Source organism: Prosthecobacter dejongeii (genome assembly GCF_014203045.1).
Lineage (GTDB): Bacteria > Verrucomicrobiota > Verrucomicrobiia > Verrucomicrobiales > Verrucomicrobiaceae > Prosthecobacter > Prosthecobacter dejongeii.
The window spans coordinates 1-114,697 of sequence record NZ_JACHIF010000010.1 but is presented as its reverse complement, the minus strand read 5'-3'; the positions used below and the strand labels follow the sequence as shown (position 1 = coordinate 114,697).

The window sequence follows — 114,697 nt, the reverse complement described above, 5'->3', positions numbered from 1 at the left end:
GCCCTCATAAAGACTTGCCTCATGGAAGGCTTTCGCCACGCAGCCAGAATCCGCAATCGTTCCAAGATCACATCCTTTCAGAGGGTTTGATGCCATCTTGAGGCTATTGGTTAGCAGCAGGCAGGGCATGATCACAGGTTGGACTTCATCTGCATGTTTTTGAATCTCTTGAACAGCATGTGCCCACCACAGGTTTTTTTCGGCTTCACCTTGGATCAGGCAGATGGAGGAAAGGCGATTATAGAGAGATTTAAAGCGATGCCCGTTCTGGTGCCAGACAGGTGTCGGATATTTACAGGCGAGCAACCATTGGACTCCATCTAGCCATCTTCCGAGTTGCTCGCTTCTGAGCTGCCAGGCCCCTGAGTTGGCAGCAAGTGGCTCCATGGGCTTGCCCCAAAAGAGGTCAGCCAGAACAGATGGTGATTCACTGGATACGGGTGTCCCGCCAATGAAGACAAGACGTGTCACCGCGAGACGACCATGGGACTCTCGACTCATGACGGGCTGCCAGACGTTGCTGTCGCTCAGCAGACATTCCAGCTCAGTGACCCATACAGAACCGCGCATTTCTTCCCGGTCAAATGACACACGAACTTGTGCCAGGTTGTCGGGTTTTCGTCGGACTGAGCATGAGAAGCTTTTGCCCAGCGAGACTTCCACATTGGATTCGACTTCGATTGGGATTGGCAAAGAGACGACGCCTTCTGCTTCCTCGCCGGCAACCAGGCTGGCAAAGTCATATAGCTTCATCCGCAGACCAGCTAAACCGCTGACGGAGACCTTGCGTATAAGCCACACAACCTGCGTTCTGTCACTTGGCTCTAAACGGCATTCCCTGGCAGTCTGAGGTGTCCTCCAGTTGAGAACTGTCCATGTTCTATCGCCGGGAATATCAATCATCGCCTCGGCTTTCAAAACACCTGTCCGACCATGCTCAGCAGCGATGGTGCTCAGGAATCTCGATACCAGAGGTTTATCTGAGGAGATTTCACCGAGGGAGACACCGTTGCAGGTGAGGCGAACAGGCAGCAGACCTCCTGTGCGAAACTGAACCACACGATTGTCTTTAGATAGCACTTCCACCTCAGAGCCCTCTTCAAGCTCAGTCGGCGCACCATCCGCACTCACTACCGTGATTCGCACTCGATTGGCGGGCACTTCCCATCTCTCTGAATCCAGTCGTCCAAGCCCGGTGAAAGCGAGTTCGGCTTTTCCGCCTCTCGTTCTAGGGCGGATCAGTGCTTGCTCATGTATCCTGAATCCTTTGATGGGACCGAGATTGGAAGGCAGGTTCTCACAGTAAAAGTCACCGTAGATGGAGATTCTTTGCAGTCCCTTCCAGTGGAAAAACTCCTGGGTCATTCTGCTGCCATCGCACTCTAGGCAAACGGTGATGGCATGGACTGCTGGTGGCAGCTTGGCTAGCCACTGTGTTAGCAACTCTCCTGCACTCGCAAGTCGAAAGCCCTCGCGCAATGAGCCGGAGGGACACACGACTGACTCATTGAATCCAGCATCCAATCGTGTTGAGAAGTGCAAGGTCGCCGGAGTCTCACACTTTGCGGGGATGGCGCAGGTCAGTTCAGGACCTCTACCATAGTTGACCCTCACATCCGTCCCCTCCACGGATCGAACTGCCCTGAAGACGTGATCATCTACTTGGCTCAGATATAGACCTGGGCGCACTTTGGCTTTGAAAGTCCAGATGTGGCCTTCGTGCTCGACGATCACGGGTTCGCTACCTGGTGTCGTTTCAATACGAATAAAACGCGAATCACCAGCCTGTTCCTCGGCGTGATCACTTTTCACCTCGGATGCCTCATCGAGCACGATCAGATAGATCTGACCAGGCGTCAGCTCAATGGAGTGATTGATCGCCCCTCCCAACTTTCGCTCTTTCCCCGTAAGGGCATCAAAAATTCGGAAGCCACGATCTGCAGGGATACCAGCTTGAAGATGATAAGTGATGTTCTCCCGCTCGTCCTTCAGGTGCGCAAGTATCACATCAAACTCAGTCCCTTCGATCCCAAGATCCTCCAAGGGAATCGGGGGACGCTCAGATGAAGCTCGATACTGCTGTCCGGCCACAAGCCAGCGAGTATTGGAGTCTGCCACGCTCGAAGTCTGTCCGGGTAGGACGAGCTGCAATTGTCCTTCAGTCTCATCAAACTGAATGTAGGGACTTCGCAGAAAGACACCCCGTCCCTTTTGTTCTTGAAGCAGTGGCTTGATATGAGCCGGGAACAAAGAGTCATCTCTCGTCAAAAGCCAGCGGACCAAACGCCTCACCAAGAAGGAGCCGACTGGTGATTGCAGCGTCTTTCGCAGCCTTTGCTGGGCGGGATGGACTTTCTCCGCGAGATACATGGCGAACGTCCTCGCCCTGTCTGCGTCATCAGGGTCGGGCAATGGCTTCGTCTTCTGTGCGCTTTCTAAAGCCCCACGTAATGGCTCGATGTAGTGAGGAAGAATTGCTCCATGAAACAAGTAGCAGCCGCCCTTCCAATGTAGATCATGATCAGGTGAAATGGTGCCCGTTTGAAGTCCAAGTCTTTCAAGACTGGACAGGAACTCATGCGCCAAGGTCTCCCGATCCTGGGGTGGCGGAAAAAATCCAAAGGCAGACTGCCACGCACCGTAAAGAGCGCTCGAACCAACCTCGTCGTCCTGCAATCCAATTGGGGCAGCAACAGCGAGCCCGTAACAGGTGAGGGCCGGGTATCGGTTCAGGTAGTGGCTGACACTCAGAAAACTCGGGCGATTCCGCAAGAACTGCAAAACATCCTGCTGAGCACTCTCATCCACGTCGAGAAAGCCCAGCAAGGCATCTTCGGGCGAAGTCTGGATGGACTTCGCGATCTTGATGGCAAGCGCCTGTTCGAGTTGGTCGGGAGAGGCAGACATGACTCATCAGGTGGTTGCGGCTTTACGGATGAGGGTGTGGAGGAGATAGCGATGGCAGCGCTTCTCATTGGCGCAGTAGCAGCCGATGGCGATAGGTGTTTGGGCAGCCAGTTTGGCGAGGAGGAGAAGGGTCTGGCGGCTCTCGGTATTGCCGAGCATCTCACGTTCGTATCGGGCCTTGAAAATGGGCCAGAGGGTTTCCCAGTCAGCACCCTTCTTCTCCTGTTGTTTCATGTCGTCCAGCAGCGTTCGGCTGGGTGCCAGGGTGGGAAGCCAGACATCGAAGTAGTTCTCCTTGGCGTAGTTCTTCTTCAACACACCGCGAGGCAGGAACCGGACGGTGCCAATTCGCAGACCTTCACCGCACTTGCGATCAGTACCTGCTTGGTAGGTTTTGAGACGGAGGGGCATGATCAGTGGAAAAAATGCGTCACTATTCTGCCTTCGTGGGCTTGGGTTGTGCCCTCAGAAGAGTGCTTATCTTATCGAGTGGCGAAGCGTCAGCAGACTGCCCCTGAAGCAGCCGCAACGGATCGTTGCCGAGAATGGATATGGTAACCAAGGCTAGCTTGTTGAGAGCATTGCCAGCATCGGAATCATCCACCTCTCGGAGGTGCTCCATGTGATCGCGATAGCCAGCAAACGCCATGGAGGTGGCCTCTTTGAACGCATAATCCTCTTTCAGGCGGAGAACATTTCCATACTGAATAGCACTGAACCATCCCAACCAGATCAACGGTGAAGCGAGAGGAATCCTGAAAAGCAGATAGCTCCAGATTTCAGAGGGCGTGGATGTTGGTAGGCCCAATTTGATGCTCCAGGCGAATACGATCAGAGTGATAACACTCCCCAGGAACACGGCGGCCCATCCCGTCTGCGACCATCCAAAGCGGGTCCGCTGTTGATTAAATGCGGATGCCAAGCCTGCGCTTGTTCCACGAGGTAACAGTTCGTCCAGCAGCTTCTGCTGCTGATCAGCCTTGTTGGCAATGTCCTGAGCGTGCTTGGCCTGCTCTTGAAGCTGAGATTGAAGCGTCTCGTTCTGTTTGATCAATCCATCCAGACGGTTCTTTAGGGCTTCGATCTCCGTATGGCCCTCCTCAATCTCTTCCAGATGCGTCGATGCGCTGGCTGATTGCTCAGCGAGTTTGGCAACGGCCGTTTCAATCTCTGTCGCAGCGGTTTCAACCGCAGAGGCACGTTCATCAACCAATGCGGCTGTGGCCTCCGACTTTTCCAGCAATGCCATCTTCTTCCCCAACTCTCCCTGCGCTGTATGCATCAATGAAATGTGCTGGCTCAGTTCACCTCCCAGCTCACCAATGCTTTTGTGTGACTCCGCTTTATCGGAAAATGTGCAGGCTGCAGTAATGGGCGCAATGCACTGTAAAAGTTGCGTGAAAAAAGCTGGGAAATGGGCAGCGGGGTTTCCTTTCAGATTTTGAGCGTGCTGAGAAAGGCCTGTGAGAGAGGATGCCAGTTGAAGTCTGACAATCGGGTAGATGGGGCGGAAGCCGTGAGGTGCACGGTTGCTTGAGGCCCATTTAAGGATGGTCTGAACAGCCTCATCACACTGTTCAACACTGCACCCTGGCGCAACGCTTTCGACGATGCTCGAATTGGCCTGAAGGATGGGCAGGCTTGCGGCCCACGCTTCCGTGATTGTTTCAATTGCTGGATTCAGCTCAGGCATATGAGGAGTAAGTTTTAGGGGTGTGGAAAATCAGCGTTACATCAAAGGAGCCCGCTGAAGGCGCGTTGTTGAAGGGACGAAAAGAGTGCTGAGCTTTGGAGTTCTGCCTTCCTCGCGATGGCATGCGCATCTTTTGCCTTCCTGAAAATGGCAGTGAACTGTTTGCGAAGATTCTCGGGGGGGAGCATCACAGGCGTTTCCTTGATCTGTTTGATGTTCAATGTTGGCTGAGCCACCACCCGAATCTCATTCTGAAAATAGTTCTGAAGATGTGGCATCCGCAAAAGCCCAAGGATGTATTCGGCTTGAATATCTGCGCGAAGATTAATGCGGGCGACTGCTCTAGCGATGTTTGCGCCTGCCAGTTTCGGCCCGGCGATCATGGTGCTACCCACGGCTCCAACACAACCGATGAGGACTTCACCACCATGGAGACGCGAGCGATCGTATTGCTTGTCGATCTCCTGGCTGATCTGTTTGAGACGCTGGGGTTCCTGCACTTCAGCATCAACATCACCCGCTCTTATGAGGGGTATGCCTCCTGGAACGTGTTCGCCCGGTTGAACGACTCCATAGTTGATCACATCATCATCAGGGATTAGGTCGGCAAGTCTCTTAACCTTCCACGAATGTGGATTGCTTCCGGGATCACCAAACATGTCGAGGAAGACGGAGCGCAGGAAGTCGTCGGTGAGCCGGAGAGCTTGCTGGCGCTTTCGGCGGATCGCGTCGGCTTTGTCCAGAATGGCGGCGATGCGCTTTTGTTCGTCAAGATTGGGCTTCCCATTTTGGAAAGGCATTGGAACGGACAAGGTTTTTAGATTTCCACGCGAAATCCTTTGTCTGGTCGTGCCGGTTACATGCTGATGGATTTGAGTCGAAAACACCGGCGCATTCAAGGCATGCATCAAGTAACGCGGTGCTATTTTGTGAGGGTTGGGTCGCATTATGCAGACGTCGACCACTGTAACCGCAGGCGTTAGGCCGCCGGGATATTCACAACATCTTCCGATAGGATCTGGCATTCGTGCAAGCAGCACATCGCCTTTCTTGAGGAAAGTGCACTTCAACTCGACCGCCGTTTCCTTTGTCATGAATCGCGAAGACTTGTCGACCCAGTAACCCACACCAATGTCAGCCAGTTGTGTGAGGCGCACAGCTCCGCTCGGATCTTGGTCCTTTGTTTCAACCCAATCCCCGTCGTTGAAGACTTCCGCATCTTCGAGAAGCTTTTCCAATTTTATCATCTCTGTCATTTCAACAGCCCCTCCAGTTCATTGATGTCTGCAAGAATACTCAGCTCCAGCTCCCGCAGATCGCTGAGGATGGCCTTGGGGTGATCATACACAGCTTCTACGTGACTAGTCTCTTTGTAGCGGTTGAGTGAGAGGTCGTAGTTATTGCCTTGGATCTCACAGACTGGGACGAAGAAGTGACGTGCGGTGCGATCAGAGGGCTTCTTCGGATCACGGGATTTCCATTGCGCTACGAGATCGGGAAGGTCGTTCTTGTCAGGCTGCGGGGTGCGTTTGTCATCAAGGCTAAAACCATCCGCCTGCACGTCATAAAACCACACATTGTCCGTGCGGCCTCCCTTGGTGAAGAAGAGAATGGCGGTGGAGACGCCAGCGTAAGGCTTGAACACCCCAGAGGGGAGTGAGACAACCGCCTCCAACTGATTCTCATCCACGATCATCTGGCGAACCCCGAGATGAGCCCCACTGGAGCCAAAAAGCACTCCATCCGGCACAATCACAGCGGAGCGACCTCCTTGGTTCAACATCCGCAGGATGAGCACCAAAAACAGCAATTCGCTTTTCTTGGTCTTGACCCGGCTGCGGAGATTGGGGTCCATGTTGTCGGCATCAATGGTGCCTTTGAAGGGTGGATTGGCGGGCATGACATCGAAGCCATTCGACGCCTGTTTTGGGAAGCGCTCGGCAAAGCTGGTGTTGAGGGTGTCCTGATACTGGATGCTGGGGGACTCGATGCCGTGAAGCAGCAGGTTCATGGCGGCGATACGCAGCATGGTCTGGTCGAAGTCGAATCCATAAAGCATGTCGTTTTGTATGTGGTCCCGGTAGGGCTCCAAGAGATCGCCGGGATAATGCTTCTCAATGTGCCCATCATCGTCACGCTCCTCCTCCACCAATTCGGGGCTGGAATACTTCTGCTTCAGGTAGTCCATGATACCGACCAGGAAGCCAGCGGTGCCACAAGTGGGATCACAGCAGCGTTCGGTGGGTTTGGGATCGAGCATCTCGATCATGGCACGAATGATGTGACGCGGTGTGCGGAACTGACCCGCAATGCCTGCCGTGCTCAGCTTTGAGAGCAGGTATTCATAGAGGTCACCTTTGGTATCGCCCTGAGTGAGAGGCAGATCCTCAATGGCATTCACAGCGCGAACCAGGAGGTTGCCATTGGGGATCAAGCAGTTGGCATCCTTCAAGAATCGGCCGAGAGCTGACCGGTTCACGATCTCTGTCCGCATGAAGAGGAAGAACTCATCACGCACGATCTTGAGCATTTCATCGCCACCCCGGTTGCGGAAGTGGGACCAGCGTAGGTGCTGTTTATCAGCCGGAAAGGTACCTTCAAAGGGACGGTTAAGCTTTGCCGCACGGCTCTCATTGCGAGACTCCGTGAGATCAAGCAGCCTGGCAAACATGAGGTAGCTGATCTGTTCGATAACTGTGATCGGATTGGTGACGCCACCGGAGTGAAACTCCAGCCAGAGGGCGTCGATTTTGGATTTGAGGCGGTTGGTGACCATGAGGGAATTCGTTATTCTTGAGTTATGATTCTTGATCCGTGGGTGTGGAAATCGGGATGGTACCGTAATAGTCCCAAGCAATGTGCAAAGGCAGGGCCTCACGAGGTGTGGTGTCCTGCAACGGCAAGATTCCCGGGTAGTCTTTGGTGATCTCTGTTGCCAAATGAGCCTCACCAAACCGCTTTCCATCTTCCGCAAGGGAGAGCAGAGCCTCGGCATCGTCGATCCGCTGCAACTGTAGCATTCCAGTCGCATTTCGCAGCTTTTCTGATCGCAGTGCTGCTAGGTCATCCTCGGAAATGGAAGCAACACGAACGATCACTTTGTCGCCAATGCCATACTTCTTCTGCCACTCTTTGGCGCGGGTGGCGACCTTCTCATTAAGCACCAGCAAGTAGCCGACAGCTTCATCTCCCACATCCTCAAAATCTCGGATAGCCATCACGAGCCGAAGAAAGTCGAGTTCGAGTTTGGGTGCATTCGCACCTCGCAGATCAAGACACGACTTAGCCATCCCCAGCACATGCAAGGAGCGAGCGGGCGCATCAGGCAGGCTAGCACCTGCCGATACTGCGATTGAACGCATCATGTCGGTCGCATTTCTATGCAGGTAATCCGACCAGCGATCTGTGCTGAAGTATTTCCCACAGTGCTTGATAAAGTGGATAGGGATCCGAGTGCCATCCATCACGAGACTAGCCGTGCGTGCGTATGCTGAGCCGACCTTTTCGATCCATTCGACCGCCACGTGCTCGCGCTGCTCAGCAGCCATAACACCGTTAAAGTGATTGGCCGCCTCGACTCCGATGAACAGGACATGGTCAGGCCTCAGGACCTGCACGACTACAAGAAACGCCCGCCAGCCTTTCCAGTAATCTTCCCACGTTGGACGCTCCGGGGCACCATCACGGAACCACATGGGACGCTGCACGATGTTGAAAAAAGCAACGTGACTCCAGAACGCCTCACGGTCCTTTGGGCTAAAGAGGAGCTGATGCATTGTGCTCAGTGTGCGGGTGCTCCACTCGTTGTGAACCAAGCTTTCAGATACAACCGCACGCGTGTAGCTTTTGTCCTGCATGAGTTCCTCGATCTTACGCGGAACCTCGTCTGCTTTCTGCTCATTGGAGTAGTGCGATTCAGCGACGATAAGCACCTTGCGACCAGCAGGGAGTTTGCTATATGCGCTCCCCACCCAGGGAACCCACGTCAAAGCGGCATTGGCTGCCAGGTCATCGTCAAAGCAGCTTGATGTATATGGATCGGTGTAATTCATCGGAAATTTAGGCGGTAACTTGGTTGATGTCATTGAGCAGCGACAGGAGGTCATCGACCTGTTGGGAATTGGTAAACACACCATCGACGCCGCTGCCGTGAATGGTGGTGAAGGGGGCTTCCCAGAGCTTCTCCAGTTCAATCGCGCCGTAGCGGGAGATGTAGGACTTCAGGAGTTCCAGGAAGCGAATTTGATTGGCGTTCAGTGCTGGATATTTCTGGACGAAGACGCGGAACTTCTCGTCCACCTTATCAGCTTCCAAGCCAATGATCTGCCGTATGGCGAGGTCAATGCGCTGGGCTTTGTTGGGATAATGGATGAGAAGCTCGTCCAGGTGAAGGTCCGGGTCCTGAAGCAGGACATCGGTGGTGAGTTCTTCGAGATCACCAGCAGCCACAGGCAGCCCCGCACGAATCTTCTTCAAAGCGGTGCTATCCTCCATGAGGGCACGAAGCACCCCTTCCACACGACTGCGATAATGAGCAAGGTCGAGACCTTCCAGCTTGGGCTTGTGCTGATTGACCTGAAACTCGGTGGCATCTTCACGCAGATTCAGAATCAGAGGTCCAATGGGAGTTACCGTGCCCTTCTTTTTGAAGCGCATGATACCGCGAAGTTCAGTGCGCAGAACTTCCAGGTCGGAAACAGTGGCGGTCTCGTAGTATGCCGTGGACTTGGCTTTTTGAATGGTCGGTAGCTTCTCCGCCACCTGAGTCAAATTGATGGGGAGATCGGAAACCTGATTGATGATGGTGTCTCGAATGTCTGCGGCGGCGGCTGACTTGGTGAGCTTGGAGTCCTGGAGATGAGTGACCAACAGATCAAACTGATGAGCCGCCTCACTGCCACGCACATCCCGCCATTGCATCAGAGGTGCGATGTCCTTTTTGAGCACTGCTACGGTGGCCGTCTGGAATCCTGGCAGGACGCCATCTTTCTGGACACCCTTCACTTCTTTCCACTTCTCCCGGACGGACAGGCAGTCTGCAGGAAGGGACGCTACATCCGCAGCCAGTAGCTTGGTGGCAAGTTTAAGAGCATCTAAATCCTGGGTGCTGATGGCTGTCTCGCCAAGTTTGATACGGGCCTCGAACAGAATCTCCGGCAGGCTTTTGCCTTTGGCTGGCTCCTCCTCCTTCACCAGTTCGTCAAAGTATTCAAAGTTGCCCCAGTGGTCGAAGACCTGGAAGAACTGCTTGTCCTTGCCGGGGCCAAAGAGATCGAAGCAAAGGCGTGTGCCACGACCGATCATCTGCCAGAATTTGGAATACGACTTCACCGGCTTGGCAAAGACGAGGTTCACAATTTCGGGGATGTCGATGCCAGTGTCGAGCATATCCACGGACACGGCGATGGTGATGTTCTTGGTGCCATCGTTGCTTTTGAGATCATCAATGAGCTGCTCAGCACGTGGCTCGTAGTTGTCGATCCTGACACAGAAGTCTCCACCGAACTGTGGATACATCTCATCAAACAGGGAGACGAGCAGCTTGGCGTGGGTGTGGTTGCGGGCGAAGATGATGGTTTTGCCAAGACGAGTCCCATCTGCGTTCCTGATGCCGTTTTCCATCAAGTTACGAATGATCTGCTTGTCGGTGTCCTTGTTGAACACCGCACGGCTGACCTGTTCACGGCTGAAATCAATAGATTCAGGATCATCCACCTGATCATCCAGCTCTTCCTGCTGTTCTTTGGTCAGGTCTTTGTATTTGATGCCATCGCGCAGGAACTTGGTGGTGTGCTTGATGACCTTGAACGGGCACAGGTACGGCGGATCATGTGTCACCGCCTCCTCGTAGGTGTAGTTGAACGTGGGGTCGCTCGTCTCGCAATCAAACAGGCGGTAGGTGTTGCGGAACACGAACTTCACTGGCGTGGCGGTGAGGCCAACCTGGTAGGCATCGAAGTAGCGGAACAGGTCCCTGTAGCGATTGTAAATGCTTCGGTGGGACTCGTCCGCGATGATCAAATCGAAGAAGCCCACATCAAAATTCTGGAAGGACTTCATCATCGCCGGATAGGTGGCTAGGTAGATGCGCTTGTTTCGATCCTGCGCCGTGCGGCTATTGACGATAACCGTAGGCTCAGAGGGCAGATGGTCGCTAAAAGCATTCAGAGCCTGTTTGCGCAGCTCTCTGCGGTCACAGAGGAAGAGGATGCGCTTGGCCCAGCGCGCACGAATCATCAGCTCGCACAGACCGATAGCCACACGAGTTTTGCCTGTGCCTGTCGCTTGAATGATAAGGCCTTTGCGCCGCCGCCGATCAAAGGTCTCAGCCACACGCTTGTTACCTTCGATTTGGTAGAGGCGGTCAATGATGGCTTCTTTTGGATTCAGCGAAGCCAACTGCGATACACGTTCCTTCGTCTGAAAGAGGCAGTATTGAAGGCTGTCAGGGGAATAGAAGCCGAACAGAGGGCGTGGAGGTTCGCCTTTGGCATCGTCCCAGATGAATATCTCGTAACCGTTCGAGTAAAAGATGACTGGGCGCTGCCCATACATTTTCTCCAGACCATCCGCATAGTATTTGGCCTGCATCTTCCCTCTTTCAGCATCCACAGCGGTCTTCTTGGTTTCGAGGACGCTCAGGGGTTTGCCATTTTCATCCCAGAACACATAATCGGCGTATCCGATGCCAGAAGCCGTTGGCTGATGCAGCACTTCAACTTCCTGTCCTACCTGACTCGTGCTCTTGCCTCGTGGACCCACATTCCAACCAGCAGCCGTGAGCTGTTCATCAATGAGTTTGAACCGTGTTGCCTCTTCACTGAATTCGAGAACGCTGGCAGCCTGCTGTGCTTGCTTGAGGATGAGCTTAATTTCATCCTCGGACTTCTGTGCTGCTTCTGCCTGACTGCGCGCTGTCTCCAAGTCTGCCAGTAGCTTTGCCATCAGGGCTTCCTGCTCTGCTAACTTCTGTAGAGCTGCCCGGTTCTCTTTTTTCAGTGAGACTGCTGCATCAACCGTATCCGGAGTGATGGTTTTCCAGGGGGAAACCAGATCGAGACGGCCGCTATCCAGTGAGAGGTGAAGCCATTTCCCTAGATCATGAGCCTCGCGAACCAGCTCGATGATCTTTCCTGGAGGCAACGGGTGCAGGGTTCCATGGGCGGCATGGTTGCCCTTGATCCTCAGGAGGTGAAGTTTGTCCTGAACAACCGCTGGTGTGATGGCCTTGAAGGAAGAGTCATTGAGCAGGTCATTCAGATTGCTCTGATAACCCATCTGCAACTGATGATGAGCAAACACTGCTTTCACCAGTGACTCAGCAAAAGTGCGGAGCTTCACCAGAGCACTGGTGAGATCTGTGAAGGCGTATTGCTCTGCAAACCCGCCCAGATCGGCGAGTTCACGACGCTTAGCCCGGAGGAACTCGAAATTAATGGAGGTCATGACACAAGGCAGCGATCCCGCTTTTGCAGGGGATGGTTGAATTGGTGCGGTAGTTACCGCTGCTGGAGACGAGGTGTCCATGACTTGGTATATACATTCGCTCGTTGCGTGCCAAGTGGTGTGAGACCACCTGAAGGCCTTGTAAATCAATGGATTGAGGTTGTTTAACGCTTTTCATGGGCGGTGAGAAAATCAATTTCCGTTGATGTTTGCATCTACTTTTGTTTACCTTCTCGGGCCTTTAGGTGCTGGTTCACTGCCTGAGGAGTAAGGCCGAGGAGTCTCGCTGCTCTGGCTTGAACATGATCCGATTTCTCCAGAGCACGCTCAATCAGGCGGTTCTTGGCATCATCAAGAAATGACGTGAGACTGAAACCTTCTTCGGGTTCAGGTAGATTCAAAGCCTGCGATCCGACCAAATATTCGTCGAAGCGTAGATCATCAGCCCCGACGACCTTTCCTGCGCAGAGCATGGCAGACTGGGTAATGACTTTGCGAAGCTCACGCACATTTCCTGGCCACGAATACTGGGAGAGTCTGGCGAGAGCATCCGTCGTGAGGCGTCGTTGCTTTTGATGTCGAGCATTCCAACTATCCAGGATGTGCAGAGCTAGTTGCGGGATGTCGATACGGCGCTGACGTAGAGCAGGGATATTGACACTGGTGCCAAAGCGCTGGTAGAGGTCCTCCCGGAAACTGCCATCGCAGACCATGGCTTTGAGATCCCGATTTGTGGCGGCGATCACCTTCACATCAATCTTCACGGGCCTGTTTGTCCCCACGGGCTCAATCTCGCCTTCCTCAAGCACCCTAAGCAGCTTTGCTTGCGCACTCAAAGGCAACTCTCCCAATTCGTCGAGGAAGATGATCCCGCCATCTGCTGCTTTGAATTTTCCCTGCTGATCAGATGATGCGCCGGTGAATGCACCTCGTTTGTGCCCGAAGAGTTGGCTCTCTACCAAGTTCTCTGGAATACTGCTGCAATTGATGGTGATGAGTGGCCTGGTGCCGCGTGAGCTGAGGTTGTGGATGAACCGTGCGAAGTATTCTTTCCCGGATCCCGTCTCGCCAAGCAGCAAGACATGAACATCGTCATACTGGGAATACACATGGGCCTCACGGAGGGCTTTTATGAAGGCCGGATCTTGTCCAACAATTCCAAGCTCTCGACACGCTTGGGCGATGACCTCGGTCTCATCATCTTCACTTTTGGCCTCACGGATCGGGCGTGTGATCTGTGGGAATTCTGGCTGCGTCAGATCAATCTCCTTAACGCGAGGTTTACCCTCAAGGACAAATTCGGGAGGCGTTGACTGAAGTATGGTCGCAGGTATCTCACCACTTGCAGACAGAAGTATCCAACTGGCATGCATGTGGGGGGTGCCAGACGAAACAGAAATCGAGTAGTTGGCATCAGGATGGGCAGCCCTGATCTTTTTATAGTGCCCACGAAGTTGGCGTAATATGCCAAGGTAATTCGTGGGGTCCTTCAGTGGCACATCAAGCACCGTGACTTTTGTCTTGGATTTGCGCTCAACAATGGCCTTACGGGTCTCCTCCGATTTCTCTGCAAGCCTGGGAGTGCTGAACAAGTAAACATGGTCAAATTGCCTCTCTGCCACCACCGTTAGAACCGGCCCGGTCCCCATTTCTCCCTCCACGGCAGTGGGAACAAACGGATCGTGGAATCCCGTGAAGCTCAGGAGGATGTTCATTGTGACATTTTACTAGCATCAACCGGCCTTTGAGGGAAGATCAATTCACGTTGATGCTGAATCTGATGGAAATCTACGACCGGTCGTAAATCTGAAAGGCAGGGAGGACATCCTTCTTGCACCGAGAACAGGGTTTTGGAGTTGCGCCCTATTGGCTCTAGATGGCTAAATTTAATGCCACAAGTCTTCTCTTGAGCTGGTGTTTTTGCAATCTTAATACTGAAATCTCATGATGGTTGCGATGTGCTGCCAAGACGCAGTGAATGCGCTAAAGATCTAGAAAAAAGCACAAGAAAGCCAAAGCTTGAGCAGGTTTATTGATACTATCCATCCATGTGCGGTCGTCTCAATCAGTTTGCGAAGCTCCCTGCGTTGTCTCTAGCGGGGCGGGCTTTGCGTGTGGAGCGACGGAAAGACTCAGGGAAGGAGGATGTGCGTTCTCAGGCTCCTAGCATTCACAATTTGTGCCCCACAGATTATGCTGATGTTTTGACGATGGAGGAAAGTGAACTCGTGGCGACACGGATGCGGTTTGGCCTCATTCCTAGCTGGGCAAAAGGTGGCAAGGCGGAGGTGAACAAGAAATTCAGGCTCACGTTCAATGCCCGGTCCGAGACGATTTTTGAATTGGCCTCCTATCGTCAGGCAGTGATGCAAAGACGCTGCCTTGTTCCTGTGACCGGCTGGCATGAGTGGCCCGACCGTGGCACACCCTATTTCATTCACAATGCGGACGGGTCTCCTCTGCTGCTGGCTGCTATCTGGGATGTTTGGCAAAGCCCTTTGGCTGAGGATCAGGCTTCAGGCCCTATGCATACCTCAATGAGTGTGGTGACGACGCCTCCGGGCCGATACATGGCCAAGTTCCATGACCGTAGTCCGCTAGTTTTGGACGGTGAAAGGGCTTTGGCCTGGTTGTCACCTGGACAAGCAAAAGAGGAGCTGCAGTCTTTTTTCCAGCCTTACGAAAGTGAGCTGTTGGAGGCTTACCGGGTGTCGAATGCTGCTTTGCTGCCTCAGAATAAATCCGCAGAATCTTTGGTTCCCATTAGCTCGCCCGTTCCTCAAATGGATGATGTGTCGGTCGCGGACGAAAATGAGACGCCTGAATTGGGATTGGAATTGTGATGCACCTCGGTCCTTCACATCATCCAATGGTTGATGTTCCTTGTTCCTTTTTGGTTGTAAAACGGTCGTGTTCTCCCTGGGGACATGGCGAATCGAATGACGGGGATTTTATGGACGATAATCTTCAAATTCCCATCTTCCGAATTGCGATAGTTTTGAGGCTATTTGTTCCCAAGTCTCTCCCGTGGTCCTAGAGCAAAGGCTTCTCACTCGTGCTTCGATGACTTTTAGGTCATAATCGAAGGCGAGTATCATGTGATGACCGAACATGAAACATTGTGAAGCGCGGTGCTGTAACAGCCACTTGGGCGTGGATACCTCAAAGTCGAACGACTCCTCTGTGTCAGTGCCTTCTGGCCCAATCATGGCCTGCATGAGGAAATGAAAGCACTCTGGATCGTCCGGCCAAAAGGACTCGATGTCCATATCTGGATAGTGAAGCCGTTTGAGTTCTGCTCGCATCATGGTGTTACGTTAATGTGTCCGATGCTTTGCCGCTGTTTCGAAGTTCATGCTGGAGGAGAACCGGGTGTTTGGTGCCTTGTTTCAGTGGTGAACAGTTCCATGAGTTCACGTGCAGCATCACGCAGTGCGTCCATTTTGGCGTGACCTAGCGTCTGCTCAGGCGTTCCCGTGTCATCGATCATATTTACCAGCGCACGAAGCTGCCGAGCCCGACGGCACAGTGATTTTGAATAATCCTTATCCAAATTTCCAGAGTCCAACGCTTTTTCCAATCCAGCATCGTTGAACAATACGCAAACTGCTTCAGTGAAGGAAGATTGCTCCCCGTCCGACTTGCCCGTCCAAAGAGCACTCTGAAGCACTTCATCTGAAAGCTCCCTCAACGATTCATGGATAAGCTCTAAATTCATTACAGACGAAATTGGAATTGATCTAGTGGCATGTGGGCGTCGCCATCGTGTAGCCCGCCTTTTGGCAAAAGCGACGGCGTTCCATCTTGTCTTAGGTATGTTCCACCTGCATTTTGCTGCTTCACATAATCAACCATTGGTTGATGTCCTTTTTGGGGCAACGGTCGTGTTCTCTCTGGGGAGCGGGTGAAAAAACACAGGAGGCTCTTGAAAATGTTCTAATGAACAGTATTCAGTGGGGCCATGCTCACCTCACGCCAAGTTTTATCGCTACAGATGCTCTGGCAAACTCTCGCCAACCGCTTCTCTCTCCGCCGTGTACCGTTGCTTGGCAGCATTGTGGCGGGAAGGCCGGAGATTCAGGAAGGGAGGCAGGATTACTGCCTGGATGTGGATTTCGACACGCTGAGGTTGCCGAAGAATGCCAGGACCTTTGCCCTTAAAGTGCGCGGAGATTCGATGAAGGGGGCGGGCATCTTGGAGGGAGATGTGGTGATCATGGAGTTTCGGGAGCCCCGGCATGGAGACATTGTTGCAGCTCTCATTGATGGTGAAACCACCCTGAAGCGGTTCATTTTGCAGGCAGGCGTGCCTTACCTGCGGGCAGCCAATGTGAAATACCCAGACCTCATCCCGGCTAGAGAGCTGGTCATCCAAGGCGTGCAGATTGCTCTTCTGAGGCTCCCAGAGAGGTGATCAGCTATGATCCTGCACTTTGATGCGGATGCGTTCTTTGCGAGCGTTGAGCAGGCTGCTGATAGCAAACTGCGAGGCAGGCCTGTAGCCGTGGGGGGAGAAAAAAGAGGGGTGATTGCCTCGGCCAGTTATGAGGCGCGAAAGCTGGGCGTCTATACCCCCATGCCAACGGCTAAGGCCAAGAAGCTGTGCCCCAGCCTGATTGTGTTGCCAGGGGACTTTGAAAAATACGAGCGCTTTTCCAAGCTGATGTTCAGCTACGCCTATGACTTCACTCCGGTGGTGGAAGTGGCCTCCATTGATGAATGCTACCTTGATTTAACAGGCTCATTGCAAAGCAAGGCTGGCAGCACCGCAGCGACCATTCAGACGGCGATTGCACAGAGTCTAAAACTGTCGGTGTCCGTGGGAGTGGGTGCGAATAAGCTGGTGTCACAAATCGCGAGCAAGCTGCACAAACCCCACTGCTTCATTGAAGTGGCACCGGGGCATGAGCAGGGGTTTTTATGGCCGCTGGAAAACAAGTGGTTGCCCATGGTAGGCCCTCAACTGGCAGCAAGATTAAACACAGCCGGGCTTTGCCGTGTAGGACACATCGCCTCAGCGCCTTTGGACGAGCTGTCTTTGCTGTTAGGAAAGAGTGCTGTGGAGCTGAGAGATTATGCCCTGGGTCTGGATGCGCGGCCGGTGATCTGTGAAGCCCCTGCGGCTAAGAGCTATGGAGAACAGGAAACCTTTCCCCAGGATACCACGGATACGGCCTTCATTGTCGCGAGGCTTCGAGCGATGGTGGATACGCTGATGCAGAGGGTGAGGCAGGACGGAAAAAGCATTCGCACGGTGACTCTGCGTCTTCGCTACAATGACATGGACGAAGTGACACGCTCTATGAGCTTGGATGAGCCAACCGATCTGGAGCATGATGTTTATCCGCTGATGCAGGCGATGCTGAAGAAGGCCTGGGAAAGGCGTGTGAGCATTCGTCTGGTAGGGGTGCGCTTCACCAAAATTTACCACGCCAGTTTTTCAGCGCTACTTCCTCTGGAGGCATCTGATGCCAAAAGAGAAAGGCTGCATTCATTGGCGATGGTGGTGGATGATTTAAAGCGTGGTCATCAAAGCATTATGCGTGGACATGACTTGTGGTTGTCGCAACATCGGCATGCGCCAAGACAGGTGCTCCCCAAACCTCGACTGGTCACAGATGCGAGTGCTTCGACAACGAACAGAGTCTTGCAGGAACGTGTCACCCTGAAACCCGAGATCCTGGTTCGTAAATTTGTGAAATCTTCTGTGCCTGCACTGAATGTGAAGAGCTGTTACAGCTTTTTAGATTCGGCACTCACCATCCCCGCCATCATTGAGAAAGCGGTAGCTCATGAAGTGCCCATGGTGGCGATCACAGATCCCAACCTGCACGCTGCGATTCCGTTTTTCCAGGCCGCATCAGCCGCCGGCATTAAGCCTGTGGTGGGTGCGGAACTCAACCACGGGAAAAAGCGTCTCTTAGCTTACGTGCAAAGCACCCGAGGATATCAGAATCTCTGCCGTCTCTTGTCCTTCGGTGAAGACGCTGGTGTGACGTCTGAGCAACTCGACGATCACCACGAAGGCCTGATCATCATGCCCGCTAATAGCAGTGAAATAGCTTTGCCCGAGATTCGGTATGGATCTCCGCAGGATAAAGTGTTCTTCGACATTTTGCAGAGCATGAAGACCCTCACGCTCCTGCATGAGAGTCATCCCAAAAAACGCAGAGGTGACTTCGCGTTTCATGATTCCACTCACTGGGCAGGTTGCTATTCATCTGAGGCGTTGCAAGCCGCGCATGAGCTGGGGGAGCAGTGCAATTTTTCGTTCGACTTTAAGACCCTGCGATTTCCGCAGTATGAGCCTCAAGATGGCAGTGCTCCAGCGATAATGTTACGTCGTTTGGCCCATGAGGGTTTGCGCTCAAGGTATGGAGTGAAAGCGGGGCAATATGAGGCCCAGTTGAATGAGGAACTCGAGATCATTTCTGAAGTCGGTTACGAGGAATATTTTTTGATGGTGTGGGATCTATTGCAGCGCTGTCAGGCTGTGGGTATTGACTGGATCACACGAGGAAGCGCAGCCGATTCCCTGGTTTGTTATTGCCTGAAAATCAGCAATGTCTGCCCCATCCGCTTTGAGCTCTATTTTCGGAGATTCCTTAATCGCGACCGCATGGCGCTGCAAAAGCTGCCGGACATCGACATTGATTTTGCGCATGACCGTAAAGACGACGTGGTGGAACTCCTGTTGTCTCACTACGGGCCAGAGCACGCTGCCATCGTGGGTGGTTTTAATACCTTTCAAGCGCGGTCGGCTTTCGGCGATATTGCCAAGGTTTTAGGAGTCGCAGAAAACGAGATTCGCCGACTCACCCAGCACATGCCCTGGACGGATGCCAAGCATGCGGCTGATGCGTTAGCAGTCTCGCGTGAGTGTGATCTTGAGGAGTGGAAAGAAGAGCCGCTCAGAACGGCTTTGCTGATGTCTGGCATGCTGGACGGATTTCCACGTTACGCCAAAATGCATCCCTGCGGCGTGGTCTTGTCTCGTGATCCCATCCGCACTCTGACTCCGGTTTTTACCAGTGCAAAAGGCTGGCCAACGACTCATTTTGACATGGATGCAGTCGAGGCGGTCGGGCTCATTAAACTCGATATTCTCGCCCAAGGCGGACTCGCTGTTCTACGTGATGCTCAGACAGCTTTAGGCCGACAAGGAGTCTCGGTTGATTTAAAATCTTTGGAAATTGGCGGCTTGGGAGGCTCTGAATCCCCGCCACGTCCTGGGAGTGTGGAAGCTTGGTCTGATGAAGCGGTGTGGGAGATGATCGCCTCAGGTAATGCTAGAGGCGTGCACCACATCGAAAGCCCTGCCATGACAAGCTTAGCGTGCATGGCTGCGGTAAGGGACATTGATCGGCTTATTGCCATTGTCTCAGTGATCAGACCTGGCGCGGCCAATGGATTGAAAAAGAGCCAGTTTGCACGGCGTGCTCAAGGATTGGAGCCTGTGGATTACACCCATGAAAGCTTGAGCGGAGTGCTTCGCTCAACCTTTGGCGTTGTGGCCTACGAAGAGCATATTCTACAAATCTGTGAAGCCTTTGCGGGTCTGGCACCTGGACGAGCTGACATGTTGCGCCGAGCCTTGGTCAAACTGGACATGAGGAAAGTGGCAGAGCTGAAGGTGGAGTTTGTTGCGGCAGCCAAAGCAAAGAGGCACCACGATGAAATCATTGAAAAGGTCTGGCAGTTGGTGAGTGGGTTCCAAGGATATGCCTTTTGCCGGGCACACAGCACGGCCTACGGGGTTGAGGCGTACCTAGGTGCCTATCTCAAGTGTTACCACCCTGCGGAGTTCATGGCTGCGGTGCTCTCCAATGGGAAAGGGTTTTATTCACCTCTGGTTTACACCTTGGAGTGTCGGCGGTTGGGGATCGGTTTTTTATCGCCTGACGTGAACGTCTCTACGGACTCGTTTGACGTTGAATTAATGACCGTGGAAAGCGGAACGCCAGCGCGGAACCTAGGCCGAGCTATTCGAGTGCCAATGCGTTCCATCAAGGGTCTTAGTGAATCACTGCTGGAGCGTTGGAGAGCTGAAAAACTGAGATCTGCATTCTTGGGGGTTCGCGATTTTTGTGAGCGTGTTCGTCCCGAGCCTGCTGAAACACTGAGCCTTATTCGAGTGGGGGCTTTGGACGGATTTGGTATGCCAAGGACAGAACAGTTTTGGCACTGCCTGCATACCAGTCGCGATGGCAGTGTCGGTGATGGATGGCTGTTGCAGAATTGCACGGATGAGGAATTGCGCACGACGTTCCGTGAAGAGCCGTCGCGCCTGCAACGCTTGTGTGATGAATTCGAGCTCCTGGGATACACAATCACAGGGCATCCCTTGGAACGATTTCCAGAAGTCGGCTGGGGGACTTATTGCCGCATCGCAGACCTACATCGGTATCATAGGCAGAGAGTGACTGTTTGCGGGCTGATCATCGTGACTCGATCCCATATTCAGGCCAACGGAGAGCCTATGAAATTCATCTCCATCTGTGATCAAAGTGGGATCGTGGAATGCGAGATCTTTGCCGAGACCTATCGCTACCATGGGCTAGCCACCGTGAGATACCCAGTCGTCGAAGTGACAGGGGAGGTACAGCCTTTTGACAACGGCGCTGGTTACACACTTGAGGTGCTACGGGTCCAGAAGCCGAGGGTGAGAAAGAGCTGAGGTTTCCGAGACCTAAACCTTGATTCTGACATCCGTGAACATTGGAGAACGTCCAAGAACAGAATTCAAAAACTGCCATCAAACTGCCATCAGATTTCCCAAGGGGCGGGGAGAACGGAGAACCCCTTTTGGGGTAACCTCTTGATTTTCAAGGGGTGGTGCCGGTGGTCGGACTCGAACCGACACTCTGTTAAGAACAAGATTTTGAGTCTAGCGCGTCTACCATTTCACCACACCGGCATGTAAGTTCTTGCGAACGGACTGTTAGAATGGCGCGTCTTCCGCGGATTGCAAGGCTTTTGGTGGCCCAAGTATTTCTCGGAGTAAAACCGCCTGGCGAAGGGTGGCGGGGGTTTGTAGGAGTTGGCGTAGGCCCTGGAGTTCTGGGCGGGAGCGATGGAGCGTCTGATCTGGGGTGGGAAAGAGTTTAGCGGGAGCTGGGGGCTGGGCAAAAAAGATGGGTGGGGTGCTGGCAGAACTGGCGGAAGCTGGGGCTGTGGGGAAGGGGGCGGCAGGAGTGGGTGGTGGGACGGGAGTGGGGTGCAACTCTGCCCGCACGGTGTAGGAGCGCGGCCTGGCGGCGGGTGGCGGGGGGGAACTCGGACGGTGAGGTAGCGGTGGTGGCGCGGCTGGGCTTTGGTCTTTGCGCGCTTCTTCTTTGATCTGTTCAAAGACATCCCGCACGGTATCCCAGGGATTCAGCGGTGGTGTTTTGGGGGCGGGGCGTGAGGGCTGACCCTTTTGTTCGACTTGACGCCTCCAGGCCTGTTCACGAGCTGCGCGTTCTTCGGGGCTGGGAAGGTCGGCCTTGCGGCGCTCGGCCTCTTCTTGACCTTGTTTGAAAAGACCCCATAGCCACTGCACGAAGCCAGCCCCCATTGCGATGACGATGATGACGACCTGGATGGGATCAATCTCGGCGAGCAACATAAAAAGAGTGTGGCATCATTCCAGCGGGCGCGCCACCACGATTCCGGCGTGGCTTTTGAAGTCGGCCAAATAGGCATGCAGTGCTTTATCCACCAGCACTCGCTTATGCGTCTGGGAAGCGTGCATGAAATGAGATACACCGTCTTCCGTGCGGACGATGAGTCCGACGTGACTGCAATAAACGTGAGGTTTATGGGTGACGATGCCGACGATGTCACCACTCTGAAGTTGGGGCTCGATGCGGTTGACTTGGTCCTTGGGCAGGTAGCGGAAGGGACGGGTCTGGAGTTCAGTCTCGATCTGGGCCATGCCAGAACGGAGGTGAGGATTGTTTTTCAGGTAGCGATAGCTTTTCCACAGAACGGTCATTTCATCAATGCGACGGCCTTCGAGGGGGACGGTTTTGCCGAGGCTGGCGGTGATGTTGCGCACGTGTCCACGTTTTTGATTATCCTGAAACCATTCATCCAGGTAATGGATTCGGTCTAGGTAGCCGCCTTGGCATGTGCCGTGTCGGTAGCGGGTGATCTCGATCTGGCGCAGGAGATCTGCGGGTGAGTAGTGATCTTGGCGAATGGCTAGCATGCGGGCAAGGCCCAGGGCGATCTCGAAGAAGGTCCAGCAGTCCTGGCCGTCGAAATTCGCTGAAGGAGATTCGATATGGTCGTGGATCTCCAGGGTGAAGCCGACATACGGAGTGCCTGCCATGGCAAGTGCGGCGTGGGTGATCCGAGCTCCGATGGGTAAGGCACGCCAGTTTTCCTGAAGGGCTTGGGCCACAATGCGATCAAATTTGTCTTCCCCAATGAAGGTGAGGCTCTGCGGCAAGTGTTCAGCCGCCCGAAGGAAAGAGGGCAGCGTAGCAGCGGCGAGGAGGTGGAAAAGAGCCCGGCGATTCATCACCAAAGGATACGTGACGGCCTGAGACGATGCAAAGAAGGATGCGGCTAACTCTTTGTAATAATTAGCATAAATGAAATACAAAAATGGTAAAATTTCCATTTTTGATATTGATGGTTGAGATACGGCGGCTATGATTTTCACAATGATCTATCAAATGTGATAAAGGGATCATGTTTGAGTGTCAGTTGTGTAATTACCCCTTGCCAATCATGAAAAATTTATTCGCCACCTTGAGTGCTATGGCTTTGCTCGCGACAACCGCGCAGGGGGCTGTCCTAGGGCGATTTGACTTCAATCATTTGGCCAGTGTGACGTCAGCGAATGAAGCAAGCTGCATTTCACCTTGCATTGATGTGACCGATCTGGACGCCTGTTGCCTGACGGAAGGTCTGCGCACGGCGGGTGGGCCTGACGGCAGTGCTTTCAGAACGTATTCGGGCTGGGATCGAAATCCTTCGGATGCTTCAGAATATCTCAATCGCAGTGGGCTATGGCAGTGGCCAAAGACCTTGGCTTTCGAAGTTCAGGCAGGTGCGACGAGTCTGGGAACGCTGAGCGGACTTTCGGTAGATGTGAAGCGGCCCTATTTGTCGTCTCCAGATACGATCATGGCCTCCATCTTCTGGGCTGATTCCGCTGGCGTTATCCAGCAGCGGAATTCGGGCCCGGTTAGCCTCGCTGCGGCCACGGGGTGGACGGCGCTGGACTTTGATTTTGCCCAGGGGAGCGCCCCCTTGCCCTTCGGGACGGAATACAGTGGGGAGACTTTCAACGTCGAGCTGTATGCCTGGGGTGGCTCTGGTGGGGCTCTTTATTTGGATAATGTGACGTTGACGGGAGATTGTGCGCCGATTCCTGAACCGGGTGGTGCCATGCTGATCGGTATGTCGGGCCTGGTTTTACTGCTGCGCCGCCGCTTGCGATAGTTTGACGCTCAGAGAGTTAGCGGAAGGAGTGGGGCGTGAATCGAGTCTTGCGCCCGACCGTGGGAGAGGCCACACTGGTAGGCTGTAACCCACCTACCTTCATGTTTCGCTGCGCCCTGTTCGCTGCTGTTTCTGCTCTTATGACGTCGCCCCTGCCTCTTACTGCCGAAGTTGTTTCCACCCCCTGGGGACAAACGGTGGCTGGGGAGGAGGTGCAACTTTTCACCCTCCGCGATGCCGCAGGGCTTGAGGTGCAGGTCACGAACTACGGTGGCATCCTGGTCTCTGTGAAGGTCCCCGACAAGAAAGGCACCATTGCGGATGTGGTTTTGGGTTTTGAAAGTTTGGAACCCTACCTGGGGAAGCACCCGCACTTTGGCTGCATCACGGGCCGTTATGCCAACCGCATCGGTGGGGCCTCCTTTCAGATTGATGGGGTGCAATATGAGGTGACGGCGAACTCTGGGAAAAATCACATTCATGGCGGTAAAGATGCCTTTGATAAAAAGGTCTGGAAAGCCCGGGTGCTGGAAGGGCAAACCGCAGTGGAACTGGCCTACACCAGCGCCGATGGTGAAGAGGGTTTCCCTGGTAAATTGGACTGTACGGTGACCTACAGCCTCACTGGAGACCGGGCGCTAAAGATTGATTACCGTGCCACGACAGATAAACCCACGGTGGTGAACCTGACGAACCACAGTTACTTTAACCTCGCGGGGGAAGGCAGTGGCGATGTTTTGGGGCACGAACTCAGCATTCCGGCCGAGACTTACACGGCGACGGATGATGCCCTGATTCCGACCGGGGAGATTGTGAGCCTGCTGGACACACCGCTGGATTTCACCTCTCCTCATCTCATCGGGGAGCGCATTTCGGCCCATTTTAAACCCCTGGTACAGGGTAAGGGATACGATCACAACTACGTGCTCCCCGGCCCCGGGCTGAAGCTGGCCGCGCGTGCCAAAGACCCCCAAAGTGGCCGTGTGATGGAGGTGCATACCACTGACCCTGCGGTGCAGCTTTACACCGGGAATCATCTCAAAGGTGTGAAGGGAAAAGTTGGGCATGTGTATGAGGCCCGCCATGGCTTCTGCCTGGAGACTCAGAAGTACCCCGATAGCCCCAATAAGCCGCAGTTCCCCAGCGCGACCGTGCGCCCGGGAGAGCCTTACCTGCACACCACGATCTTCAAGTTTTACGCCGAGTGACCGCACCTGTTCCACTGCCTGTTTTCACGCCACCGACTGCCCCAGCCTTTGTGCAGGAGCAGGACTTTGCCGCTCGTCAATACAAGGGGCGTCGCGATAATCAGGAGGATTATTATGCCTTCGCCGATGCGGCTGAAATGACCGAGGAGCCTCTGCAAAAGCTGCTGCTGGTGGTGGGGGATGGCCTGGGTGCCCATGCGGGCGGCAGTGTGGCCAGTTATCTCGCGGTGAATGCGTTTGTCCGCGCCTTTCATGAGCAGCCGGGTGACGCTAGCTGGCGCCTACGCACGGCTCTGGATACGGCCAATGAAACGCTGGGATACATCACCGATCGTATGCCATCGGTGGCCCCTCCCATGGGTACCACCATGCTCTCTGTATTGGTCAGTCATCGGGAGGTACAATGGATCAGTGTGGGGGATTCGCCGTTGTTTCTTTACCGTCGCGGGTTGCTCACACGACTGAATGCCGACCATTCGCTGACGCCTCTCCTCGAGGAACGCGTGCGCGCTGGGACGATGACGGTGGAGGAAGCTGCCCACCACCCAGATCGCCACACCTTGCAGAGCGCGGTCATGGGGGTACAGATGGCGCTGATTGATTTCGCGGCGGATCCGATCAAGCTGCTTCCGGATGACATCGTCATCGCGGCTAGCGACGGCATTTTCACGCTTACTTCAAAGGCTCTGGAGGAGTTGCTTCACTTTGGTCAAAACACCACGGCGGATAAGATCGCCGATGCCATCATCTTCGCCATTCGTCGGATCAATTATGATCGTCAGGATAACACGACCGTTGGTGTGGTGAAGATCCCTTCCTGAAAAGAAAGGGCCGAGCCCAAAGCGCAAAGGCAGATCCTGGTGGCGAGACGACCTGAAAAAAGAGCCCTAGCCTGCCCAACTAAGCTGATCAGAGCTGTGTCGAGCAAAGGAATGACGGAAAGGCGAGACTTTTGACGGTCCTCTCCTTGACCTCTGCCCTCTGCCTCCTATGCTCGACCGTCCCAGCGCCGGGACGTGCAGACCTTCCCCCATTTCCGCTCCATGAACATCCACGAATACCAGGCCAAAGAACTGTTTGAGAAATTCGGTGTCGCCACACCTCCTGGCAAAGTTGCCTCCACGGCTGAAGAAGCTGGCAAGATTGCCGAAGAACTGGGTGGCGCTGGCCTCGTGGTGAAGGCTCAAGTCCATGCGGGTGGCCGCGGCAAAGGCACCTTTAAAAACGGTTTCAAAGGCGGCGTGCATGTGATCAACACAGCGGCTGAAGCGCAGGACATCGCTGGCAAAATGCTGGGCCAGACCCTCGTCACCCACCAGACAGGGCCGGAAGGCAAGCTGGTGAGCAAGGTGCTCATCGCCAAGTCTGTGGATATCGCCAAGGAGCATTACTTCGCTATTCTGTTTGATCGCCAGAGCAGCAGTCACGCCCTCATCGCCAGCACGGAAGGCGGCATGAACATCGAAGAAGTGGCGGAGAAGACCCCGGAGAAGATTCTCAAAGAATTCGTCCACCCGACTCTCGGTCTGCAGAGCTACCAAGCCCGTAAGATCGCTGCCTCTTTGGGCCTCAAAGGTCCTCAGGCCAACCAGACGGTGAAGCTCATCACAGCACTTTGGAATCTTTACCTGAAAAGCGACTGCTCCCTGGTGGAAGTGAACCCGCTGGCCATCACCACCGATGGTCAGGTCGTGGCTCTGGATGCGAAGTTCAACTTCGACGACAATGCTCTCTATCGTCAGAAGGACGTCGTCGCCATGCGTGACACGACTGAAGAAGACCCACGTGAAGTCGCTGCCAGTGAGTTCGGCCTGAGCTACATCGGTCTGGATGGTAACATCGCCTGTCTCGTCAATGGTGCTGGTCTGGCCATGAGCACGATGGACATCATCAAGCTGCACGGGGGTGAGCCTGCCAACTTCCTCGACGTGGGCGGTGGTGCCACGAAAGAGCAGGTGACCGCAGCCTTCAAAATCATCCTGGGCGACCCAAATGTGAAGGGCATCCTGGTGAACATCTTTGGTGGCATCATGGACTGCGACATCATCGCCAACGGCATCATCGCCGCAGCCCAGGAAGTTAGCCTGAATATCCCTCTCGTCGTCCGTCTGGAAGGCAACAACGTCGAAGCTGGCAAGGCCACTCTGGCCAGCAGTGGCCTGGCCATCACCAGTGCCGACGGTCTCACCGATGCGGCTCAGAAGATCGTGGCGGCGGTGGGCAAGGCGGCGTAAGCGTCGGTCAGTCCAAGTTTAACATTCAAAGCTCCGAGGGCGACCTCGGAGCTTTTTGCGTACAGTATTCATCACTCTCCGAGTGATGGGATTGATGGACAAGGTCAACCAAGTTAGTCTTGAACATGGCCTGCTGATTGAAGGACCATTCATCATGCCAAAAACCTACTTCTGCTGGCGCTGCAAAATCCCTGTTCCGATGCTCACTGAAGAGGCGTGGACGGAAGTAGAAGGTCAGGAGCCGACCTGGGTAGAGTATGAGATCGGGCCGCACACGCTGGCCATCACCATTGGTGGGGAGATGTGGAAGCCGAGCAAGGATGGCGGTGGGGTGGCTCTGGAGGTGGAGGACTTTGAGGAGTCCCTGAAGTGGCTGAAGCAGAAGGGCGTGGAGCCCTACTTTGGTCCTTATGAATCCCCCGTCTGCCACATGGCGCTGATCTCAGATCCCGATGGTAACTCCATCTGCATTCATAAGCGCAAGCCGGGGCATCACTGAGCCACTACAACGTTACTCCACGCGCACTTTGATGCCGATGTCCTTATAGCCAGCGATGATCTCGCTGGCGATTTTGGCGTAGGGACGTTCATCGAGCAGAATGGGCAGGTGCTTGAAGGCGGCGGCCCCGCTCATGTCAGGAGGGGTAAGCTCGCGCGGGTAGCTGAAACGACCGCCTTCCATGCGTTTGACACGTGGGTCGGCAAAGAAGGCGCGCATGGCGGTGACTTCGCCATGCACGGCCTCCATGAAGCGGATGAAGCGGGTGCCTTTTTTGTCGCCATCCAGGTGGCAGAAATAATAGACCAACAGTTGCGAGCGATGGTACATGTCGCGCATTTTGGTGGGGCTGCTGCAGGCGGCGGTCCACTCCTCCCGGGTCATGGTCATGTGCTCTTCCAGTTTGCCAATGTCAGGTTGGAAGCCTTCCTGCTTTTCCCACACGCTGGCATCTTCTTTCATGCCGCTCTTGTGGGCATCGGCACGAAAGGTGCCGGATTTATAGGGCAGCATTTCGGTGTATTCTGCCGTGCCCTCGATGATCCAGGTGGGTAGGAAACCCAGGTATTCATCCATGAGCTGGTGGGTGATTTCATGCACCAGCGTGCCATTGCTGTAGTTGTCGTTTTTGAAGTAGGTCTGGCCGCGCTTTTCCATACCCAGGCTGGGGAACGGGATTTTGAAAATCTTGTCTCCTGTGCTGTAAACACCGCCAGAGTTTTCCGGTCCACCAGCTTCGATGTAGTCCTGGCGGGATTCATAGAGGGCGGCTTTAAAACGCGGCATGCCCTCTGGAGGGCGGCAGACGATGCCCCAAGGTAGCGCCTCCACGACGGAGCGGGTGGCCTCAAAGGTGCGTGCGACTTCCTTCATCACGCTGCCGGCGAGTTTGGCCTGAGAGGTGAATTCGAAGGCTTCGGATTGATACACATACTTTCGTTCGGCCACGCTTTCAGAAACCACGCTGATTTCCACCGAGCGTGCAGGGACTTCGACGTTTTGAGGCCAGGTGCGTTGCTCGATGGGGAGGCGTTTCGGATCCGCCGCTGTCGGCGGGGCAACGGGGGCGGCAGATTGAGCTTTGATGAAAGCCTGATCCTCTGCGCTAAGACGAGCTAGGGGAAAGGGGATCGTCTTTTCGGGGCTGACGCGCAGCAGGACACTGTCTCCCTGCATCCCGGCAAATTCTGCCTGCACTTTTCGTCCGGTATCATCCGTCCAGTCACGCGGCGCCGCCTGGGCCTGGGATGACAGGCAGCAAAGGGTGAGGAGGCAGAGGCAGGGCGTGATTTTATGCATGACAGATTCCGGTTTATCATGGGCCGCTGCCTTCGTGCAAGAGGTGTGTGCAAACTATCACTGGCACAGACGCTGCACCTCTCTAAAAAAGCTGCGCGTATGGCCCCAACCCCTCCCCATGTCTTTGAACAGCCTGCTCCAGCCTTCGATGTCTCCAGTGTCGAGACGCCTGCCTATGTCGTGGACTTGGGCCTGCTAAAACGAAACCTGGAAAAGCTGGCGGATGTGCAGCAGCGCTCCGGTGCCCGTATCCTGCTGGCGCTAAAGGGATTTTCCATGTTCTCCACTTTCGATCTGGTGCGCCAGTATCTGTATGGCTGCTGTGCTAGTGGCATCCATGAGGCGTTGTTAGGCCACGAGGAGTTCCGCAAAGAACTGCATGTATATGCGCCTGCTTTTAAAGATGCAGAGATGCGGGAGATCATCCCCATCGCCCATCACATCAGTTTTAACTCGCCTGGTCAGTGGCGTCGCTTTCGTCCGATGTTGGATGCTGCGCGTGCGGCGGGGCTGCATGCGCCTAGCCCGGGCATTCGGGTGAACCCAGAGCACAGCGAGGTGGAAGTGAGTCTGTATGATCCATGCTCGCCAAGCTGCCGCCTGGGCACCCGGGATGAAAGCATTGAAAATGAAGATCTCAGTGGTCTAGAAGGGCTGCATTTCCATGCTTTGTGCGAGCAGGATTCGGATGTGCTGGAGCGCACGCTCGCGGCTGTTGAGCGGCGTTTTCCCAAGCTGCTGGCTCAGGTGAAATGGGTGAACATGGGAGGTGGCCACCACATCACCCGCAACGGCTATGACGTGGAGCGCCTGGTGCGGGTGATCCGCAGCTTCCGCGAACGCTGGGGCAAAGAAGTGTATCTGGAACCTGGCGAAGCCGTGGCGCTGAATACAGGCTACCTCATTGCCAGTGTGCAGGACATCGTGCCGACGGATATTCCCACGGCCATCCTCGATACCTCCGCCACAGCGCACATGCCAGACACGCTGGAGATGCCCTACCGCCCGCACATTCTGGGGGCTGAGCTTCCCGGTGTGCTGCCTCATACATATCGTTTGGGTGGCCTAACCTGTCTGGCTGGCGACGTGATTAATGAATATAGTTTTGCCGAACCTTTGCAGTTAGGCCAAAAGCTAGTTTTCACCGATATGGCGCATTATACCATGGTGAAGACCAGCACCTTTAATGGCGTGCCTCACCCAGACATTGATCTCTATGATCCTGCCGTGGGAGAAGTGCGCGTGATCCGCCGGTTTGGTTACGAGGACTTTAAGCGCAAGCTGTCTTAAAACGGATGGCAGGTCTAGGTGGGTTTCCAGTCCAGTCCCAATCGGTCGAGCACTTTGGCGAGGTCTTCCGCCAAAGGGGCTTCCACGCTCAATTTTTGGCCACTGGCGGGATGTTTGAGTGTCAACCGATGGGCATGCAGGAAGAGTCTTTTGAGTCCCAGATCTTTCTTGAGTTTTCGGTTCAGATCAAAGTGCCCGTAAACGTCGTCGCCTAACACATGATGCTGACGCGAGGATGCCTGTACGCGGATTTGGTGTGTCTTGCCCGTGATGAGGTCAATGTTGAGCAGCGACACTTTTTCTCCGGCATGATGCGCTAGGGTTTGAAAATCAAGTTTGGCATTGGGAAGTCGTCCTTTGATCACACCAGTGCGCACGCGTCCTTTTTCACGCGTGGTTGCTAGGTGGTCCAGCCAGGTTCCTTCCTTGCCGGGGTTTCCGCGCACTAGGGTCAGATATTGTTTTTGGATGGCATCTTCATCGAACAAGGCGCGGCATTTCGCGGCGGTTTTTTCATCGAGTGCTGCTAGCAGGACACCCGAAGTATCCTGATCTAGGCGATGAATGAGCCAGACTTTTCCAGCGGGTGAATCGAAGCATTTTTCTTCCAAGTCGTAGCGCCCCTCAAAAGCTGCGTGTTCCGTGCTGCGTGCCGTGTTGGGGTGTGAGAGCACGCCGGCGGGTTTGTTTACGATCACGATAAACCGATCCCGATGCAGAATGGAGCAAGTGGTGATGGCGGGGGACTCAGCCGAGGACATAAGACTGGATGACACCAAGTAAGCGGCATGTCACGCAGCGGCTGTCTTTTCTCCCAGTAAAAGATATCGCAAAACACGGCTGCGGCGCAGTCCGCAAATGATTCCGATGCAGACCAAGCAGACCGCAGGGGCGATCACCAGTTTTTCTCCCAGGCTGTAAGGCACTAGACTGACCCCGGTTTTATGGGCCACGACTTCCAAACTTTCAATGAGCGCATGATGGATGAGGTAGATGCCATAGGTGGTGCTCAAGATGAAGAGCAGTCTGGTGGAGTGAAGATGGATCGCTGGAAGGCCCAAGATCGCGCTTGTGGCTGCATAGCCTGCAATAGGGCTAACTAAGGGCATGAAGGACGCAGGAATAACAGCGAGTGCTGAAACCACGGCAGCGATAGTTGCAACGATGCAGCCTACATAAAAATTCAGAGTGCGAAGACGAGCGGAACGCTGGACGGCGATGAGTAAGAACGCCGCAGCAACGTAGAACAAGCTGTATTGAGAAGCGTCACCGAATTCAAAATATTCGCGGGTGCTGCCTAGATAATCATAGACAAAAGCAGCGCCCACTGTGGTCAAAGCCAAAAGCCAGTGGCGCCGGTTGCTGATTAAAATGATCGCTAGAACCCAAGCCTGACAGAGCAATAAGAAGGGCAGGAAGTAAAGCTGTACTCCAGAACCTCCGTAAGCCAGAAGGCGAAACCAATCGGGCGTGAAACTGATGCCTGACAGATGATGTTTGGCCACACGCATCCCGAGGTAAATAACAGTCCAAGTCAGATAAGGTACCCACAGCCGATCCAGATGCAGGCCTGAAAATAGAGGGGCGGACTGGTCCAATGCCGACAGCACCTTGCGAATGAAAAAGTACAGCGCGGTGATGACGAAGAAAGGCACACTCAGGGCATTGAATGCCCTTCCTAACCACTCGGCATTTGGCTCGTTAGGCCCAAGGTGTACAAACACGACACCCAAGGCGAAGATGAGCCGAAAAATATCAAGCGTGGAGTTGCGTTTGGGGGGCATGCGCAAGGGGGATGCCTGCACATGCGTGTAGGACATCAACTCAGTGGTGATATGCCTTGGGCTGCATCATTATTCAAGTCATTCAGGCACGGAGCCAAACAGGGTGTGTTTAACTGAGTCGGATTTCTTTGGCTCCCATCAGTGCGTAATCACCTGGGGTGCAGGTAAGTAAAATGATCTGGAGGCCGCGAGTGGCTGCTAAGTCCAGCATTCGCTGGAGATTCTGAACTCGGTCCGGGTCGGAATGGGCAAAGGCATCGTCAAACACCACCGGTAGCGTGCCGTCATGGGCTTCTGCCAGGATTTCTGCGAGGGCTAAACGGAACGCGGCCGCGACTTGTTCCCGGGCTCCTTGACTGAGGCTATCAAAGGAGAAAGCGGATTGGTTATTGCGGCTGAGCGTGAGTCCCTGAAACTGGTTTTCTTCTAAAGTAACCGTCGCTTGAACATCGGTGCCGAATAGACGCTGTAAGTAGCCGGTCACCCTTTCTGCTAGAGGACGAGTGAATTGGTCTGCCAGTATCTGCTGCTCTTCCAAGATCAATTCATGCACATGACGCAGGGCCTGAGCGTGGCGCTCCGTGGACTCTCGATGTGCCTGTGCTGACTGACGACGGGCCTGCGCGAGCGCTAAGCTGGCTGCGGGATCGCTGCTGCCGTCGTTCTGGAGCAGAGCTGCGGCTGCAATGCGTTTTTCATTCGCTTGAGCACGCTTGTCGTTTTGCGCTTTCCAGGCACGATCAAAGCGCGCTTGATCGGCCTCCAGATGCTCAGGCTGGTGCTGACTCAGAGATTGCCGTGTGGTGGTCACTTGAGCCTCTGCGGCTTCATGTTGAAGCTGTGCCTGCTGGAGCGCTTGGGTACGCAGAAGATCCTCCCCTTCATGCTCAACCAAGACGATGAGTCGTGTCTCCAGTTGCGTGATTTCGGTCTCCAGCGCACGTGTGGAGTCCCCGTGCTGGGCCAGGGCGGCTTCGGCTTTTTTGAAGGCGGATTGATGTACCTCTCGTTGTTTGCGACAGGCTTCTTGGTTAATTTCAGCCTCGCGCAAATGGCGCTGCGAGAGCGCTAAATCTGGTGTGTCTAGCGCCTCTTTGGTTTGTCGCCTTTCCACCTCGGCTTGAGCAGCGATGAGCTCACGTTCGGCGGTGGTCCATTCTGCCGCGAATTTCTCGGAATCGAGCCCTCTGAGTTCGGCATTAACGGTTTTCCATTCCGACTGCAAATGCTCACGGCTCGCTTGGGCCGTGCTGGCTTCTGTGAGGGTCTTCACTCCGAGTTTGAGAAGGGCTTCCTGGAGTTGACGTTGAGTCTCTTGTTCTTGCTGGCGCGCTTCCGCCAGCGAGGTACCCCCACCGGGGCGGATGCGTAGGCGAGTGTCTCCTAAAGTTAGTTCGGTTTCGTCCGTGAGGGTCAGGCGCTGCCCGGTTGTGAGAGTTTTCTCTCCCACCTGGAGGGACTGGGTGGAGGTGAGGACTTCGATCTCAGTGGCCACGCCTGCCAGGCTGGCCTGGGCTTTATCATGGGCACGTTCCAGGGACTGGAGTTGGCGCAGCGCGGTTGCATCCACTTTGGGGAGGCGGTCAGCCTGTTGTTCAATCTGGGTGCGCTGAGTCTGGAGAGCCTCAATCTGCTTTGAGCGCGCTTTTAACCGATCCAGGATTTGGGTTTTCTCCAGCCTGCTGGAAAGTGCCTGTGCTAGATCATGACGAGCACGGGTTTCTAACAAGAGTTGATCGGACTGCCTCAGCGCCTCCTCTGCTGCTTCCAAGAGTTGTTGGGTGGAGGTAACTGTGTGCCTCAAGCTGGCTAACTTTTCAGCCTGCGGAGTTAGACTGGCTCTTTTACCTGCTATAACACGACGCAGTTCCGATATTTTTTGTTCGGCACCTAACCTTGTTTCATAAGTCCGCAGCATCTCCTGAGCTGTGCGAATGTGCTCTTGTTCAAGCTGGCGCAAGCGGGTGATTTCAAGGCTGCGTCGGAGCAGGGAGGACTGCTCCGTTTCCAGGTGTTTCAGGGCTGCTTCCGCCTCGGTGATGTGTGCAGTGGATTGTTCGTGCTGTGTGATGGCATGCTGGAGATTTTGCAGTGTATTTTGGGCCTGCTTCTCGGTCTCTAGGGCCTCTTCTTCAGCCTGTATAGCTAGGCCTAATGCGGAGTTTTTTCGGGGTTCGCCTTTGTCCTGAAAGAGCGCTTTGATCTGAGTCGCAAAATGGTCTGCCACCTGGGTGTCGAGGGCGGACTGGATGACGGCTGCTCCCCCGTGAGATTGAAGTCGCTGGACGAGACTTTCCCGCTCGGCATTCGCTTGGTCGAGGGGATCGTCAGATGAACTGCCCTGCCACACCCATAGATGGTTCCATTGCTCCGCTACTTTGCGTCCACTGGCTTGAAGAAGGTAGGCCAGTTTTTCTTCGGCTTCATCGCCTTGCCAAGTAGGGCCACTGGCCTGCACCAAGCGGGTGATGCCACTGGCACCTTTGAAGCTTTTCGTGAGACTGTATTGTTTCCCCGCAGCTTCAAATTCCACTTCGACTTCAGGCTTTCCACCGTGGGTGAGGGAGAGCATTTCTCGGTGCTCTTTGCTGTTGCCTTTGGCCTTCAAAAACAAGGCTCGGTGAGCTGCCTCGACAAGGGTGCTTTTGCCAGATTCGTTCGCTCCGCCAATGAGCGTGCGCTCTGGGTCCAGATCCACCCGCAGCTCTTTGTGGCGGCGGTAATGGCGGACGGTGATGGAATGAAGGCGCATGGCAGGCAAGCAATCTGTAACACGGCCTCACGTTGGCAAGGGGGGCGGGGCTTAAAATACCCTGTTCTTTTGGAGGCTACATTTTGCCGATCTGGCCGACGGTGAGGCCACCATCAATGGTGATGATTTCTCCTGTCAGGTAACGTCCCGCTGGAGAGCATAGGAACACCACGGCCCCGGCGCAATCCTCTGGCTTTCCCACCTCTCCAAGCAGTATTTTTTTCTCGTAATGGCGCAGCAGGTCCTGCGAGCGGGGCTCCATCCAGACGGAGGTCAGCGGTGTGCGAATGAGGCCTGGCGCGATGCCATTCACACGGATCTGCATGGGTGCCAGGGAGACTGCCAGTGTGCGTGTGAGCATGACCAAAGCCCCTTTACTCGCATCGTAGGCACAGGAATCCGCTTCGGCTTGGAAACCATTGGTGGAGGAAGTGATGACAATGCTACCGGGGACTCCGCGTGCTACGCATTGCCGGGCAAAGGCCTGAGCAAGGAAGAAGGTGGCAGTGACATTGAGCTGAAAGGTGCGGTCCCAGAGTTCGCGCGTCATCTCTAGGACGGGCAGATCAAAGAAGCTGCCCGCATTGCAGATGAGCAGGTCCACATCTCCTGCCGCATCCATCAGCAGCTGCGCTCCTTCAGGATCCAGCAGATCCGCCTTCACGTAACTGGCTGCATCGTGCAGATCCTCTGGGCGTGCCTGAAGGCCGTGATGTACCACCTCTGCGCCCGCATCATGCAGTGCCTGGCCGATGGCTAAACCAATGCCTTGGGAGGAGCCAGTGACGAGGGCGCGATGGCCTTCAAGCGAGAATGCTTTCATCTTTCAGCTTCAGGTAAGCGCAGGTGTTTGTTTCAGCAATCCGTTGCACCACGGCAGGGGGATTCTTTTTCAAGGCCGTCAGCTCCTTTTCATAAGTGCAGATGAGGCGGACGATCTCGTGATTGATCTCTGCCGCATAGCTGTAAAAAGGCGAGTCACTGCCCCACATGAACTTCGTGGGGTAAGCAGCGGCGAGGTCTGCAATGACCCGTGCTGGGTCGCTGTAGTCGCTGTCAAACCGTCGCTCCCGAGGAGCGATGAAGGGCATGTCTTTCACGGCCCCTTCGCAGTGGATGCAGTGAGCAGAATTGTCGAACCATGTGTTAGGCAGTGCATTCACTCTGTCCAGACACTCTTTGTCAAAACGGCAGGAGTGGGCGAGACAGAATCGCACCTGCGGGTTTTCTTCCGCAATGTCGAGAATGTCGCTGGCTTGAGCCCAGAGATCACTTTTGGCAACGCTGGAGTGGATGAGCAAAGGCAGATCCCACTCCTCGGCAAGTTCCAGGAAGACCTTGCCACGATCCCGCAGATGCTTGATGTCAGATTGTAGAATCGTGGTCTGCATCTTGATGCCGTAGAAGGAGTAATCCTGGCGCAGGCGGCGCAGTTCCTCGGCCTGGGCGGCGGGATTGCGCATGGGATCCACCATGATGAAGGGGAGTAAGCGTGGCGCGTATTCTGGGAAGAGATCATAAATTTCCTTCAACAGACGACGGTTTTCCAGAGCGTAAGGCACTTGAGTGAGCTGCATGCCGCCTTCGCGAATCTCGTTGGTCAAGAAGCCGCTGGCATCCAGGGCCATGTGACTGACAAAGGGGAAGACGATCCAGCGATCCACCCCTAGTGCCCCTCCTTCCTCCACCATGGCGACGAGGTGCTGAGCATAAGGGAAGTCACCGTGCAGATAAAATAGCACGTCCACACCGACATGATTGTGACAGTCAATGATCATCAGGCAGACAAACGGCCTTTGAGGAGAAAACCCTTCACTCAAACACAAAGGGCAGCCCCTGCGCTTTCATGAGATCCCTTTCTTTGGCCAAGTATTGATCGGCCAATTTGGCGAAGACGCCCTCTTTTTTCATGCGGGCGATGGTTTCATTCACCTTCGTCTTTAAATCTTCGCGCCCTTGTTTTACCCCGACTGCCCAGGATTCCTCCCTCAGTGGGGCCAGCAGCGCGCGGGTGCGACTGGGATGCTGAGCGTGATAATTCATGACGGAGACTTGGTCATATACCCAGGCATCAACCGTGCCATTCACTACCTCCAGCACGCAGGCGGCATCTGTATCCAGCGAGATTTTTTGGGCATTGGGTAATTCCGTACGGCACCACTGTTCACCCGTGGTGGCGAGTCGCACAGCCAGCTTGCGGCCAGGGGCGCGTAGGTCCTCACTAGATTTTACAGAAGAGTCTTTCGCCACCAGAATGGAGAGGCCGGTTTTTACATAAGGGTCAGAAAAATCAATGGACTTCCGCCGCTCAGGGCTGGCTGTGAGAGAGGAGATGATGAGGTCAATCTGGCCGCTTTGCAGGGCAGGGATGAGGCCGTCAAAGCCCATGTTTCTATACTCCACTGTTTTGCCCAGTGTCTTGCCGATCTCATCACCGATGGCCACGCTGATACCGCTGACTTTCCCCTGAGGGTCTTTGAATTCGAAAGGTGGGTATGTGGCATCCATGCCAATCACTAATACATCCCGGCGTGCACAGCCGGTAAACGTGGTGAGGCAAAGGACACAGGCAAATAGGGCGATGCAAAAGGCGGTGGCTCTCATGGCACAGCCATTACGCACCAGAAAGCACCTGAGTGCCAGAAGAGAAAGTAAAGGAATAGGAGCCTCTTTTTATCCTCAATCTAAAGTGGCCAGCATCTTATCCAGTCTCTTGCGAGCCGCCGCCGCTTTTTTGTCTTCACCCTGGTTTTCCAGCAGGGCGATGTAGTCCAGACTCACGGCCTCGTAGCTCACGGCTTCATCGGCTAAGTGCAGTTCCAGAATCCGAAGGCTCTGCTCAAAGTCACGGATGGAAGCGGCATTATCCCCGAGTTCGTGGTTCGCAGTGGCGAGGTTACAGTGAGACTGCGCGACATCGGGGTGGTCTGAGCCTAGGAGTTTGGTCCGGATTTGCAGAGCTTCCGTGAACATCTCCTTGGCCTGGTCTGGAAAGCCTGCGGTGTAATAGAGGCTGCCGAGGTTGTTGTAAACAGCGGCAACTTCTTCCGTCTCGCGACCTCGCTTTGCTTCCAGAGTTTCCAGCGAGCGAAGGTAGTGCTGTTCAGCCAAAGCAAATTTACCCAGGCCCTTGTAGATCATGGCCAAGTTGTTGCGCAGTTGTGCAGCCGTCTCCTCATCTGGCGGAGTTAGGGCCTCATAATCACTGATAGCCTGCTCATAGAGGGGAATGGCCTCCGCCTCGCGTTGGCTGAAATCCAGCAGCGTGGCGAGCTGAGTGCGGATGCGCGCGACTTCATCCGCCGGGATGGCGGTGCGCCCAGCAATTTCCAGGGCTTCGCCATAGCTGGCTTCAGAGCCAGAGACATCTCCCATCTCACGCTGGATTTCGGCCAGGACTTGGATGCCCGTAAAGAGGCGAGGCATTTCTGCGGCATCGTCCTCCACGGCTTCACGCAGGCCAGAAAGGGCACTAGTGGCGGCGCTCAGGGCTTCCTCCAGCCGTCCCTGGCTCAAAAGATTGGCAGCATGATTGTCCAGCAGATTGGAGAAGCTCGAAAGACTCGCAGACACGGTGTTGGGGCGGGGGTTTGGTAAAAGCCTGATAACATCAGGGTGGCAGCCTTCTCACATCAAGCAAAAAAGACGTCGTTCTTAGATGTAGGCTTGTTTACTGGCACTGCCTCAGAGGCACGGGCGGGCCTGAAGATGGCCGCATCAGTAGGCATTGTCACGCTTGAAGAAGGTCAGGAACATGATTTGGATATCGAGCAGCAAGCTCCAGTTTTCCAGATACCAAAGGTCACATTTGATTCGCTCGGCTAGGTCGGTATCTCCGCGCAAGCCCTTTACCTGCGCCCAGCCCGTCATCCCCGGTTTGGCATGATGGCGGGCATTGTAGTGAGGGATCTCGTGCTTAAAATCGGCGATTAACTCGGGCCGTTCAGGCCGTGGGCCAACGAGGCTCATCTGCCCTTTGAGCACATTCCAAAATTGAGGCACTTCATCAATATTCCATTTCCGCATGAAGGCCCCTACTTTGAGGCGACGTGGATCATCCTGCACACACCACTGAGCCCCGGTATTGGCTTCAGCATTGAGCTTCATGGAACGGATTTTAATGATGTCAAAAGCCACGCCATTCATGCCCCAGCGGCGCTGGCGGTAAAAGATGGGCCCACCTGATTCCCACCAGACCATGAATCCGAAAAATGCGATGATGGGCGCACTGAGCAGCAGTCCCACGCTGGCTCCTACGATGTCTAGGGCGCGCTTGGCCAGCACATTGAGAGTGCTATCCAGCGGCAATCGGTTCACGCCCAAGACTGGCGTGCCTGCGATGGTTTCCAAAGAGAGTCCCGAAACGAAAATCCGGAATACGGAAGGAGCGAGCTTGAACTGAATCATCTCCCTCTCGCACAAATTCGCCAGTTCCACGAGGTGCTGCCGGGCTAAATCGGCCACGATGATCATGTCCACTTCATGCCTGGCGATGACCCGATGGATGTCTTCCAAGTACCCGACAAAGGGGATGTCTGAAGAGGGGGCGGATGCATCACGCCACCCCGAGGCATCCACCCAGCCGATGAGTTCAAACGCATGCGCCTTGTCCTGGCTGAGGGTCTGCCACAGCCTTTGGGCATCCTCATTCCAGCCGACGAACAAAGTGCGCTGCTGGAGGCTACGAATGCGTTTCGGGGAATGCAGGAAGCGATTGAAAGCCATGCGCCAGCCCAACAGCAAAAGCAGCGCACATGCACCATTGAGAGCCACATACACACGTGAAATGGACGGCTGCATTTTTAAAGCCAGCGTGATCGCCAGGAACCCCAGGGTCCAGATCAACACGGCTTTTCCTAGACGAGAAGCAATCCACCTGTTCCGCAGCAGCACGTTCCGGTGGTAGATGCCTTGCCAGCCGATGGCTAACAGTAAGGTGGCAGTGCCCAAGGTCATGTGGCCCGTGTATTGGCGCAGGGTCATGTCATCCCAGTTGCCAAAGTCGCGCAAGGCGGAATGAAAGCGCAGCCAATAAGCGGCGTGGCCTGCGGCGACGGCCATGATCAAATCCCCCAAAATGGAGACGAGCACCCACAAGTGAGGAGAAGCGGTTTCCTGAAGACGCCAGGCGCGGCGTTCTTCCAGCTTTTCCAAAAGATTTCCCGTCACGGCACCGGGCGTGCCGATGAGCATGCGGTCGTTATTGGAAGGGGTTGGACTGACCTTAGGCATGGTTGCGATATGGTATTTGTAAATATATCGCTAAATACAAGAAGAAATCAACCCAAGAGAAGTGTATTTATAAATATGAGACTATTAGATGCATATAAAATCATTTTTGAGAGTGATGGTTTGAGGCTAACTAAATTCGGTTCGCTCTAATGGATTGGCTTACCTTCAAAAACTGAGCCTGTGGATTTCCTAACGAGTTCGGTTTTCATCTTTTCCCAAAACGGAAAGAAACCAGCCTTCGCCTTAGGAAACACCGCAAGATCCGATGGACGGCGGATGAGGTGAAGCTGGCAAGAAATCTCCGCCAAACGTGTCTGGATGTGGGGTATCGCATCCGCAATGGGGCCGATAAAAGGTGCAAAAGCGACGATGTCCTGAAGCTGTTCTCTCTGCGCCCAAGTTACCAGACCGTCTGCTGTGGTGGGCGCCTCATCCAGTGTGACTGGGCAACCATAATGCTCCGCTGAACGTGTGGTGGCATCTTTCAAAGCGGCATGCAGATGCTGGATTCGATTTTGGCCTAACCGGTAATGGGTGTAAATGGGTGAACTGGTAAACGCAGCGACGGCTGTGGGGCGGATGTGGGCGAGTGGCCCCACTTCGGGGCACAAATCGTCCGGATGCAGCCAGAGGCCAAAACGGCTGGATAGCGAAGGCGCTAGAGTAGGCAATTGCGGCAGTGCGTGAGGAAGCTCCTCCTCAGGGAGTGACAAGGGCCTGGGGCTAACGAGAGAGTCTTCTAAAAGCTCCAGGCCCGTGCTGTCTTGAAGGATAGTGGGGGTGAGGTATTTTTCTAAATTGCTCCGCCGCACCAAATAGGTTTTACCTCGGGTTTGCAGTCCTGCCACCCAGCGCCATGACAAAGTGTTGCTGGCAGGGTCAGCATCCAGCAGGTGGCGAAAGAAAAAATCTGCTCCGAGCTCCCAAGGGAGGCGCTCCACATGAACCCAGTAGCTAGCAAACCACATGCGGGCATGGTTATGCAGATAGCCTGTGTGGATGAGTTCACGAGCCAAGTGATCCATGATGGCAATGCCTCCCTGGCCTTGTTCAATGGCATTTTGCCGTGCTTTTTGTTCGGTGGACAGATGCCTTTGTGCGTCATGGACGCCCTGCCGGTATCGTCGCCACACGTGTGGCCGCATTTCCAGCCAGCCTTTCCAGTAGCGGCGCCAGCAGACTTCTTGCAGCCACTTTTCGACTTGAGGCAGGTGATATTGGGCCAAGGTATCTGCGATGATTTCATCCTCAAGCATCACGCGAGTGCGTAGAGCGGGGGAGAGTCGTGAAACATTCGCATGACCGGGCTCCACATGATTTCGCCATGCTTGATAAGCTGGCGTGGCGGGAAGGAACTCATGCCAGCGGGCTAAAGCGGCGTGGCGGGTCATGGGAAATGTGGCTGACATCTCCAGGATACGACACCAGAAGAAAAATTGGCCTGAGATCCTTGCTAGGCAGCAGTGGAGTTTACACTCGTTTCATTTCTCGGGTGATGGCAGCCCCAGCATCTGCATTCTGGAAATGGGCGATGCCGACCGCCAGCGCATCCGCAGCATCCGGAGGGGGTGTTTCCCTCAGACGCAGCATGGAGCGGATCATGAAAGCTACTTGGTCTTTTTGTGCAGCACCGCGTCCCACCGCCGCTTGTTTCACTTCTTTCGGCGCATACTCGTAGATGGCCATGCCATGTTCCGCCGCCGCGATGAGGCATGCGGCGCGGGCCGTGCCTAAAACGATGGCCGTCTTAAAACTCTGCACGTAGATGGTGGCCTCAATGGCACAAACCGTGGGTGAGTGCTGGCGAATGACCTCGTGCAATTGCTCACGGATGGCGACGAGGCAGCCGGAGTGCAGGAGTTTGGGTTTGTTGGTGATCACCCCGTAAGCGATGGCTTTGAGATCCCTTCCTGTTTTTTCTAAAATGGCCCAGCCCGTATTTCTCAGGGCTGGGTCAATGGCCAGCACGCGCTCAGTGATGGGCGGCTGGGGAGATGGGCGGGGAAGGGGCATGCAGATCAGATGAAACCTGGCCTAACAAAAAGCGTGGTAGATGGATCTTACCACTTTTTCTTTTTGGGCTGTCCCCAGCTCTCTCCTAAACGAAAGAGCTTATCAATCGAGACGGCTCCTGATCCATAGAGTAGAAGGGTGAAAGCGACCAGGAGATACAGCCAGCCGATCTCCATGTACATCGGCCCAGCCTTTACAATCACACCGATGGCCACTGGCATGAAGACCACAGCGAAGAGGCGCGTGAGGAAGCCGATGCACCAACTCACTGCAACTGCGGCTACGAGGATGGCGATGGTGGGGGCTAGTAGCGCTGCGTAGGGCAGCCCTGCGTCGTTAAAGGCCTTCACCCAATCCCATCCCTGTTCCTCCCAGAGAAAGTGATACGCGCCCTCGGCTGCCTTCCAGCCATGCTGAGTGAGCAAAAGCACGCCAGCGCCGATCCGCAAAACGGCGATGGTTTTAAAGAGGCTGCTCCAAGGATTTTGGTTTGCGGCTGGATTGCCGCCGATGTGCTCAATCATGAATGGTCAAAGGTCGGGGGAAAGATAGATGATGTCGCCAGGCTCGGGTTCGTGCTCATCCGCAGCTTCCAGGCTGGGGTAATAACGGCGGTAACCTTCGCGGATGAGGTAAACACCTCGGTTAGGGGAGCCTAACTTACGCCCTCCCGCGACAGTCACGGCTTGTTTGATGGTCATGTCTTCCCAGGCAGGAATGAATTCGTCTTTCAGCACATCCCCCGTGATGGAGACCACTGGCACATCCTCCACCGACAAGATGTGGACTGTGACTGGGCGGGTGAGCCGCAGACCGACACGGAAGGTGGCGGTAAGAGCCGTCACGGCTTCCGGCAGCGTCGCCCCACCGATTTTCGCACTGCCGATCTCGTTGCCAAAGTTGATGACTCCTTGGGAATCAATCATCGCCACACCATTGTAGATGCGTTTGGTGTTACGGCTACCTTCATACACATGCAGTCTCAGGGTCTGGCCATACCCCAGCGTGCCTCGCGCATTGAAGGGGACCTGTGGATCATCTTCAGTCGCTTTATCACTGCTGGGCATCCCAGGCAGAATACGGGTCACCTTTTTTAAGGTGGTGAAACTGGGCATCGGCGGCACGGGGATCTTAGTGAGATCAGGCGTCAGGCGTTTGACCGTCGCACAGGCACTGAGACCGATGAGTAAGCCCATGGCTGGCAAGAAGGTTTTAGAAAAAGAAGGCATGGAAAGGAAAAGGGGTAATGGACTCAGCGCATTCGCGCCCGATTGAGACACTGGATGCCACGTCTGGAAATGACAAGGCCAACGTCAGCGACGCTGGCCTCATGTCCTGGTCAGGATAATCCTGTGCGATGAAAGCAGAGCTTAGGCCGCGAGCTTGCGCTTGCCTCCCTGCACGAGCATCTGAGCCAGTTCTGGCATGTAGCGGACGATTTCGTTCGCCAGCACTTCCAGCCGGGTGTCGGACTTCCATCCGCCACGGGAGCTGCGGTCCTTGTCGGTCATTTCCAGGCTCATGATGGTGGTAAACACCTGGGTATCGCTGAGAAGATCGGTTTGCATGGTCATCGGAGTGGAATGAGGTTAGGCGGGCAGTGGCAGGGCCACGACGTCGCCATCTTGAATCATGAACTTTCTCCGAGTCAGCAGCCCATCCTTGATCTTCGCCTCGATCGCTTGGCTGATCAGCAGCCGTGCGGCCTCAGCTGGACTGCTCCCGTATGTACCATCGAGGGTCAAATCCTCCAGATACATCTTGATCTGGGGAGTGACTGCGATGGTCATCGAGACCGAATCGAAGCTGTTTGTAGGGCGAGCCATGGGATAAAAACCCGGAATTAATGGCATTAAAACCGATCCAACTTGTTTGTTCAAGTTGGAACTGGATTATTTTGGGGTTTTAATGGGGTTAAAACCCGCTCTTTTATTTAAGATGTATTAATAATATGCGCTTTTTTGAGGCTTGGCGATGGATTTTCCTGCAAACGGCGTTCTTTTCGGCCCATGAAAAACCAACTCCTCATTTCTCTCGTGGCCGCCCTCTCTCTCAGCGCACAAGCTGACGAAGGCTGGCAGACCTGGTTCAAAGACGGTCTCGGCGATGCTAAAATCGTCAGCGGCCAAGCCACCTACACCGTCGAAAACGGCATTCTCACTGGCACCACGGTGGAGGGCAGTGGCAATACTTTCTTGGCTAAAGGCCCCTTCAAAGACTTTGAACTCCAGTTTGAGGTCAAAGTGGATAATGAACTGAATTCAGGCGTGCAGGTACGCAGCAAGCTCGCCAAAGACGGTGACCCAGCACCTGAAGGCGCTAAGGGCGACAAACCCTTGCCCGCAGGCCGCCTCTATGGGCCTCAGTGTGAGATCGCGATCAACGGCACTGCAGGTGATTTTTATGACGAAGCTCGCCGTGGCACCTGGTGGAGCATCCTCACCAAGACGGAAGCTGTCCGCAGTGACGAAGCCAAGGCCGCCTTTAAAAAGGGCGAGTGGAATCACTACCGCATCGTGGTGAAGGGCGACCACTACCAGAGTTTCGTGAATGGCGTGAAAACCGCCGATTTCACCCAGCCAGGCGATCCTGAAGGCCACATCGGCTTCCAGGTGCATGGCATCAAAAAAGGCACCGGCCCATATAAAGTACAGTGGAAGGAAGTGAAATTCAAAGCGCTGTAATCCAGGCGGCAAAGGTTCTTTTATCAGTTCTCATTTTCAGCGGAGGCAGGTCTCAGTACCTGCCTCTGTTTTTTATGCCATCTTATCTTCATGTCTGACCTCCTCGTCCACGCCCGCATGGCGGCAGAAAAAGCCTACGCACCGTATTCAAAATTCCAAGTCGGCTGTGCTCTGGAGACGGATGTTGGCGGGCTTTACCAAGGCTGCAATGTGGAGAACGCCAGCTATGGCCTGACGATCTGCGGGGAACGGAATGCGATTTTTCAAGCCATTGCCCAAGAAGGTCCCGAGATGAAAATCCGGCACCTCGCCGTTGTCTGCCTGGGCCATGAATTTCCACCCTGCGGTGCCTGCCGACAGGTGATGGCAGAGTTTTCCCTGCCGGGCGGGCTCACTAAAGTTACTTTTTTACAAGCCGGCGAGCCCGTCACACGAACGATGGCGCAACTCCTGCCAGAAGCTTTTGGCCTGTGAAGATTTAATCGGCCTGCCTGAAGTTGCACAGAGCGGCAGGCTCGTTAGACTACCTCTCTTGCCTTTTAAAAAGGCAGGTTAATCCTCCATTCCATCCATCATGTCCGACATCGCACTCGCCAAAGGTGAAAAATTTCTTGAAGATAACGCCAAAAAAGAAGGCGTCGTCGTGACCTCCAGTGGTCTTCAGTACAAAGTACTGACCGAAGGCACCGGCAAGAGCCCTTCCGCCACAGACACGGTGCTGGTACACTATGAAGGCACCCTGATTGATGGGAAAATTTTTGACAGCTCTTATAAGCGCGGTGAGCCCATCGAATTCCCTCTAAACCGTGTCATTGCGGGCTGGACTGAGGGGGTGCAGCTCATGAAGGAAGGGGCCAAACATCGCCTGTATTTGCCTTCGAAGCTTGCCTACGGCCCTCGTGGAGCTGGCCGTGACATCGGCCCGAATGAAGCCCTGATTTTTGACGTGGAACTGCTGAAAGTGCGGTAACCCCAGAGGTCTGGCCGCAAAGACTGGTTCAGCACTCATTTGACAAAGGGGGGACTCTGCGTAATCTCGCGCCCCCTGTTGCTGGGGCTAGGCTGTTTTTGACGATGCGCCGGGCCCGTTGCGAAAGGAAAATACGTTTTAGCACCCCACACGATTATGCCCAAGAGGACCTACCAAGCATCCAAGCGCACCCGGAAACGCCAGTTCGGCTTCCGCAAACGCATGAAGACTGAAAATGGCCGCGACATCCTTCGTCGCCGCCGTGCCCGTGGGCGCAAGCGCCTCATGCCAGTGGGCGTGGAAGTACATTACAAGCGCCACGTGCAGCAGCACGCCTAGTGCAGGCAGGCCCGCCCCATGCGTCTTCCCTCACGCCTTCATCTGAAGGAGTCCCGCGATTTCGCGAGGATCAAAGAGAAGGGACGCAGCCAGGCGGGCCGCTTTTTTGTCCTGGCATTGCTGCGTGATGACTCTGTCGCTGATTTTCAGTTCGGTCTGGTCACCAGCAAACGACTGGGGAAGGCGGTGGTGCGCAATCGCGTCCGGCGCCAACTGCGCGAAATCATTCGCGCTCACCGGGCAGAGATCGCTCCGGGGTGGCAGCTTGTCACCATCGCTCGTTGGCGGGCGGCTGATGCCCCTTTTTCCGAGCTGGAACAGGACTGGGTCCGTCTGGCAAAACGTCAGGGGCTACTTTTGAAACCCGCGCCTCCCACGCCATGAAATGGCTCGTCCGCATCCTCATCCGTGGTTACCAGCGCGTCATCTCACCTGTTCTTCATTTTATCGGCGGCCCGAACACTGGCTGTCGTTTTACCCCGACCTGTTCGGAGTACTTTCTGCAAGCTGTGGAAAAACACGGCATTTTTAAAGGAAGCTGGCTGGGGACCCTACGCATCATTCGTTGCAATCCCTGGGGCGGTCATGGGCATGATCCCGTGCCTCCAGTCGTTACAAAAGGAAACCGTTCCTGTCAGGGACAGACGGATATTTCGTGCTCTTGTCAGCACGGTCCAGTGGACACTGCGCCAAGCGCTGCCGATGAGACCCGGCCTTAAGTTGTCTCTTTTCTAGTCTCTTTTCACTCATCTCTTTTCTCTACAAGCATGGATCGCAAAGCCTGGATCGTCGTTACTCTCTGTGTCATTGGCCTTGGTGTGAACCAATGGTTCTCCTTCAAAAACCAGCAGGCCTATGCGGCACAGTTGGCTCTGGCAGAGGCCAATAAACCTAAAAATACGGAGGCGCAGCCTGCCGTGCCAGGCGTGGCCACAGCCTCAACGGATGGCGCTGCCACCACCACCCCCACGCTTTCTGCTGCCAAGCCGGATGCCGTAGCCGCCGCGACGGCCAATCTGCCTGAAGAGAAGCACAGCCTCGTCTCGGGCAGCGTGACCTATCATTTCAGCAGCAAAGGTGCCGGTGTGGCCAAGGCCGTTCTGGCCGCCGGGGACAAAATCACCCTGAATGAAGTGGGCCGTAAAACGCTGGAGCCCATCGGGGCCCTGCGTCGTGAGGCCACTGGCATTGACATCGTTCCCTACAAGATCATCGAGAAGAGCGATAAAAGCGTGACTTTCGAAGGCGTGTCTGCCGATGGCATCACCATTCGCAAAGCCTACAAGCTGACCGAAGGCGAAAAGTCGGACGAGCACCTGCTGGCCCTTTCCATCACGCTCACGAATACCGGCTCCGTCCCGCACAAGTCTGAGGAATACTACCTCTACACGGGTGCCGCCTCCAGCATCAGCCCGGACGAAGTGCTGAAACCGAGTTTCTTCTGGAATGATGCCGGTGATGCAGATCACAAAGACACCCATTCTTTTGCAGGCGGTTGGTTCTCTCAGGAAAAAAATGAGCACCGCGCTAGCCATGCTCGTCTTCGTTACGGGGGTGTCATGAGCCGATTTTATGCGACGATCGTTAGTCGTGTAACCCCCGGTGGTGATAAGCCTGGGAAGATCTGGGCCACCCGTTTCCTGGTGGATCATGCGGGAGACAAATACGCCGCTTATGACTCAGCCAAACACGATTATGGCATCGAGTCCGCTCTGAGCCTGCCGCCTGTGGAACTGGCCCCGGGAGCTAGCGTAACCGAGCAGTATGAGATCTACCTAGGCCCGAAAGAGTATCACCGCCTGAGCAAGCTGGAAGGTCAACGCGACTTCATCATGTTCTACGGCATGTTTGGCTGGATCAGCAAGCCGCTGAACACCATCATGCGCTGGATGCATGATGTCAGTGGCAACTGGGGTGTCGCCATCATCCTGCTCACCCTCGTCATCCGCACGGTGCTCTGGCCGCTGCAGTCCAAGGCCCAATACTCCATGAAGCGCATGGGCATGCTGGCTCCGAAGATGAAGGAGCTTCAGGAGAAATACAAAGACGATCCGCAGAAGCAGCAGATGGAAGTCATGAAGCTGTACAAGGACTACGGCGTGAATCCCGTGGGCGGCTGCCTGCCCATGCTGATGCAGATCCCGATCTTCTTCGGCTTTTACAGCGTGCTGCAAAACGCGGCTGAGCTGCGCGGCCAGGGCTGGCTCTGGGTGAAGGACTTGTCCATCTCCGACACCATCTACACCTTCAACTTTCCCTTCTCCCTGCCGATCATGGGCACGGACTTCGACCTCAACCCACTGCCGCTGATCATGGGTGTGACCATGATCCTGCAGATGAAGCTGACGCCACAGCCCGCCACCGTGGACAAGAGCCAGAAGATCATGTTTGCCATCATGCCCTTCTTCTTCCTGTTCATCTCGTATAACTTCGCCGCTGCTCTTTCCCTCTACTGGTCCACTCAGAACCTTTTCGCCATCTTCCAGAGCCGCGTGATGAAGCTCTACATGAAAGATCCAGTCTTGGAAAAAGTGGAGCCCAAGCCCAAAGGCGCACCTTCCCAAAATCCCTTCTTCAATCCCATGAATCCGAATCAGAAGGAGAAGAAGACCAAGCCGAAAACCCCGAAACTGGGCGGCTAGTCCCTCTTTGAAAGCCCCATTTAGGCAACTGAATGGGGCTTTTTTGTGCCCTAAAGGGCAGGGGGCCTTCGGGGCGCTCCGTCGCTCTGCTAAGAATCTCCACAGTTCCTCATTGAGGCGGGCGGCAATCGGACGTACTTTCCTATCACGCGCCATGACTCCTCTCTCTCACGCCCGCCAGATTGTGGATACCATGCTGGGTTACCTCGGCTTCACGGTGAAGATTGACGAACTGGAAGGGCCTGAAGGCCCCACCCTCCAGCTCCACACGGAGGATTCTCAGCTCCTCATCGGTCGGCGTGGTGCCACCATGGAAGACATCCAGTATCTGGTGAACCGCATCCTCCAGCGCCACATCCCCCAGGCCCCGCGCATCCGGGTGGACATCGAATACTTCCGCTCCATCCGCGAAGATAAGATGGTGGAGCAGGCCCGCGAAATGGGTGAGCGCGTGCGGGCCACGGGCCAGAGCCAGACCCTGGACCCCATGAACAGCTACTACCGCCGCCTGATCCACAATGTCTTTGTGAACGATCCCGAAGTGCAGAGCGTGAGCCTGGACGGTGGAGACAGCCGTTTTAAGCGCATTTTGCTGAAAAAGCGGGGTTAGGCGGCTTGGCCTGCCTCAGCAGACGGAAAAAAGATTCTCCATATCGGTCGCTTGTGAAATTTTTCACAAATCCCGGTTGCCGCCTCCAAGCGTAGCCTGATACTGCAAAATATGGCCTCCGCTGTTCAGTATCTCCCTGGCAAAGAACCGCACTCACGTGAGAAGCGGCTCATTTTCAAAAACATTGACCGTGTCGGTTACGATCCGTCTATCGAATGTTACCTGAACGACGGCGGGTATGAGCAGCTCAGGGTGGCGTTGAAGATGGAGAAGACCGCCATCATCAATGAAGTCAAAACTGCAGGACTGCGCGGCCGTGGCGGTGCAGGTTTCCCCACCGGTGTGAAATGGGGCTTCATCCCGCCCACGAACACCAAGCCCGTCTATCTCATCTGCAACGCGGATGAATCTGAGCCCGGCACTTTCAAGGACCGCTACATCCTGCACCAGGACCCGCACCAGTTGGTGGAAGGCATGGCCATCGCCTGCTTCGCCACAGGGGCCAAGTTGGCCTACATCTACATCCGTGAAGAGTTCCCTTACGCCGCCAAGATCGTTGAAAAAGCCATCGCTGAAGCCCGTGCTAAAGGCTTCCTGGGCAAGGACATTCTGGGGTCCGGTTTCGACTGTGAAATCTACGTGCACCGTGGTGCCGGTGCTTACATCTGCGGCGAAGAGACCGGTTTGATCGAGTCCCTGGAAGGCAAGCGCCCGTACCCGCGCATCAAGCCTCCTTATTTCCCGGCAGCTTTGGGCCTGTACATGTGCCCTACCATCGTGAACAACGTGGAGTCCCTCTGCCATGTGAAGCACATTATTCAGATGAGCGGTGCGGAATATGCCAAGCTGGGCACACCGAATAACACCGGTACCCGGATTCTATGCGTGAGCGGCGACGTGCAAAAGCCCGGCTACTACGAAGTGGAAGTGGGCAAGGTGACCATGGGCGAAGTGATCAACGACCTCTGTGGTGGCCTCAAGCCTGGCCGCAAGCTCAAGGCCATCATCCCTGGCGGCAGCTCCTCCAAAGTCCTGCGTGCCGATGAGAAATTCAAACTCAAGGATGGTCGTGAACTCACCATCACGGACATCCCGATGGATTTCGACACCATGGCCGCTTGCGGTTCTATGGCTGGATCCGGTGGCGTCATCATCATGGATGACAGCCGCAGCATGACTTGGGTCATCAACAACCTGAATAACTTCTACGCCCACGAATCCTGTGGCCAGTGTACTCCCTGCCGCGAAGGCAGCCTGTGGATGAAAAAGATCAGCGACCGCATCGTCGCTGGCACTGCCAGCCCGGATGACGTGGACACCCTGGAAAGCGTGGCCAACCAGATCGAAGGCAAGACCATCTGCGCCTTTGGTGAAGCTTGTTCTTGGCCGACCCAGAGCTTCATCAAGAAATTCCGCGAGGAACTCACCTCGAGCTGCAAACCTGAACTCGCTGGCAAGATCGTCTCCGAAGAAGGCCTCGTTGCCGCTGCCAATCTGGCGATGAAGTAACGAGCCGACTCTGAGTCCGCTGATAGAATCAAAAAAGGGTGAAGGCACTTGTCTTCACCCTTTTTGTTAGGTGTTCTGATCTGCGCACCTGAAGCCATCATTGTTTGTCAGGCTTGAGCTTGCATCCTTTTCCCGAATGGCATTACCCTATCGAGGTGAATTCAGTGCCCGCAGATCCGAAGAAGTCGAAGACGTGGAGGGCATTCAAATGGGGCGCTGCTGTTCTCGGTTGCTTGTTCGTGATCAGCCTTTTCGTGCCCCGTTCGGCTCCGACGGGCCATGAACGTCCTGAAAGTCCTAAGTGGGTGAGCAAACGCATGCTGGACCTGAAGGAGTCCGTTGAGCGCTTTCGACGAGAGTACGATCGTTTTCCAGTGTTGGGCCACAGCCAGACGCTCGATCTGGAATTGCGATCTGACGGAGTCTTTGTCGCAGCTCTGTTAGGGCGTTCTAAATCGCTCAATCCTAAAGGCCTGCCTTTTTACAAACCCTCACTGGCAAAAAATTCCATGAATGGTCTTCAAGATTTGTCCGGTGGCACCTCGGACGATCCTGCGGACTTGAGCGTGCTCGATGCGTTTGGCGAAAGGTATTATGTGCTTCTGGACTTAGACAGGGATGGCAGGCTTGTAGATCCTCAATCAAGGGGAACAGACAACCCAATCTACCTGGAGACAACCATCGCCATCTATTCCTCCGGCGCAGACAATGATCCAAAGACGTGGGAGGATAACATTACCAGTTGGGAGTGATTTTGAGTAAGAGCGGGGTGGGTGCCCGAACCGGTTTTTCTCGACTCGGGCGAACTCGTTTCGGTAATCTCACTTTATGCCTCAATGGGAAGGGAAGACATCTATGCTACCGAGCAGAAATTGCTTGGGATGGTTGATGCTTGTCCTGGTGATTTCGTCACCTCTTTTTGTGATTTTTCTATATCGTGATGCGGAGCAGTCCATCCTCCAAACAAAGGGAATGATGAAGGTCACCAGTGTCGCGATTGGGCATTTTAGGACTGAATACAACACCTTTCCTATTTCATCGAAATCTGAGGACAAAGATGTCAGCCTTCGATCCGGCGGGCCACTTCTAGCGGCTTTGATGGGAAACGATAAATCCCTCAATCCGAGAGGGATCCAATTTGTGGATCTGCCCTTTGCCAAACCTGAGCGCTCCGGCCTAATCCAAGAAGCAGATCAGTGGCGTTTGGTGGACCGCTGGGGCGAGATGTTTTATATCTCACTGGACACCAACTATGATAACCGATTGGTCAACCCGGCCCAGCAAGTGCCCTCGAAATGGTTTCCGTGGGTGAAGGTGCCTCTTCCTCCTGCCATTTTAAATGCTTCTTCTGCCATCTACTCCTCCGGTCCAGATCGGGATCCAACAACCTGGGCGGATAACATCACAAGCTGGCGATGAATGAGGCTGTGACATCCTTGTTGGCACCTTGGCAGCGCTACCGCATGACCCGCTTCCTGGTCTTTTTGTGGTTGGTTTTGGTTTTTGCCTTTGGAACTCTGATGTGGAGTGGGAACATGCTATTGCCTTGGCAAGGGCGTTTGCTAGCGGCTTCAATCGTCGGGATTGTGGCGGGCACTTTGGGGTTGGCCGTGGCGGGGGTTTGGATATTCCTTGGAATGCCTGGCTGTGCCGTCGCTCAGGCAAGGGAAGCGTCAGAATGGCCTGGCTGTGGATGGGCCTGCCCTGCTGGTTCATGATCGGTTTGTGCTTGTGCCTGGTTTCCCTGTTCACGGTTCCTTCACTTCAACCGACGTTTTTTGAAAGAAGCACGGGTAGGAAGTGGCCTGCCAACGCTCGTCTGTTGGCGAGCGGGCACACGTTTTTACTCGCCAATTCCAAGCGCTTTTGGTTTTTCGAGAGTGAGCCTTCAGCCTTCGATGCATTTCTTCAGCGTGGGAACTGGCCGCGCATCGAAGAGGACGATTTACGATGGGATATCGTCTCGCGAGGTTTCCCTTGGCGGCTTGTCCACGTGAACGATTCCCCCAACTGGGTGCCTGCGGAATTCTGGTGTTGGGAGGCCGATAAAGAGGCAACTCAGGGGCCCTTTGGCCCCCTATACTTGATCACAGATCAGGACCACCGCCGCTGGTGCGTCTGGTATGATGGATATTGACCAAGGGTTGTCTTGTCCACAAAGTCCCTCGCCACCCTAGGTCAGCACTTTGTAGATAACGTAAGAGAGGGCGGAAGTGACGGGAATGGTGAGCACCCAGGCCCAGACGATTCGCTCGACGAGGCTCCAGCGGATGGAGTTCCAGCGCTTGGCTGCGCCCACACCCATGATGGAGGTGGTGATCGTATGCGTGGTGGAAACGGGCATGCCTAAGTGCCCTGTGACGGCCAGGATCGTGGCCGCTGTGGTCTCGGCAGCAAAGCCGTGAACGGGCTTCATCTTCACCATCTTATGGCCCAGGGTCTTGATGATGCGCCAGCCACCCGCCCAGGTGCCTGCGGCCATGACGAGGGCGCAGGTGATTTTTACCCAGCTCGCCACTTCAAACTCGGGGGTGCGGAGAAAGCCCAAAATGCTAGGCACATTATCCAGCGTGCCTGCTGTGGTAGCCGTGAAGAGGGTGAGCGCGATGATACCCATGGTTTTCTGGGCATCCGCAAAGCCGTGGCCAAAGCCCATGTAGGCGGCAGAGACAATCTGGAGCTTAGCAAACACGGTGTTGATGGTGTGTGGACGCCAGTTGCGGATGAGCCAAAAAAGCAGCCCCATCACAATGAAGCCGACCACAAAACCCAGCACTGGAGAGGTGATCATGGGGATGACCACTTTGTGGAAAATGCCGTCCATGGTCACAGCGCCTGTCTTGGCATCCACCTTCGCCTTAGACCAAATGAGAACATGCCAGTTTCCATTGGCCGAAGCCAGGGTGGCACCGCAGAGCCCGCCGATGAGGGCGTGGCTGCTGCTGCTAGGGAGGCCGAAATACCAGGTGAGGAGATTCCAGATGATGCCCCCGAGCATGGCGCAGAGGATGGTCATGGTGGTGACGTGGGCGATATCCACCAGGCCAGCGCCGATGGTCTTAGCCACGGCAGTGCCCCAAAAAGCGCCGATCAAATTGGCCGTGGCTGCTAGGGCGAGTGCCTGACGTGGAGTGAGTACCTTGGTGGAGACCACGGTGGCGATGGCATTGGCAGTGTCGTGAAAGCCATTGATGTATTCAAAGGCCAGCACCACCAGCAGCACCACCAGGAGCAGGATGAGAGCAGAAGTCATGCGCGGGGGGCGGATCAGGAATACTTCAGCACGATGTGGGACACCACATTGCCAGCGTCGCGGCAGCGGTCATACACCTTTTCCATGAGCTCATAGAGATCCTTGAGCATGATGGTTTGGATGGGGTCGCGCTGGCCGGCGTAGAGTTCCTTCAGCAGGCCCATCATGAGTTTATCCGCCTCACCCTCAATGTGCTGCAGCTTGGCGTTCATGTCCTTCACACGTTCCAGGTGCAGTTTTTTTCGCAGTTCTTTAACGATGTTCAGCACCGTGGTGGTGGCCTCTTCCATCATCTGAAGGTGGCGGCTGAAGTCCACATCTTGAAGGCGACCCCCGGTGATGATGACGCGCTCGGCAATTTTCTCGACCGTTTTGGGGATTTTGTAGAGAACGTTGGAAAGGGCTTCGATGTCTTCGCGCTCCAGTTCAGTGACGAAGGTGCGGCAGAGTTCTTCGTTGATCTGCTCGGTGATCTTTTTGTCCTTCCGGCGCGTGAGGATCAGTTCATCCAGGTTTTGGGTGGCGACGGGCTGGGCGAGAAGTTTCCCCAAGGCCTGGACACTGTGCAGGGCCTCTGCGGCGCTGGCTTCCAGCAGGTCGTAGAAGATGTCGTTTTTGCCAAAAAGCTTCTGCAGGGAGATCATGGGTAAGGTCGGGGAGTCCGTTGCGATGAACGGGTCCCCCAAGATGGAGCAGAGCCGATGGAATGTGTCAAATCTGTAACGCGGAGCAAATCAGCGATGTGTGTGTGGATTCTGTGTTTCCACGCATGAAAATCAGCACTTCCAAATGATCATGACCGCTCAGTAGCGGCCGGGCAGACGCGCACTTTGTCAATGCGCTGACGATCCATGTCAGCGACCTCGATCTTGCGTCCTTGCCAGTCGAAAGATTCCCCCTCAGCAGGCACGTGGCCGAGGATGTGCATCACAAATCCAGCCACTGTGCGGTAGTCATCGTCATCGAAAGAGGCGGGAAGGGGGATGCCGGTAATGCTGGCGGCTTCTTCCATTTCCATCTGGCCGTCCACCAGCCATGATCCATCGTCCAGTTGTCGGCCACCGGGGGCATTAGGGCTGGGTTCATTCGGCATGGTGCCAAGGATGGCCTCCATCATGTCATTGAGGGTGATGAGGCCTTGCATGGCACCAAATTCATCAATGACGAGAGCTTGATGGCGGTTGTTTTTGCGGAACTGCTCAATGATCCGCGCTGCGGGCATGGACTCGGGGACGAAGAGCGGCATCACGAGGAGGGACTGCAAATCGTTGGCTGAGAGATTTTCTCCAGCTTTCCACAGCGTTTTCACCGAGATCATGCCAAGAACATCATCGCGGGTGCCTTGATAGACAGGGAAATAAGAGTGGCCGCTTTCGATCATGCGCCGGCGATTTTCTTCAGGGCTGTCGGCCAGGTTGATCCAGACAATCTGGGGCTTTGGCGTCATCAGATCCGCCGCTGTCAGTTCATCCAGTTCCAATACACTTTCCAGCATGTCCTTTTCGTGGCTTTTTAAGGCCCCTGTTCGGTGGCCTTGGATGATGGATGCGCGCACCTCCTCCTCTGACATCACGGCTTCCTCCCCAGGCTTGACGCCAAACAGGCGCACAAGGGCATCGCTGGAAAAGTCCAACAGTCGGACGATCGGGGATGCCAGTGAAGAAAGTCGTGTCATGGGCCCAGCCAGGGCCGCTGCCCATTGCTCAGGGGCATGAATGGCCAGACGTTTCGGCAGCAACTCTCCCACCACCACGCTGAGGAAGGTGATGATGGAAACGACAATGACCATGCTCAGAGTAGGAGCCCACTGGCCTAGCCAGGGGACCACGGCCAAAAGAGGTTCGAGCTCACGTGCAAGGCCTGCGCCGCTGGCGGCACCTGCGATGATGCCGACTAACGTGATACCTACCTGTACCGTGGAAAGAAAAATGCCTGGGTCCGCCTGCAACTCCAGAGCCCGGAGGGCACTCTTCTGGCCTTCCTGCGCCATCATTTCCAGTCGAGTGCGCCTTGCGGAGATGAGGGCTGTCTCAGCCATGGCAAAAACGCCATTGAGCAGCAGCAGACCCAAGAGGATGAGAAGTTCAGTCAAAATGCCAGACATAAGATGAAGGGATACTTAGGAAGCCGGTCAGGGGATGCAATCAGAGACGCAATCATCCATGCTTCCCCTGTGGAACTTGTCATTCGGATGCATGAACCTTTGAACGGCAGTTGATTTCCATGGCGAGCGCGTCTAGTTCCGCCCGATGACGGATAACTTGAAGATTTTAAGTGGATCAGCACACCCGGAACTGGCGCGCCTGATTTGTGAAAATTTGGGCACCAAACTTTGCGAGGCCACCCTCACGACCTTCCCAGATGGTGAAACCTTTGTGCAGATCCATGAGAACATCCGTGGCAGCGATCTTTTTATCGTCCAGCCCACCTGTCCACCCACCAACCAGAATTTGATGGAGCTTCTCATCATGGTGGATGCCGTTCGCCGTGCCAGTGCCCACCGCATCACGGCCGTGTTGCCCTTTTTTGGTTATGCTAGGCAGGATCGCAAAGACCGTCCACGTGTGCCCATCACGGCCAAATTGGTGGCTAACCTACTCGTGGCCAGCGGTGTGAACCGTGTGCTGACGGTGGATCTCCATGCTGGTCAGATCCAGGGTTTCTTCGATATCCCGGTGGATCATCTGTATGCCGGGCCTGTGCTGATGAAGGCCATCAAGGAACGTCAAATTGAGGACCTCGTTGTCGTTTCGCCGGATGTTGGCGGTATCAAAATGACCCACGCCTATGCCAAAGCGCTGAAAGCTCCCATGGCCATCGTGGCAAAAAATCGCGTGAGCGCTGAAGAAGTGGAGGCTCTCAATGTCATCGGTGACGTGAATGGAAAAAATGTGCTTCTGGTGGATGACCTCACGGAAACCGCAGGGACATTGACGGCTGCCGCCGAACTGCTGTTGAAACACGGGGCCAAGGCCATCTACGCAGGCGTTTCACACGCGGTGCTTGGAGAAAAGGGCCATAACCGCATCTCCAAATCGCCGATTTTGGAGCTTTTTTCCACCAACTCAACCCCCCAGGCTCAGGGGGAAAAAGTGACGACTTTGGACATCGCGCCGTTGCTTGCGCAGGCGATTCGACGCATTCACGACAACGAGTCCGTCACATCTCTCTTTGACATCTGAAAATCGCCGTGTATCCTCACGGCCCTTTTCCCCTCTAACATACTGTTCAGAAGAACTTACGGACATGGCTAAAATCCTCGACATCATCGCACAACCCCGCAGCAGTGAAGGCACTGCTGCCGTCAACCGCCTGCGCAAGGCTGGTTCCATCCCAGCGGTGGTTTATGGTCGCAAGACTCCTCCTGCCAATGTGCAGGTGAATGCCAAGACCTTCACTAAGCTGCTGGAAAGCAGCGCTTCTGACAACATCCTGGTCAGCCTGAAGATTGATTCTGCTGAGCAGTTGGCCCTCGTCCAGGAAGTGCAGCACGACCACCTCCGTGGTGGCATCCTGCACGTGGACTTCCACGCCATCGCCATGGACGAAGAAATCCACGCTGAAGTTCCTCTGAACCTGACCGGCGAATCCCCAGGCGCAAAGGCCGGTGGTCTCATCGAAGCCATCCACCACAATCTGGAAGTGCGCTGCCTTCCAAAGGACCTTCCTGAAGGCATCGTGGTGGACATCTCTGACCTCCAGGTCGGTAAAGCCATCCACGTGGGTGACATCAAGCTCCCAGAAGGCGTCCGCGCTAAGTTGGCTGACGATGTGGTCGTCATCATGTGCGAAGAGCCAAAGGTGGAGCCTGAAGCTCCTGCCGCTGCCGCCCCTGCTGCCAAGGGTAAAGCTCCTGCTGCTAAGGCTGCTCCTGCCGCCAAAGCCGCCGCTAAGAAGTAACCCCTGTCCGGAGTCTGACTCCAGCCGCCTACGGTGCCCGGTGATGAAACAGCTCTCCGCTCCGCTGGCGGCCTGAAACCCAGGCTCATCATTGGACTTGGGAATCCTGGGATAGATTACCGCGATACTCGTCACAACATTGGTTTTATGGTGGTGGATGAGTTAGCGCGGCTTTCGGGAGTCTCCTTCACGGAGGAAAAACGCTGGCATGGTTGGGTCGCCAAGATTCCTGGGGCCCTCCTGCTGAAGCCAACGACCTTCATGAATGATAGCGGACGTAGTGTGCAACTGGTGAGCCAGTTTTACAAAACCTCCGTTCAGGAACTCCTCGTGATCTACGATGATGTGGATCTCCCGCTAGGTCGCATGAGAATGCGCCTCGCAGGTTCCGCCGGAGGTCACAACGGGCTCAAATCCATGATCCGCTCTTTGGGGTCAGATGCCTTTCCTCGTTTGAAGTTAGGCATTGCAACTCCTTCGGGCCGCCCAGCGGGTGAACGGCTCGTGGGTCATGTGCTTGGAAAATTTCGTGAAGACGAGCGTGCAGAACTCGCCATCATGATTCAGCGTGCTACAGATGCCGTCCGCCTCGCCTGTCAGTCTGGGCTGGAGACCGCAATGAATCTTTTCAACCGCAAAGAAGAACAACCTTAAACCTCAACAAGAATACACCACCGATGAAGCGTAAATACGAAGCCATGATCGTCCTCGACATGAAGGGCAAAGAAGAATCCGTCGAAGAACTCGTCAGCGGCATCGGCCGTGAGATGGAGAAGTCCGGCGTGAAGCTTGAGCAGATTGACAAGCTCGGCAAACGCAAGTTTCCCTTCAACCCACGCCACGTCGAGAGCGGCTATTTCGTGAACTACCAGATCGAAGCTGACAATGCCGGTCTGGACAGCATCCGCGCTAAGTTGAAGCTGCATGACAGTGTTTATCAGCAGTATTATCAGCGCCGCTAATCGCGGGTTGAGTCGCTTTTAAATTCCCCTATTGAACCTCGGCCTAGCGTGCATTCGCTGAGCCGGGGTTTATTGTTTAAAGCGGGGGCTCAAGCAGTGGTTAAAGTCAGGCTTGCACCGTTGCGCAGAACGAGAACGTTCGGTTCTCATGGTGAACCCCGCACCCTCTCAATACCTGCACACTGTCATGCTGCGACGTGAGGAAGTGCCGGGTTTTGAAAATTACCCTTTTGATATTCCAGCCGTTCGTCATTTGGAGTCTCTGGAATTGCACCCCAAAGTGACCTTTTTTGTAGGCGAAAATGGGTCTGGAAAATCCACTTTGTTGGAGGCTATCGCAGAGAAGTTGGGCTTCAGCATGGAGGGAGGAACGAAGAACACGAACCTGATGATGCACGAGTATCGCTCGGAGCTGACTTCGAAGATCACACTTTCCCGGAGTCACCTTCACCCCATGGATGGCTTTTTTCTCAGGGCAGAGAGTTATTACAATTTTGCCACGTTGATGGATGAGCTGGGTCACTGGTCTTACGGAGGAAAAAGCCTGCATGAGCAGTCGCACGGAGAGTCCTTTTTTGCCACGCTCGCGCATCGGCTCGGCGGTCATGGAATCTACCTTTTTGATGAGCCTGAGGCGGCGTTATCTCCTCAGCGGCAGATGTCTCTGCTCGTGCGGATGCATGATCTCATCGGGGAGTTTTCGCAGTTCATCATCGCGACGCATTCCCCCATTCTCATGGCCTATCCAGAGGCTTGGATTTATGAGTTCAGTGAGGACGGAATCAAGCGAGTGGCCTATGAGGACACGGAGCATTATCAAATCACCAGCCGATTCATGCGGGATCCCCACGGCATGATGCAGCGGCTTTTGGACCCGCCTGACGAGCTGAACTTAAAGGGTTGAATCAGGTCCCTCGGGTGTTGCCAAAGAGCTCAATATGAAGCCGAGGGCTGAGGCGGTAGCCGTGGGTGAGGCAGGCTTTCACCAACAGGTCATACCGCGTGCGCATCGCCTCCAGGCTTGTGCCTTCGGGCATGAGCAGAATTTTTTCTGGCGGGATGGGAATGCCAATGGACCTGATGACCTCCTGCGCCTCAAAGAGATCCGCTTCACTCGAAATGACGAACTTGAGCTGGTAGTCCCGTGAATGCTCTAGCCATTGACGAAGGATGGCTGGTTGCAGGCGGGTTTCCTGATGACGCGCTAACCACGCTGCCCCTGCTTTTTCCAGGCTCGGGACAGAGTTTGCCAGTTTCGGGCTAAGGGAGGCGAGATCAATGGGAAGGGCAGGGGGCTGCACCGTGCCGGCGGTTTCAATGGTGATGTGTTTGCCTGCATCCCTCAACTGATGAAGAAAAGTGTGAATCTCTTTGGCCACCATGGGTTCCCCTCCGGTCACCACAACGTAACGGGTGGGGTGGAGCATGACTTCCGTCAGGATAGCGGCGAGGCTCATGTCAGGTCCCTCCGGTGACCAAGATGCATAAGGCGTATCGCACCAGGTGCAGCGCAGGTTGCAGCCAGAAGTGCGCACAAAAACCGAAGGTACCCCCGTGAGTGAACCTTCTCCCTGCACGGAATAAAAAATCTCTGAGATGCGCATGAATCTTCAAAATAGCGTGGAGTCGAGTTGGCACAAGGGGGACGCAATCAGCGGGATCTTGGGGCGTGGGATGTTAGTCGCCTTTAAGAGGATAAAACGTAAAGGCGGCCCCCTCTTGCCACATGAGAAACGCCGTCTAGTTTCTTTCATGCCCGCCCGTTTTTGGCCTCTCTTTTTTATCTTGCTCACATCCTGCCTCAGCAGTTGCGCTTCGCGGAAAAAAGTATGGGATTATGAATACAGCCGTGGCAAGACGGCTGTGGTGGTGGGAGGTAAGGCTGTGCCTCCAGCAGGGCTGCCTGCTCCTGTTATGCGGGCAATCAGTGCGGGAAATCGCATTGCGGGGCTACCTTATAAATTCGGCGGCGGCCACCGTTCCTTTGTGGACTCGGGTTATGACTGTTCGGGCACGGTTTCTTATGTGTTGCATGGAGCGGGTTTTCTGAACAGTCCTGGCACTTCCAGCAGTCTGCGCAGTTATGGAAAAGCTGGCGAGGGCAAGTACATCACCGTCTATTCACGCAATGGGCACACCTTTATTGTGGTGGCCGGGCTGCGCCTAGACACTGGCTACAATGGTGAAAGGAAAGGGCCTCGTTGGTCGAATAAATCGCGCCCGATGAAGGGCTATGTGGCGCGACATCCGCCAGGATACTAAAAACGGCTTCTGTTAAGGTGATTCTGAATCGTTCCAGGCCCTCGAAATTAGGCAAACCGGGGGATTTTCTGTGTTTCTTCTGGGTCATCAATCAGATCGTTCGTGACAAAAAAAGTGCTGTTGGTAATCTCGGCTTCCTTTTTCACGAAAAATGTCTGGTTATTGCCCTGTGATTCAACGTCTTCGGATTATCTTTGATCATTCCTCCCCGGAGTGCGTGTCAGAAACGTGATTGTTCTGTTCAGGTCCACCATGATTTACTCGTCTTTGTCTGCCATGCGAAACGCACTTTGCTTTGCTCTTGTCCTTGTTTCTGGGCCTCAATTGATCGCCCAGGCCCCACCGCCTGCAGCCCCAGCTGCCCCCGGGGCACCAGCTGCACCTACGGGTGCTTTGAATATTCAGCAGGAGACGGAGGCCCTCATGTCTGAGGCCATGCGTCTTTTCCAAGAGGCAAAATATCCTGAGGCGCTTTCGAAGATTGATCAGGTGAAGAAAAACCTGAATAACAAGCCCTTTGCCCAGGTGCTCTTCATCGAAGGGGCCGCGTACTTCAATCTCAATGAGTATGACAAGGCTATCGCTGCCTTGGAGGAATACATCAAGTCTTTCCCAGAAGGTGAACAGCTCAGCGCGGTGAAGATGGCGCTCGGGCGCAGTTACATCAATAAAGGGGATGCTGACAAAGGCATCACCATCCTCAAGGAGGTCGTCGCGCAGTCTCCCGACCTCAAATCCGAAGCAGGTCTTTTCGTGGCAGAAGCTTTGAAAAAACAAGATAAGGTGGATGAGGCGCTCGCTGTCTTAAAGTCGGTTCTTGAAGGTGGTATTCGTAGCTCCGAAGCTATCCAGGCGGCCATGATGGCAGCGGACCTACATGTCGCCAAAGGTGACCTGGATGCCGCAGGTGAGCTCATGGAGAAGGTCAAAGGCTTCGCCACGGGTGGGGATAATGTGGCCCAGATGAACAACATTTATCTGCGTTTAGGTGACCAGATGCTGGAGAAAAAAAGCTTCCGCGAAGCTCTCGGGGCTTACCAGTTTGTGCGCCGTAAAAGCGAGATCACCCGTCTCCAAAAAGACGTGATTGCTAAAATCGAACAGAGTCTGAAAACGCCAGGCAAAGGGCCGATCAAGGGCACCAAGGAAGAGCTCGATGAGAAGCTCAAAACCAACAATGGATTGCTGGAAGAGATCGAAAAACGCACCGACTACGATGCTTCTCTTTATTACCGCTTGGGCCGCTGTTACTTTGAAATGGGGCGTTTCTGGGAGTCTCTTTTGGCGTTTGATGTCATCGTGAAGGAGTTCAAGGAATTCCCTCAGCGTGACCGCTGCGTCTTCGGCATGATCATTGCCAATGCCCAGCTCAAGCGTGTGAAGTCAGCCCGCAAACTTTGCGAACGCTACATCAATGATTTTCCGGATGGTGCAGATTTAGGCACGGTATCGGAAATGTTCGGCATGCTTGCTTATGAAAATGGTAAGCTGCAAGAGGCCGCGGATGCCTTTAACAAAGCTGAAGGTTTTCCCAAAGCCGACAAGGAGCGCCTGCGCTTTCTGCGTGGAAACGTGCTGTTTGAAATGCAGCGTTTTGACGATGCGCGGACCACTTTTGAACTTCTGCTGAATGAGTTTCCAGACTCCGCTTACAAGGATGACGGCCTGTATCGCATCGCTCTCATTTACTTCTATCAGAATGACTCGATCAATACCACGAAGGCACTGAATAACTACATGAAGGAAAACCCGAAAGGGCAGTATGTCGTGGATGCTCGTTATCGTCTGGCTTTCATCAAATTTCAAAGTCGCGACGTGGACAATGCGATGGCAGACTTGGAAAGCATCATCAAGGATGCCCCGAATGACCAGAACATCGGCCAAGTGCACAGTTTGTTAGGCGATGCCTACAACCAAAAAGGGGATTATGACAAAGCCTTGGCCAATTTCGCCGCAGGCGTGGATAAGGCCAAGTCTGAAGATGTGCTGACCTACGCCATGGACCAAGCTACGGATCTCTACGCGGGCACGGGCAAGTGGAAAGAGCTGGGGGACATGTGGCAAAAATACCTCAATACGCACAAGGACAACGAAGAGCAGGAGCTCAAGGCTGTGCTGTGGATCTCCCGTGCTCGAGTGAAGGAAAATAAGATTGATGAGGCCAAACAACTTCTCGCGACCGCCATCAAACCTAAAATTGGAAACCCTGCGAATGAGCAAGTGGAAGGTCTCATTCAGCAGTTGGTTAGCTTAGTCGCGCCGAAGCGCCGCCGTCCAGCTGCGCCTGTGGAAGGTGCCCCAGCAGCACCTGCGGAGTTGACTCACGAACAGGTGGAAAAGCAACTCGAAGAACTGATTACTCCACCTCAGGCAGGCATGAATGGCACTGCCCAAATGCGCATTCTTTTTGCCAAAGCCTGGCTCGCCAAAGTGATGCGTGAACCCGTCAAAGCGGAGAAGCTTTTTGCCGTCATTATTGAGGTTGCTAAGCCTGAAGACCTAAGCCCAATGTTATTGGCCACGGTGGGTGACAATGCGCGCACAAAGGGTGATCTAGACAAGGCAGCTGGCTGCTACAATCGCCTGAACGAATTCTATAAAGAGACTGAGTATGCCGATGGTGCTGCTGTGGGTCTGGCAGAGATCGCATACGCCAAGGGTGAGTTCGATAAAGCTTTGGAGTTGTTCACTTCGGCTATCGAAGGTTATGCTGCGAGCTCACGCTTGCTTGATGCAACTCTGGGGAAGGCGAAGACGCTCTTCAAACTGAAGAAGTATGACGATGCCAAGAAATTGTATGTGCAGATCCTCAACACGAAAGAGTGGCGCGGTGAGGCGCATGCGACCTCCCTTTTCATGCAGGGAGAGATTGAGTTCGCTAACCAGAAGTGGGGTGAAGCTATTCCCTTCTATCAGCGCGTTTTCATTGCTCATCAAAAGTGGAAGAGTGTGATGGCTCAGTCCTACGTGCAGTGTGCGCGGGCTTTCATCAAGTTCAACCGCCCGGCAGCTCCGACTGAAACGCCGCCGCGTCAGTATTCAGATCGTGAAGCTGCTAAACTGCTGCTCATCGAGATGACCAAGCGTCAGGACCTGAAGGATCTGCCAGAAATGAAGCAGGCCGAACAAGAACTTTCCAAGCTTTGATCCCTGTCCTTGTGAACTCTTATTCTCCTCACATTTCCATGTTTCGTCATACCCTCATTCTTCTGGCGACAGTGCTGCTCTCAGGCGCAGCGTTCGGCCAAGCCATCGTGCTCAAAGATGGCACACGCATTCCTGATACCGAATTCACCATGGATGGTGACAAGATCGTTCGCACGATTAAGATCGGTGATAAGTCTGCGACCACCGTTTTGCCGTGGCAGAATATCGCTTATCTAGATTGGCCTGAGCCAGTGGAATTACTTGAGGCCAAAAACCTCATGGCTCAAGCCAAGTCCGAAGAGGCTTTGGCCCTTTTGAAGAAGTCGCTCGATTTCTTCCAAAAGTTCGAAAAGGTGGAAGGTAACTGGTACCAACCTGTTTTCTTCGCTTACGTGGAAACCTTGAGCCAAGCGGGCAAGTTCGAAGAGACCATCAAGCTGATTCCCTTGCTCAAGACGCTGCCTCTGACGGCAGAACAGAAGATGTCTCTGCGCATTATTCAGTTGGATATTGATCGCCAAACTTCCTCCGAATACACCTCGATTCTCGATGAAGCCGAAAGCATCCTCTCGGATACCAATGACTCAGGTGTCGGAGCTTCCATCTGGATGATCATTGCCGACATCCACGCCAAAAAGAAGGAATGGGAAAAGGCTTTGATGGCTTATCTGCGCATTCCAGTTTTTTACGGCACCCAAATGCAGCGTGTCCCAGATGCAGAACTCAAAGCGGGTCAAATGCTAGCCAAGATGAAACGTTATGAAGACGCCCAGGCTCTCTTCACCCGTATTTCCGATTCCTACAAAGGCTCTGCCATTGCTGATATAGCAGCCAAAGAAAAGGCTGCCATCAACGGCATGAAAAATGAGCCCGAAGAGGAAGCTGAAGAATCTGCCGAAGGCGAAAAAACCGAAAAAGCCGCTCAGTAATTACCCTTTCTTTAAACGAATCCCAACCTACCCACTGCCTCCCATGCACACCCGCAATAACCCCTCTATGATCCAGACCTTTTTCCGTGGCTTCGTCCGTCTTAGCGCCTGCGCCATGCTGCTCGCCGGCAACCTGATGGTGGTAGCTCCCATGCACGGCCAAGAGCCTGCTGCTGCCCCTGCTGGAGAAGCCGCTGCCGCCGCTCCTGAAGTGCATCAGCACACCCTCATGGACCGCTTCCGCGAAGGTGGCTGGGTGATGTATCCGCTGACCCTTTGCTCCGTCGCACTCGTGTGGCTGACGGTGGACCTTTGGATGCGTACCGCACTCAAAAGCATGGCCCCTCCTGCCCAGGTAGGTCAGGTGCAGGATCTTTTCCGTGCGGGTGATTACGTCGGTGCTTACCAGTTTGCTAAAAACAACAATTCCTACTTTGCCGATGTGACCCGTGTGGGCCTGAGCTTCGTGGGGGAAGGTCAGAACGCTGTCGAAGAAGCATTGTTCTCTGAACTGAACAAGACCAACGCCACCATCCAGACTCGCATCAACTACCTTTCGGTGTTGGGTGTTTGCACTCCGATGATCGGTCTGGTCGGCACCGTGACGGGGATGATGAGCGCCTTCGCAACGCTGGGCACCAGTGGTGTGGGTGATCCTTCCAAGCTCTCTGGCGCTATCGGTGAGGTGCTTGTGGCTACGGCTTCGGGTCTGGCTGTGGCTGTGCCTGCTTTCATGGTGTTCTACATTCTGCGCAATCGCCTTCAGGGCTCCATGCACGGTCTGCAGGAAATCATCAGCTCTCTGTTCCGTAAGATGCCTTACGAGCATCTCAAAGACGCTCACGTGGGTGAAGAAGAGTTCTACGCTGCGCTGCCAAACTGGGTGGCTGGTGGCAACGATGGCGCAGCCGTCGCTGTGGCTGTGTAATCGGATTTTTCATTCTGTTGGTTAACCTTAACCTGATACTCTTATGGCTGGAGGAGGAGGCGGTGGAGACGGTGAACCGGAGTTCCAAATTGCTCCGATGATTGACGTGCTGTTGGTGCTGCTCATTTTCTTTATGAGCATCACCTCGGCGCAGGTCTTGAGAATTGACAAAGACATCAAGCTGCCTGTGGCGGCCGATGCGAAGAAGAAGGAGGACAAGAACACCATGTTCGAGGCCGCCATCAACGTTCGCTGGATCGCTGCTCGGCAGGAGTCTAAAATCAAGCTCGACGACCGTGAGATGGAGAATGAGGAGATCGTGAACACGCTCACTCAACGCAAAAACAGCAATCCTACCTACCGGGTCGTCATTCGCGGAGATCGCGATGTGCCTGCGGTGGAGATTCAGAAAGTCATGGCGCTGATTGCCCAGTCGGGCATTGACGACATTTCCTTTTCAGCCCTCAACAAAGATTCCTGATCGCATGGCTCACGGTAAAAAACATCGCGCCCTGGAGGCAGACCAAGCCACCATGGGCTTCCAGATCGCCCCCATGATTGACGTCGTCTTCGTCATCATGCTCTTTTTCATGGTCATGGCTGGTGCTGTGAAAGTGGAGCGTGAACTGAAGACACAACTTCCTGGCCTGGGAACCCCGGCGCTCAGTGATGAAACCACCCCACCGGACGAGATCATGGTGACGGTGGAGGAATCAGGAGTGGTGACTTTGAATGAAGAGGAATTCGATTCCCCCACTGACAAGGCGCTGCCCAATTTCACCAACACACTATTCCGCCTGAAGCAGGAAGCCGACCTTCGCAATGCCAAGGTGATGGTGACCATCCAAGCGGAGGAGCAAGCCCGCTACGAGCGTGTCATTGATGTACTCAACTCCATGGCCAAGGCTAAAATTGGCAATGTGACCTTTACGGTGGGTGGTGAGGATTTTTAATCCACACCTGCTGTCTTAATTCCTCCCCAACTTTCAGTGGCCGCAACCCTGCGCGGCCCCACCTTCGTTCTTTTTCTGTTATGTCTGATACCCCTCCTCCGAATCCGGGTGGCCCCCCTCCGCCCTCGGACCCAGGTGCCACGCAGCCCATGGTTTACCCACCGGGTTACCCGCAGCCGGGCAATCTGGGGTATCCCGTGCAGGGAAACAACTTGGGTTATCCCGTTCAGCCAAATCTTGGCTACCCCGTCCAGCCCGGCATGATGCCGCCGCCACCTGCGGGATACCCCGCGCCTTCGGCCACCTCAGGCCCCGTGCCTGTGGCCGCTGTGGAAGAAGAGCAAGCCGTGGCCCTCCATGCAGCCCCAGGTGAAATGTATCACCCGCCGGCGCTCAACCATTTTGAAACCGTGAAACCACCCAATGCGCTGGTGAAAGCCTGGCGCAAGGTAGGCGGTGGTTCTTTGACCCTCAGCTTGGCTATTCACGCAGGTATCCTCATCGTGGGCGGTGCTATCGTGGTCAGCACGCAGATGATTCAGAAGCAGGTGGACTTCCTGCCTGGTGGCGGCACGCAGCAGGGAGCGCAGGCCTCTGCAGAGATGCAGCACAAGGTGCAGCAGAAGAAGCGGACATCGCTGAACAAGACGATGCCGATGAAGAAGATCGTGAGCACGAGCCAGAACTCGGCCGTGACGCTGCCGGATGCGCCGCCAGATCTGCTGGATGTGCCGGATGTGAGCTCAATGCTGGGAGGCGGAAGCCTGGGCAGTGGAGGCTTTGGCAAAGCAGGAGCTGGTGGTGGCTTTGGCACTGGGATGGGCATGGGCGGGATGCAGGGTTTTGTCAGTCTGCCGCCTTCCATGCAGCAGCGTTGCTCTCCGCAGGAACGTTTAGAAAAACTTCGCCAGAATGGTGGCAATCCTGAGTGTGAACGTGCAGTATCAGCTTCTTTAGAGTGGCTGAAAAGCCAGCAGAACCCTGATGGATCTTGGGGACAAGGCGGGGGTAAACGCAATAAGGCTGCAATGACAGGCCTTGCTCTGCTGTGTTTCCTTGGGCGCTGTGAAACGCCAGACTCTCCCTTTTATGGAGACAATGTCATGCGCGGCATTCTCTTCCTCATCGAGATGTCCAAGACCAATGAGCACGGAGCCATCACAGATGACTTTAAAAGCAACGCCGGTGCGTATGAGCATGGCATCGCCACCTATGCTCTAGGGGAGATGTACACTCTCGCACGTCTGGGCAGCAAGCAACTTCCTGGCATGCGTGAAGCCTTCGAAAAAGGTGTTCAGCTCATCATCAAAACCCAGAACAAAGCGGATGCGAAAAACGGCGAAGGTTCTTGGGATTATTACACCAAAAACATCTCCGAAGGCAAACCCACCTCCTCTCGTGAAGATCTATCGGTGGCAGGTTGGCAATATCAGGCCTTGAAAGCCGCCAAATACACAGGTTTGAAAATCGCGGGTCTTCAAAGCGCGATTGATCGCACCTGTGATTACATCGAGCGGAAGCAAACGAAGGATGGCGGTTATGGTGGCGCTAACCGGGATGCCCACTACAATCAGTGGAGCCTTACCGGGGTCGGGTCCTTGGGGCTACAGACGCTGGGGAAAGGTCGCACAGCCTCCATCAAGAAGGGGATCAAATTCCTGCGTGAGTTCATCACCGCAGAGCCTCTGGATTGGAATAAAAACTGTAATCTCTACTGCTGGTACTATTACACTCAGACCTTCTTCCAAGCAGGCGGCGATGACTGGAAGTTTTACAACGAACAGTTTTTGCCGCAGATCCTGGCCGCTCAACAGCCCGATGGCAGCTTCAAAAAAGGTCGGCCCAACTGGCCAGGCGGTGATGCTGCAGATCCTGTTTACCGCCAAGTGCTCTGCACACTCCAATTGGAAGTGTATTACCGTTATTTAAAAGTCGGTGATCGCGACGAAGAAAGTTTTTTTGATCGTCAATAAAAGGACGAACTTTGATAAAGCTCTGCGTTACCCGACGCAGAGCTTTTTCGTTTTACGACCGAGTGCAGCCCATTTCAGACCGATTTTCAAAAATCTTGTCCGAAAAGCGGCAACGGGGTGGGACGATTGGCGTCTTTTTCGCTTAGTTGCTATTGTAAAGATAGCAGTCATCGCTCTTGCTTTGCCACTCATCCCACTGCGCTCGCCTTTCCTATGGGATAATCTTTTTTGGAAACAGTTTAAGGCTCGTATTCACACGAATTTTCCCTTGCCAATCCTCGCTTTCGTGATTTCTTTCCGGCCCTTTCAACTTCAAACACAACCCGCCTGACAAGGTGTCGGGTTTCACAACTGACCATGAGCGAAGCTACCACAAGCCCCCAAGAATTCAAACTGCACGAAAAAGACACTGGCAGTGCCGACGTGCAGGTCGCAATCTTGACGGCCCGTATCAATGAACTGACGGAGCACCTTACGGTTCATTCCAAAGACCACTCCACGCGCCGCGGCCTTCTAAAGATGGTCGCTCGCCGCCGCAAACTGCTCGACTACCTGAAGCTGACCGCCAATGAGCGTTATCTGAAGCTTCTGAAGAGCCTCAGCCTGCGCCGCTAATAGCCTTTTTTCCAGACGAGGGGTGATGAGAACCATCACCCCTTGTTTTGTGTTAGGGGTTTCAGCGCGCAATTGCCTAGATAGTGTGAGGTGTGCGATTTCACGTGATTTTCACGGAAACGTTTTCCCACCTGCCGTCTCCCATTCGAGAAGACGTGTGCCACAAGACAAGGCACGGATTTTTGCTGGCTGAGCCTTTGATACTCATGGGCTGCGTTTGAACCAAACGCGCTCGCAAACTTTCCCCAAAACAAACAAAGCATAGAACATCGCCACCATGGCTATCCATAAAGTAACTACACCCTGCGGTTCAGGGATCATTGAAATCGAAACAGGCAAGCTCGCTCACCTCGCTGATGGTGCCGTGACCGTCCGCCTGGGTGACACCATCGTCATCGTCACTGCCGTCTCCGCCACGAAGATCAAAGAAGGTCTCGACTTCTTCCCGTTGTCCGTGGAATACAAAGAAAAAGCCTCGGCTGCTGGGAAGTTCCCTGGTGGCTACTTCAAGCGCGAAGGCCGCCCAACAGAGAAGGAAATCCTCACTTGCCGCATGACGGACCGCCCATTGCGCCCGTTGTTCCCGAAAGGTTACTTCTACGAAACTCAGATCGTTGCTCTTTTGCTCAGTGCAGATGGCCAAAACGATTCAGACATCCTCGCCATCAACGGCGCTTCGGCTGCTCTTTGCGTTTCCGACATTCCTTTCGCAGGCCCGATCGGTGCCGTGCGCGTGGGCCGGGTGAATGGTCAGTTCATCGCTAACCCGACCCACAACCAGCGCGAAGACAGCGATCTGGATCTGGTGTACGTCGGCAATAAGACGGATGTGATCATGATCGAAGGTGCTGCTCTGGAAATGCCAGAAAGCGACTTCATCGCCGCCCTCCGCTTTGCGCAGGACAGCATCCAGGGCCTCGTGAAGGCTCAGGAAGAACTGGCTGCCCTGGCTGGCAAGGTGAAGCGTGTGGTGCCTCTGATGCTCGTCAAAGACGAGCTTCTGGAAGTGGCTTATGAAATCGCCGGTGACCGCATCGAAGGCGCTCTTTATCAGCCGAGCAAGATTGCCCGCAGCAAGGCTGTTGGTGCACTCAAAGATGAAGTGGAAGCTGCCATCAAGAGCCGTTTCCCTGAAGCCTCGGGCTTTGAAATCAGCCAAGCTTTCGACTACCTCCAGAAGAAAGCATTCCGCATCTCCATCCTGGACAAAATGAGCCGTTGCGACGGCCGTGCGATCGACCAGATCCGCAACCTTTCTGGCGAAGTCTCTGTCCTCCCCCGCACGCATGGTTCTGCCCTGTTTGCGCGTGGCGAAACTCAGGCTCTCTCCATTGCTACGCTGGCCCCGGCTGACGAAGCGCAGGAAATGGATACCTACGCAGGTGGCCCAGACAGCAAACGTTTCATCCTTCACTACAACTTCCCTCCGTTCTCCGTAGGTGAGTGTGGCCGCTTTGGGGGTCAGAATCGTCGTGAAATCGGCCACGGTGCACTTGCTGAGCGCTCCATTGATGCCGTCATTCCGCCGAAGTCCAAGTTCCCTTACGCGATCCGTGTGAGCAGCGAAGTGATGGCCTCCAACGGCTCCACTTCCATGGCTTCGGTTTGTTCGGGCGTCATGGCTCTCCTTGACGCAGGCGTACCGCTCATCCGCCCTGTGGCAGGTATCTCCGTCGGTCTCGTCACTGAGTTCGAAGGCGACAACATGAAGCGCTACTTAACCATGATGGACATCCTGGGCTCCGAAGATCACTTCGGCGACATGGACTTCAAGCTTTGCGGCACAGACGTGGGTGTGACGGGTTACCAGCTCGACCTCAAGCTTCCTGGCATTCCTCTGAGCATCTTGGAAGAAGCCATCGCTAAGGCCAAGAATGGCCGTAGTGAAGTCCTTCGCGCCATGGCAGATGCCATCAGCGAAGTTCGTCCGCTGAGCCCACATGCTCCTCGCATTGAGATCCTGAAAATCAACCCAGACAAGATCGGTGAACTCATCGGTCCTGGCGGTAAGAACATCAAGGGTATCCAGGCTGAGTCTGGCGCTGAAATCAGCATCGAAGACGACGGCACCATCTACGTTTATGCGACGCGCAAGGAAGGCCTTGAGCGTGCGATCGAGATGATCGGCGGTGTCTCTCAGGAGATCGAACCCGGCAAGATTTACACCGGCAAGATCGTCAGCACGACGAACTTTGGTGCCTTCATGAACCTCGGTGGCAAGAAGGACGGCCTGATTCACGTGAGCGAATTGGCCGACTTCCGTGTGAACCGTGTGGAAGACGTCGTCAAGGTGGGTGACATCGTCACTGCCAAGTGCCTCGGTATTGACGAAAAAGGCCGCGTGAAGATGAGCCGCAAGGCCGCGATGAAGGAGAAGGACGATGCCGCCAAGGCTGAATCCGGTACTGCCGCTGAAGCGGAAGACCTGGGTTAATCTAGGCTGCTGGTTTTAAAACTAGCGACAACTTATCAACGGCAGTCAGGAAACTGACTGCCGTTTTTTGTTACAAGTTGGCGATGCACCGAAGTCCAGCGGAGCGCGGATTTCCAAACCCGCAGATGGGCTGATATGTGAACTGACGTTCGAGCGGTCTGCTGATATTACCGAAATGGATGCTCAGCCGCACTGATCTGGCGTTAGGGCGGTCTTGATGAGCAGTTCATAATCACGCCCGCAGCGACCTGCTGCGGACTCGGAGGTCCGCGCTCCAGAGCCTCCCTCCGTCTGCATGCCTTTACTACCTCACCTGACCGCTGCCATCCACGAGGTACTTATAGCTGCAGAGTTCGGCGAGGCCCATGGGGCCACGGGCATGGAGCTTGTCCGTGCTGATGCCGATCTCTGCGCCAAAGCCGAATTCACCGCCGTCATTGAAGCGTGTGCTGGCATTGTGGAGAACCACGGCACTGTCCACTTCATGCTGGAAACGTTCAGCCACAGCACGATCATTTGTGACGATGCTGTCTGTGTGGTGGCTGCCGTATTGATTGATGTGGTTGATGGCTTCATCCAGACCTGAGACCGTCTTGGCAGAGAGAATGAGATCCAACCACTCGGTGCTCCAGTCTTGCTCAGTCGCAGGGATGTTTGCGATGCCTAACAAACTTTGGGCTTCGGAATCCGCATGGACTTCCACCTGTGCGGCGGCCAGTTTTTGGCCTACCAAAGGGTAGAAGTTGGTGGCGATATCGCGATGGACCAGGATGGTTTCCAGGGCATTGCAGACACCGGGCTTCTGTGTCTTAGCATTCAGGATGATGCTGGCGGCCATCTCTTGATCCGCATCGGAGTGAACGTACACGTGGCAGACACCATCGTAGTGCTTGATGACGGGCATGCGAGCGGTGGCGACGACTTTTTCGATCAAGCCTTTGCCGCCACGTGGGATAATGAGGTCCAGGTATTGATCCATGCGGGCCATGTGCTCCACGCTGGCGCGGTCGGTGAATGGGATGAGCTGGATGCTATCCGCAGGCAGGCCGGCGCGCTCTCCGCCTGCCTGGAGGGCTGCGGCGAGGGCCACATTGGAATGGATGGCTTCACTGCCACCACGTAGAAGGGTAGCATTGCCAGTCTTGAAGCAGAGGCTGGCCGCGTCGGTAGTGACGTTAGGCCGAGATTCAAAGATGATGCCGATGACACCGATGGGGACGCGCTTTTTGGTGATGTGGAGGCCGTTGGGGCGGGTCCAATCTGTGAGTATTTCGCCGACGGGATCGGGCAGGGTGGCTACTTCACGCACCGCCTCAGCAATGGCAGTGAGGCGCTTGGGATCCAGAGTGAGGCGGTCTAACATGGCCTTGGACAAGCCGTTTTCTTCGGCTCGGGCAAGGTCTTTGGCATTCTCTGTGAGGATGGTAGCTTCCCGGGCCTGGATCTCATCGGCCATGGCCAGCAAAATGGCGTTTTTTTGTTCCGTGCTTAGCTTCACCAGTTCGCGTGATGCGGCGCGGGCGCGGCGGCCCATGTCGTGGATGGCAGCTTGGATGTCAGAATCAATCATGAGGGGGCAGGGGCGGAAATCGAAAGGTGCAGAGCCTTGAAAGGGATCATTATCCTGGCATGGAATCCGGGGAATCGCCACGGGAGAATGAGGGCTTTGAAACGATGGCGACTGAGATCATGAGGATGTTCAGAAGCCTTGTAGATAAAACAAAAAAGCGGTGACGCGCTTCACACGTCACCGCTCAAAGGAGAGAAAAATCTTCCTCAAGAATGGATCAGGCGGGGACGCCAGCGAGACCGCCAGGAAGGCCACCGAGGTCTTCTTCATCCTGAGACACGGGACGTGTGTCGGCAGCTTTCGGAAGTGGTGGTGGTGTGGGTGGCTTCGGTTTGTCCTTGGGTGGATTGATCATGTAGCCATGCTGCATGATTTCTTTGATCTGGGATCCATCCAGAGTTTCATACTCCAACAGAGCCGCAGAGATGGCATCCAGCTTATCTTTGTGGTGAAGGAGGATTTCTTTGGCCTTGGCGTAAGCGCTATCAATGAAGTTTTTCACTTCTTCATCAATCTTCTGAGCGGTGGCACCACTGTAGTTGCGGTTACGAGCAAGGTCACGTGCCAGGAAAATAGCCTGTTCACCTTCACCGTATTCAACCATGCCCATTTTATCGCTCATGCCCCAAGCGCAAACCATGTTGCGAGCGATGGCCGTGGCCTGACGGATGTCTCCCATGGCTCCGTTGGTCACGTCGCCAAATTGGATCTCTTCAGCCACACGGCCGCCCATGGCGACGACGAGGTCATCCAGCAGCTCACTTTTGCGGTGGGTGAATTTGTCTTCTTCAGGCAGCCACATGGTGGAACCTAGGGATGGACCACGAGGGATGATGGTGACCTTGTGGAGGGGATCGGTATGCTCCAGCACTTCGATGAGGATGGCGTGGCCAGCTTCATGGTAGGCGGTGTTTTCCTTTTCTTTCTCACTCAGAGCCAGGCTGCGGCGTTCACGGCCCCAACGGACTTTGTCACGGGCCTCTTCCAGCTCAGGCGTACCGATGGACTTGAGGTTTTTGCGGGCTGCCAAGAGGGCGGCTTCGTTGATGACGTTGGCAAGCTCGGCCCCGGAGAAACCAGGAGTTCCGCGAGCCACCTTGGATAAGTCAGCGTTTTCGCTGAGTTTCACGCGCTTGGCATGGACGTTGAGGATTTCCTCACGCCCTTTCACGTCGGGCAGACTGACGGTGACCTGGCGGTCGAAACGACCTGGACGAAGCAGGGCTGGGTCAAGAACGTCTGGACGGTTTGTGGCTGCGATGATGATGATGCCTTCTTGGGTATCAAAGCCATCCATTTCCACCAGGAGGGCGTTCAGGGTCTGCTCACGTTCGTCGTGACCACCCCCCATGCCATGGCCGCGATGACGACCGACGGCATCGATTTCGTCAATGAAGATGAGGCAAGGCGCATTCTTTTTGCCCTGTTCGAACATGTCACGCACACGGCTGGCACCGACACCGACGAACATTTCGACGAAGTCAGAACCGCTGATGCTGAAGAAAGGCACATCCGCCTCACCTGCGATGGCTTTGGCCAGCAGAGTCTTGCCAGTGCCGGGGGAACCCACCATGAGAACGCCCTTGGGGATCTTCCCCCCCAGACGCTGGAAGCGCTTGGGATCTTTGAGGAACTCAACTAGCTCCTGCACTTCTTCTTTGGCTTCTTCGACACCGGCCACATCTTTGAAGGTGACCTTGTTACGATCTTGGGAAAGCATCTTGGCTTTGCTTTTGCCAAAGCTCAATGCACCCCGACCTGCACTTTTGATCTGCTGGCGGACCAAGAAATACAAAAGGAACAAAAGAAGCAAAATGGGCAGCATTGAGACCAGCACCGATCCCCACTGATTGTTCTCATATTTGGGGATGAGGACCAGTCCTTTAGATTTCATGAGAGCCTGCAACTCTTCCTTCTGATATTGAATGCTCACAGGCACTTTAAACTGCACCGAAGTCGCAGGCGTAGCTGGCTTCGCTTCAGGGGTGACCGGTGGCACTGTGGCAGGCTTCGCAGCAGCATCCACGGCAGAGATAAAGGCAAAACCTTCGATGAACTCGGCGGTGGTGGTATCCTGCTGGATCAGGTGAAGATCCTTGCTGCTATCAATCTGGTCCTTTTCGACCATTTCCTTGAAAGCCTTGTAAGAAATCTCTTTGGAGCGGGAGCTTGGATTGCTGGTGACGTACGCGGTGGCCATCAACAAGACAGCCATGGCCAGCAAAAGAAAGCCCCTCCAGTTAAACTGGGGCTCTTGATTGCGCCTATTTGGGCCTTCGTTTTTGGGTGTGGGGTCTTCTGACATGAATTGGAGGGGGAACGAAAAGAATTACGAATGACGAGCATACACGTCACGTCATCTTTTGCAAAAACCGATTCGTCGGGGATTTTTAAGCGATTTAGCAGGCTTACTTCTTCAGCCGATAGGGCGTGCCGCAGTACATGCAGCGAAATCCGCCCGTGCTGAGGATGGCCGCAACGGTCGAAGAGCGGTAGGAAAGTGGGGTGATTTTAAAAGCTTCTGCGTGCTTGTGGCAGCGTTTTTCATGCAGCACGGGGCCATGACAAAGGGTGCAATTGACATGCCGTCCGAGGACGAAGCTGGAGATGCGTCCCAGGGTGAAAAGAACCAGTCCTCCTAGCGCGGACCAGCCCGCCAGGCTGTCTCCAGTGCGCCACATGGCGATGGCAGAGGCGATGAAAATCCCGATGCCAAGCCAGGAAAGGAACAGTAAAAGGGAGACACTGACCAGCCGTCCTGGGCGTGGATGATGACGAGCCCTGCGTGTCTTTGAGCGGACGAGGGGTTGGGGTTCGGCTGCCTGAAAACTGGCCTTCATTCCAATAATTATAAACGATTCCGAAAGATCGGCAAATTAATCGTATCTGAAAGACTTATTTTTCAGGCTGCATTTTCCCGGCAGTCACTTGTTGAAGTGTCTTTTGGCAAATCGCAGATACTGCTCCCAGTCATAGCTGGTGACATCATGCTTCCCTGTGCGGATGTGATAGGCAATGGCATCACCCACGGGGCTATCAATCCCGGGTTGTTCGTTGACCCCGTAGCCTTTTTGGCCAAAAAGGGCATACACAGGCTCTGCATTCAGGCCGGAGAGGAACTCGCCTTTGGGGTCTGCCCAGGTATCCTCCACCGCGCTGGCGATGTAGATGGGACGGGGTGCGGCCAGGGCGATGAGCATGTGTTTGTCAATGGGGCAGGCGGCTTCGTTATTGGCGTAGCTGGTGTATGTTTTGGTGAACCAATGAGGGAAGGCTTTGGTGATGATGGCGGTGGTTTCACCAATATTCCGGCGCATGAGGGCTGCGCCGCCTTCGCCTGAATTGTTAGATATGACGACGCCGAAACGCTGGTCCTGCGCTCCAGTCCAGAGAGAGGTCTTACCCAGGCGCGAATGGCCGATGACGGCGAGCTTTTTGGCGTCAATGCTATCGTCGGTTTCCAGGTAGTCGGCGATGCGACTAAGGCCCCAGGACCAAGCGCCGATGGCACCCCAGTCGCCATTTTTCCATTCGGTGTTCGCCCCGTCTTTGCTCAGGATGGCGCGTAGGCCTTCCTTCCAGCCGTCGGCGTGGTCTGGCTCGATGTCCCCATAGTAGTAGGTGGCAACAGCGAAGCCTTGGCCAATGATCATTTCCAGGGGCCAGCGGCTGCTTTCATTGCCACGGCTGGCTTCGGTGGCACGATTGTCCACGATGTGCTTGTCCTTGCTGGGGCGCATCCAGCGTGTGGAAAGAGGAACGTCTGTTTCTGTGCTGACGGCATGGTTGCCACCGAAACTGGGGCCGACGAAACAAGGGGCGGGCTGGGAAAGGCCATTGGGGATGTAAAGCATCACCTCCATGCCGGCCCAAGTGGGATGCTCTGGCAGGGCGATGTGGATGAGCTTGCGCGTGGCCTTTCCTCCAAGGGCGTCTTTTTTGACCTCGCGGGTTTCAAAGCTCACCCTGCCCCAGTTTGCCGGGGTGCGGCCAAACACGTGCTCCTGGAAAAGAGCCAGCACTTCGGGGCGCCGGGTGTTTGTCCAGCCTTCGGCGGAAGAGATCTTGCTGCCATCCTGCGCGGTCAGCAGGGCGGGCAGGGTGTAGGGCGGGATCTTGGACTCGTCGTAGTTGGCCGTCTTTTGCTGGGCGTTGGCCCAGTCTTCACCGATGAGGATCATGAGGGAGAAAAGGATGCTTTTGCGCATGGGGAAATTCATTGTCACAGGGACGGGGTTGGATGGGCAAGTAAGCAATCGTTGCGAGCAGACGCTTTCCTTCAAGGGCTAGAATGACTGGCGGCTGCCGAGGATTGTCTCGACAGGCGATGGCGTATTGAATACAACGCTGAAATGGAAGAGGACGACATCGAACAGCCTCCCGTTTCGGAACCCACATTGGATGAGGCGAGCGAAACGCAGATCAACCGAATGGCTGGCTGCGCGCGGCTGGGGAAGTGGTTGCTCTATCTGCTTCTAGCTGGGATAGCTATTTTCTTCATGTTCCGAGGGTGCTCCTAGAGATGCATAAAGCGAATGATGGAGTGATTTTAAATCTAGCCGTAGGACCTGCGTAAGCTAAGGTTTTGAGATGAATCCCCGTCAGTTTAAATGGGGCAGGCAGGAGTGCCCGCCTCACTTTACATTTTGCCGACGATCTCCATGGTTAGGCGCTGGCGTTCGTGAACGATGGCTTGGCCTTTGAGGGCTTTGGCTTTGGCGGCAGCGGGATCTTTGGCCATGGCGACGACTGCGGGGACGATGCCGGGGATTTCAGATTCTTCGTCCATGTTGAAGAGCCATTCGCCTAGGCCAAAGTCACGCCACATGAGGCCCTTGCTGGTTTGCTCCGTCCAGCGGCAGACGATGGCCGGGATGCCATTGCCGATGCACATGATGGGGCTGTGCATTTCGGCACCGAAAAGGCCGGCACTTCTCACGTAGGTGCTCAGGGCTTCACCCGTGAGCCAATACGTGGACCGCCAGACGACCTTGGCTTTCACATCCTCGGGCAGCTTGTCGTAGAAGTTCTCTTTGTTGACCTCCATTTGGCTGGAGTCTTCAGGGCAGAGCAGGACCTTCATGTCGGTCTGTTTGACCACCTCAATGATGGCCTGGCGCAGGGGACCCAGGTCGTGCTCTTTCATGGCGTCATTGCGTTTCTGTTTTGTTTCATCGAATTTCACGCCGGGCTTCATTTTCCAATAGGGCGTGAAGCGCAGGCGGCCGATGCAGCAGAGGAATTTGCCTTCTTCCAAGCCATGCTCTTTCAGGAAGGCGAGGGCCTTTTCATCATCGCGCAGATCGGTGGCGAAAGCTCCATCTGGGCCGAACTCAAGGATGGGGCAGGTGCACCCGAGCTTCTTGACAAGGCCTAGAGAAACGGTGTCGCGGAAGAAGGCGAACTGGGCTCCACTGAGAACTGAGATGGTCTTGGCGATGGAGCTTTCGGAGGCGGGTTTGGTGGAGGTGGAGCCCTGGGCTGCGACGGTGATGCCATAGACGCCGTAAGGTTTGCCGGTGGCTTCTTTCCATTTCACCACATCATTTTGGGCGACCAATGAGGGACCGGAACCGTGCAGGAGGAAATCGCATTCTTCGAAGGCCTGCTTGAGGTCTTCTTTCTTGAGAATAACCAATTTTGGGAAACGCTTCATCAGCATTTCGTCCACGCCATTGTCCACCTTGCTGGGCCACAGACGCACCTCGACATGAGGAAGATGTTTTTCCAGGAGGGCGAGGACGCCGGGGGTGTGGGCGATGTCGCCAATGTTTACCGTCTGCCAGGAGGAGCGTAGGATGATGCGCGGAGCACGACCTTGCTGGGCGGCGATGGGGGCTAGCGTGGCGGCAAGGGCTGTGGTAAGGAAGTGGCGGCGGTTCATGCGAAGCCAAGAGTCTGCTGCGGGCACTCTTTGGACAAGATTTTTTCTACCCCCGTCTTCTCTGCCACGAAGGAATCAGATCGGCTGGGCCACGCAGGGGACTTTTTTGCCTGCCTTTTTGGCCGTGGTGATGAAGGCCTCTTGCAAATAAACAGGCTCCAGTGACTGAGCTGCTAAGGTTTTGATCACTTCATCGGGGAGCGTTGAGGCAATCAGGGCCAACTTGCCAGCGTCGGGGGGACACAGTTGGACCTGCGGCAAAGCGAGGGGGGGCTTCGCATCGAAGCTAAACCAATCGCCGCCTGCTTCGACAGCGGCTTGAGCCGCAGCGGCATCCACGATCTCGATGGGGCCTAACGTGGATTGCTTCACGGAGGTGAGATAAAACATGCCGCGCCGGGCATCGCCGATCACATGGTAATCGGCCAGAGGGCCACTGGTGATGGAGGGCCAGCCAAAGACGGGCCATCCGCGTGAAAGAGCGATGCCCTGGGCTGCGGCGATGGCGATGCGCACGCCGGTGTAGGAACCTGGTCCTGTGCCAATGACCATGATGGCAGACTCTGCGCCGATGGCGTCCAAGGCCTGTCCGAGCGGGGCAAAGACCTGGGCATTGTGAGAGCGCTCAGCAGTAAAGGCCGCCTCAAAAAGAATCTCAGTGCCCCGCAGCACAGCAATGACTCCGCGAGTGGAAGAGAGGTCGAGAGCGAGGATGGTGCGAGGGGAGATCATGCGGGGGCGGAATCGCTTTCCTTCACCCGTCTTTCGCCCGTGGGCAAGGAGGTGAAATGAAACCAGCGGGTGTGATCTGGCAGGAGCTCAGGAAATAAATCGGCCCACTCCACGATGACCACGCCAGGTTCATCAAGGAAGTCATCCCAGCCGACGGTGAGGACCTGCTGGGCCGTATCCATGCGATAAAAGTCGAAATGGAAAATGGGCACGCGACCGTCCAGGTATTCATGCACCAGGGTAAAAGTAGGGCTGGTGACATCCGCCCGGGAACTGAATCCGCTGACGATGCCCTTCGTAGCCTGGGTTTTGCCCGCTCCTAGATGACCGCACAGGGCAATGACGGTTCCGGGTTGCAGGGTGCGGGCCAACTCGGCACCCCATTCCAGGGTGGCCTCAGGCGTGGACAAGGTGACTTCGGAATCCATCATGCAATCAGGAACGAAAATGCTGCCAGCCGCCGCTAGGGGCAAGTGGGGCGTCTTGTTTTTCTACCAAATGACCGATGCGGGTGAGCTTCAGTTTGGGGAAAGTTTTTTTCCACGTCTCAAGTTTTTGGGCTGAGGTTTTGGGCGAAATGGCCAGCAGGAGTTCGTAATCTTCTCCATCACCCCAGGCCTGCTGTGGTGTGCATCCTGGGGTGCGAGGCAGGGCTGCTAAGTCCACCTCAAACCCCAGCCCACAAGCGTTGGCGAGGCGGGGTAGGTCTTGAGCAAGGCCATCGCTGATATCCATCATCGCATGCACTTTGAGGTTTTTGGCCAGCCAATGAGCCTCGGCCATGCGTGGGGTAAATTTCAGGTGTTTACCCTGGATGGAGCCACCTAGGCGGCCCGTCACATAGAGGTCATCGCCCACGCGGGCCTGGTTTCTGGAAATCCATTGATGGTTAGGCGCGGTGCCAGTCATGCTCACGGTGAGGATGAGTTGATTTCCTCGGGACGTTTCACCGCCGACGATGTTGATCCCGAAAGACTCCGCCATGGAGCGCAGGCCTGCGTACACTTCTAGGGCCCGTTTCACCGGGATATGAGGCGGTGCGATGAAGGTGATGAGGGCATGGCGCGGAGTGGCGGCCATAGCGGCGAAGTCACTGATCACGCGTGCCATAGCCTTGCGGCCAATGAGCCGGGCAGGAGTGGCCTCCGTGAAATGCACGCCTTCGACGACGGTGTCTGTTTTGAGAACTAGGGCCTCACGACTGCCCTGAACCACGGCACAATCATCCCCCGGACCAGCGATGACACTGGCATCTTGTTTGAGCCCCCGAACAAATTGGCGAATGAGTTCGTCCTCGCCGATGTCAGCCAGGGTTTGCATCATTCAAGTTGGGGGAAAGGATCATGAGCAGGAGACTGCTGCCGTTAAATATGGCATGCATGGTCATAGGCACAGCGAGGCTGCCTGTGCGTTCATAAGCGAAGCAGAAAATCAGGGCCAGTACGCTCAATGGAATGAGGCTGCCGATGTGAAGATGGATGGCGGCAAAAAGCAGTGCGGAGCAAAGCGCGGCAAAGTAACTGTCGGTAAATCGTTTGATCACACCATAAATGAAACCTCGGAAAACGGTTTCTTCGACGATGGGTGCTACGATGACTGCCGCAATGACGAGCATGATTTTGGCCATGGGATCCTTGGAGGTTCGAAAAGCCTCCACGGAGGCTTGTTGTTGAAGCTCTGGCCAAAAGCCCTCCATCCAGGTAGTCACGCCTGCGGATGTCGCCATGACGATCATGAAAGTGGGAATCATCAAGACCAGGGCGTAAGCGCCAATGTGATGCAGCGGCAAGCGACTGAGCCCAAAAATTTCCAGCGGATTCAGGTTGCGAACGGCACGGATGTAAAACAGCAGGACTGCACAGACGAGAAGTTGCAGCACGATGCTCATGAACATGCTGACGGCGTTGAGTTCATCGGCTGTTTCCATCGGCTTTGGCGTGGCGCGCTGAAGACCTATGAGAACCATCAAAGAAAGTGCCCCAACGATGACGGCATCTGAGATCTGGTAGGGGCGTGCATCCACACGACCCTCCCAGTTCCAGGCGGCAGTCGGCCGGGTCTGGCGGATCCATTTATAGGCAGCCACTCCGATAAGCAGCGCTAGCCAAACCAAAAGGGTGACATCGCGTAAAACGCCGATGGTGGGAGCATCCATAAAAAAAGCGTGCGTAAACTTAGCGGAGGTAGGAACCAGGGAGGTAATACATGAGTCCGGCTTGCAGCTTGGGGAAGACACCGCCCGTGAGGTCGAGTTCGACTTTAGTGGGAGCCTGAGCTTTGGCTGATGCCATTCCGAGAACGCTGAAGAGGCTGGGGATGGATTGGTATTTTACCACGGCTGCATCGGGCGCATCGGCCAGTTGTTTCGCTAAAGCGTAGGCATCTTCGATGTAACCAATCTGGTCCACCAGCTTTGCGTCCAAGGCTTGGCGACCTGTCACGACGCGGCCATCGGCGACGGTGTTTTTGAGTACATCTTTGGGAACTTTGCGGGCTTCAGACACAATGCTTAAAAAGCGGTCATACATTGTGTCCACCAGACCCTGAATATACAATTTTTCATCATCGCGCATCGGGCGGGCGCCACTCAGGGTATCCTTGAAAGCACCGCTGGTGAAAGTTTGTGAACCTAGGCCGACTTTGCCAAACAGTTCATGGTAATTGATGGACTCCATGATGACGCCGATACTAGCGGTGAGAGTGGTCTCGCTAGCGATGACTTTAGTCGCGCCGCAGGCCACATAATAACCACCACTGGCAGCCACGGAGTCCATGTAAACGATCACTGGCTTTTGCGCGGCGGCCTTTTTCACAGCCGCATAGATGATATCTGAGGCCGTTACTTCACCTCCCGGGGAATTGATTCGCAGGACGATGGCTTTCACTTCTGAATCTGCCAAAGCTTGTTCCAAGCTGCGTTTGATGATCTCCACGCTAGGCAGGGCGTTTTCCAAGAAACCTCCAGTGCTCATGGAGCTGATGATGCCTTCCAGGTCCAGGTGGACGATTTTGTCGGACACATTCGCCTTGCCTTCCACCTCGACTTTTTCGGTGAGGTTTTCTTTTGGCAGGGGCATGCCTGCAAACTGCTCACCCACAAGGGCCATAAACTGCACAGCATTGAGACTGAGGCTAACGAGCAAGAAAACGGCGAGGGCGGCTAAAAGACAGCCATAGACAGTACGATTCATGGTCTGACCCTAGGCGGGACCGGAAGGTGGTGCAAAAGGAATGAGGCGACATCTGTGTGGCCATGATGAACGTTTAGCCGCGCCGCAAAATCTGAAGAAGGTGCTTTAAAGTCTGAATGAATCCTGTCATTTCCCCTCGTTCAATAGCGCACAACCATGAATCGCCGTCATTTCCTCCAATCCCTAGCCGCGCTGACGGCTGCACCTGCCTGGGCTGCCCCCACTCCGTGGAAGTTGAACTACATGCTGGCCTCCGCCATGTATGGTAATCTTTCGCTGACGGAAATCCTGCCTGAAGTCAAAAAGACGGGTTCCACAGGCATCGAACTCTGGCCAAAAAAGCATGGTACACAGCGTGAGGAATTGGATGCCATGGGGCATGATAAGTTTGCCGATTTGTTGAAGCAAAACGGCGTCAGCTTTGGCGGAAGCACGCGGTATGATCTGGGACCCCTCAAATTGACGGAAGAGATTAAGCTAGTGAAAAAACTAGGTGGCACGTTCATCGTCACCGGCGGCACGGGCGAGTATAAGGTGACCCCGGAGCAACTGCGCCTAAATGTGAAGGCCTTTGTCGAGAAGATGAAACCCCATGCCGCTTTGGCTGCCGAGAACGGTGTGGAGATCGGCATCGAGAACCACATCAATAACTTGATTGATACGCCGGACTCCCTGCGCTGGCTGGCTGATGATATCCGTGACTTGCCGGGCATCGGCATTGCACTGGCGCCCTACCATTTACCTCAAGACACCCAACTGCTTTCAGATTTGATCCGCCACATTGATCAAAAAATGACGTTGTTTTATGCCTGGGAACACGGCCTTGGCTGCATGAAGCCGATGCCGAAAGAGGAAGAGATCCAACAGATGCCTGGTCGCGGCAAGCTGGACTGGAAGCCCCTTTTGCAGGCGCTCCGCGAAGTGAATTTCACCGGCCCTACCGAGATCTTCATGCACCCCACTCCTCGAGGCATTCCCATTTTGCCCACGGCTGCGGAAACCACCGCTGAAATCGTGCGAGCTAAAAACCATCTCGACAGTTTGATTTAACTTTCTGTCACCTCCCCCAACCCTGTAAAAGACCCTGTCCCATCCCTCTATGTCCGAAGCCAAAGTCCTCCTGATCGTCGGTGATGCCACCGAGACTGTTGATACCCTTTATCCTTTTTACCGACTGATTGAAGGTGGTTATAAGCCCATCGTCGCTGCGCCGGAAAAACGGAAGTACCAGATGGTGCTGCATGAGGTGAAACCTGGCTGGACCATCACGAAAGAGTGGGAAGGTTACAGCATTGATGCCGATATCGCCTTCAAAGACATCAATCCTGAAGACTATGTGGGCATCTTTTTCAGCGGTGGTCGTGCCCCTGAGTACATCCGTGAAGACGCAGACCTGCTGCGTATCACCAAGTGGTTCTGGGAACAGAAAAAACCCTGTGCGAGTGTGTGTCACGGTGTCGAGATTCCTGCTCGTGCAGACATCGTGAAAGGGCTGCGTATGGCCACGGTGGCCAAGTGCAAATTCGACCTGGAAATCTGCGGCGGTATTTACGTGAATGAGCCCTGCGTGATTGATCAGCACATGTATTCTGGCCGCACTTATCATGACAGTGGCCACTTCATCGGCCCATGGATCCAGGCGCTGGACGCCGAGCGCGCGAAAATGGGCATCTAGCAGATGATCGAGAAAACGCCAAGTCACCCACTATGACCCGCACCACCAAGCTCATGGCCGTTTTGGCGCCCTTGGCGTTTTTCGGCGGCTCTGCCCATGCGCATCCTTTGCAGGCAGAGCCGATCAACCATGCTTATGTTTTTAACTTTGACCAGTTTAACCTGCCGCAAGATCCTGATGAGCATGTGGTGGAAGGTGGATACTTATTGTTAGGGGAACTGAATTGCACGGCTTGTCATGTGCCGCCGAAATCCTGGCAGGAACGTTTGGCTCCAAAGCCTGCGCCAAACCTATCTAAAGTGGGGGCTCGGCTGGATGCCGACAATTTGTGGATGATGATTCGTAGTCCGCAGCATCGCAAAAAAGGTACTCAAATGCCGGGGCTCTTTGCTGGTGAAGAGGGGGATGCTGAGAAGGTGGAAGCTTTGACGGAGTTTCTCAGTTCGCTGAATCCGGCCACCCCGAAAATGCCGGTTGGAGACATGGCACGTGGAAAGGATCTCTATCATAAAGTGGGCTGTGTGGCCTGCCATGAACCCGCCACAGACTACCGACCAGCCAAGGCTGCCGCAGATGCCGAGATCGAAAAACCAGGTTTGGGTTCGGTGCCTTTGATCTTGGCCGAGGCTTATTCGGCGGATGCACTTACCGAGTTTCTTTTTGATCCTCTTTCCCATCGTCCTTCAGGTCGCATGCCAAACATGAGGCTAAGCCTGCAAGAGGCCGCAGACATTGCCGCCTACATGCACCTGGGGCGCGAGGTGGAAGTGGCGGCGGAACGTGCGGCACTGAAGCTGCCTAAACAGGGAGTGGAGAAGGGCCGTGAGGTTTTCGCTCAGATGAATTGTGTGGCCTGCCATACCGATGTCTTGCCTACGGGGGACACAAAAGTCTCAGCATCAAAACCCAAAGCGCTAGCTGGGCTGAAAGTGGACGCCGGTTGTCTAGCTGCCATCCAGCCTAGTGGCATCCCTCGCTTTGACCTGAATGAGCTGCAGAAACGTGCCCTTCGTCTCGCCATTACGGCGATTCAGAAACAAGAGGCTCCAGCCATGACGGCAGAGCAAAAGGTGGACTGGCAAATGACACGACTGAACTGCTATGCCTGCCATGATCGCGATGGCAAAGGCGGCCCAGAAGACCCACGGGCTCAGTATTTCGGCTCCAATGATGGCAGTGCTGAATCGCTCGGCGAACTGGCGCACTTACCACCGAATCTAGACCACGTGGGTCGTAAACTGACGAAGGGTTGGCTTACAAAAGTGCTATGGGGAGAAGGGGGGAGTGTGAGGCCCTACATGGACACGCGAATGCCAAATTTTGGTCAGGCGCAGACAGAGATGTTGTTAGACCTTTTGCCCGAGGCGGATAAGCGGGAACAGCCCGTGGCCATTGACATCAGTGGGCTGGCAAAACATCACCGTGCGGAAAGTGGGCGGCAGCTCATGGGTGCGACTGGTCTCGCGTGCGTGGCTTGCCATGGTTTGAAGGAGCGTAAATCGCTGGGGCCTCCGGTGATCCGTCTGACCCACACGGTGGAGCGGCTCCAGCCAGAGTATTTTAAAGAGCTGTTGCTCAATCCTCAGGCCACGCAGCCTGGCACCATGATGCCACCGATGTTCATGGGAAGAAAGAAGGCGGATCAAGAGATCGAGTCCATTTGGATCTATCTCAAGGAATTGGATGGGCAGCCTCTGCCAGAGGGGCTTTTGTCCACGGAGGACTTTGAACTGAAGCCTGAAAAGGCGGGGCGTCCCATCGTTTTTCGTAGCTTTATTGAAGGTGCGGGCAGTCATGCCATCGCCGTCGGTTTTCCTCAGGGATTGCATGCCACCTTTGATGCCGTACAGGTGCGCTGGACGCAGGTGTGGCGGGGGCGTTTTCTAGATGCGATGAGCAACTGGCAAAGCCGCGAGATGCTGCCGATCAAGCCGTTGGGCACAGACCTCAAAGCGTTACCTCAGGCGACAGGGAAGCGAGTGTTTTCAGGTTACCGCCTGGATAAGGTCGGTGTGCCCACCTTCCTGTATCAGCAAGATGGTCAATCGGTGGAGGATACCTTAAAACCAGCTCCCGATGGCAAAGGATTCGACCACGAAATCAAGATCAATGGCAAGGTGATTAGGGAGGTGCTGTCATGGTAATGTCTTTCCAACGAGTGAGCCGATGGATTCCAGCGAAGCTGAAAAATCAGTGGGCTGGAATGATCCCGTTTTTAACCCTGCTGGTGGCACCGTTGCTGCCCGCTGAAGAGCCGAACCCCTACTATCGCATCGTCACGTACGCGGTGCCTAAAGGCACGAATCTGGAGGCGAGTGGCCTCGCTGTTTTGCCAGATGGGAAGCTGGCGGTAGCCATCCGTAAAGGCGAGGTGTGGATCATCCAGAACCCGCAGGCTGAACCTGCGACGGTGGAGAACTTGGGGTACAAGCTCTTTGCCTCTGGCATGCATGAGATCCTAGGCCTAGCCTGGTATGAGGGGGCGCTGTATGTGACCCAAAGATCTGAGGTGACGCGTCTGCGTGATACGGATGGGGATGGGCTGGCTGATGAATACCAGACCGTGGGTCAGGGCTGGGGTGTTTCGGGTGCTTACCACGAGTATGCTTACGGTCCTGTCTTTGATCGTGAGGGAAACATGCACAACACGCTGAACTGCTCCATGGGCAAAAAGTGGGCTGGGGCAGGGGAGGAAGGTGTGCATCCACTCTGGCGTGGCTGGTCGGTCATTACGCCGAAAGGCAGCACTCAAGCGACGGGATTTAGTGCAGGATTCCGCAGCCCGTGCGGCATCGGCTTGAATGCGGAAGGAGACATCTTTGCCACCGATCAGCAGGGCAACTGGATGCCGACCAACCCGTTGGTCCACATCCGCAAAGGAGCGTACTTTAGCCACGCGGATTCTCTCGTGGATATGAAGCGGGCGGATTCACCGATCCCGCCGCCGGAAGGCAAACAGCCGGATGGCATCACCGTGGCGGAGGCGATGAAGCAGTTGCCCTATTACACCCCGCCGGCGGTCTGGTTTCCATACGTGAAGTTAGGCCAGAGTCCCACGGGTTTGCGTTGCGATGAGACGGGGGGCAAATTCGGCCCTTTTGAAAAGCAGCTTTTTGTGGGGGAGTTCGTGCTGTCTGGTGTGAACCGCGTGGCTTTGGAAAAGGTGGGTGGCGAGTATCAGGGGGCCTGTTTCCCCTTCATCAATGGACTGCAAAGCGCGGTATTGACGCTGAATTTTCTCCAGGATGGTTCCATGGTGGTGGGCCAGTCCAATCGTGGATGGAACAGTTATGGGAATCGGCCTTTTGGAATCCAGCGTCTGGTGCCCACGGGAAAAAAACCTCTGGAAGTGCAGAAGTTGCAGGCTCTGAAAGATGGTTTTCGTTTTACCTTCACGCGCCCCATCAAGCCTGCCAACTGGACCGAGACGAAGGCTCAAAGCTACACTTACCTTTTTACCGCCAAGTATGGGAGTCCTGAAGTGGATGCTGCGGCGCTGAAACTGAGTGACTGGCAGCTTTCTAAGGACGGGCTGAGTTTGACGGTGAAATGCGCCAATCTCCGCGTGGGGTTTGTCCACGAATTCGAGCTGCCGGAGGTCAATGCCAAGGACGGCACCCCACTTTGGCATCGGCTTTCTGCTTACACGCTGAATCGCATCCCGATCGAGTAATCAGGGAGCCTGTTGGGAAACGGGCTCTGCCGCTGATCCATTGATTTGATCTGCTTCGGTGCCCAACAATTGCAGGCCGATCCTCGGCGTGTGCATGAGCTGGCTGGTCAGGGTTGCGATGGACTCGTCCCGGATGGGTGCGATGGGAGTCGGCAAATGCCGGGTGGCAAGGTCCCATTCCAAGCGAATGTATTCGGCAATGACGCTGGCGAGGCTGAGCTGGAAAAAATGGGCCACGGCTGCCCAAACGATGAGGAAGTGTCCCGCCGTCTGGCCTTCTTCTTGAAGTGTGCGGTAACGTCCCAGAATGCCCTGGTAACGGGCTCCTCGGGTGCCTTGCAAAAGGCGCGCGCCTGCCTCAGCGCTGGTTTCACGACTGGCAGGTGAAAGGGTGATGGAAAACTGTGCATCCAGCTCAAGCAAGCGTGGGAGATCCTGCGCCTGGGTTGCCTGCCAGGCCTGGATGAGACCCTGCCCCAGAGAGCCTCGCAGGTCCTGCTGGGTGAAGTTTTCCCAACGCGCAGCCAGGGCTTGCTGGGTGATGGGGGCGCGAGGATACAAGGAGGGCTGCGGCAGATGGAGCGCGTGAAAGTGGATGCCTGGGAGCCTTTGGCGAATGCTGGAAAAGAGCCAATGAACCCAGTCCAGACCGCGCGACCAGTCCTCCAGGGCGGTTTCAGCAGACTCATCGGCATCGGCCAGCAAGGTGACTGGGCGCAGGGCAGGGAGGGGGGCTGATGCGCCACCCTCAGCGTGCCGAGGCTGGGCATCATCCATGCGTTGCAAGAGACGGATCATTCGATGTACTATGAAACGCCGCACGAAACGTGCGAATGCTAAAGTTTTCATGAGCACACAGCCCTTTCTTGACAAATCCAAGCCCTACTACCAATGCCAGCGCTGTGGCAATTGCTGCCGATGGCCTGGAGATGTCAATGTGACGTCTGAAGAGGCGACCGCCATTGCCGCTTACATCGGCATGGATGAGGACGCATTTATCCGTGATTGCACCCGTCTGAATGCCAATCGAACAGGGCTTTCCATCATTGATAAGCCAAATGGTGAATGCCTGTTTTTAGAGGGCCTTAACACGTGCCGGATTCAGTCGGTAAAGCCGCTGCAATGCTCAGGATTTCCAAATGTCTGGAGCTTTCCTGGGTGGCGTGAAAAGTGTGAGGCGATTGAGATTTCTTAATTGTGGCAGGGGCGATTGGGGCGCTGAATTTGCCCAAACATCTTTGTTCTCTCTGGAAATATCTTTGCATCCACTTGCACTTCATGTATGACGGGCCAAATCAACACCTACATGGGCGATCACACAGGCAACCGGAAATTCAGGCGCGTACTCCTTAAACTCAGCGGTGAGGCTCTCCGAGAGCCAGGCAGCACCGATAACATTTCACCTCCGATCGTGGAGGACATCGCGGCCCAAATCAAAGCCGCTCACCAGACGGGGCTGGAGATTGCCCTCGTCGTCGGCGGCGGCAACTTCTGGCGTGGCGTCAGTGCCAGCAATAAAGGCATGGAGCGCGCCACGGCTGACTACATGGGCATGCTGGCTACGGTGATGAATTCGCTCGCTGTGCAGTCGATGCTCGAGGCCATGGATGTGCCAACTCGTGTACAGAGCGCCATTGAAATGAAAAACGTGGCGGAGCCTTTCATCCGCCGTGTGGCCATGCGCCATCTGGAACTGGGCCGCGTGGTGATCTTTGCCGCAGGCACAGGAAACCCTTTCTTCTCCACTGATACCACAGCCGCATTGCGTGCGAGCGAAATTGGAGCCGACTGTGTCTTCAAGGCGACAAAGGTGGATGGCATCTACTGCTCAGACCCAAACAAAAATCCGGATGCGGTGCGTTATGACAACATCAGCTTCCATGATTGCTTGACGAAACAGCTCAAGGTGATGGATGCGACGGCTTTTTCGCTGTGCATGGAAAATAACATGCCCATCATCGTCTTTAGCATGAACGAGCAGGACAACATCCGCCGCGCCCTCATTGGCGAGCCGATGGGGACGCTGGTGAATGCGAACGGCAAGGTTTAAGCCTTTGTTTTTCAGTGGCCTCATTCAAGCGAGACTTCAGTCTTGGCTTGAAATGAGGCTTTTGTTCTTGGCAGGGGGCTTTGGTGGCAAACCTGGGTAAACTCCGCAGTGGACACGTGCCACACTGGCGGGCATCCTATACGCCTCTTTTCTGCAATTTTTTACCCGATACTGTTATGTCCATGGACCCTGAAATGACGATGCTGGAGTGTGAAGACTCAATGACCAAGGCGGTCGAGTTTGCGATTCACGAATTCGCCGCCGTGCGCACAGGCAAGGCCTCCCCTGGACTGGTGGAAGGGCTGGATGTGCATGTGCACAGCTACGGCTCCCATATGAAGCTGAAGCAACTGGCCATGATCACCACGCCGGATTCGCGTCTGATCCGCATTGAGCCCTTTGATTCTGCGACTCTTCATGACATTGACCGCGCCATTCGTGAATCCCGCCTGGGATTGAATGGCAGCATTGAAGGTAAAGTTATCCGCCTGCCCATTCCTGCGCTTTCTCAGGAGCGGCGTGAGCAGATGGTGAAGCTCGTCAAACAGATGGGCGAAGAGGCGAAGGTGCGCGTTCGTGCGGCCCGCCGCTCAGCCATTGAAGAGCTGAAAAAAGGCGAAAAGGACAGCATCATCACGGAAGATGATCTGCACCGCTTGGAGAAAGAAGTTCAGACCTTGACGGACAAGAAGATCGCTGAGCTGGATCAGCACATGGCCTCTAAAGAGAAGGAAGTGATGACGGTGTAAGCGCCTGGATCCTAGATAGGTGTGGAGGGCATCGTCTCGGCCCACGGCCTTATCTCACTCATTAGGCAAGATACCCGGAACCTCCCACCTCGGATCTCAGTCATGTTTTTCCCCGCCGAATTTCTCGACCTGGCGCATACGCAGCACAGCATCCTTTTTACCCCCACCGATCCCGTGTGGTCTGCCCTGGCCAAGATTGAGTCCTACCTGGACTTCCGGCTTCAGCGGGAGCTTCGCTGCCCGGTCCCTCAAGGGGCTTTCATCGGGGAAGATGTCTTCATAGACGAAGGCACCACGATCGAGCCTGGAGCCGTGATCAAAGGTCCTGCGTGGATCGGCAAGAACTGCATGATCCGTGCGGGGTGCTACATCCGTGAAAATGTCATTGTGGGGAATGCCTGTGTGCTGGGCAACTCCTGCGAGTTTAAAAACTGCGTCATTTTTGACCACTGTGAAGTGCCCCATTACAACTATGTGGGCGATTCCATCCTGGGATACAAAGCCCATCTTGGAGCTGGGGTAGTGCTTTCCAATGTGCGGCTGGATCGTGGTGAAGTGACGATTTCCGATGCCAAAAAACCGATCCCAACTGGGCTGCGGAAATTCGGCGCTGTCATTGGAGATCATGCCGAGATCGGCTGTAATAGTGTCATCAATCCAGGTAGCCTCATCGGGCGCCGGAGCATTGTTTACCCATTGAGCAGTTTTACCGGAATTTTACCCAGCGACAGCATCCTCAAGACCCGCCAGCAGCAAGTGGTGGTAAAACGCACCGTTTAGGTTCTCCAATTCGCATGAAGTGAGCAGAAAGCCGGGCTTTCTGCCTGTGTTGAGAGATTTCTATTCACTCGGTTGGTGAAAATCACTGTTCAAGGTCGTTTCCTGGCTGCCTTCGTTCTTGCTCATTCAGTCTCTCCCTTTTAATCTGCCTCCCCAGTTATGCCCAAATTCCTCCGCATTCTTCTTTGGATCGCCATTTCTGCCCTTGGCGCAGGTTCGGTGGCTTTTTCGGCCTTCCATAAAGGGGAGACGATCAATGCATTGTGGATTGTGGTGGCTGGCCTGTGTTCTTTTGCCGTGGCCTATCGCTTTTACAGCAAGTGGCTCATCACCAAAGTTCTGGTGCTGGATGATGAACGCTCCACGCCAGCTCACACCAAAAAGGACGGTAAGGACTTTGTCCCGACGAATAAGTGGGTGGTTTTCGGTCACCACTTTGCGGCGATTGCCGGCCCAGGTCCACTTGTTGGCCCGGTCTTGGCCGCCCAGTTTGGCTACTTGCCTGGGATGCTCTGGATTCTGATTGGTGCGACCCTAGGCGGTGGGGTGCATGATGCGATTGTCATGTTTGCTTCCATCCGCCGCGGGGGGAAATCTGTGGGGCAAATGCTCAAGGAAGAGGTGAATCCGTTAGTCGGTTTCGTGGCCATGATTTCAGTGTTGGCCATCATGACCATCTTGCTGGCTGTGCTGGGATTGGTGGTTGTCAAAGCATTGGCCGAGAGCCCGTGGGGCCTGTTTACCATCGCCATGACCATTCCCCTGGCGTTTTTCATGGGCGTGGGTCATACCATTTTCAAAATCAGCGTCAAAGCCGTGACGATCTTTGGGATTGTGGGCTTGCTGGTGGGCGTTTGGGCTGGCAGCAAATTGGGCGCTTGGGGCATTGAGCACTACTTTGAACAGCGCGGCGAATGGATGGCCTGGGCCATCATGATTTATGGCTTTGCTGCCTCGGTCCTGCCGGTCTGGATGCTTTTGGCTCCGCGTGATTACCTCAGCACCTTCATGAAAATCGGCACGGTCGCAGTGCTGGCGATTGCAGTCATCTTTGTGGCTCCAGAGTTGCACATGCCGAAGATCACCAAGTTCATTGATGGCACGGGGCCGGTGTTTCTCGGTGCGGTATTTCCTTTCGTCTTTATTACCATCGCCTGCGGAGCCATCTCTGGTTTCCATGCTCTCATCTCCAGCGGCACCACACCAAAGCTTTTGGATCGTGAAGGCAGCATCCGCAGCGTGGCGTATGGAGCCATGATCACAGAGATGCTCGTGGCTTTGATGGCCTTGGTGGCAGCCTGCGCTCTTCAGCCTGGTGAATACTTCGCGATTAACGCAGGCATCAATAAAACCATGCCTCCAGAACAGGTGGTGGCCACCATCAGTGCCTTGGAAAATGGGGCTTACCCTGTGACGGTAGCTGGAATGAACCAATTGGCGACAGACATCGGTGAAAAGACCATGTTTGGCCGTGCGGGTGGGGCACCTACCTTTGCGGTGGGGATGGCGCAGCTTTTTGCCCGTGCTTTTGGTGCCCAGTGGATGGCCTTTTGGTACCATTTCGCCATCATGTTCGAGGCGCTTTTCATCCTGACGACGATTGATGCTGGAACGCGTGTGGGACGTTTCATTCTTCAGGATTTCATGGGTAATATCTGGAAGCCGTTGGGCAATACCCAGAGCCTGCCAGCAAACGTGTTTGCCAGCGCCATGCTCGTGGCCATGTGGGGTTATTTCCTTTACCAGGGGGTGGTGGATCCACTGGGGGGCATCAATACCCTCTGGCCCCTGTTTGGCATCGCGAATCAGCTTCTGGCGGTGATCGCCTTTTGCCTGGGCACGACGATTCTTATCAAGATGGGGAAGGCCCGCTACATCGCTGTGACCTTGGCTCCGCTAGCGCTGCTTATCACGGCCACCTTTTCGGCGGGTTACATCAAGCTGTTCGACAAGAATCCGAGCATGGGCTTCCTCGCGCAGGTAGATCTTTATGCAGGGAAGATTGCCGCAGGGGGCACGGCCAAAGAGCTCTCAGACTGGGGCCACCTCAAGTTCAATGGGCTCGTGGATGCATGGGTCACCGGTTTCTTCTTGGTCGCCGTGGCGATCATCTTTTTCGGTTGCTTGGTGGAGTGGATCAAACTCTTGAGTGGGACCAAGCGGGCTGTTCTGCATGAAGATCCTTACATCCCTGCTGGGAGTGAGGCGGTGTGATCCTGAGCTGATGTGAAAAGGCATTGCGAGATGCCCGGGGCTACGTCTCTTGCCATCATGCGTTGCCCCGCCTGCCGTCAGCCTGCTTTGGAGCATGATCAAGCATGCTCTCAGTGTGGCTTTTCTCTGGAAGCTCTGGGGCCGATGATGGGCATCCCGCCCATGTTGAACGGGCCTTTGGTGGATCTGGCGAGAGTCTTATCCGGGAGCCAGAGAAGATCGGTTTTGAAAACGATTCAGGCTCTGCACCAAAGGTTTCCTCAAGTGAGTTTAGCCGCGGTGATGACGGATCTGCTGCCGGAGATTCCTTTGGCTCTGCATGCCTTTTGGTTGTTCAACCGAGGCAGCCTTTTCAGCGCGGTGGAGCGTGGAGGGGATAATCATGGTGTTCTGTTGTTGATAGATACAAGCAGCCAGCGGGCGGTGACCATAATCGGGTATGGGCTGGAGCCTTTTGTCTCCGAGATGACTCTGGAGGTGTGCCTGAATGCAGCCGCAGGTTCTTTGGCAAAAGAAGAGTATGGCCCGGCTCTCGAAGCCTTCATTCGCGAAATCGAACGCCAGCTTACCACTCTGCAACACCAGCTCCCACGCACTTTTGGTTTTGAAGATGCGGGCACATGGTTAGCCTCAGGGGAATCCCCTGCCGAAAAGGTGATGGCGAGAGACGATGATCTTTACTAATCGGGTGTGTTGAAGACACAAAAAAGCCCGGAAGCTCAAAGGCTCCGGGCTGATTTAACAAGCCTTCTTAGAACTGATAGCGCAGTCCTAGCATGACGCGGTGATTGTCACGTGTGGCAAGGCCGCTTTGGGTGAAAAGGAAAGACTGGTAGCCCAGGTTGACCTGCATTTTTGCATTCAGTGCGTAGGATAGATTCAGACCAAACATGTGCTGGTTGAATTTGGTGCCGGTGTTGCTAACGCGGTTGCTGATGTCGGTTTCGATCCGGACATAAGAGTAACCGAGACCAGCAATGAGTTTGGAGGTGATCTGCTGAGCCAGATGCAGGTCTAGACCGAAGCTGGTGAACCGACCAGAATTGAAAGCGGCCGACTGGTCGCTGTGTTCCACAAAACCGCTGGCAGTGATGCGGCCCCCTTTCCAGGTATCGGTGGTGAGGCCATAATTCACGTAGTGGGAGCTGGTGAAGTTGGAGCCAAAATCAAGGTTGGACTCGTAACCCGCGGCGAATTCGTGACTCAGGTGGTCGCTGAGGCGCTGGCTGAAGCTGATGGAGTAGTAGGGCTCGCTGAGATCTGAGCTATCGTTTGGCACAACGAAAAATGGTGGGATATTTGCGAACAAGGAGGTGTTGTCATACTCCTGGTGCTGGTAACCTGCGGCCACACGCAGGCGGCTCTTGTCATTGATCTTCCAGGCAACGTAAGCTCCGAGGTTCCAAAGCGTGCCATCATTGGCCACTTCATCATTGTCATGATCCAGCCAGTTGAGCGCACCTTCTAGGCCGACGCTGAGGGCACCATTGATATCGAAATTGAGGACGGAAGAGAAGGTGTCCAAGTCTGCCACCGGGAGTACTGCCCCTAGATAATTACCGTCCACATCATGGGTGGTACTGTGGGTATAATTCAGTGTCCAAGACAGGGCAGGGGCGATCTGCCAGGTGCCAGCAATCCCGAGATCGTTTTGCAACACGCCGAGGTAGGGGCGGACGCTGACGCGATCATAAATCGTCAGGGAGATGGGGCCAAACTGGGCATCGTAGGCCAGGGATGTACCCGGAAGGACAGCGAGACCAAACTCATCACTGAAGAAGCTCCAGTCAATGCGGTCATTGCCAGAAACCCAGTTGAAGCCCAGGCCGCCCGTCAGGGTAAGGCGCTGGTTTTCAGCGAGCTTATATTGGGTATCAAAAAGAAGCGTGGAAGAGAGGATCACGCCGCCTTTGCCGTTTTTGATCACAGAGTTGTATTCGAAGCCCTGTTCAAAGGCGAAACCTGCGCTGATACCTGAGGCATTTTGCAGCGTGTTTTCGGGGGCGACGACTCCATCATACCACGGGCTCAGGTAGGAGCGGCCCAGTTGGTATTGGCTCGGGAAACCTGTGAGGTCAGCATTCAGCCGGCGAGGGTTGGTGACGCTGGAGCTAAACACTTCTGGACGGGAAAGGGCACGGCCAGTTTCCAGTTTTTCACGGGCATCTCCCAGTACATCTCGGTTTTCATCCGCGCGCTTAGGGTCGCGGGCGCGCAGTTCCGTGAGAAAAGCGGCATTTTGGGAAGGGGAAACGCCCAGTTGAGCCTGAGTGCTGAGGGGCAAAAAGGTGGCGGCTAAGGAGAGCGCTCCAACGAAGGTGAGGGTGCGTTGATTTAGGGTGGATTGACTAAACATGCTCGGGAGAATGAGGGGGTGCGGTAATCCTGAGCGACGGTCTTGTCACCTGCAAAATTTTGATTCAGGAACGCTGGTTGGAATTGCCTTTTCAGGCAGCGTTGACCAAGTCTGCAAACCTGCGCTATGGAAAGAGGCTATGGCATTTCCTCTTCGTTCTCCCCGTGACATGGTTGGTGGCATCATGGTCTTTGGTCGTATCTTAGACAAAATCCGCCTGAATGCGCAGGAGGGGCTGCCTCCGGGGTATCACCTGGATGTCATCCCTGGCAGCCGAACTTTTGATGACCGAGTCTGTTGTCTTCTCGGAGTCAATTTTGCCGATCTCAGCCAGCGCACGCTGGAAGGGGGGACGGATGAAGAGGTGTTGGAATGGTGCTTCCAAAAAGGGCGCCAACCCGACACGGAGCATGTGGAAATCTTCAATGGCTTTATGATGAAACGTGGCTGGCGAGATGCTGCTTCAGAAGGGCTAGTCAAACAAAGAGCCGAGGCAGGGCTGGGGCATCGGGAGGACATCGTGACCTTCTTTGACCTCATGGACGTGGAAGAAGGTCGGGCCCCATAAGGGCTAAAGTTTGAGCCTCGCCTAAAGATTTAATCCCTCGTCATTCGGCACGTTCTGCCGATTTTTTGGCCCCGCTTTCATGGAACCTTATCTTGTTATTGGCCTGCTGTTGGCAGCCGTCGTGTTGTTTGCCACGGAGAAAATTTCGGTGGATCTAGTGACGCTGGGCTTGCTGTGCCTGCTGGTCATGGGTGGGGTTTTAAACGTGCAGGAGGCTTTTGCAGGCTTTGGCAATGAAGTCATCGTGATGCTGGGGGCCATCTTCATCATCGGTGCGGCTCTGCGGGAGACGGGTGTGCTGGATAGTCTGGGGGGCCTTCTGGCCCGCGCCACGGGTGGCCACCCCAAACGGGTGGTGACAGGGATGATGAGCGGGGTGGGCATCATCTCCGCCTTCATGAATAATACGACGGTGACGGCCATGTTCCTGGGCCCCGTTATCGGGATGGCTCGGCGGCTGAAAATCTCCCCCTCCCGTCTGCTGATGCCGCTTTCTTTTGCCTCTATTTTAGGGGGCACATGCACCCTCATCGGCACCTCCACCAATGTGGCCGTGAGTGGGGCGATGAAACACCGGGGGATGGTGGAAGTGGGGATGTTTGAGATCACCCCCATCGGCCTCGTTATCTTTACCGCAGGGCTTCTCTACTTGGTGCTGGTGGGCATGAAGTGGGTGCCGGAGCGGGACCGGGCAGAGCATCTGGGGGCAGAGGCACACATGCGGGAGTATTTGTCCGAGGTCGTTATTTTACCCGATTCGCCTTTGATCGGGCAGGTGGCCTTTCAGTCGGACTTTTCTGTTTTGGAATTTCAAGTGGTGAAACTTCGTCGCCATGAAATGGAGCTACCTATCGGCCCTCATACGCAATTCGAGGCGGGCGACGTTGTTCTAGTGGCAGGCAAGGTTCAGAATCTCATCAAGGTCAAAAAGATCGAAGGCATCGACATCCAGGAAGACGTGCAACTGCGCCGTTCTGGCGTGGATACCACTGAAGTGAGTGTGGCAGAGGTGGTGCTGACTCCGCGCTCTAGCTTGGTCGGCCAGACTCTGCGAGGGAGTAACTTTAGGCGGAGGACAGGGCTGTCGGTTTTGGCTCTGCTGCGCGGAGATCGTACCCTCAATGATCACATGGCGGATGTGGTGCTGCATGCAGGGGATCTCTTGCTGCTGCAAGGGCCCTACGATCGTTTTCAAAAATTCGAGCAAGAGGCGGAGATGGTGGTCATTACCGAGCACACTTATGCCAGTACTGCACGTAAGCGGGGCCTGGCCACACTCCTGGCTTTTGCCCTTGCAGTCACGGCGAGCAGCCTGGGATGGCTGCCTGCTTCCATCGCGTTTTTGATCGCGGCACTCATCGCTCTGGCCACTCGTTGCATCACGCTAGACACGGCTTATGAAAACATTGACTGGCGGCTTTTGATCCTCATTGGAGGCATGACCGCTTTTGGCACAGCCATGGCCAAGTCTGGGGCAGATGAGTTGTTGGCGGGTTTCGTGACCCATTGGTTGAGCCCTTATGGAGCAGTCACGGTGATGGCAGGTTTTTGCATCCTGACGGTGCTGTTGACTCAGCCGATGTCGAATGCGGCCGCTGCTCTGGTGGTGCTTCCTATCGCTATTCAAGCGGCAGAAAAATTGGGGGCTAATCCCAGGTCTTTTGCCATCGCGATCATGCTCAGTGCGAGCATCTCTGTGCTGACTCCTTTTGAGCCAAGTTGCATCCTCGTCTATGGGCCTGGCAAGTATCGCTTCAGTGACTTTATCAAAGTGGGCAGCGGTCTGACTGTGGTGACGCTGGCCGTGATCCTGCTGCTGGTGCCTGTGTTTTGGCCATTGCATGGCTGAGGCAGAAAGACAGTCACACAAGCTGCTATCTGTTTCATGGGCATGAATGCCTCTCCTCTCAGAGGCAATCAAAAACGAGAGTCGCAACTTTGCGAAAGTGCAAATTTTCGCAAATAAACGAAGTCTCTACTTTAATTTTTTGTGTTGGGGAATAGTTTCAATAGTTAATACTGGATAACAGAAAAATTGAACTTGGTGTTTCCTGTGGGTAGCTCTGAATCCTCCATCACTTCTCCAACCGGCAAAACGGGTCCAGCCATGCAATATGGAAATCCTTTTGCGGCTGATGTGTGTTCTGGCCCGATGGCCATTGTTGAGTCAGACTCTGTGGGGGGGCTGAATGAGGACGTCTTAGACCAGTTGCTGGAATCGGTGGAAAATCGTTCGGGTGTGCCGCTTATGTTGCTGACGGCACCCCGAGCAGGCTATGGGAAAACGCATTTGCTAGGGCGTGTCGTTGCTGCCACTGGGGCGGATGTGGTCATGGTGCCACTGGCCTTTCGCACCGGTGATTCGCTGAATTTGACGACCATCACTCGGCGTGGGCTGGAGGCACTGAGCCTGGCACTTGGGCATCAATCTGGGTGGTCACGCCTGCGTGAGGTGTGTGCCGGTCTGGTCGCGCACTTGTTGCATGATTTGATCAAAGACGGGCTGGTGCCGAGTGCCAATCCCGATCAGGCCTTGAGAGTGCTTTCAGGTCCGGTTTCAGATGTCTTTAATAAAGACGGCTCAGCTCACCTCATCGGTGACTGGTTGCGCAAACACTCAGCGGGTTTGCGCCCTATCCTGGCACGCCGTGTCGCTCGGCAATTGCCCGTGCGAACGGATGTGGCGGACACTTGGCTGGAGGCCATGATGGGCCAGGCTTTTGAAGGCGAGGGAGAAGGGCTTGCGGTGATGCAGGATCTGGCTGGCACGGATCACGAAACGGGTCTGCCCACTTGGTTCCGCATTTTGGCGCTCTGGCGTCCTGTCATCTTGCTGGTGGATCACTTGGACGGTTACTACCGAAACCCTGCAGCAGGCGTCACCATCGCGGCGTTGTTGATGGATCTGGTGGATACCCAGGGCCTTCACGTCCTGTTAAGTCTGAATCAGGATGTGTGGCAGGCGACGTTTGGCCACCATTTGCCGAGTGCTCTTGAAGATCGTCTCACGGCCAGCCAGGTCTTGCTACGGGGACTTCGGGAGACCGATGCTCTGGCCCTTTTAAGATTGCGGTTGGAGCAGGGGAAAGTTTCAGATGAAGAGGCGACTGAGTTTGAGGCCTTTGTGGATGTGAAACAGCATTTTCTGGGACGCCCGATTGGGTCAGTCTCTGCACGTGTGTTTTTGCGGCATTGTGCGCGGCAGTGGCAAATTTTTCAGAACTCCGTGCCGCTTTCCGTCTCAGGTCAGTCGGTGGAAGCGGATCTGGCCGTGCCAGCAGTGACTGAAGACGCAACCCCAGCGGTTCCGCTGATGACGGAGTCTCTGCCGCTCAGTGAAGCTGAAGAATTGCCCTCTCTTTTTGACGCGCCCACTACTGCGGAAGTGCAGCAAATGGCCGCTAGTTTAACTGAGCCGCAGGCCGCATTGCCACAGAATGATCTGCCCTCTCTCATCCCCCCACCGCTTCCCTCACCGGCAGGAGGGACGATGGATGAGACCCCGGAATCGCCAGCAGCCCTTCCATCATCGTCTCCGAATCTTTCGCCCTCTGCCAATGACTGGCGGCCTCAGGGGGCATCCCCCAGTGGTTCCGCAACTCCTGCTGCGATGACTTCGGTTTCGCCTTCGGCTGATGCCTTTGTGAAACTGCGTGAGATGCTGCATCACCTGCGGCAGCCTGGAAGTAAAACCCGCATTCTGGATGAATTGGCTGAGATGCCTCCAGAGCGGATCAATCTGCCTGCCCAACCCGTCTCTTCGGTTGCTCCTTCATCGGTTACGGCACCTGTTCCGACGCCGATGCCTGCCAGTAAACCGGGAGATGCCTTGTTAGGCCGTTTTGAAGCGCTCCGCCTGCAAATGGCGGCCGAGGCTGAAGCGCAGCCCCTGGACTATGGCAAGCTGGGTGAATTGATCCGCCTGGCAGGGCGTCGTTTTCCTTTGGTTCGTTTCAGTGAGCATGAGCTACCTGGTCTCACCGGGCGGCAGACCATGGTGTGGTCCATTCAGGGAGTGGAGATTTTGTTCGGTCTAGCTGCCTTCTCGGACAGTGCTTACTGGCGTGTGCTGGCGGGATTTGCTGCGGGAAGGTTGGCAGATTTGGCTGCTGAAGCTGAACGCGATGGCGCTGTGGCCGTGAAGCTGAAATTGGTGACCTTTAAGGCGGATCGTGAGCATCCTGCCTGGCAGGCTTTGTATGCTGGGGATACCTTGCCTGCACCGTTAAAGCCGAATTTAGATGCGGTGCATCTGGATACCGCCAGTGTGGCAGCTCTGTATGCCATGCAGCGCATCATCAAAGATGCTGAAACCGGAGCCGTGCAGGCAGAGCCGACTCAAGTCATGACAGTGCTGGCCCGCGAACTCGACTTCTTCTGGAAACGTGTGACCAAGGTCTAACCTTTTTTTAAACGGGTGTGCTCGCTCGCGTGCAGGCTTCATAGAGCTGCGCGCAGACTTGGGTGGCCTGGAGTGAGTTGCCCCGAGGAAGTTGTGGCAGATCCCCAATGAGCACCGGCCAATCTTCCAAATCTTCAGGAATGCGGCCATGACTGCCTTTGACCAAGGTAGCATCCAGGGGGATGACATCCATTTTCATACGCATGCCGAGCATCTTCTTGGCAAGCTTGAGGCCGATCTTGAGCTTGGGGTAGCGAATTTTGGGGTCCAGAAAAAGCTCGACTGGGTCATAACCACATTTGCGGTGAATATCCACACAGCGGGCAAATTCCGGGGCTTTGGCATCCTCCGTCCAGTAGTAGTAGGTGAACCAACTGCGGGCATCTGCCACGGCAATGAGATCACCGCTGCGTTCGTGATTAAGCCCGGCGTAGTGTTTTTCCATCTTGCCGAGGACCTGCTGCACGCCGGGGGTTTGTTCCAGCACCGCACGCACCTCATTCAGGATGGAGGGATCGTTGACATAAATGTGGGCAAGCTGGTGATCTGCGATGGCAAACGCGCGGCTGCTGCCGAGGTCTAGCGTCTCCGTGCCTAACTCATCCTTGAGGGATAACCAATGATGCTCACGGAAAATGCGGTTTAAATGCACGGGGCGATCCACGTCTGTGATGCCATATTCGGAAAGTAAGATGACCTGGATCTGGCGGCGCTCATAGAACTTGATGAGATCTCCCACCACCTCATCCACTTGGCGGAGATCTTCAGCAATCAGCGGCATGTTGAGGCCAACACGCTGAAGATTGTAGTCGAGATGCGGAAGGTAAACGAGGCTGAGGCTGGGCCAGTGTTTTTCTTCGATCCATTTGGCACTGGCCGCGATCCAGCGTGTGGATTCGATGCCCGAGGCCGGGCCCCAGAAGTTCATGAAAGGGAAGGCTCCCAGATCTTTTTTGAGGCGGTCCCGCATGCCCATGGGCTGCGTGTGGATGTCAAAGATCTTGCCCCCATCTGAGAGATACAGGGGACGTGGAGTCACGGTGTAGTCTGCGCTGGAGTGCATGTTATACCACCAGAAGACCTTGGCGCAGGTGAAGTCGGGATCTTGCTTGCGCAGCAGATCCCATAGCTTTTCCCCCTGCACGAGCTGTTCTGGCTGCTTCCAAAAACGATGCTCGGCGTAGTCGCGGTCATACCAGCCGTTTGCCACGGCCCCATGGTCACGCGGTGCTTTGCCCGTGGCATAGGTGGCCTGGGCGGTGCAGGTGACGGCGGGCAGCACGGGCTCAATCAACGCTAATCGGTTCCGCTCGACAAAAGCACGTATGTTCGGCGTGTGCTCGCCGATGAGGCGGCGGGTCAGACCGACGACGTTGAGAATGGCGGTGCGGGGCATGGGGCAGGTAACGGGCAAGAGGTGCCTAGGTCAAGGCGGGAGGCGATTCACAATCTTTCCCGGGGGCCTAGTCGGCGTCGGGTTTCATCATCGCTGCCCCGTGCCCGGACGGTGATGAAGGCACTGGCCGCGATGATGGCGATGCCACAGAGGATGCTGAGCGTCTGAAAAGATATGACTCCGATGGCTGCAAAAGCCAGGTAAGGAGCGACGAGGCCGCGCAAACCCGTGAGGAAGGTGTGCACGCTCATGTATTCCGCCACGGCCTGCTTGGGCGCGAGCTTCGTTACCCAGAGTCCCCAGGTGACGTTTCCTCCGGCATTGGCAATGCCCCAAAGCGCCATGCCGATACTCCAAGCGATCACGCCATGGCCTAGGTAAAAAGTCAGGATGCCGGCGGCGAAGATGAGATTGAGGATGGTGCGAACGGTGAAGAGGCCCACTTTGTCATAAATCAAACCCCAGGGGTAGCTGCACAGGGCGCGGAAGATGACCGGGATGACTCCCGTGATCCAGGCGACATCACGCCCAGGGAGATTGATGCCGTGGCGTGGATTGGCCAAATATTCGACAAACAGGCAGGCGGCCACCAGATTGCCGATGCCCATCATCATCCAAGAGATAAGCAAGGTGCGGAAGTCACGGTCTATTTTGATCCAGCGCAGAGAGGACCACAGACCGGAGGGGGCATCTTCATCAATATCCCAACGGGTGGCGGGCAGACCATAGGTCCAAACACCGGAGAGGAAGCCAGAGGCCGCAAAGGCCCAGAGCAATACCCGATAATTTTCCAAGTCTAGCCCGATGAGCCAGCCTCCAAAGAAACCAAAGGCTACCGCTGCTACTGCACGTAGTGAGCCGGCGATGGCAAAGAGACGCCCGCGTTCGGTCGCAGGATAATTGAGCCGATAGATCTGGGTGAGCAGGGGGATCTGCATGGAGAAGCAAAAGAGCCCCACGCTGAGGCCGCCGATGAAGATCCACGGCTCATGCGGAAAGGTGGCCGCCAAGGCCATGAAAAGACCGCCCAGCATCTGCACCTTCGCCGCAGTGCGGGCGATGGTGCTACGGGCATGCAGCAGCAGAGGCACCACAAAGAGGCTCACCATAAAACCACTGCTGGTGGCACTGAGGAAGATGGACTTGGCCATGTCTCCCAGATGAAAGACCCGCACCGCGATGAGCATGCCGAAGGTGGAGGTGAGTGTATCTAGCACCCCCGCAGGCAGAGACCGCCACAGTTCGTTGCGGAAAGTTCGCTGCTTCGGGTCGGGCGTGGGCATGGTTAGCGGATTTGCCATGGCACAGGTTCGCGGGTTGGGCAAGAGAGGGCAGGCGGAGAGGCACACCTTCCTTATTGCGGCGTAGGAGAGCCCGTTTCATCGTGCCTGATGCGCATCGCTCTTCTGCATTACACGTTGCCACCTGTCATTGGCGGGGTGGAGCGAGTGATTCGTGACCAAGCGGCAGCTTTGCGCATCCTGGGCCATGAGGTGGAAATGTTTAACCAGACGACCCAGGGTGACTTGGCTGAGTTTGAAACCGTCATCGTGCACAATGTTTTCACTATGCCCTTTGACCTGCCCTGGACGGAGCGACTGCGTGCGATGGCTGCGGACATGCCAAAGGTAAAATGGATCAACTGGGTTCATGATGTCGCCGCAGTGAATCCTTTTTATGCCCATCTACCTTGGGTGCAAAAAGATCATGAACAGCTCTCTTGGCCCGTGCCAGGAGCCCTGAATGTGACGGTGTCTGAAGCGCGACGCCAGGATTATCTCAAAGCCACAGGGCTGCCCGAAAAGGCGGTGAGGGTCATCCCCAATGGACTCGACATTGCTGCCATCCTGGGCCTTACCCCCCGAATCGCAGGGCTACGCCTGGGGCAGCGCGAGTTGGTCCTGGTGCATCCTACCCGGCTGATTCGGAGGAAAAATATCGAGTTAGGCCTGCGTGTAGTGGCCTGTTTGCGCGACGGTGGATGTGATGTGATCTATGCGATCACGGGTGCACCTGATCCGCATCAAGGAGATGGACAAATCTACCACCGGGAGTTGAAAGCTCTGGTGGCTGAACTGGATCTTGCTGCTCACGTGCTCTTTCTGGGAGAGGAGTCGCCTTTGTCAGATGAGGATGTGCGTAGCCTTTATGCAACGGCGGATGCTTTATTTTTCCCGAGTGTCGGAGAGGGCTTTGGCCTGCCACTGCTGGAGGCGGTGGCGCATCGTCTAACTGTTTTTTGTTCTGATTTAAGTGTGCATCGTGAGGTGCTGGGTGATGGTGGGCTGTATTTTAGTGCTCAGTCAAAAGCCGACGAAATCTCGGCACAGATTGTGCAATGGAATCAAACAGCCATTGTGACCCACCAACGACGCCACCTATGGAGGCGACATGATATGGTCAAAATCTGTCAGGAACATCTTGAGCCTGTGCTCTGAACCGCTAACCAGTCCCCATGACCGACCCAACCAGTCCTTCAGCCGAAATTCTCGCCATCTTGGAAGCCCGACACGGAAACCCGTTTGGCTTTTTAGGGAGGCAGCCGCTGGAAGGGGGGCGGGCCATTGTGAGAACGCTGCAGCCTCGGGCTCACGGTGTTTCCGTCGTAGCTAGGGATGGCTCTGGTGCTTGGCCGATGACCAAGGAGCATCATCATGGTCTCTTCACCGTGGAGCTCCCTGCCGAAGCCGCGCACACGCCTTATGATCTGGAGTTGTCCACTTATGATGGACAGGCCATTCGCGTGGCGGATCCTTATTCCTTTGGTTTTTTACTCGGCGAGCAGGACCTCTACTACTTCTGTGAGGGCTCGCACCAGCGCCTCTGGGATTGTCTTGGGGCGCGAATGCGCACGGTGGAGGGCATTGCAGGCGTGCAGTTTGCAGTCTGGGCGCCCAATGCGCAGCGAGTTTCCGTGATCGGGGACTTCAACGACTGGGACGGCCGGATCAACCCGATGCGTCTGCGGATTGAGGGGGGGGTTTGGGAGATTTTCCTGCCTGGGATCACGGAGCTGACCCATTACAAATTTGAAGTGCTTTCTGCTGAAGGTTATGTCCAGGTCAAGAGTGATCCTTTTGCTTTTTTTGGCCAGCACGGGAAGCAGACGGCAAGTTTGGTTTTCAATCTGGACCGCTACACCTGGGGTGACCAGGAGTGGATGCAAAAGCGGGCTGCGCAGGATCTTTACCAGAGCCCGATGAGTGTCTATGAGGTTCACCTGGGCTCTTGGAAGCGAGTGCCTGAGGATGGGAATCGATCCAAATCCTACCGTGAGTTGGCGGATGATTTGATCCCCTACGTGAAGAGCATGAATTTCACCCACATCGAGCTGATGCCGGTGTCGGAATATCCCTTCGATGGCTCCTGGGGTTATCAGGTCACGGGCTACTTTGCGCCGACCAGCCGCTTTGGGAATCCTGATGAATTTCGCGAGTTTGTGGATCGCTGCCACCAGGCTGGGATCGGGGTGATCTTGGACTGGGTGCCAGGGCATTTCCCAAAAGATGCGCACGGGTTAGCTAAGTTTGATGGCACGGCTCTTTATGAACATGCAGATCCACGTCAGGGGGAGCATCAAGACTGGGGTACTCTGATCTTCAATTATGGCCGTGCCGAGGTGAAAAATTTCCTCGTGGCCAATGCGCTCTTTTGGCTGGAGTATTATCACATTGATGGTCTTCGTGTGGATGCTGTGGCCTCCATGCTTTACCTTGATTACTCGCGTAAACCCTGGGCCTGGGTGCCTAACAAATACGGTGGCAGAGAAAATCTAGAAGCCATTGACTTCATGCGGGATCTCAACCGCATCTGTTATGAAAAACACCCTGGTGCCACGATCATTGCTGAAGAGAGCACGGCGTGGCCGGGCGTCTCACGCCCAACAGATACAGGTGGGTTGGGCTTTGGCTTCAAATGGAACATGGGCTGGATGAATGACAGCCTGCACTACATGCAGGAAGACCCCATCCACCGGAAGTATCATCATGGGGAGGCCACTTTTTCTTTGTTGTATGCCTACGATGAAAATTTCGTCCTGGTTATCAGCCACGATGAAGTGGTGCATGGCAAGGGTAGCATGATCAATAAAATGCCAGGAGACCGCTGGCAGAAGTTTGCCAATCTACGCATGTTCTACGGCTGGATGTGGGCGCACCCCGGCAAAAAATTACTCTTCATGGGCTGCGAATTTGCCCAGTGGCAGGAATGGAGCCATGAGCGCAGCCTGGATTGGCACCTCTTCATGGGTGAAGAGCATGCGAGCATGCAAAAGCTGATCCGAGACATGAACTGGCTTTATACCACACGCCCGGCTTTGTACGCCCAGGATCATGACGGTGCGGGCTTTCAGTGGCTGGACGCGAGCGATGGTGAAAATAGCATCTTCGCCTTCATGCGTAAGGCTCCTGATGGGGATAAAGTTTACTGCGTGATCAATGCCACACCCGTGCCGCGGAAAGGCTACCGCGTGGGGGTTGCTGAGGCGGGCAGCTATCGTGAATTGATCAATACCGATGCGCCTTGTTATGCTGGCAGTGGGATGGTGAATCCTCTGCCTATGCCAGCGGGTGATACCGAGTGGCAGGGGCAGCCATGGAGCATCATCATTGACCTGCCTCCACTCGGTGCTGTGTGGTTAGGGCGTTAGCTATGGCAGCCCCCCTGTGTGATCGTTTCCCTCACCTTTTTTGGGAGGGAGGCGACCACAAGTTGGTAAGAATGATCAATCAGTTCGCGAACCAGTTTGTTAGGTAGGCTGCCTTCCAGCGTCAGAGTATTCCAGTGGCGTTTATTCATGTGGTAACCTGGTTGGACCTCCTCATAGCGGTCGCGCAGTTCGATGGCACGTTCTGGGTCGCACTTGAGATTGGCCGTCGCTGGGAAATCCTCTGGGGTGGTGAGGGCAAACATTTTACCTGCAACCTTATAGACCAATATGTCTGGGCCAAAGGGAGTGGTCTCCTCCACATGAGGGAGGGAGAGGCAGTGAGCGCAGAAGTCAGCGAGAGTCATGACTGAGATGGAGATTGGGTGGGAGCTTCCCCCCGAATCATCCAGCAGGAGTCATGATGAGCCATGCCGATGTGGGGGTAGTATGTGCGGGCTCCTGGTGCCGCGATGAGGATGAGGTTCGTCTGCAAGCCTGCCTCTGCATGCGTGCGGCGTATTAATTCACGCCCGATGCCGCGCCCTTGAAATGGCGCAGCTACGGCTAAGTCCGCTAAATACGTGCTGTAGCTGCCATCCGTCAGCGTGCGGGCGATGCCAACGAGCTCACCCTGGTAACGGGCTGTGAGGATAAGATCGGCCTGCCGCAGCATACGATCCATACGCGGGATATCGTTGATGGGGCGTCGCTCCGCCAGGGTGGAGCTTTGGAGAACTCCGATGAAATCGCTGACGGGTAGGTTAGGTTCGATCTGGTAGGCGATTTCAGAGTTCATGCGACATGAGATGAATGGAAAGGCTACGCTGCCAATAAAACTGCATTCGTGGGACAATGGAAGGCATGTTTTTTCTTCACAACCTATCAGGAGATCCTGCGTTCAATGCCTGCCATGAATGTGCTTCGTCTCCTGTCCCTGCTTTTGTTTCTTCCTCTGCTTTCACTGTGGGCTGCTGTGCCCCTAAAGTCTCGAGAGTGGAGTGTGGATGGCGTGACCCGGCACGCGGTGATGTATGTTCCCCCTCAGGCAAGTTCAAAACCGACCCCCATTGTCTTCGCTTTCCATGGCCATGGAGGGACGATGAATAATGCGGCGCGCATGTTTCCTTTTCCAGAGCTTTGGCCTGAGGCCCTGGTGATTTACATGCAGGGGTTGAATACACCGGGCCAGCTCACAGACCCAAAAGGTAAAAAGCCAGGCTGGCAGCACGGACTGGGCGCGGAAGGCGATCGCGATCTAAAGTTTTTCGATGCAGTGCTGGCCAGTCTAAAGGCTGAATACCAAGTGGACGCCACTCGCATTTATTCGACAGGGCATTCCAATGGAGGTGGTTTCACCTACTTGCTATGGGCAGCCCGAGGGGATGTTTTTGCGGCCATGGCTCCTTCTGCGGCTGCTGCACCTCGGCTCCTTGCTAAGCTAACGCCGAAGCCTCTCATGCACGTCGCAGGCGAGAACGATCCTTTGGTTAAATACGCCTGGCAGCAGGCGACGATCCAGGCCGTGATTAAGCTGAACGGGTGTGGGACTGGAATAGCATGGGATCAAGACGAAAACTGCACAATTTACCCTTCCAGCAAAGGCACGCCTGTGGTCACGGCCATTCATCCTGGGGACCACAAATTTCATAAAGACGCTCCAGCTCTCATGGTGAAATTTTTCAAGCAGCACGCTCGCCAAGGCAATTAAAGGAACCGCCCCGGTCTGTTTTTGAGAGAGGAATCTCCCGAGGATCACTCTTTGTCAAAGTCAGAACCGAGGCGGCAAAAGTAGGCCAGCTGCTGGGTTAAACCGAGCTGATCTTGCTCACGGACAAGGTCAACTCGATCACCAATTCAGCTGGCTGAATAATATAGGTGCAGGTGGAGTGCCAACTCAAGGGTTATAGTTTTAATCCGTTGGTAATGAATGTATTGAGCGATGGTGGCTTTTTCTGCCATCCTCATTTAAGTTGCACAATGCCATGACAAAAGTCTTCGCGGTATGCAAGCTGCATGATAGCGAGAGAGTAAATTTGAAGTCAGCTTTAACTGGCTAGGCTTCAAATCCAGCCAAGCCCACTTTGCCGATGCTGCGGCCACTTTCGATCAATGCATGGGCTTGACGGAGATGGGCTGCGCAGATGGGACTCAAATCGGTTTTGAGCGTGGTGCGGATTTGCCCAGCATCGGTCAGGCGTGAAACTTGGTTGAGCAATTCTCCTTGCTTGTGCATGTCTTTGGTTTGGTAGCGAGCTCGTGTAAACATGAATTCCCAATGCAGGGAAATGCTCTTAGCTTTGAGCTTTGTCAGCTCCAGCGGACGCGCGGGATTTTCAATCAATGCAATGGCGCTCTGTGGGGCCATCGCTTCGATGATTTCATCGTAGTGATCTTCTGTGCGGGTCAGGGCCAGCACGTGGTTGACCCCCTCCGGGACAATGGCTTTGATTTGGGCTGCGAGGGGCTGCCCATGGTCAATGACATGGTGGGCTCCCATCTGGCGGCACCAGTCTTGAGTTTCAGGTCGGGATGCGGTTGCAATCACGGTTAGGCCCGTTAGTTGCCTGGCTAGCTGAATAGCGATGGAGCCTACCCCACCCGCCCCACCGACAATGAGAACCGCGCCATGCTCGCCAGGATCTATGCGCATGCGATCAAAAAGCATCTCCCACGCTGTGATGGTGGTGAGGGGAAGGGCGGCAGCTTGGACAAAGCTGAGGGTCTTGGGCTTTCTACCCACAAGACGCTCATCCACACACTGTAGTTCAGCGTAGCTGCCAGGGCTATCCACAGCCCCTGCATAATAAACCTCATCGCCGGGAGCAAACAGAGTCACCTCACCACCCACCTGTTTCACCACACCAGCGGCATCCCAGCCAAGGATCTTGAGTGTCTGCCCGGGGGCCACGGGACCGCCACCAGAGCGGATCTTGGTATCCACCGGATTCACCGAGATCGCTTTCACTTCTACCAGAAGATCACGCGGACCGGGCACTGGAGCCGTTACGTTGACTTCCACGAGGCTTTGGGGATCACTGCTAGGCAGAGGCTGGTAGTAGCTGATGGCTTTCATAAGGAGAAAACGGAAAAGAGAGGGATGCTCAAGATGGTAACGGAGAATTCATAGAGAAAGCCTCAGTCTCTTGCAACTGAAGCTCTGCGCCACGCTTGTCTCATAGTCTGAATGCTGAACCCAAGGACCGATGGCTACTCGGTTGTAAGGATTTGGATTCAGAGACCTAGGTTTTCATCTTCTTTTTATCGCCCTTTTGATCCTCGTATGCCGGACCTCGTCCTCTCCGCCAAAGTCGGCTACTATTTCGGCAACAATGTCGCAGGCGAGAACCTCATTGCCAAAGCGACTCCCTAAAGGGGCGCATAGTTACTCTCCTGCAAAACCGTTCATGGATGCTAGTTTTGTTATACACGGTCCTTCCATTAAACCTGGCACGGAGATCGAACTCATTTCGAACACGGATGTCGCCCCCACTGCAGCTCAGCTCCTCAGTGTGGAAATGAAAAACGTGGACGGCAGAGTGCTGACAAAGGTGATGATGTGAGTATCATGCTACACAAATGGACAGCTTTGACGATGCACTTGAGATTTTACATCGGCATGGTTTTTATGCCCAGCGACGGGATTGGGCGCTGGGGCAGACCCTTGTTGTTTCTAGAGGCACGATACCTCATGGAGAGATGGTGGCTTTAGATGGCATGATTTATCTCGTGTGGAATGATGGCCTGTGGGATATCCATGCGCCCCTGGTCATTCCTGGTGGAGTTGTTGAACATGGTTACGCAGTGTCCGAGGCCTGTGCTCGAGCCATGGAGTATCTAAAAGCATCTCAGGAACACGTGCTGAATGTTTACCATGCTGAACGCAAGACCGCACAAGCGAGTTTGATTGAATACCAATTTCCCAATGGTTTGCCTTTCGGCCTGGAAAACTAATTCTCATGATCCGCGAGGCAAAGACGTCTCACTCCAAAAACTAGCGCAGCCGCACATGCAGGCGGACTGCCCTCGTTAACCGCGCCGAACTCGCATTGACTGATAAGAGATCCAAGAAAGGCATGCTCAGACCAAGAAACAGGCATTATCATTTCCTGCTTCGTATCGGAAGATGAAGGCATGAACAACCCCTCGACTCGGCCCATCCATCCTGGAGTTCGCATTGGTCATGTGCACCTGAAGGTGGCGGATTTGGAGCGTTCTTTGGCCTTCTATTGTGGCGTTCTGGGTTTCACCCTCATGCAGCGATATGGCAAAGAGGCGGCTTTTATTTCTGCAGGTGGTTATCATCACCACATCGGCCTGAATACCTGGGAGAGCCGAGGCGGATCACCACCGCCTCTAGGAACCACGGGCTTGTATCACACGGCGATTCTTTACCCCACTCGCGCCGCTTTGGCGGATGCACTGCGGCACCTGCAGCAGGCGGGGATCTCGCTGGACGGTGCGGCAGACCATGGCGTCAGCGAAGCTCTCTACCTGCATGACCCGGATCACAATGGCGTGGAGCTATATTGGGATCGGCCAGAGCGGGAATGGCCGCGCAATGCAGATGGCAGCTTGGCCATGTTTACGAAGGCGCTGCATCTTCAAGACCTGCTTCAACAAAAGGATTGAATTTTAAATCCAATCAAGGGCTTGGTGAACCCAGGTCCATTTATATCTACGATTTACCATCATGAAACCGATTCAACGCATCCATCACAGTTCTGCCATGCATTGGGTGGGCAATGGCTTTCCAGTCCGCTCTGTCTTTGATTACAATGGGCTTGGGCGCGAACTCAGCCCCTTTTTGCTTATGGACTATGCCGCTCCGACCAAGTTTTTACCAGGTCGAGAAAAGCGCGGGGTGGGGGCGCACCCGCACAAAGGATTTGAGACCGTCACTATCGCTTACCAAGGGGAGCTTGAGCATCGAGACTCCAGCGGTGGTGGGGGTAAAATTGGTCCTGGGGATGTGCAATGGATGACGGCCGGAAAAGGTATCATTCATGAGGAATTTCATTCGGAGGCATTCACTCGCCAAGGTGGAACGTTGCAAATGGTGCAACTGTGGGTGAATCTACGGGCGAAAGATAAAAGCAATCCTGCCCGCTACCAAACATTGCTTCAAAAAGACATTCCTGAAATCATCTTGCCAGATCAGGCTGGCAGCCTCCGTGTCATCGCGGGCCAATACCAGGAAACCACAGGAGCAGCCCAGACTTTTTCACCTGTCAATCTCTGGGATATTCGGCTTCAAGCTGGTAAAACGGTGATCTTACCCCTGCCATCTGGGCACACGAGCGCCTTTATCTTGCTCGCAGGCGAGGTGCTGGTGAATGATGAGGGGCAGGCCAGGGAAGGGGATTTGGTGACCTTTCAGCGGCAGGGAGAGCACATCACCGTTCATGCGCGGTCAGAGGCTCATTTGCTCATTCTTGATGGCGAGCCGCTCAACGAGCCTGTCGTTGGGCATGGTCCCTTTGTGATGAATAGCAGCGCCGAAATTCAGAATGCCTTTGAGGAATTTCAGAAGGGCGAAATGGGGCACCTGCCTGAGTGAAAGGAGCAAGTTCTTATCCCTCTAAATCATCTCCTCAATATTTAAGTGAGATATCTGAATTTTGCAAAGATTGTTAGGCGTTCAGCCCCCTAGAGACGAATCTTGAGGTCCATTTGCTGTTTCATGGTCAGTAGTGCTTCGGCATTGCCCTTGGCATCATCTACGGGATGATGAGTGTGGCGTGTTTTGCGCAAGTGCTTGAATGTCTGAAAGGTGTCTTTGACCATTCCTTTATAAAGGCTGCCAAGATTGGTCGAAGAAAAACCGAACGGATTTCGGCCTGTGAAGTGATGGAAATACGAGTTCACAAACTGCCAATCGAATCCGTTATTATCGGAGATGAAATGAGGACGATCTATGTCGAGATGGTAGATCCAGTCGGCAAATGCATTCATCACTTCCGTGGGCTCTGGAAAGGTCAGAGTCTGCTCTCGACTGAAACCACTAACCGCGAGTGCTTCAGGAATGAATTTGTCTGAGATCGGACGGAGCTGACCATAAAAGGTTCGTTCCAAACCGGGCTCGACCAAAACAGCGCCAAAGCAGATCATGGAGTAATCTCCAGGAATGGGGCCGTCAGACTCGATGTCAACCATGATATAACTCATCATTTTATCTGAGATTATGCGTCACGGGACCCTGATCAAGGTGATGTGTGATCCATCTCCAAGAGATGGAGATTGAATGGGTAAATAAATTTTAAAATCAGACTTGGCATGGTGAATGCTTCATTGCTTTCCGTGGGGTAACTGAACCAACCAATCTGGTCACTATCTCACGCCTATCCACAACCATTCATCCATGATTGCAGCCCTCCATCGTTGGCGCACGCTTGCGTGCGGTTTAGTCGCCACATCCTTTCTGTCTTTAGGGACTCTCAGTGCCCAAGAGACGGCGGCTCCTGCGGCTGCTCCAGCCGCTGAAGCTCCTGCGGCCCCGGCCGGACCTACCGTTGAACAGCGTATCTTTGATTTGGAGAAGTACGTTCAGAACGTGCAGCCAGGAAAAGATGGGGATGCCACTTGGACCTCCAACATCGCTGGCCCTGGCCCAGGTCACAATGCTTGGCAGATGACCAGCACTGCACTGGTGATCTTCATGACCCTCCCAGGTCTAGCTCTCTTTTACGGCGGCCTTGTTCGCAAGAAGAACGTCCTTTCCGTCATCGCTCAGTGCATGGGCATTGCCGGTCTGGTCACCATCCTCTGGTGGGCCTGTGGTTACAGCCTCTCCTTCGGTGGCGGTGACGGTGCGACCAAGCCTTTCATTGGTGATATGTCCTTCAAGTTCCTCGAAGGTGTTTCCCCTTACGCCTCCGGTGCTGGCTACTGGTGGATCTCTGACGCGAT

General features: G+C 54.9%; 102 protein-coding genes, 1 tRNA gene and 2 pseudogenes (1 of these 105 cut by a window edge). 55 read left to right on the top strand and 50 right to left on the bottom strand.

Annotation, left to right across the window (positions count from 1 at the left end):
- From HNQ64_RS19895 to HNQ64_RS19860, 8 genes are all read right to left on the bottom strand, one after another.
- Positions 1-2,907, bottom strand: the 5' portion of a protein-coding gene (locus HNQ64_RS19895) for a hypothetical protein (RefSeq protein ID WP_184211979.1). It extends 708 nt beyond the left edge of the window; 2,907 of the gene's 3,615 nt are visible here — the first part of the coding sequence; it begins with the start codon at positions 2,905-2,907; the stop codon falls past the left edge of the window.
- A 6-nt stretch (positions 2,908-2,913) separates the two neighbouring features.
- Positions 2,914-3,318, bottom strand: a complete 405-nt coding sequence (locus tag HNQ64_RS19890; RefSeq protein WP_184211977.1) for a DUF488 family protein, N3 subclade — start codon at positions 3,316-3,318, stop codon at positions 2,914-2,916.
- Between the two features lie 22 nt (positions 3,319-3,340).
- Positions 3,341-4,600 (bottom strand): hypothetical protein, encoded by a 1,260-nt coding sequence (locus HNQ64_RS19885; RefSeq protein ID WP_184211975.1) that lies wholly within the window; start codon positions 4,598-4,600, stop codon positions 3,341-3,343.
- A 41-nt stretch (positions 4,601-4,641) separates the two neighbouring features.
- The gene (locus HNQ64_RS19880) at positions 4,642-5,847 is read right to left on the bottom strand and encodes a restriction endonuclease subunit S (RefSeq protein WP_221305512.1); all 1,206 of its coding nucleotides are present in this window, start codon (positions 5,845-5,847) and stop codon (positions 4,642-4,644) included.
- A 5-nt stretch (positions 5,848-5,852) separates the two neighbouring features.
- Positions 5,853-7,376, bottom strand: coding sequence for a class I SAM-dependent DNA methyltransferase (locus HNQ64_RS19875; RefSeq protein WP_184211971.1), 1,524 nt, complete (start codon positions 7,374-7,376; stop codon positions 5,853-5,855).
- A gap of 22 nt (positions 7,377-7,398) precedes the next feature.
- Complete coding sequence (locus HNQ64_RS19870; RefSeq protein WP_184211969.1) at positions 7,399-8,652, bottom strand: hypothetical protein; 1,254 nt, start codon at positions 8,650-8,652, stop codon at positions 7,399-7,401.
- Positions 8,653-8,659: 7 nt separating this feature from the next.
- Entirely contained in the window at positions 8,660-12,046 is a 3,387-nt protein-coding gene (locus tag HNQ64_RS19865) for a DEAD/DEAH box helicase family protein (protein WP_184211968.1), read from the bottom strand.
- Positions 12,047-12,261: 215 nt separating this feature from the next.
- Positions 12,262-13,761: an RNA repair transcriptional activator RtcR family protein gene (locus HNQ64_RS19860; RefSeq protein ID WP_184211966.1), complete on the bottom strand. Its 1,500-nt coding sequence runs from the start codon at positions 13,759-13,761 to the stop codon at positions 12,262-12,264.
- A 333-nt stretch (positions 13,762-14,094) separates the two neighbouring features.
- On the opposite strand from HNQ64_RS19860, the gene HNQ64_RS19855 reads away from it, so the two are divergent.
- Positions 14,095-14,889, top strand: coding sequence for an SOS response-associated peptidase (locus HNQ64_RS19855; protein WP_184211964.1), 795 nt, complete (start codon positions 14,095-14,097; stop codon positions 14,887-14,889).
- A 108-nt stretch (positions 14,890-14,997) separates the two neighbouring features.
- Here HNQ64_RS19855 and HNQ64_RS24505 read toward each other — a convergent pair whose 3' ends face one another.
- On the bottom strand, positions 14,998-15,351 hold the full coding sequence (locus tag HNQ64_RS24505) for an immunity 8 family protein (RefSeq protein ID WP_408004366.1): 354 nt from the start codon (positions 15,349-15,351) through the stop codon (positions 14,998-15,000).
- 47 nt (positions 15,352-15,398) lie between these two features.
- Positions 15,399-15,764 (bottom strand): hypothetical protein, encoded by a 366-nt coding sequence (locus HNQ64_RS19845; RefSeq protein ID WP_184211960.1) that lies wholly within the window; start codon positions 15,762-15,764, stop codon positions 15,399-15,401.
- Between the two features lie 243 nt (positions 15,765-16,007).
- Here HNQ64_RS19845 and HNQ64_RS19840 point away from each other — a divergent pair, with 243 nt between their 5' ends.
- Both HNQ64_RS19840 and dnaE read left to right on the top strand, forming a co-directional pair.
- Positions 16,008-16,460, top strand: coding sequence for a LexA family protein (locus HNQ64_RS19840; RefSeq protein ID WP_184211958.1), 453 nt, complete (start codon positions 16,008-16,010; stop codon positions 16,458-16,460).
- A 6-nt stretch (positions 16,461-16,466) separates the two neighbouring features.
- The gene (gene dnaE, locus HNQ64_RS19835; protein WP_184211956.1) at positions 16,467-20,723 is read left to right on the top strand and encodes a DNA polymerase III subunit alpha; all 4,257 of its coding nucleotides are present in this window, start codon (positions 16,467-16,469) and stop codon (positions 20,721-20,723) included.
- Positions 20,724-20,879: 156 nt separating this feature from the next.
- On the opposite strand, the gene HNQ64_RS19830 is transcribed toward dnaE, so the two are convergent.
- From HNQ64_RS19830 to HNQ64_RS19820, 3 genes are all read right to left on the bottom strand, one after another.
- Positions 20,880-20,963: transfer RNA gene (locus HNQ64_RS19830), tRNA-Leu, on the bottom strand.
- 24 nt (positions 20,964-20,987) lie between these two features.
- Complete coding sequence (locus HNQ64_RS19825) at positions 20,988-21,653, bottom strand: hypothetical protein (protein ID WP_184211954.1); 666 nt, start codon at positions 21,651-21,653, stop codon at positions 20,988-20,990.
- 15 nt (positions 21,654-21,668) lie between these two features.
- A complete protein-coding gene (locus tag HNQ64_RS19820; protein ID WP_184211952.1) occupies positions 21,669-22,655 on the bottom strand; it encodes an N-acetylmuramoyl-L-alanine amidase-like domain-containing protein in 987 nt (328 codons plus the stop codon).
- A gap of 110 nt (positions 22,656-22,765) precedes the next feature.
- Here HNQ64_RS19820 and HNQ64_RS19815 point away from each other — a divergent pair, with 110 nt between their 5' ends.
- The 5 genes from HNQ64_RS19815 (at position 22,766) to HNQ64_RS19795 (ending at position 27,423) form a co-directional block, all read left to right on the top strand.
- The gene (locus tag HNQ64_RS19815) at positions 22,766-23,482 is read left to right on the top strand and encodes a hypothetical protein (protein ID WP_184211950.1); all 717 of its coding nucleotides are present in this window, start codon (positions 22,766-22,768) and stop codon (positions 23,480-23,482) included.
- 35 nt (positions 23,483-23,517) lie between these two features.
- Positions 23,518-24,690, top strand: a complete 1,173-nt coding sequence (locus HNQ64_RS19810; RefSeq protein ID WP_343075911.1) for an aldose epimerase family protein — start codon at positions 23,518-23,520, stop codon at positions 24,688-24,690.
- On the top strand, positions 24,687-25,511 hold the full coding sequence (locus HNQ64_RS19805) for a protein phosphatase 2C domain-containing protein (protein ID WP_184211948.1): 825 nt from the start codon (positions 24,687-24,689) through the stop codon (positions 25,509-25,511). Before HNQ64_RS19810 ends, HNQ64_RS19805 begins: the two co-directional genes overlap by 4 nt.
- A gap of 222 nt (positions 25,512-25,733) precedes the next feature.
- The gene (gene sucC / locus HNQ64_RS19800) at positions 25,734-26,924 is read left to right on the top strand and encodes an ADP-forming succinate--CoA ligase subunit beta (RefSeq protein WP_184211946.1); all 1,191 of its coding nucleotides are present in this window, start codon (positions 25,734-25,736) and stop codon (positions 26,922-26,924) included.
- Between the two features lie 154 nt (positions 26,925-27,078).
- On the top strand, positions 27,079-27,423 hold the full coding sequence (locus tag HNQ64_RS19795) for a VOC family protein (protein ID WP_184211944.1): 345 nt from the start codon (positions 27,079-27,081) through the stop codon (positions 27,421-27,423).
- Positions 27,424-27,435: 12 nt separating this feature from the next.
- Here HNQ64_RS19795 and HNQ64_RS19790 read toward each other — a convergent pair whose 3' ends face one another.
- A complete protein-coding gene (locus HNQ64_RS19790) occupies positions 27,436-28,722 on the bottom strand; it encodes an SHD1 domain-containing protein (protein WP_184211942.1) in 1,287 nt (428 codons plus the stop codon).
- 99 nt (positions 28,723-28,821) lie between these two features.
- On the opposite strand from HNQ64_RS19790, the gene nspC reads away from it, so the two are divergent.
- Positions 28,822-30,012, top strand: a complete 1,191-nt coding sequence (gene nspC, locus HNQ64_RS19785) for a carboxynorspermidine decarboxylase (RefSeq protein ID WP_184211940.1) — start codon at positions 28,822-28,824, stop codon at positions 30,010-30,012.
- Between the two features lie 14 nt (positions 30,013-30,026).
- Here the strand turns inward: nspC and HNQ64_RS19780 are convergent, their stop codons facing one another.
- The 14 genes from HNQ64_RS19780 to HNQ64_RS19715 form a co-directional block, all read right to left on the bottom strand.
- Positions 30,027-30,773 (bottom strand): RluA family pseudouridine synthase, encoded by a 747-nt coding sequence (locus HNQ64_RS19780; RefSeq protein WP_184211938.1) that lies wholly within the window; start codon positions 30,771-30,773, stop codon positions 30,027-30,029.
- A 30-nt stretch (positions 30,774-30,803) separates the two neighbouring features.
- Positions 30,804-31,796, bottom strand: coding sequence for an acyltransferase family protein (locus HNQ64_RS19775; RefSeq protein WP_184211936.1), 993 nt, complete (start codon positions 31,794-31,796; stop codon positions 30,804-30,806).
- A 109-nt stretch (positions 31,797-31,905) separates the two neighbouring features.
- Positions 31,906-34,548, bottom strand: coding sequence for an AAA family ATPase (locus tag HNQ64_RS19770; protein ID WP_184211935.1), 2,643 nt, complete (start codon positions 34,546-34,548; stop codon positions 31,906-31,908).
- A gap of 76 nt (positions 34,549-34,624) precedes the next feature.
- On the bottom strand, positions 34,625-35,371 hold the full coding sequence (locus HNQ64_RS19765; RefSeq protein ID WP_184211933.1) for an SDR family NAD(P)-dependent oxidoreductase: 747 nt from the start codon (positions 35,369-35,371) through the stop codon (positions 34,625-34,627).
- Positions 35,352-36,326, bottom strand: coding sequence for an amidohydrolase family protein (locus tag HNQ64_RS19760; RefSeq protein ID WP_184211931.1), 975 nt, complete (start codon positions 36,324-36,326; stop codon positions 35,352-35,354). The genes HNQ64_RS19765 and HNQ64_RS19760 overlap by 20 nt, the downstream gene beginning before the upstream one ends.
- Before the next feature lie 34 nt (positions 36,327-36,360).
- Positions 36,361-37,152, bottom strand: coding sequence for a transporter substrate-binding domain-containing protein (locus HNQ64_RS19755; protein WP_184211929.1), 792 nt, complete (start codon positions 37,150-37,152; stop codon positions 36,361-36,363).
- Positions 37,153-37,227: 75 nt separating this feature from the next.
- Positions 37,228-38,121: a tetratricopeptide repeat protein gene (locus HNQ64_RS19750; RefSeq protein WP_184211927.1), complete on the bottom strand. Its 894-nt coding sequence runs from the start codon at positions 38,119-38,121 to the stop codon at positions 37,228-37,230.
- 144 nt (positions 38,122-38,265) lie between these two features.
- Positions 38,266-39,780: a sugar transferase gene (locus HNQ64_RS19745; RefSeq protein ID WP_184211926.1), complete on the bottom strand. Its 1,515-nt coding sequence runs from the start codon at positions 39,778-39,780 to the stop codon at positions 38,266-38,268.
- Positions 39,781-39,926: 146 nt separating this feature from the next.
- Entirely contained in the window at positions 39,927-41,171 is a 1,245-nt protein-coding gene (locus HNQ64_RS19740; RefSeq protein ID WP_184211924.1) for an FAD-binding domain-containing protein, read from the bottom strand.
- 79 nt (positions 41,172-41,250) lie between these two features.
- Positions 41,251-41,793 carry a crossover junction endodeoxyribonuclease RuvC gene (gene ruvC / locus HNQ64_RS19735; protein ID WP_184211922.1) on the bottom strand — a complete coding sequence of 181 codons (543 nt, stop codon included), beginning with the start codon at positions 41,791-41,793 and terminating at the stop codon, positions 41,251-41,253.
- A 47-nt stretch (positions 41,794-41,840) separates the two neighbouring features.
- A complete protein-coding gene (locus HNQ64_RS19730) occupies positions 41,841-42,317 on the bottom strand; it encodes a DoxX family protein (RefSeq protein WP_184211920.1) in 477 nt (158 codons plus the stop codon).
- Between the two features lie 6 nt (positions 42,318-42,323).
- Positions 42,324-43,022, bottom strand: a complete 699-nt coding sequence (locus HNQ64_RS19725; protein ID WP_184211918.1) for a polysaccharide biosynthesis/export family protein — start codon at positions 43,020-43,022, stop codon at positions 42,324-42,326.
- Between the two features lie 141 nt (positions 43,023-43,163).
- On the bottom strand, positions 43,164-43,361 hold the full coding sequence (locus HNQ64_RS19720) for a hypothetical protein (protein ID WP_184211916.1): 198 nt from the start codon (positions 43,359-43,361) through the stop codon (positions 43,164-43,166).
- Positions 43,362-43,382: 21 nt separating this feature from the next.
- Complete coding sequence (locus HNQ64_RS19715) at positions 43,383-43,619, bottom strand: hypothetical protein (RefSeq protein ID WP_184211914.1); 237 nt, start codon at positions 43,617-43,619, stop codon at positions 43,383-43,385.
- Between the two features lie 183 nt (positions 43,620-43,802).
- On the opposite strand from HNQ64_RS19715, the gene HNQ64_RS19710 reads away from it, so the two are divergent.
- The 11 genes and pseudogenes from HNQ64_RS19710 (at position 43,803) to HNQ64_RS19660 (ending at position 51,966) form a co-directional block, all read left to right on the top strand.
- Complete coding sequence (locus HNQ64_RS19710; protein ID WP_184211912.1) at positions 43,803-44,477, top strand: 3-keto-disaccharide hydrolase; 675 nt, start codon at positions 43,803-43,805, stop codon at positions 44,475-44,477.
- 90 nt (positions 44,478-44,567) lie between these two features.
- A complete protein-coding gene (locus HNQ64_RS19705; RefSeq protein WP_184211910.1) occupies positions 44,568-44,951 on the top strand; it encodes a cytidine deaminase in 384 nt (127 codons plus the stop codon).
- A gap of 109 nt (positions 44,952-45,060) precedes the next feature.
- A pseudogene (locus HNQ64_RS19700) lies at positions 45,061-45,447 on the top strand (FKBP-type peptidyl-prolyl cis-trans isomerase); the annotation flags it as partial.
- A gap of 156 nt (positions 45,448-45,603) precedes the next feature.
- Positions 45,604-45,786 carry a 50S ribosomal protein L34 gene (gene rpmH, locus HNQ64_RS19695; RefSeq protein WP_184211906.1) on the top strand — a complete coding sequence of 61 codons (183 nt, stop codon included), beginning with the start codon at positions 45,604-45,606 and terminating at the stop codon, positions 45,784-45,786.
- An 18-nt stretch (positions 45,787-45,804) separates the two neighbouring features.
- Positions 45,805-46,170 carry a ribonuclease P protein component gene (gene rnpA / locus HNQ64_RS19690; RefSeq protein ID WP_184211904.1) on the top strand — a complete coding sequence of 122 codons (366 nt, stop codon included), beginning with the start codon at positions 45,805-45,807 and terminating at the stop codon, positions 46,168-46,170.
- Positions 46,167-46,505 carry a membrane protein insertion efficiency factor YidD gene (gene yidD, locus HNQ64_RS19685; protein WP_184211902.1) on the top strand — a complete coding sequence of 113 codons (339 nt, stop codon included), beginning with the start codon at positions 46,167-46,169 and terminating at the stop codon, positions 46,503-46,505. Before rnpA ends, yidD begins: the two co-directional genes overlap by 4 nt.
- A gap of 48 nt (positions 46,506-46,553) precedes the next feature.
- Entirely contained in the window at positions 46,554-48,428 is a 1,875-nt protein-coding gene (locus HNQ64_RS19680; RefSeq protein WP_184211900.1) for a YidC/Oxa1 family insertase periplasmic-domain containing protein, read from the top strand.
- A gap of 154 nt (positions 48,429-48,582) precedes the next feature.
- Complete coding sequence (locus HNQ64_RS19675; protein WP_184211898.1) at positions 48,583-49,038, top strand: Jag family protein; 456 nt, start codon at positions 48,583-48,585, stop codon at positions 49,036-49,038.
- 111 nt (positions 49,039-49,149) lie between these two features.
- Positions 49,150-50,547 carry an NADH-quinone oxidoreductase subunit NuoF gene (nuoF, locus tag HNQ64_RS19670; RefSeq protein ID WP_184211896.1) on the top strand — a complete coding sequence of 466 codons (1,398 nt, stop codon included), beginning with the start codon at positions 49,150-49,152 and terminating at the stop codon, positions 50,545-50,547.
- 317 nt (positions 50,548-50,864) lie between these two features.
- Entirely contained in the window at positions 50,865-51,299 is a 435-nt protein-coding gene (locus HNQ64_RS19665) for a hypothetical protein (protein ID WP_184211894.1), read from the top strand.
- Between the two features lie 76 nt (positions 51,300-51,375).
- A complete protein-coding gene (locus tag HNQ64_RS19660; protein ID WP_184211891.1) occupies positions 51,376-51,966 on the top strand; it encodes a hypothetical protein in 591 nt (196 codons plus the stop codon).
- 754 nt (positions 51,967-52,720) lie between these two features.
- On the opposite strand, the gene HNQ64_RS19655 is transcribed toward HNQ64_RS19660, so the two are convergent.
- The 3 genes from HNQ64_RS19655 to HNQ64_RS19645 form a co-directional block, all read right to left on the bottom strand.
- Positions 52,721-53,800, bottom strand: coding sequence for an inorganic phosphate transporter (locus tag HNQ64_RS19655; protein ID WP_184211889.1), 1,080 nt, complete (start codon positions 53,798-53,800; stop codon positions 52,721-52,723).
- 14 nt (positions 53,801-53,814) lie between these two features.
- Positions 53,815-54,444 (bottom strand): DUF47 domain-containing protein, encoded by a 630-nt coding sequence (locus HNQ64_RS19650; protein WP_184211887.1) that lies wholly within the window; start codon positions 54,442-54,444, stop codon positions 53,815-53,817.
- Between the two features lie 149 nt (positions 54,445-54,593).
- Positions 54,594-55,904 (bottom strand): hemolysin family protein, encoded by a 1,311-nt coding sequence (locus tag HNQ64_RS19645; RefSeq protein ID WP_184211885.1) that lies wholly within the window; start codon positions 55,902-55,904, stop codon positions 54,594-54,596.
- Between the two features lie 145 nt (positions 55,905-56,049).
- On the opposite strand from HNQ64_RS19645, the gene HNQ64_RS19640 reads away from it, so the two are divergent.
- The 5 genes from HNQ64_RS19640 to HNQ64_RS19620 all read left to right on the top strand — a co-directional run bounded on the left by HNQ64_RS19640 (position 56,050) and on the right by HNQ64_RS19620 (position 59,566).
- Positions 56,050-56,982 (top strand): ribose-phosphate diphosphokinase, encoded by a 933-nt coding sequence (locus tag HNQ64_RS19640; protein ID WP_184211883.1) that lies wholly within the window; start codon positions 56,050-56,052, stop codon positions 56,980-56,982.
- A gap of 64 nt (positions 56,983-57,046) precedes the next feature.
- Positions 57,047-57,700, top strand: coding sequence for a 50S ribosomal protein L25 (locus tag HNQ64_RS19635; RefSeq protein ID WP_184211881.1), 654 nt, complete (start codon positions 57,047-57,049; stop codon positions 57,698-57,700).
- A gap of 33 nt (positions 57,701-57,733) precedes the next feature.
- A complete protein-coding gene (pth, locus tag HNQ64_RS19630; protein ID WP_343075910.1) occupies positions 57,734-58,354 on the top strand; it encodes an aminoacyl-tRNA hydrolase in 621 nt (206 codons plus the stop codon).
- Positions 58,355-58,377: 23 nt separating this feature from the next.
- Positions 58,378-58,662 carry a 30S ribosomal protein S6 gene (locus HNQ64_RS19625; protein ID WP_184211879.1) on the top strand — a complete coding sequence of 95 codons (285 nt, stop codon included), beginning with the start codon at positions 58,378-58,380 and terminating at the stop codon, positions 58,660-58,662.
- A 148-nt stretch (positions 58,663-58,810) separates the two neighbouring features.
- Positions 58,811-59,566, top strand: coding sequence for an AAA family ATPase (locus HNQ64_RS19620; RefSeq protein ID WP_184211877.1), 756 nt, complete (start codon positions 58,811-58,813; stop codon positions 59,564-59,566).
- Position 59,567: 1 nt separating this feature from the next.
- On the opposite strand, the gene HNQ64_RS19615 is transcribed toward HNQ64_RS19620, so the two are convergent.
- Positions 59,568-60,266 (bottom strand): 7-carboxy-7-deazaguanine synthase QueE, encoded by a 699-nt coding sequence (locus tag HNQ64_RS19615; protein ID WP_184211875.1) that lies wholly within the window; start codon positions 60,264-60,266, stop codon positions 59,568-59,570.
- Positions 60,267-60,414: 148 nt separating this feature from the next.
- Between HNQ64_RS19615 and HNQ64_RS19610 the strand changes: the two genes are divergently transcribed.
- From HNQ64_RS19610 to HNQ64_RS19570, 9 genes are all read left to right on the top strand, one after another.
- Positions 60,415-60,924 carry an NlpC/P60 family protein gene (locus HNQ64_RS19610; RefSeq protein WP_184211873.1) on the top strand — a complete coding sequence of 170 codons (510 nt, stop codon included), beginning with the start codon at positions 60,415-60,417 and terminating at the stop codon, positions 60,922-60,924.
- Positions 60,925-61,176: 252 nt separating this feature from the next.
- On the top strand, positions 61,177-64,071 hold the full coding sequence (locus tag HNQ64_RS19605; RefSeq protein ID WP_184211871.1) for a tetratricopeptide repeat protein: 2,895 nt from the start codon (positions 61,177-61,179) through the stop codon (positions 64,069-64,071).
- Between the two features lie 38 nt (positions 64,072-64,109).
- Entirely contained in the window at positions 64,110-65,000 is an 891-nt protein-coding gene (locus HNQ64_RS19600) for a tetratricopeptide repeat protein (protein ID WP_184211869.1), read from the top strand.
- Positions 65,001-65,067: 67 nt separating this feature from the next.
- Entirely contained in the window at positions 65,068-65,928 is an 861-nt protein-coding gene (locus HNQ64_RS19595) for a MotA/TolQ/ExbB proton channel family protein (protein WP_246431138.1), read from the top strand.
- A gap of 43 nt (positions 65,929-65,971) precedes the next feature.
- Positions 65,972-66,409, top strand: a complete 438-nt coding sequence (locus HNQ64_RS19590; protein ID WP_184211865.1) for an ExbD/TolR family protein — start codon at positions 65,972-65,974, stop codon at positions 66,407-66,409.
- 4 nt (positions 66,410-66,413) lie between these two features.
- A complete protein-coding gene (locus HNQ64_RS19585) occupies positions 66,414-66,881 on the top strand; it encodes an ExbD/TolR family protein (protein ID WP_184211863.1) in 468 nt (155 codons plus the stop codon).
- Between the two features lie 80 nt (positions 66,882-66,961).
- The gene (locus HNQ64_RS19580; protein ID WP_246431137.1) at positions 66,962-68,854 is read left to right on the top strand and encodes a prenyltransferase/squalene oxidase repeat-containing protein; all 1,893 of its coding nucleotides are present in this window, start codon (positions 66,962-66,964) and stop codon (positions 68,852-68,854) included.
- A 357-nt stretch (positions 68,855-69,211) separates the two neighbouring features.
- Positions 69,212-69,469 carry a 30S ribosomal protein S15 gene (gene rpsO / locus HNQ64_RS19575; RefSeq protein WP_184211861.1) on the top strand — a complete coding sequence of 86 codons (258 nt, stop codon included), beginning with the start codon at positions 69,212-69,214 and terminating at the stop codon, positions 69,467-69,469.
- 277 nt (positions 69,470-69,746) lie between these two features.
- Positions 69,747-71,903, top strand: a complete 2,157-nt coding sequence (locus HNQ64_RS19570) for a polyribonucleotide nucleotidyltransferase (protein WP_184211859.1) — start codon at positions 69,747-69,749, stop codon at positions 71,901-71,903.
- Between the two features lie 304 nt (positions 71,904-72,207).
- Here HNQ64_RS19570 and HNQ64_RS19565 read toward each other — a convergent pair whose 3' ends face one another.
- The 10 genes from HNQ64_RS19565 to sppA form a co-directional block, all read right to left on the bottom strand.
- Positions 72,208-73,473, bottom strand: coding sequence for a glutamate-5-semialdehyde dehydrogenase (locus HNQ64_RS19565; protein WP_184211857.1), 1,266 nt, complete (start codon positions 73,471-73,473; stop codon positions 72,208-72,210).
- A 217-nt stretch (positions 73,474-73,690) separates the two neighbouring features.
- Positions 73,691-75,778: an ATP-dependent zinc metalloprotease FtsH gene (ftsH, locus tag HNQ64_RS19560; protein ID WP_343075909.1), complete on the bottom strand. Its 2,088-nt coding sequence runs from the start codon at positions 75,776-75,778 to the stop codon at positions 73,691-73,693.
- Positions 75,779-75,881: 103 nt separating this feature from the next.
- Positions 75,882-76,313 (bottom strand): hypothetical protein, encoded by a 432-nt coding sequence (locus HNQ64_RS19555; protein WP_184211855.1) that lies wholly within the window; start codon positions 76,311-76,313, stop codon positions 75,882-75,884.
- A gap of 84 nt (positions 76,314-76,397) precedes the next feature.
- Positions 76,398-77,681: a glucuronyl esterase domain-containing protein gene (locus HNQ64_RS19550; RefSeq protein WP_184211853.1), complete on the bottom strand. Its 1,284-nt coding sequence runs from the start codon at positions 77,679-77,681 to the stop codon at positions 76,398-76,400.
- Between the two features lie 431 nt (positions 77,682-78,112).
- Positions 78,113-79,357 carry a polysaccharide pyruvyl transferase family protein gene (locus HNQ64_RS19545; RefSeq protein WP_184211851.1) on the bottom strand — a complete coding sequence of 415 codons (1,245 nt, stop codon included), beginning with the start codon at positions 79,355-79,357 and terminating at the stop codon, positions 78,113-78,115.
- Between the two features lie 75 nt (positions 79,358-79,432).
- Complete coding sequence (tsaB, locus tag HNQ64_RS19540; RefSeq protein ID WP_184211849.1) at positions 79,433-80,089, bottom strand: tRNA (adenosine(37)-N6)-threonylcarbamoyltransferase complex dimerization subunit type 1 TsaB; 657 nt, start codon at positions 80,087-80,089, stop codon at positions 79,433-79,435.
- Positions 80,086-80,520 (bottom strand): tRNA (adenosine(37)-N6)-threonylcarbamoyltransferase complex ATPase subunit type 1 TsaE, encoded by a 435-nt coding sequence (gene tsaE, locus HNQ64_RS19535; RefSeq protein ID WP_246431136.1) that lies wholly within the window; start codon positions 80,518-80,520, stop codon positions 80,086-80,088. Before tsaE ends, tsaB begins: the two co-directional genes overlap by 4 nt.
- A 4-nt stretch (positions 80,521-80,524) precedes the next feature.
- On the bottom strand, positions 80,525-81,412 hold the full coding sequence (gene thiL, locus HNQ64_RS19530; RefSeq protein WP_184211847.1) for a thiamine-phosphate kinase: 888 nt from the start codon (positions 81,410-81,412) through the stop codon (positions 80,525-80,527).
- Positions 81,393-82,244 (bottom strand): CPBP family intramembrane glutamic endopeptidase, encoded by an 852-nt coding sequence (locus HNQ64_RS19525; protein ID WP_184211845.1) that lies wholly within the window; start codon positions 82,242-82,244, stop codon positions 81,393-81,395. Before HNQ64_RS19525 ends, thiL begins: the two co-directional genes overlap by 20 nt.
- 19 nt (positions 82,245-82,263) lie before the next feature.
- Positions 82,264-83,280, bottom strand: a complete 1,017-nt coding sequence (gene sppA / locus HNQ64_RS19520; RefSeq protein ID WP_184211843.1) for a signal peptide peptidase SppA — start codon at positions 83,278-83,280, stop codon at positions 82,264-82,266.
- A 156-nt stretch (positions 83,281-83,436) separates the two neighbouring features.
- Here sppA and HNQ64_RS19515 point away from each other — a divergent pair, with 156 nt between their 5' ends.
- The 4 genes from HNQ64_RS19515 to HNQ64_RS19500 are packed head-to-tail and all read left to right on the top strand — an operon-like array spanning position 83,437 to position 88,628.
- Entirely contained in the window at positions 83,437-84,330 is an 894-nt protein-coding gene (locus tag HNQ64_RS19515; protein WP_184211841.1) for a sugar phosphate isomerase/epimerase family protein, read from the top strand.
- Between the two features lie 49 nt (positions 84,331-84,379).
- Entirely contained in the window at positions 84,380-84,955 is a 576-nt protein-coding gene (locus HNQ64_RS19510; protein ID WP_184211838.1) for a DJ-1/PfpI family protein, read from the top strand.
- 32 nt (positions 84,956-84,987) lie between these two features.
- Positions 84,988-87,099: a c-type cytochrome gene (locus HNQ64_RS19505; protein WP_184211836.1), complete on the top strand. Its 2,112-nt coding sequence runs from the start codon at positions 84,988-84,990 to the stop codon at positions 87,097-87,099.
- 59 nt (positions 87,100-87,158) lie between these two features.
- Positions 87,159-88,628 carry a hypothetical protein gene (locus HNQ64_RS19500; RefSeq protein WP_184212226.1) on the top strand — a complete coding sequence of 490 codons (1,470 nt, stop codon included), beginning with the start codon at positions 87,159-87,161 and terminating at the stop codon, positions 88,626-88,628.
- On the opposite strand, the gene HNQ64_RS19495 is transcribed toward HNQ64_RS19500, so the two are convergent.
- A complete protein-coding gene (locus HNQ64_RS19495; RefSeq protein WP_184211834.1) occupies positions 88,629-89,426 on the bottom strand; it encodes an urease accessory UreF family protein in 798 nt (265 codons plus the stop codon).
- Between the two features lie 49 nt (positions 89,427-89,475).
- Here HNQ64_RS19495 and HNQ64_RS19490 point away from each other — a divergent pair, with 49 nt between their 5' ends.
- From HNQ64_RS19490 to HNQ64_RS19465, 6 genes are all read left to right on the top strand, one after another.
- Positions 89,476-89,823, top strand: coding sequence for a YkgJ family cysteine cluster protein (locus tag HNQ64_RS19490; RefSeq protein WP_184211832.1), 348 nt, complete (start codon positions 89,476-89,478; stop codon positions 89,821-89,823).
- A gap of 87 nt (positions 89,824-89,910) precedes the next feature.
- Positions 89,911-90,678, top strand: a complete 768-nt coding sequence (pyrH, locus tag HNQ64_RS19485) for a UMP kinase (RefSeq protein ID WP_246431135.1) — start codon at positions 89,911-89,913, stop codon at positions 90,676-90,678.
- A gap of 176 nt (positions 90,679-90,854) precedes the next feature.
- Positions 90,855-91,427 carry a ribosome recycling factor gene (gene frr, locus HNQ64_RS19480; RefSeq protein WP_246431134.1) on the top strand — a complete coding sequence of 191 codons (573 nt, stop codon included), beginning with the start codon at positions 90,855-90,857 and terminating at the stop codon, positions 91,425-91,427.
- Between the two features lie 102 nt (positions 91,428-91,529).
- The gene (locus tag HNQ64_RS19475) at positions 91,530-92,207 is read left to right on the top strand and encodes an acyltransferase (RefSeq protein ID WP_184211830.1); all 678 of its coding nucleotides are present in this window, start codon (positions 91,530-91,532) and stop codon (positions 92,205-92,207) included.
- A gap of 159 nt (positions 92,208-92,366) precedes the next feature.
- Entirely contained in the window at positions 92,367-94,421 is a 2,055-nt protein-coding gene (locus HNQ64_RS19470) for a carbon starvation CstA family protein (RefSeq protein WP_184211828.1), read from the top strand.
- A 30-nt stretch (positions 94,422-94,451) separates the two neighbouring features.
- Positions 94,452-95,105 (top strand): TPM domain-containing protein, encoded by a 654-nt coding sequence (locus HNQ64_RS19465; protein WP_343075912.1) that lies wholly within the window; start codon positions 94,452-94,454, stop codon positions 95,103-95,105.
- Positions 95,106-95,172: 67 nt separating this feature from the next.
- On the opposite strand, the gene HNQ64_RS19460 is transcribed toward HNQ64_RS19465, so the two are convergent.
- Positions 95,173-96,777 carry a TonB-dependent receptor gene (locus tag HNQ64_RS19460; RefSeq protein WP_184211823.1) on the bottom strand — a complete coding sequence of 535 codons (1,605 nt, stop codon included), beginning with the start codon at positions 96,775-96,777 and terminating at the stop codon, positions 95,173-95,175.
- A 139-nt stretch (positions 96,778-96,916) separates the two neighbouring features.
- Here HNQ64_RS19460 and HNQ64_RS19455 point away from each other — a divergent pair, with 139 nt between their 5' ends.
- The 3 genes from HNQ64_RS19455 (at position 96,917) to HNQ64_RS19445 (ending at position 101,747) form a co-directional block, all read left to right on the top strand.
- Positions 96,917-97,345, top strand: a complete 429-nt coding sequence (locus HNQ64_RS19455; RefSeq protein ID WP_184211821.1) for a DUF5069 domain-containing protein — start codon at positions 96,917-96,919, stop codon at positions 97,343-97,345.
- A gap of 79 nt (positions 97,346-97,424) precedes the next feature.
- Entirely contained in the window at positions 97,425-99,194 is a 1,770-nt protein-coding gene (locus tag HNQ64_RS19450; protein ID WP_184211819.1) for an SLC13 family permease, read from the top strand.
- Positions 99,195-99,497: 303 nt separating this feature from the next.
- Complete coding sequence (locus HNQ64_RS19445; RefSeq protein WP_184211817.1) at positions 99,498-101,747, top strand: hypothetical protein; 2,250 nt, start codon at positions 99,498-99,500, stop codon at positions 101,745-101,747.
- A gap of 7 nt (positions 101,748-101,754) precedes the next feature.
- Here HNQ64_RS19445 and HNQ64_RS19440 read toward each other — a convergent pair whose 3' ends face one another.
- Both HNQ64_RS19440 and HNQ64_RS19435 read right to left on the bottom strand, forming a co-directional pair.
- Positions 101,755-103,143 (bottom strand): alkaline phosphatase family protein, encoded by a 1,389-nt coding sequence (locus HNQ64_RS19440; RefSeq protein WP_184211815.1) that lies wholly within the window; start codon positions 103,141-103,143, stop codon positions 101,755-101,757.
- Between the two features lie 47 nt (positions 103,144-103,190).
- The gene (locus tag HNQ64_RS19435; RefSeq protein ID WP_221305510.1) at positions 103,191-104,444 is read right to left on the bottom strand and encodes an MFS transporter; all 1,254 of its coding nucleotides are present in this window, start codon (positions 104,442-104,444) and stop codon (positions 103,191-103,193) included.
- Between the two features lie 90 nt (positions 104,445-104,534).
- Here HNQ64_RS19435 and HNQ64_RS19430 point away from each other — a divergent pair, with 90 nt between their 5' ends.
- Both HNQ64_RS19430 and glgB read left to right on the top strand, forming a co-directional pair.
- Positions 104,535-105,581: a glycosyltransferase gene (locus tag HNQ64_RS19430; RefSeq protein ID WP_184211811.1), complete on the top strand. Its 1,047-nt coding sequence runs from the start codon at positions 104,535-104,537 to the stop codon at positions 105,579-105,581.
- A 17-nt stretch (positions 105,582-105,598) separates the two neighbouring features.
- A complete protein-coding gene (glgB, locus tag HNQ64_RS19425) occupies positions 105,599-107,791 on the top strand; it encodes a 1,4-alpha-glucan branching protein GlgB (protein ID WP_184211809.1) in 2,193 nt (730 codons plus the stop codon).
- Here glgB and HNQ64_RS19420 read toward each other — a convergent pair.
- Entirely contained in the window at positions 107,788-108,156 is a 369-nt protein-coding gene (locus tag HNQ64_RS19420; RefSeq protein WP_184211807.1) for an MmcQ/YjbR family DNA-binding protein, read from the bottom strand. The two genes, glgB and HNQ64_RS19420, sit on opposite strands and share 4 nt — an antisense overlap.
- The gene (locus tag HNQ64_RS19415; RefSeq protein ID WP_184211806.1) at positions 108,153-108,587 is read right to left on the bottom strand and encodes a GNAT family N-acetyltransferase; all 435 of its coding nucleotides are present in this window, start codon (positions 108,585-108,587) and stop codon (positions 108,153-108,155) included. The genes HNQ64_RS19420 and HNQ64_RS19415 overlap by 4 nt, the downstream gene beginning before the upstream one ends.
- A 114-nt stretch (positions 108,588-108,701) precedes the next feature.
- Between HNQ64_RS19415 and HNQ64_RS19410 the strand changes: the two genes are divergently transcribed.
- Complete coding sequence (locus HNQ64_RS19410) at positions 108,702-109,499, top strand: alpha/beta hydrolase family esterase (RefSeq protein ID WP_184211804.1); 798 nt, start codon at positions 108,702-108,704, stop codon at positions 109,497-109,499.
- 345 nt (positions 109,500-109,844) lie between these two features.
- Here HNQ64_RS19410 and HNQ64_RS19405 read toward each other — a convergent pair whose 3' ends face one another.
- Positions 109,845-110,864 (bottom strand): zinc-binding alcohol dehydrogenase family protein, encoded by a 1,020-nt coding sequence (locus tag HNQ64_RS19405; RefSeq protein ID WP_184211802.1) that lies wholly within the window; start codon positions 110,862-110,864, stop codon positions 109,845-109,847.
- A gap of 331 nt (positions 110,865-111,195) precedes the next feature.
- On the opposite strand from HNQ64_RS19405, the gene HNQ64_RS19400 reads away from it, so the two are divergent.
- From HNQ64_RS19400 to HNQ64_RS19385, 4 genes are all read left to right on the top strand, one after another.
- Entirely contained in the window at positions 111,196-111,351 is a 156-nt protein-coding gene (locus HNQ64_RS19400; protein WP_184211800.1) for a hypothetical protein, read from the top strand.
- A 16-nt stretch (positions 111,352-111,367) separates the two neighbouring features.
- Positions 111,368-111,742 carry a hypothetical protein gene (locus HNQ64_RS19395; protein WP_184211798.1) on the top strand — a complete coding sequence of 125 codons (375 nt, stop codon included), beginning with the start codon at positions 111,368-111,370 and terminating at the stop codon, positions 111,740-111,742.
- A 180-nt stretch (positions 111,743-111,922) separates the two neighbouring features.
- A complete protein-coding gene (locus tag HNQ64_RS19390; RefSeq protein ID WP_184211796.1) occupies positions 111,923-112,420 on the top strand; it encodes a VOC family protein in 498 nt (165 codons plus the stop codon).
- Positions 112,421-112,481: 61 nt separating this feature from the next.
- Complete coding sequence (locus tag HNQ64_RS19385; RefSeq protein ID WP_184211794.1) at positions 112,482-113,348, top strand: pirin family protein; 867 nt, start codon at positions 112,482-112,484, stop codon at positions 113,346-113,348.
- Between the two features lie 89 nt (positions 113,349-113,437).
- Here HNQ64_RS19385 and HNQ64_RS19380 read toward each other — a convergent pair whose 3' ends face one another.
- Positions 113,438-113,956 (bottom strand): 3'-5' exoribonuclease, encoded by a 519-nt coding sequence (locus HNQ64_RS19380; protein WP_184212220.1) that lies wholly within the window; start codon positions 113,954-113,956, stop codon positions 113,438-113,440.
- A 193-nt stretch (positions 113,957-114,149) separates the two neighbouring features.
- Here HNQ64_RS19380 and HNQ64_RS19375 point away from each other — a divergent pair.
- Positions 114,150-114,697: pseudogene (locus HNQ64_RS19375) on the top strand (ammonium transporter); the annotation flags it as partial.

Bases quoted from the DNA above. Each gene is read 5' to 3' on its own strand.
- HNQ64_RS19890 (WP_184211977.1), bottom strand. From the start codon at position 3,318: ATGCCCCTCCGTCTCAAAACCTACCAAGCAGGTACTGATCGCAAGTGC.
- HNQ64_RS19885 (WP_184211975.1), bottom strand. From the start codon at position 4,600: ATGCCTGAGCTGAATCCAGCAATTGAAACAATCACGGAAGCGTGGGCC.
- HNQ64_RS19880 (WP_221305512.1), bottom strand. From the start codon at position 5,847: ATGATAAAATTGGAAAAGCTTCTCGAAGATGCGGAAGTCTTCAACGAC.
- HNQ64_RS19875 (WP_184211971.1), bottom strand. From the start codon at position 7,376: ATGGTCACCAACCGCCTCAAATCCAAAATCGACGCCCTCTGGCTGGAG.
- HNQ64_RS19870 (WP_184211969.1), bottom strand. From the start codon at position 8,652: ATGAATTACACCGATCCATATACATCAAGCTGCTTTGACGATGACCTG.
- HNQ64_RS19865 (WP_184211968.1), bottom strand. From the start codon at position 12,046: ATGACCTCCATTAATTTCGAGTTCCTCCGGGCTAAGCGTCGTGAACTC.
- HNQ64_RS19860 (WP_184211966.1), bottom strand. From the start codon at position 13,761: ATGAACATCCTCCTGAGCTTCACGGGATTCCACGATCCGTTTGTTCCC.
- HNQ64_RS19855 (WP_184211964.1), top strand. From the start codon at position 14,095: ATGTGCGGTCGTCTCAATCAGTTTGCGAAGCTCCCTGCGTTGTCTCTA.
- HNQ64_RS24505 (WP_408004366.1), bottom strand. From the start codon at position 15,351: ATGCGAGCAGAACTCAAACGGCTTCACTATCCAGATATGGACATCGAG.
- HNQ64_RS19845 (WP_184211960.1), bottom strand. From the start codon at position 15,764: ATGAATTTAGAGCTTATCCATGAATCGTTGAGGGAGCTTTCAGATGAA.
- HNQ64_RS19840 (WP_184211958.1), top strand. From the start codon at position 16,008: ATGCTCACCTCACGCCAAGTTTTATCGCTACAGATGCTCTGGCAAACT.
- dnaE (WP_184211956.1), top strand. From the start codon at position 16,467: ATGATCCTGCACTTTGATGCGGATGCGTTCTTTGCGAGCGTTGAGCAG.
- HNQ64_RS19825 (WP_184211954.1), bottom strand. From the start codon at position 21,653: ATGTTGCTCGCCGAGATTGATCCCATCCAGGTCGTCATCATCGTCATC.
- HNQ64_RS19820 (WP_184211952.1), bottom strand. From the start codon at position 22,655: ATGGAAATTTTACCATTTTTGTATTTCATTTATGCTAATTATTACAAA.
- HNQ64_RS19815 (WP_184211950.1), top strand. From the start codon at position 22,766: ATGAAAAATTTATTCGCCACCTTGAGTGCTATGGCTTTGCTCGCGACA.
- sucC (WP_184211946.1), top strand. From the start codon at position 25,734: ATGAACATCCACGAATACCAGGCCAAAGAACTGTTTGAGAAATTCGGT.
- HNQ64_RS19795 (WP_184211944.1), top strand. From the start codon at position 27,079: ATGCCAAAAACCTACTTCTGCTGGCGCTGCAAAATCCCTGTTCCGATG.
- HNQ64_RS19790 (WP_184211942.1), bottom strand. From the start codon at position 28,722: ATGCATAAAATCACGCCCTGCCTCTGCCTCCTCACCCTTTGCTGCCTG.
- nspC (WP_184211940.1), top strand. From the start codon at position 28,822: ATGGCCCCAACCCCTCCCCATGTCTTTGAACAGCCTGCTCCAGCCTTC.
- HNQ64_RS19780 (WP_184211938.1), bottom strand. From the start codon at position 30,773: ATGTCCTCGGCTGAGTCCCCCGCCATCACCACTTGCTCCATTCTGCAT.
- HNQ64_RS19775 (WP_184211936.1), bottom strand. From the start codon at position 31,796: ATGCCCCCCAAACGCAACTCCACGCTTGATATTTTTCGGCTCATCTTC.
- HNQ64_RS19770 (WP_184211935.1), bottom strand. From the start codon at position 34,548: ATGCGCCTTCATTCCATCACCGTCCGCCATTACCGCCGCCACAAAGAG.
- HNQ64_RS19765 (WP_184211933.1), bottom strand. From the start codon at position 35,371: ATGAAAGCATTCTCGCTTGAAGGCCATCGCGCCCTCGTCACTGGCTCC.
- HNQ64_RS19760 (WP_184211931.1), bottom strand. From the start codon at position 36,326: ATGATCATTGACTGTCACAATCATGTCGGTGTGGACGTGCTATTTTAT.
- HNQ64_RS19755 (WP_184211929.1), bottom strand. From the start codon at position 37,152: ATGAGAGCCACCGCCTTTTGCATCGCCCTATTTGCCTGTGTCCTTTGC.
- HNQ64_RS19745 (WP_184211926.1), bottom strand. From the start codon at position 39,780: ATGCCTAAGGTCAGTCCAACCCCTTCCAATAACGACCGCATGCTCATC.
- HNQ64_RS19740 (WP_184211924.1), bottom strand. From the start codon at position 41,171: ATGACCCGCCACGCCGCTTTAGCCCGCTGGCATGAGTTCCTTCCCGCC.
- ruvC (WP_184211922.1), bottom strand. From the start codon at position 41,793: ATGCCCCTTCCCCGCCCATCTCCCCAGCCGCCCATCACTGAGCGCGTG.
- HNQ64_RS19730 (WP_184211920.1), bottom strand. From the start codon at position 42,317: ATGATTGAGCACATCGGCGGCAATCCAGCCGCAAACCAAAATCCTTGG.
- HNQ64_RS19725 (WP_184211918.1), bottom strand. From the start codon at position 43,022: ATGCCTTCTTTTTCTAAAACCTTCTTGCCAGCCATGGGCTTACTCATC.
- HNQ64_RS19720 (WP_184211916.1), bottom strand. From the start codon at position 43,361: ATGCAAACCGATCTTCTCAGCGATACCCAGGTGTTTACCACCATCATG.
- HNQ64_RS19715 (WP_184211914.1), bottom strand. From the start codon at position 43,619: ATGGCTCGCCCTACAAACAGCTTCGATTCGGTCTCGATGACCATCGCA.
- HNQ64_RS19710 (WP_184211912.1), top strand. From the start codon at position 43,803: ATGAAAAACCAACTCCTCATTTCTCTCGTGGCCGCCCTCTCTCTCAGC.
- HNQ64_RS19705 (WP_184211910.1), top strand. From the start codon at position 44,568: ATGTCTGACCTCCTCGTCCACGCCCGCATGGCGGCAGAAAAAGCCTAC.
- rpmH (WP_184211906.1), top strand. From the start codon at position 45,604: ATGCCCAAGAGGACCTACCAAGCATCCAAGCGCACCCGGAAACGCCAG.
- rnpA (WP_184211904.1), top strand. From the start codon at position 45,805: ATGCGTCTTCCCTCACGCCTTCATCTGAAGGAGTCCCGCGATTTCGCG.
- yidD (WP_184211902.1), top strand. From the start codon at position 46,167: ATGAAATGGCTCGTCCGCATCCTCATCCGTGGTTACCAGCGCGTCATC.
- HNQ64_RS19680 (WP_184211900.1), top strand. From the start codon at position 46,554: ATGGATCGCAAAGCCTGGATCGTCGTTACTCTCTGTGTCATTGGCCTT.
- HNQ64_RS19675 (WP_184211898.1), top strand. From the start codon at position 48,583: ATGACTCCTCTCTCTCACGCCCGCCAGATTGTGGATACCATGCTGGGT.
- nuoF (WP_184211896.1), top strand. From the start codon at position 49,150: ATGGCCTCCGCTGTTCAGTATCTCCCTGGCAAAGAACCGCACTCACGT.
- HNQ64_RS19665 (WP_184211894.1), top strand. From the start codon at position 50,865: ATGCTGGACCTGAAGGAGTCCGTTGAGCGCTTTCGACGAGAGTACGAT.
- HNQ64_RS19660 (WP_184211891.1), top strand. From the start codon at position 51,376: ATGCCTCAATGGGAAGGGAAGACATCTATGCTACCGAGCAGAAATTGC.
- HNQ64_RS19655 (WP_184211889.1), bottom strand. From the start codon at position 53,800: ATGACTTCTGCTCTCATCCTGCTCCTGGTGGTGCTGCTGGTGGTGCTG.
- HNQ64_RS19650 (WP_184211887.1), bottom strand. From the start codon at position 54,444: ATGATCTCCCTGCAGAAGCTTTTTGGCAAAAACGACATCTTCTACGAC.
- HNQ64_RS19645 (WP_184211885.1), bottom strand. From the start codon at position 55,904: ATGTCTGGCATTTTGACTGAACTTCTCATCCTCTTGGGTCTGCTGCTG.
- HNQ64_RS19640 (WP_184211883.1), top strand. From the start codon at position 56,050: ATGACGGATAACTTGAAGATTTTAAGTGGATCAGCACACCCGGAACTG.
- HNQ64_RS19635 (WP_184211881.1), top strand. From the start codon at position 57,047: ATGGCTAAAATCCTCGACATCATCGCACAACCCCGCAGCAGTGAAGGC.
- HNQ64_RS19625 (WP_184211879.1), top strand. From the start codon at position 58,378: ATGAAGCGTAAATACGAAGCCATGATCGTCCTCGACATGAAGGGCAAA.
- HNQ64_RS19620 (WP_184211877.1), top strand. From the start codon at position 58,811: ATGGTGAACCCCGCACCCTCTCAATACCTGCACACTGTCATGCTGCGA.
- HNQ64_RS19615 (WP_184211875.1), bottom strand. From the start codon at position 60,266: ATGCGCATCTCAGAGATTTTTTATTCCGTGCAGGGAGAAGGTTCACTC.
- HNQ64_RS19610 (WP_184211873.1), top strand. From the start codon at position 60,415: ATGCCCGCCCGTTTTTGGCCTCTCTTTTTTATCTTGCTCACATCCTGC.
- HNQ64_RS19605 (WP_184211871.1), top strand. From the start codon at position 61,177: ATGATTTACTCGTCTTTGTCTGCCATGCGAAACGCACTTTGCTTTGCT.
- HNQ64_RS19600 (WP_184211869.1), top strand. From the start codon at position 64,110: ATGTTTCGTCATACCCTCATTCTTCTGGCGACAGTGCTGCTCTCAGGC.
- HNQ64_RS19595 (WP_246431138.1), top strand. From the start codon at position 65,068: ATGATCCAGACCTTTTTCCGTGGCTTCGTCCGTCTTAGCGCCTGCGCC.
- HNQ64_RS19590 (WP_184211865.1), top strand. From the start codon at position 65,972: ATGGCTGGAGGAGGAGGCGGTGGAGACGGTGAACCGGAGTTCCAAATT.
- HNQ64_RS19585 (WP_184211863.1), top strand. From the start codon at position 66,414: ATGGCTCACGGTAAAAAACATCGCGCCCTGGAGGCAGACCAAGCCACC.
- HNQ64_RS19580 (WP_246431137.1), top strand. From the start codon at position 66,962: ATGTCTGATACCCCTCCTCCGAATCCGGGTGGCCCCCCTCCGCCCTCG.
- rpsO (WP_184211861.1), top strand. From the start codon at position 69,212: ATGAGCGAAGCTACCACAAGCCCCCAAGAATTCAAACTGCACGAAAAA.
- HNQ64_RS19570 (WP_184211859.1), top strand. From the start codon at position 69,747: ATGGCTATCCATAAAGTAACTACACCCTGCGGTTCAGGGATCATTGAA.
- HNQ64_RS19565 (WP_184211857.1), bottom strand. From the start codon at position 73,473: ATGATTGATTCTGACATCCAAGCTGCCATCCACGACATGGGCCGCCGC.
- ftsH (WP_343075909.1), bottom strand. From the start codon at position 75,778: ATGTCAGAAGACCCCACACCCAAAAACGAAGGCCCAAATAGGCGCAAT.
- HNQ64_RS19555 (WP_184211855.1), bottom strand. From the start codon at position 76,313: ATGAAGGCCAGTTTTCAGGCAGCCGAACCCCAACCCCTCGTCCGCTCA.
- HNQ64_RS19550 (WP_184211853.1), bottom strand. From the start codon at position 77,681: ATGCGCAAAAGCATCCTTTTCTCCCTCATGATCCTCATCGGTGAAGAC.
- HNQ64_RS19545 (WP_184211851.1), bottom strand. From the start codon at position 79,357: ATGAACCGCCGCCACTTCCTTACCACAGCCCTTGCCGCCACGCTAGCC.
- tsaB (WP_184211849.1), bottom strand. From the start codon at position 80,089: ATGATCTCCCCTCGCACCATCCTCGCTCTCGACCTCTCTTCCACTCGC.
- tsaE (WP_246431136.1), bottom strand. From the start codon at position 80,520: ATGATGGATTCCGAAGTCACCTTGTCCACGCCTGAGGCCACCCTGGAA.
- thiL (WP_184211847.1), bottom strand. From the start codon at position 81,412: ATGATGCAAACCCTGGCTGACATCGGCGAGGACGAACTCATTCGCCAA.
- HNQ64_RS19525 (WP_184211845.1), bottom strand. From the start codon at position 82,244: ATGGATGCTCCCACCATCGGCGTTTTACGCGATGTCACCCTTTTGGTT.
- sppA (WP_184211843.1), bottom strand. From the start codon at position 83,280: ATGAATCGTACTGTCTATGGCTGTCTTTTAGCCGCCCTCGCCGTTTTC.
- HNQ64_RS19515 (WP_184211841.1), top strand. From the start codon at position 83,437: ATGAATCGCCGTCATTTCCTCCAATCCCTAGCCGCGCTGACGGCTGCA.
- HNQ64_RS19510 (WP_184211838.1), top strand. From the start codon at position 84,380: ATGTCCGAAGCCAAAGTCCTCCTGATCGTCGGTGATGCCACCGAGACT.
- HNQ64_RS19505 (WP_184211836.1), top strand. From the start codon at position 84,988: ATGACCCGCACCACCAAGCTCATGGCCGTTTTGGCGCCCTTGGCGTTT.
- HNQ64_RS19500 (WP_184212226.1), top strand. From the start codon at position 87,159: ATGATCCCGTTTTTAACCCTGCTGGTGGCACCGTTGCTGCCCGCTGAA.
- HNQ64_RS19495 (WP_184211834.1), bottom strand. From the start codon at position 89,426: ATGATCCGTCTCTTGCAACGCATGGATGATGCCCAGCCTCGGCACGCT.
- HNQ64_RS19490 (WP_184211832.1), top strand. From the start codon at position 89,476: ATGAGCACACAGCCCTTTCTTGACAAATCCAAGCCCTACTACCAATGC.
- pyrH (WP_246431135.1), top strand. From the start codon at position 89,911: ATGACGGGCCAAATCAACACCTACATGGGCGATCACACAGGCAACCGG.
- frr (WP_246431134.1), top strand. From the start codon at position 90,855: ATGTCCATGGACCCTGAAATGACGATGCTGGAGTGTGAAGACTCAATG.
- HNQ64_RS19475 (WP_184211830.1), top strand. From the start codon at position 91,530: ATGTTTTTCCCCGCCGAATTTCTCGACCTGGCGCATACGCAGCACAGC.
- HNQ64_RS19470 (WP_184211828.1), top strand. From the start codon at position 92,367: ATGCCCAAATTCCTCCGCATTCTTCTTTGGATCGCCATTTCTGCCCTT.
- HNQ64_RS19465 (WP_343075912.1), top strand. From the start codon at position 94,452: ATGCCCGGGGCTACGTCTCTTGCCATCATGCGTTGCCCCGCCTGCCGT.
- HNQ64_RS19460 (WP_184211823.1), bottom strand. From the start codon at position 96,777: ATGTTTAGTCAATCCACCCTAAATCAACGCACCCTCACCTTCGTTGGA.
- HNQ64_RS19455 (WP_184211821.1), top strand. From the start codon at position 96,917: ATGGCATTTCCTCTTCGTTCTCCCCGTGACATGGTTGGTGGCATCATG.
- HNQ64_RS19450 (WP_184211819.1), top strand. From the start codon at position 97,425: ATGGAACCTTATCTTGTTATTGGCCTGCTGTTGGCAGCCGTCGTGTTG.
- HNQ64_RS19445 (WP_184211817.1), top strand. From the start codon at position 99,498: ATGGCCATTGTTGAGTCAGACTCTGTGGGGGGGCTGAATGAGGACGTC.
- HNQ64_RS19440 (WP_184211815.1), bottom strand. From the start codon at position 103,143: ATGCCCCGCACCGCCATTCTCAACGTCGTCGGTCTGACCCGCCGCCTC.
- HNQ64_RS19435 (WP_221305510.1), bottom strand. From the start codon at position 104,444: ATGGCAAATCCGCTAACCATGCCCACGCCCGACCCGAAGCAGCGAACT.
- HNQ64_RS19430 (WP_184211811.1), top strand. From the start codon at position 104,535: ATGCGCATCGCTCTTCTGCATTACACGTTGCCACCTGTCATTGGCGGG.
- glgB (WP_184211809.1), top strand. From the start codon at position 105,599: ATGACCGACCCAACCAGTCCTTCAGCCGAAATTCTCGCCATCTTGGAA.
- HNQ64_RS19420 (WP_184211807.1), bottom strand. From the start codon at position 108,156: ATGACTCTCGCTGACTTCTGCGCTCACTGCCTCTCCCTCCCTCATGTG.
- HNQ64_RS19415 (WP_184211806.1), bottom strand. From the start codon at position 108,587: ATGAACTCTGAAATCGCCTACCAGATCGAACCTAACCTACCCGTCAGC.
- HNQ64_RS19410 (WP_184211804.1), top strand. From the start codon at position 108,702: ATGAATGTGCTTCGTCTCCTGTCCCTGCTTTTGTTTCTTCCTCTGCTT.
- HNQ64_RS19405 (WP_184211802.1), bottom strand. From the start codon at position 110,864: ATGAAAGCCATCAGCTACTACCAGCCTCTGCCTAGCAGTGATCCCCAA.
- HNQ64_RS19400 (WP_184211800.1), top strand. From the start codon at position 111,196: ATGGATGCTAGTTTTGTTATACACGGTCCTTCCATTAAACCTGGCACG.
- HNQ64_RS19395 (WP_184211798.1), top strand. From the start codon at position 111,368: ATGGACAGCTTTGACGATGCACTTGAGATTTTACATCGGCATGGTTTT.
- HNQ64_RS19390 (WP_184211796.1), top strand. From the start codon at position 111,923: ATGAACAACCCCTCGACTCGGCCCATCCATCCTGGAGTTCGCATTGGT.
- HNQ64_RS19385 (WP_184211794.1), top strand. From the start codon at position 112,482: ATGAAACCGATTCAACGCATCCATCACAGTTCTGCCATGCATTGGGTG.
- HNQ64_RS19380 (WP_184212220.1), bottom strand. From the start codon at position 113,956: ATGAGTTATATCATGGTTGACATCGAGTCTGACGGCCCCATTCCTGGA.